We start from the raw sequence: 100,879 nt of genomic DNA on the forward strand, positions 1-100,879 counted from the left end.
GTGCAATTACAATTTTATTAGGATTGTCAGATAAATGTTGTACCCACCAGCTAAAAGTAGAATTATGTATTATGAAATGCTTACACGAAGACATTAAGCGAATCTTTTCCCAGATCGGATTTCCCTCATTTTCATATATTACAGTTCCATCAATCCTCAGATTGCTCTTACACCATTGTATATCATCCGAAAAAATAACGAATACAGGATTCTCCACTTTTGATTTGATATACTCTATTCCGCTGTAAAAGTATTCCATACTGTAATCATAGATGCTTGAAATCTTATCATTCTCTATATCCTGCCGTTTAATCGTCACGCACACAGATTGATTGGTGCAAATAGTATCCAGCATCTTACTATTACTTTTTAGCGTATTATGAATTGGAGCCAATTCTTCTTTTATTTTTCCGTCAATATCACCAAAGTACTTAGCAGACTCAAAGTATCCAAATACATAGATATTCTTTTTATTACATGGTTTAAATGGATAGTATGCCGCATCAAAATAATAAATACCAAATCCTGACAGAATATCTGCCCACCTCACCATAGCTTTATATGTCCTAATCCTGAAATCCTTCAGCCTCAGAACATTCCTAATCCATCTGATGAGAGTGATTATTATTATTCCTTTGTCAATTCCCGTTTTATAAGCATAGGGCATCACATTGAAATCACATAATAGATTATCACTGCCCTCCCAGAGATTTTTATCTATTCTAACGTAGTGATAATTAATCTCCAAATCTGCATTTAGTTGTTCCACCAGGTTTCGTGCGAACGCATATTGAAAAAACTGATTCCCACAAGCTCCCCGCATGTATAAATGCACAATTGGCTTATCATTTTTTTGGTTCTTATCAACTGTGTCAAGTTTCATTTCAGCAATACTGTTTTCCAAATTCAATAATCTTATTTACAACAAGTTCCATATCTGAATCACTAAGGCTTTGATGTATAGGCAGGCACAATGTGTTATCTGTCGCATAATCTGCATTAGGAAACTCACCTGAAACATTGTATCCTTTAACCCTATGAATGGGGAAATAACGATATGTAGTATATATCCCATTTTGTCTGAGATAAGTGGCTAGTTCATCACGTTTTCCATTCTTGATCTGGATGTGATAAAAATAATATGATGATTTCACATTTTCAGGGAGTACAGGCGGCAACTCTAACCAGCTTATTTCTTTCAGGTTATCATTATAATAATCGTTTACCGCTTTCCTTTTCTCCATAAACAATGGTAACTTTTCAAATTGTGCTAATGCCATAGCCGCTGCAACATCGTTCATAATAGCCCTATGACCATAACATGAAATATTAAATTCCCACCATTTTTGAGCTACGCTGTTTTCGTAACCACTTTTAGTTTCAAGGCCAAAATATAACCATTTCTCAGCACGATTACGGACCTCTTCGTCTTTAAAGTAGAGCATGGCTCCATCTCCGCACACAAGAATCTTCATTGCGTCAAAAGACCACATACCCATATCACCAATAGTGCCCAGTGCTCTACCTTTATATGATGAGCAGACACCAGCCGCACAATCTTCAATTACCTTAATCCCATGACTGTTTGCCAAATCCATGATATCATCCATTTCACATGGGATTCCACCAAAATGCAGCAACAAAATAGCTTTTGTCTTTTTGGTTATAACTTTTTCTATATCCTCGGCTCGAACGTTTAGAGTCCTTGGGTCCACATCACACAATACCATTTTGGATCCGTTTGCACAGATTGAGTTTGCTGCACCAACAAAACTTATTGTTGGTAATATCACCTCATCTTCTGGTTTAACATCCAATAAATGCATTGACGAAAACAGTCCCTCTGTGCAGCAATTTGTTGAAATCACATGCTTAGTATCAGTGCCAAGCATTGCAGCATATTTCTCCTCAAATTCATTTACCAGCTTTCCTTTGCCTATCCAATTTGATTCGAAAACCTTCTCTATTCTATTCAGTTCCTCTTTACCCAAACTTGGTTGATAAACATTTATCATATTTTATCTCCTTAACATATATAAGTATTATCATATCAGACTCTGATACTCGAAAACTCCTCCACTTGAGGCACTTTCAAAATATCTGTTACACAATTTAAATAAATTACTTCTATCCAACAACAATCTGCATTCAGGCGTTGGCGAAACATAGATAACCGAAACTTGCCAACTCTTTTCAACCACTTTATCTTCCAACTCTTTCACAACTTTTTTCATTACTTCATATGGGAAACTATTATAAATATAAATATAATTACATGTTATAAGCTTGTTCCACACATCGCTATTGATATTAGTAGCATCTTCATTCCATATTTCAAGACGTTCATCACTCAAAACGGTAAAATTATGTAAAGCTATCTCATACAGTTTCTTACTCAGCTCAATACCATAAATTTTCTTAAATGGAAATCGGGTCATAAGGTACATAGCATACCCTTTCCCACAACCAAAATCTACAATTGAATCTTCATTTGTAATCCTACTATCTAACACAGATAGTATCCAATCAGGGCTTGCAGTATAATCATTTCCTTGATTCTCATCAAAGCCCAAATCATTTTGGAATAATTGTCCGCCAAAGTCGACACCTAATGAATCTTCTATTTTTTTTATCCTTTTGTTCTTTCGATCAATAGCCCCATAGCCTATTTTTGAAAGAAGAGCTTCAAGCCAGTCACCCAAATTATGTTTTTCCATTCAGAACTCTCCATTATATTTTAAAGCATTACTATATGCTTTCAATTCAAATGTCTTTTTTCATCCGGTTATTCATTTTCTTCGCAAATCATCATATAAATCCACGATTAATACTCCGGCAAAAGATATTCTGATTTTCTTTAGCAACTTGACTATTCTGGAAATATCTCTTTTTTTCAGGGCCAGTCTCACATTCCGCGTGAACTCATAATACGCCGTGTACATGGCTATTCTATTTTTATTTCCGGTTATAGTCTCATTTATATATTGTAACGAATATTCTTTATTATTTCGAAGCTGATCTCTTATCAATCTGGCAACATATTTTTGCCGCCCCTTGTTCTTCTGTGATATTCCTTCAATATTCTGCCTATATCTGAGGCAGATTTCCTTAACACATCCGACTCGGTATCCAGCGATGACTGCCCTGACCAGGAAATCATAATCTTCGGCGAACTCAATGTGCCTATATCCATCAAGCGATTGATAAACCCCCTTTTTTACAAGCCAGGTCGGGTGAGGTATACTTCCACCAAAGGATATAAACTTGTGCATACCCTCTATTGAATCTGGACAATTACTGTGATACAGTTCACCATCCCTATCATTAAAAGTTACTGTATTCCCGCCAACAATATCGCATTCATGCTCCTGAAGATAAGATAGCTGCCATTGCAATCTATGGGGCAGTGAAATATCGTCAGAATCCATTCTCGCAATATAATCGCCATGACAGAAACCTAATCCTTTATTGAGAGAGTCAACCAGTCCTATATTCTTTTCATTACGAACCAAAACAATTCTATCTTCCCCCAGCCCATTTATCCATTCACAAATATCATTTCGTTCTGGATTATCAACAATTAGTATAATCTCAATTCTGTTATAAGTCTGATTCAGTATTGACTCAACAGCTATTCTAACCCATTCAAATGGCTCATTATAAACCGGAAGGAGTATACTTATCAAGTTATTCATCGCCGATATATTACCATCTCCATGCAAGTAAACAAATCAAACATTTCTTCCTCTTATTCCCTCATAGATCCTAGAAATGATATATATACATACAAACCACTTTTTATAAAATAATAGCGCAAACAACCGTTTTGAAATGCCATAATTCCTGATCGTTTCTTTGTCATAGCAGCATACAAACGCCTCAGAATCATGGACACAATTAAGTCGTTTTAAAACGGATTTCAATCCATTCGGATTCTTACAAATTTCTTTCTTTAAGCAAACAAATAAGATTGATAGTATATCTTTATCAACCTGCTCCGGATAATTGAATCTATATTTTTCTGATATCTTTTTTAATGCTTTATATAGCTTTTCAATTTTAATAAAAACATCTACATCATAAGTTCCTATCATAGAAGATGTGTTGCGAACATAATGATACGGATAATAGCCATGAATACAATAAATACTGTTCGTATTCAACTCCGCTGCAAAACATGTAATATCGTCTTCACCAAAAGAAACATTTTCTGGAATATCATCAAGGATTTTATCTAACAAGCTTTTAGCAAACACTTTATTACATCTTGAAGATTGCAATAGTTCCGTTTGCATATCTCCATTGGATAAGAGAACAGGAAATAGTTCGTTAACTATCTGAGTTCTATCATAATACCCACTTTTTAACAAAACATCCTCGTGAATTATATCCCCATTATCATATTCAAATGTCATTCCGAAGACAATCAATTCCGGTTTAAATTGAATAATAGTTTGAGAAATAGTTTTAACGAAGTTTTTATCTATATAATCATCTGAATCACAGAAAGCTATATATTGTCCTTGCGCAGACCTAACACCAGTTTTCCAAGCATCTACAAGTCCACCATTTTCCTTATGAATAACAAGTATATTCTGATATTTTGAAGAATAGTTATCACATATAGTTGAAGTTCTGTCAGTAGATCCATCATCTACAAGGATTATTTGTACTTCAATGCAATCTTTTGGAATTTGTTGTTTAATCAAACTATTCACAGTCGAATCTAGCGTCTCCTGACAATTATAGCAAGGAACAACTATGTTAATCAGGTATTTGCTTTCACTATTTAAATCACATCCATCCATTTAGAAACACATTTCCTTCCATTTTATATGCTTTTATTAAATCCATAAGCATATCCTTTAGCTCGCCTTCTCCAAAAATAACCAATTGAGCTTCCGGGATATCTTTTACAATTTTGCTAAAAGCTCTTATTAAATGCCAATGCGCCTTCTGATACTGCAATCTTCCCGCAGTAACAAATGTTTTTTCCTTGAATGTAGGATTCTCACTTGGCATAATAACTTCGGTGATTATTGACTTACAATCTTTTGTTTTTGCATAAAACATCGGCAACATTAGCGCTCGTCAATATACTTATGACACTATCATAACCATTTTTTAACTGTCTGATTTTGCTTAAGCGCTTGCAAAACACCTTAAACTGATATCAAAGGCCTTCACGACTCTTTGGTTCTTGGACATTTAACGAATACAAGTTACCGCGATAGTCATATTCTATATTTTCGTCTGAATTCAAAAGAATATCTATCTCATAGTCCATAGGAAGACTTGTAGTAATATTAGATATTACCTTTTGAGCTCCGCCAAAATTAAGACTTGAAACTATAAATAATACTTTTTCTTTTGCTCCATATTTAATCCTTATTTAGAGATGAATATATTGTGATCTGCCAAGCGACACGATTGTTCCGCTTTTATTGTTATCATCCAATTACTCTTGCAAATATACCTCATATTCTGCATCTTCACGTCTATCTTGAAAATAATACCGTGAATCCAGATTTTCCTCTAACCAAGAAGTATACTTAGTGACACCAGAATAGTTCAGGTGTCCACCATCCCCACATGAGTCAGTAGTGTAATCCATTCCAATTTCCTTGCTATGTTTACACCCATCCAAAAACTGTATATGGTATTCATCTGCAATTTCTGCCACCCTATTGAAGCGCATCTGAGTTTCTCTTGTAATGCAAGGCCAGGGAGTATGTGTTAAGACTATATCTATCCCATTCTTCTGGCAAAACTCTATTATCAGACGAAGGTATTTCTCATTCTTTGGATCTATTGGCAAAACCTCAGAAACTTCACTTACATCTTCCACATCATTGTAAACTTCAATAATATCATTTCTCGAGTATCCAAAGTTGTAATCTTTTATGCCGTAGAACTTATCTGTCGTCAATCTATAAAAATTCTCGTATTTATCATAAATATATGGAAATCTCAGCAGAATATTAAGTTTACTATCTGCCTTGGAGGCCAGTACTGCAGATATTTTATTAAGCGATAATGGACAATCTAATAAGTTATTAACCGTCTGATAATCCTGATAACTGTCCGCATTAGAAGCACCAACCATATATGTGTCAAAAACAATAAGCTTGGGCTTCTGAAATCTGCACGCCTCTCTAATATAATAATATGACTGCCATGGTGCCTGTGAACCAATTGCAAGATCATATGCTGCTATGCCTTTATCATCAAACATCTGCTTAGGATTGATGCCTGAAAAAACATGACTTGAACCAACGCATAGTACGTCAACCCGATCTTTGCCAACCGTCTCATTCATGCTTTCAATAATATTTATTTGAGGTGGAAGGTATAGATAAAAAAGGGCAATAACGACTGCCACCGTCATCAAAACTGAAATTATTCTTTTTGCAAATGTTTCTTTCATTAAAAATCCCTGTAAACAAAATAACTTGCGTCATGCTGATCGCCATATATGCCAAAAATAAGAATTACCAGGCATATGGTAACAATAGATACACTTCTTGCAAGCATCCCTTGATTGTAGATTACTTGGTCTATCCTTAAGCCTCTATACATTAGTCTATCAACCAATACCATAACAAGGATGCCACCCCAAAGCATAATCCACCCAAAAGGAGATAGCCCTAATTCCCACAGTCCTCCAGAAATTAGATAATCCACACGAGGATATAGAAAAACATGCATTATCATACGTATGGCATCTTTAATCCCTGTTCTGAAGAATATCCAGGCAATGGTGACTAGCATAAATGTAACTGTGCGTTCAATAAGTCTATGGAAAGCTGAATTCTCAACTAACCCCATCCGATTAGCCAATCTCTTTTTTAATGGCTGAATAATATCGCCTATTATCTGATACGCACCGTGAAGCGCGCCCCATACTATAAAATGCAAACCACCACCATGCCAAAATCCACTCACTATAAAGGTGATCATTATATTGAAATACTTCCTAATTTTACCTTTTCGATTTCCACCCAGCGGAATGTATATGTAGTCTTTTAACCAACTGCTAAGTGAAATGTGCCATCTTGCCCAAAACTCCTTTATATTTTTGGAAAGATAAGGGGCTTTGAAATTTTCCGGAATGTCATACCCAATAATCTGTGCAATCCCTATGACAATTGCAGAATATCCGGCAAAATCAGCATATATCTGAACAGAATAGGTAGCAGCTATTATCGCAAGAGCTGTTCCACCATAATTCTCCGGAGCAAATTCATCAAAGATATAATTCACTGGAATTGCTGCCCTTTCAGCTATTACAAGTTTTAAAAAATAGCCATACAGTACATAAATGATTCCACTTGCGATATTATAATATTCAGCTTTCAGCTCTGTCAAATTTCTATTATAACATTTAACGAAATCTGTATATCTGTAAATTGGTCCGGAAGTAATGGTGGGAAAGAAGCTCAGAAATACAAGTAGTTTCAGTGGATTCTTTTCGGCCTCAATTTTGCGGTTATATACATCGACGATATAAGACAAAGCCTGCAATGTATAAAATGATATTCCCAAGGGTGCTACGATTGAATCACTAAACTTTACTCCAAGTTTAAAAAACAGAAGCATTGATGTCAGTAGTGTTATAGCGATTATCAAAACAAGCTTTCTCTTTTTATTATCATCTCCAATCCCCCAAAAAATATCTTTTGATGCAAGTAGCACAGATGCTCCCCAGGAAACTAATGCTTCAATTATCACTACAACTATATATTGATATCCGAAGCTAGCATAGAACAGCAGATTAATCAGCAATAAGTAGTACTGTCTAGTAAAAGCAGGTATCAAATAATAAAATAGCACAACTATCGGAATCAGAAAAATGAATTCAAATGATGTTAAACCAAGTGAATGCGTCACAGATTTAGCCTTCCTTTTTGCAAATACTGTTATAGATTAATTATTTAAAATCAGTTCCACCGGAATCTTAATAACGATTTTTTTGTATATATTTTGGATCATTCTGTTCACATGATATACAATTCCCAGTTTCTTCAGACAGAACCATTCATACAGCTGTCTTACTATATCCGTTATCTGCATGAGCAGATAATCCTTCTTGAATGCATTTGCATCATGACTGCACGCATGAGTTATGTCTGCAGCCCAGTTCTTCTGTCTGTTGAACCCCTGGTTCTCTATCTTCCATCTTGTACGCCCTGCAGTGGATATCTTTTTCGCATTTTTATCAGTTATTGTTATTGAAGTCAGCCACTGGAATTCCCTGTGAACCTGTTTTCCATTTTCAACCACATCTTCATAAAATCTGATCAGATTCACTTTACGCTCTCTGTAGTCTATCTCATTAACATACTCGATATGGCCTGTTCTATTCTTTTCCGGTATAGCGTTATATTCTTCAGCTATGGATGGAATACTGCCATCCTTGAACCTTATGATGTAGTCCCAGTGATTGCCTTTGCAGATTTCCATGACTGGATCTGACGCATAAAGGCTGTCTGCTACTATTATGATTGGAAGCCTTGGATACTGTTTTTTCAGGTTTGCAGCAAGTCTTTTGAATGCTTTTATCTCACAGTCCTGTTTTATCTTATCAGCGCTCATGTGCTTGTATTTTGACCGGTCTGCATCTGTATTCTCTATGAATTCATTGGCAAGTGATATCACTCTGTTGTTGCCTATATAGAGCTTAGCCTCAAGTACATCAGTATGGTAGTTAACAGTCTCGCCATCCTCAGTTTTATAATGGCGTTCTCTTCTTTGCATCTGACTGCCCTAATTTCACTTCTTCCCAAGCTGATAATCCCCTTTGCGATAAACTTTCTTCCATTTTATCGCATACATCCCGGAATTAATAGTGTTTGAGCTGATTTTAGCGCGAATTATTTTTACCTTTCAGAGCTGTTATATTTGATATTACCTTCTACGCCCCTCAAAAAATTTAGGCTTGACACTATCAATAGAGTTTTTTTCATCTTCTATACATACCCTTTTTAATATCTTTTCCCATATTTCAGTCACACTATCTAAGCTATACTCTTTAGACTTTTCACAGGCTCTACATCCATAGTTCTTCCGCCTTTTTTCATCTGATAATACTTCTAATATAGCATCCGCCATACAGCTTTCAGCATAGTCAAGCTCACATTCTGAGCCATACAACTTCTCGGTAACAGTTGGCGTAATTATTCCGTTTTCCCCATAATATATACTATCTATTGCTCCATCAAACCCATTCGCAAGCAATTCTCGCGCCCCTGACTGATAATCCGCGGCGATACATGCTACTCCACAAGCCATTGCGTCCTGAAGCGCCATTCCGAACCCTTCGTAGACAGATGGGAATGCAAATATTGCACTTCTGCTTATTAGCCAAGTATAATCAGGTGTAAACTCATGGAGTACCACATTATTCTCAATATTATAATCTTTTATTAGTTGTCTGTAATAGCTCTCCAGTTCTCCATTTCCAATAATCACTAATTTTGCGTCGTCCACAGCACTTACAACTTTAGAAAATGCTCTGATCAAATGACCATGCCCTTTCTGCATGACAAACCTTCCCGCAGTAATGACCGTTTTATCCTTATCCAGCCACTTATCTGCAAACGCCCTTTCTTCCTTGTGAGGCTTTGCAATGGTATTTTTTATCTTCTCGATATCTATAGCACTGTAATTTACATATATCCTGTCTTTATCTATATCATAGTTTCTAACCAGGTCTTTTTTTATATCTTCTGTCTGAGCTATTATACAATCTGCCTTATTGTATAGCTTTCTTATCAAGGGATTAACTATATACCTATATCTCTTTTCTGCTCTAGCTGTTGCGCTCATATTATTCACAACATTCAATACCGTTTTACATGGTCTGTAAAAATAATTGGAAATAATATTAGCTACATTTGCACTATCTAAATAACTCACACATGCTTCGTACTTATTAGCTCTTTTTAGCCTTGGCAGTACTGCCAATCTCTTTATAAAAGCCTTGAGCTGATACAGCACACCAGACCTATCTTTGGAAATATTCTTAACCCCCAAATCGATAATAGTTCCACAGTAAGGAAATCTAATATTCTCACTATTATTCAAGATAATATCCACATCGAAATCTTCAGATAAGTGGGTTGTTATTTGCGAAACGATAGCAGCGGCACCACCATCATCCAATGCCGAAATAATTATAGCTATTTTCATCACAACGTGCTCTTTCATCCTGCGCTCCCGCGAATTTATACCAAGGCTGCGGTATAAATATCGTTGATTGATATTCGCAAAGCCTTGTGTTTACTGGCCTTACAGCCACATAACCCGGATTCTCGAATTAACATGACGAGGTTGGTAACTCGATTCCAAGAGTTTCATATATTTCAGCCTGCTTGGTCAACATCTCACCAATCCTGAACGCACGGTTTACATCCTCGTAGCACTCGAGCACGTCCAGCTTATCAAGCAGCTGCTGCATCGTATAACTTTTATATAAATCTGTTTCCCTCATCTTGTGATCAAGACAGGAAATCAGAATTAATGCTATAAACTCGTTGAATATTTTGCCGTCGAGGTTCTTCTCTGACTTTGAGAGAAGGCGCCTCATGTTGAGCTTCTCTTTGATGTTATAGAAGCCTTTCTCAACGATATCCTTCATCCCGTAGAGATGGAGGGCTGTGAAAGCACTGCCTCATCTAATCTTTCGCTATCCATTGTGTCGAGGAAGCTTCCCCAGTTTTTTCCAAATTCAAATCTGTCACTCATATCATTTTCTCCGGTAAAATCAATTTCTGTCCTAGCTTCATGTTCCAGTCCTCTGGAGTGAACCTAAAGAAGCCATCCCATGTATAGAAAGTCATCTCGCCAAAGATGTAGTCATCATTATCCACGTAAAAATCCACGCGGACTGTTGGGAAGTCTTTTGCCAGTTTCTCAGCAGCCTCAATCATCTCATTGATACATGCAGGCATCTTATTCTCTGTCTTGGAGTTGGCATAGTAGTTAGTCACCATATCAAGTTTCTGCAAATCCCTGCTATAGAAATCGTTGGTTCTATAGTCTAATCTGCTGTGAGCGATTCCCTTGCAGACTGTTATGAACTCAACCCTGCCGTTTATGCAGGTAATCTTATATTCTACAGAATTGCTCTTTCCAAGCGTTTCAACGTATGGCTCAGCGATGATCCTTGGATTGACATTCTTGTACTGCCACTCCCTTCCGGCGTAGAAGAAGTTTCTATTGAGTCTCTTGTTCAGGTACTCGTTTATCTCTGCTTTGTCACAATTCTTTTTATCCTTAATCATCCTAAGTCCTCCACTATCATGGGTGACCTTGAGGACAACTGCATCTGGAAGCTTGTCATAATCAATATCTTCTGCCTTGCTCCATACTCCTAGGCATGGGATTACATGCTCCGGGCCAATCTTGTCTATTACGTACTGCTTTACATCGTATTTATCCACCATCTTGGTTAGAAGTGGATTATGGTAGTACACTTTCATCCACTGCATCTTTTCAGAGAATGTCTGGGGATTGTTAAAGTCCATCTTTCTGCCATAGAAGTATTTGTAGAGTCTCTGCAGGTACTGTTCGTCTGGAACATCATGGAAGTGACCATGGGCTCCAAGGTATTTGTAAATGCAGTATCTGAGCCCCGTGGCTCTGACCATCTGTATGTTAAAAATCATGCTGTCAACTGTGCTCATAGTTTGCTTACCTTTTGTGTTTATTTGTTGCGAGTAATTAAGCCAATAAAAATGGTATACCCACCAAACAAGTATACCATAACATGCCGTAATATTGGGCGTGAATATAATATTATGTGCCAGTGCCATAAGCTTTGTCTACGAAAGCTGACCAAGTGCCCTGTTCTCTAAGATAATGCTCGATAACATCTCTTGTCGCGCCATGGCCTCCGGGAATTGGACTTACGTATGTAGCAAGCTCTTTTACCTCAGCAGCGGAGTCTGAGGGACATCCGATATATCCGCACAGTTTCATTGCGCCAAGGCCATTAATATCATCTCCGATATAGGCGATTTCATTCTTATCGATGTTATTATCCGCAATCCACTGCTTAAGGAAGGATACTTTATCTTTTACATTCTGGTATATGTCTGTGATACCAAGCTCCGTCAGTCTTCTGGTTGTAGCCTTGCACTCGCGGCCTGTTATGGCCAGTATCTTGAGGCCTGCTGCCCTGGCAATGATTATACCTGTTCCATCCTTGGTACAGAATTTCTTCAATTCGTTGTTATTGTCGTCGTAGTAGATGCCCCATCTGTCAGAGTTCCATCTACGTCAAGGATGATATATTTTAGCATTTTGCTGATCTTCTTTCTTTTTAGCGAGAAATATAAAAGCAGTGAAATCTGTATAAGTAGCAGTTCAGTCTGTTTGAAGCCTTGATTTCAATAGTATATAATACTTGCCTTATGCTTGTGACTATTCTTTGTTGTTATTTCATTGTGCTAGTTCATTAGTTTCTCTATGGCCAATTGCGTTCTCAAATTCATCATTCTTTAGTCCGAGATACTCGACAATCGGAAACTCCAACTTTTCTATATATTCAATCGAATCTCTGAACACGCCCAAAAATCTATATATATGAGAATATTTATCAAGACCATCAGCTTTAACAAATTTGGAATTTAATACGTTTCCGTTTATAACCGGATGTCCCCAAATAGCCCTTGTATCATCACATCTATCATCAATACTCCTTGTGCTAATCTCATAAGCAAATATTCCATCCTCTATGCTCAGGATAAGATTATGCCGGAACATGGGTGCTATATCATTATATACTTCATTCCAATAATCTTCGCTAATTGTATTTATAGCTTCAATTTTATTACATACAATAAAACTGATAGGTAATACATGATCAATTATTTTATTAGTCAAATCTTTAGACTGGCGAAGTCTATCTCGCGCAATCATTTTATTTTTCGCAAGTTTTATAGCCGCTTCTTTTAATGATGATTTAGTAAGATTAGATTTAACCTCACCTATTGAGTACACATACTCTATAGGAAAAAAATTTGAAACATTATCAGTAGTTATTGCATCGATAGCAGAATCGTTAACTATGATGTCGCATTGAGTACTAACTTCATTATCTTTATTGAATATGAATCCATCATTTATAGCATAAATCTTTCGCAAAAAAACACTCAATAATTGTTTTAAAGCTCTTTCCCTGTACATACCAAATTCGCCTGGGTGAATCAATTTGTTATCCCTATAAAAGATGCTTTCAGGTTCTTCTATGAAAGAGCTACAAAAAATATCAATTTTAGAATCCACTAATGTTTTAAATATATTTTCCATTCTTTTATACCTACAATGTCTTTATCTGAATAACCCACAGTTTCATTTAAGATCTTACATGCAATATATTCTCCGTTTTCAATATCATTAAAATTTGACAACCAGTCATTTAACTCTTGCATTCCAAAACCCGACCATTGTCTAGTATCAATTAAGAACTCAAAAAACTCCCTACTTGAATCCACACAAAACACTTTTTCCTGAAGTTCCATAACAGCTTGCCTTTCAAAATAATGAGAAATACTAATAAACATGCACAAAATAAGCGGCCATGCTACGCATAACCGCTTTCATTATATCATAATAATCTCTATGCCATGAAAATATAAATCATAATGAATCCCGTCAAATCCATTGTAAGCGTACTATAGTCATTGTATATACTCTTCCCACCACCTCTGGAACATATAAAATGACCACAAAATAGAACTGTATATGATCTTGTTATCATGCTCCTGAGTTTGAATGAGTTTCTGGACACCCTTTGCGTCGAAAAGGTCCTGTCTTCCGAGGTATTCTGCGTCAGAGTACCGTCTTATTTCATCATTAAGCGGGCCTCTGAGCCATTTGACAAGCGGGACACCAAAGCCACGCTTAGGGCCTGAAAGCATCTCTTTTGGGATATAGTCGTAAGCAAGTCCCTTAAGGATGTGTTTCTTATCGAATCGCTTAGTAGGGCCTGCGTACTTAAACTTGTGCGGAATCTCGAATGATTTCTCCACAACTCTGTAGTCAAGAATCGGGCTTCTGGTTTCAAGGGAGTACTTCATAGAAGCCCTGTCAGTCTTGCACATGATCTCGTCAGGAAGGTAGGTTACCATATCAAGAAGCATGCGTCTCTCCTGCCAATCCTTGTATTTGAACTGAATTTCTTTTGCATGTTTAGGACTTACATCAGCTCCGCCAAGGATACTGCTAACCTGCTCTGCAGTAACATCAATAAACAACTGTGACCTAAAGTCGTCGCTACGGTTGTCTACGAGAGCACGAAGCTCCGGCGGAAAGCTCTTTTTCATAGAATTCATGCCTGGGATGTGATATAGGAGATTACCTATCCAATCCACTTTCTGAGCTATATACACCAAATCATACATATTGTAGCCACAGAAAAGCTCGTCCCCACCGTCACCAGAAAGAGCAACTGTTACATTATCTGCTGCCAGCTTGGAAACTAACATTGTTGGGAGCTGTGATGAATCGGAGAATGGCTCATCGTAGTAATGAGCAATGCCCTCTATCATATTCAGAATCTCTTTTTCTCCGATGTAAAGTTCTGTGTGGTGGGTTCCGAGGTACTCTGCAATCTTCTTGGCACCGTCGGCCTCATTTCGTTCTTTTTCATTAAAGCCGATAGTAAAGGTGTTGACAGGAGTTCCGGTATTCTTCTGAGCGATGGCTGTAACAAGCGCAGAATCTATACCGCTGCTGAGAAATGTTCCAACAGGCACGTCAGCAACCATTCGCTTCATTACAGCATCAGTAAGGATGTCGTTGAGCTCTCTCTTAGCTGTGGCAAAATCCGTGATAAGGTGCTGGGAAGCTGTTTCTTTGGCTGCTACGATGTCCCAGTAGGTACGGATCCGAAGGTTGTTGTCCTTGAGTACTGCGTATGTGCCGGGCTCAAGCTTATAAGTATTCTTGAAGATTGTCTTTGGAGCAGCCACGTACTTGTAGCACAGGTAGTTGCCCAGGGACTCATTGTCGATGTCCTTGTGGAAGTATGGGTACTTCATGATAGGCTTAAGCTCTGAAGCAAAGACGAAATCTTTTTCTGAAGGGTTATAGTAGTAATAGAATGGCTTGACGCCCATTCTGTCTCTTGCGATTATGAGAGCGTCTCTATTGATATCCCATATTGCTATGGCGAACATGCCGTTGAATCTTGAAAAACATTCATCTCCCCACTTGGCGTAGGAATAAAGGATTACCTCCGTGTCACAATCTGACTTGAAGGTCGTTCCATCTTTTTCCAATCCTGAGCGAAGCTCTTTGAAGTTATAGATCTCGCCGTTGAAGGTGATGATCAGGTTGCCGTCGGCTGAGAGCATAGGCTGGTGACCGAGTTCTGACAAATCGAAGATTGAAAGGCGACGCTGAGCCAGGCCTATGTAGGATGAGTCGGCGGTCTGCGACTGCCAAACACCGGCATCATTAGGGCCACGGTGAATCATGGTGTCACGCATCTCTTCAAGGATTCGGTCTTCGATTTTTCTTTTACTGATGTATCCACAAATTCCACACATTTAATATTGACTTACTTTCTACTATATCAATTGCATTTTAATTTTTAGCGAATCTTCTTATACACCCACACCATCGCGCTGATCAGTTTATTGCTTTTAAGTTTCTCCTCGCGTCTAATCCTCTTCTTGTAGTTCTCTTCATAGGCTGCCATCTTGCCATGTATAGGGCGTCTTCTGGCAGATTCGTAGTCGGAGTCAATTATATGATACAGCCATTTGGACAAGCCAGAAATTACTTTCACGCGAAGTTCATTGTCAAGGAGAGGCTGCTCCCCAAGCATTTTAAGGTAAAGCTCATCATTAGTATCTATTTCTTTCACCCTAGCGACAGCCTCTTCCATAGACAGTCCGCAACAGTTAATAAATGCTTTTTCATTAAATTCTGCGATTGCAGTCTCATCTCCCCAATAAATCGGGACAGTTCCTGCCGAAAAAGCCTGCATAAGTTTCTCTGTGCAATAGCCGGGATAGGCAGAATTTTCGAAAGCAATGCTGAACTTATAGTTTTTGAGAAAGGCTCTTTTGTCACCTACTCCCTCGGGCAGCCCTATGTTGTTGTAAGCTTTCCCACCGGAATCTACCTGTCTGTAACGTGAAAGCGTATGGAAAAACTGTTCTCTTACTGGGTCGGCAAAGGTATTGTTGGTCGCAACTATACCACAAAATTTCCTCTTCTCAGGGCTTACGCCCACAAGCTCCAATCTATCCTGCAGTAGCAGGTCATAGTCTTCTCTGTACTGTTCCCAGAGATATATCGGGAGTCGGTAAAATCTGTCCCCAACATCCATGTGTTCAAAACCGACCGCATAGTCACAAAGGTTGAAATTTGGAAAGAGATTTTCTCCCGTCACAAAGATGCGGATGCAGTTGTAGTCAAGGTATCTGTTATCACTTGCAGAGTAGAAAAGGTACTGAACTTCAGAGCTGCTTTCTAAAGCCGCAGTGTCTGCTATTTTGACATCATAGCGGTCCTTTAGGCAGTTGTATATTATGTTGTTGGTCGGGTCAAATCCTGGGTAGATGTCCGTGTATCCTATGGTAATTTTCTTCATTCTTCATTTATTTCCATTCCAAACTCTTCAACAGATTTGATACTATATGAGGTATCTACATGAACGCCATAATAAGTTTTTATCAAAATCTCACTCATCAGGCCAAAGATAATCATCAAAAGTCCAATGATAATAAAGAATATAGTCAAAAGAGGCGGGAAGATATTATCCCTCATCTTACGCCCTTCGCAGAAAAGCACTATTGACCATATGCCACAGCCAAACCCGGCAATACCAAAGAAAAATCCCATTCCTCCAAGAAGATGAAGTGGTCTTGTGGCAAATTTGTTCCAAAACCACACCGATATCATGTCAACAAAACCTTTGATAGTACGTTTCCAGTTATATTTTGTGGAGCCTGACGTTCTGGGTCTGTGGTTTACCACCACTTCTCCTACTGTAAATCCTTTTATTTTGAGGATTGCCGGAATAAATCTATGCTGCTCACCATAGAGAGTCAAACCCTTAAAGCATTCCCTTTTATATACTTTAAGCGAACAACCACTGTCATGAATTCCATCGTGAACAAGTAGGTATCTGAGAAAATTGGCGCCTCTTGACACAAATCGCTTCATAAAAGTATCTTTCCTGTTTTTGCGCCACCCGGACACGATATCCAGATTATTGTCATGAAGGTAATTAAGCATATTAGGAATGTCTGCCGGATCGTTCTGGCCATCACCATCCAGAGTGACGATATAGTCATTCTTAGCCGCCTTAATTCCAGCATCCATAGCTGCTGTTTGCCCAAAATTTTTGCGCATCCTAATATACTTAAGAGGTGTTAATGTTCTGCAGACCTCGTCAGTCCCATCTGATGATCCATCATTCACAAAGATTATTTCATAAATGTAATTATTTGCTTCGCAGACATCCTTGATCTCCTGATGGAGCTTTGCTATATTTCCTTCTTCGTTGAACACCGGTACTACAACCGATATACTATCTTGATAACTCATAAATTGGCCTTTCTTGATTCTATATATTTTTCTTAATCACTTCACTAAAAAGATTTAGATATTTATCAGAAGTTGATTTCCAGGAGAAAACATCTCTGACCAGTTCAATACTCCGTTGTCCCATGGCTTTACGATTTTTTTGATTTTTTACCAATTCTAAAATCTTACCACCAAAGTCTGCTGCCGTCACCACATATCCGTTACCGTCAATCAGCTCGTCGCTTCCCTGGCAGGGAGTCATTATGATTGGTAGTCCATAGGACATTGCTTCCAATACAGCATTCGGCATACCCTCCTTGCGTGAAGGAAAGAGAAAAACATCTGCTCCAGAGTAGTATTGGGGTAATTCAGCTTTAGATTTTTGCCCATGGAATGTAACATTGTTGATCAGGTTATTTGACTTGACCAGTTCTTCCAAAGTCTCTCTGTATGGGCCGTCGCCCACTATATCTAACGTAACATTTTTCCCCTCATCACTGCATATGCTGATAACCTCTGGGAGTAGCGGAATAATATCTTGGAGTCCTTTTCTCTCAATCAGCCTGGAAACAAAGAGAAGTCTTACTGAGCTATTGTCTTCTGTGTCTGCCGAGTTCTTGCTTTCCTGACATACATCCGCCCCATTGGGAATGATCAGAATCTCCTTCTTATTATAAAAGTTCAAGGCAAGTTCCTCTAGTCCCTTACTATTTGCCACCAAAGCATCCGCTTTTTTCCAAATAGCTATAATAGCTGGTGCAATGAGTTTATAAACTGACGTAAATCTGTCCTGAAATCCCGGAATATCACCGCCGCCAAATCTGATAACATATGGCAGATCGTATTTCTTTTTAAGCCAATAACCGATTGGTCCACTGGGAATACCAAAGAAGACCTGGCAGATATCATAGCTAACCTCCTTCTGAAGTCTGTCTGCCACAGGCAAGGCTTTCTTTAGATAATCAAGCATTTCCTTAAAACTGCAGTGCTCAAGGTGCTTTCTATTGGTGACCAGGCGATATATTTTCAGTCTTCCATCTTCTTCATACTTTTTCTCACCATCAAACCACACTGTTACTATGGTTACTTCATGTCCTGCTTCAGAATACTCTTTTGCAAGGTGCATAAGTGCATTTGCCCCGCCTCCTCCTACAGGAGGATATTCATGAGACACAATCAATATTTTCAAAAAGCAACCTCCCTTATAGTAAATACTCATTCAGAGCTTTAATTACATACGATTCTTCCTTAGATGTGGCTTATCGGGAATTTAGCAAGCATGCAGATCTGGCCTGACTCTAATGAAGCTGGTTAGGTTGAACATTGGTTTTTCCTTGCCACAGATTAATTTGTAAAGCCATTTAATGCATTGATAATATAGGCCTGCTCATCGTCTGTCATTCCATTATACATCGGAATTGAGAGAACAGTATCAGCCAGACGCTCTGTGATTGGGAGTTCTCCTTTTTGGTGTCCCAGGTAGGCATAGGCCTGCGCAAGATGAGGTGGAATTGGATAGTGGATTATTGTTCCTATCTCGCGTTTATTGAGATATTCTATGAGTTTTTCGCGCTCTTCACACCTGATCACATATTGATGCCAAACTGCTGTTGCTCCTGGAGCTATTTGTGGAAGCATTATCAGTGGATTACTGAGTTCTTCAGAATATCTTTGGGCGATGCGCTCACGTTCCTCCGTTAGTTCTTTTGCATGCTTAAGACGAACTCTTAGAAGCCCTGCCTGAAGTTCATCGAGTCGGGAATTTGCACCCACCACTTTGTTATAATAGCGCTTCTCGCTGCCATAGTTTCGGAAGATCTTGAACTCTTTTGCCAGGGTTTCATCATTGACAACCACAGCACCGGCATCACCGAAAGCACCTATATTCTTGGAGGGATAAAAAGAAAAGCATCCCACGTCCCCAAAGGTTCCGGTCATCTGCCCATTAAAGCATGCCCCATGAGATTGGGCACAATCTTCAACAAGTTTCAGGTTATGCTTTCTGCAGATATCTGTGATCCTATCCATTCTGGAAGCCATGCCATATAGATGAGTTACAAGAATAGCCTTAGTGTTTGGGGTAATAAGGTCTTCTATCTTGTCAGGATCCATACCGAAATGTTCATCCGGTTCTATAAATATTGGGGTAGCTTCATTTATTGTGATGCCCATTACAGAAGCAATATAAGTATTACCCTGGACAATTACCTCGTCTCCTTTACCTATACCCAGGAGCCTGAATGCAATCCAAAGGGCATCAAGACCTGATGCAAGTCCAACACAGTACTTTGCCCCTGTATATGCTGCAAACGCTTCTTCGAAAGCTTCTACTTCTTTCCCAAGGATATACCATCCGGAGCGAAGTACCTCGAGAGCCTTTGCCTCAAATTCAGTTTGATATTTGTAAAAGCCGCGATCCATGCGGTTGGGGAGAATCTTCATATAACCCCTTTCCCATTCTGTACTATAAGAAACCTTACCATTAATACCTAAATCAGCCGAACAATCAGAATAATAGCAATACGCGCCGCACCCACTACGCCATTATATCATAACAAGCAACTTTTAATCCTGATAAAGTTCAGTTTACCGGATGAACTTTTCAATACGTTATCCGAACATTCGGATAAGACCTCATCCTTATCAATGCTGAATGGATTGTTAAAGTATCTTTCAAATTCCTTTGGCCACTCCTTTTTTCAATATATGACAGTACCGAATCTTTGTGTTTAAGGAAAAACAAGAAGTCGGTATATGAAGTTGGCAATTTATGAGCCAGGTCAAATCCATTTCCAACGATAAGAAAGTTCATAGTTTGTCACCTTTTCTATCCTTGCGCTCCTGTGAAATTATGCCCATGGTTTGTTCATGCAGGGACTGTTACAACATTATTCAGGAAGAATAACTCTGGATGTTTCTGATAAATGTCAGGATACAAATGGAAAATAACTACGCAGAACAGGCAACAAAACCATTTACCATAGCGTGAAAGAATGTCATGCTCATGGAATCCGATAATGGAGCCTATGCCAGTGCAATGATCTTCAGCATAGCTGAAAGAACCAGCGCTAATAGCCTAAATACCTATGATTATTTTTTGGCTGCTTCTATTTGAAATCCCGAAACATCAGGATGTCAAGTATCTTGACTTCATAAATGACCTTCTTCCCTGGTCAAAAGCGTTCAAGAGAAGTGTCCTAGCATGTATAAAAGAGCATAATTTATTTACCAAGGTTCAAATCTATGAAATTGCCAGTAATTGACGGTCTCTATTTATTAAGTACTCAAGAATGAGGGCTTACTCTCAATCAGTGTTTTGACACGTTCATAATTTACCGCTGATCCCATTTAGCTGTGACTTCTTCTATAATTTCTTGGTTCTTCATTTTTATAGTTTCATCGACAGCTTCTGCAGTTAGCAGCTTGATTCAACGACACAGTTTATAAAACTTATCCGTATTTATCTTGTCTGTTTTTCACTGCTCTGACAAGACATGCACAAAAGCCTCCCCCTTACCCGCATCATCCTTTTATATGTCTCATTTATTTTAAAAATGATGTGACAATTGACAATCTCTTTTTCGAAGCAGCTTTCGCAAATCCTACCACAGAGTAACAACTATCTTTATTCGAAGAGTACATAAATTCTGCATATTTCCTTCTATACCTCCATCCATCTTCTTTGAAAGCTCTCGCCAAAAATGTTATCATTGCACTTTCACTTAAAGATGGTTGAGTTAAGCCATATCTATAATTATTCCATTTTTCTTCCGTTTTCTTATCAATCACCAAGACCTTTTTATCATCTAAGTGTACTTGTAGGTATGTATTAAGCATACTATTTAGATAATAGTCCCCAAAACCATATCCAATTATTATTAGCTTCCGATTATGAAGTAGACAATTGAATAATTCCATCTGGTATACATCGAATGGATTCTGCAAAAGCTTATCAGCCTTCATTAATCCTGTGATGATGTTTGCCGGATGCAGATCTTCCCTCTGTTGTGTCAGATGACCAGAACGCCCGATGTTCTTCCTATATTTTTGAACCTCATTAAAATTCTTATACTTATACAGGACACTTCTCGGCTCATCATAAGCATGTCGGTTTATATCTTTAGGATCATAATTGGGTTCTTCAAAAAAAATCTGACCATGAAGATTAGATACCCTGTTTCTATCGTCATCTTTTAAATATACTTCCGGTCTAAATCTCATAAAACTCTCGTAGCCAGGTTCATCCACATAGCCATCATTGTAGTTCGGAAGTGCAAACTGTGGCCATGTATCATAATTAAGGTTAAATATATCAAATCTGCAATTAAGTTCTTTCTCAATTGTGTTAAAGAATTTTTTGTATTTATTTCCTTTAGAGGCAAATTCCTTATTATAAGCATAGACAATCTCGTTTATTTCTAGTACAACTTCTTTAAGAAGCATTCTAACTATATATCCAAGGCTGTCAAAAGCTTTATTGTTTTGATTGGCCATATTCTCAAATTCCACATTAAGGTCTGTGAAAACAAGATGAGGTGATAAGTATTCTTTAGCTACATATGTACTATTTTTATTAGTAATATAGCTATACAACAGCTCAAGTACATTAAAGTATTCCTCAAAATTCACCACATCAGCAATCTTACTAGAATTCCATTTTCCCTCATAACGATTATGACTTTGCATTTCATAGATTTTCTTACAGATTTTTCTTTTAAGAGATACAATACCCTCTTTGTCATCGCTAACTGTTCCTTTATTGAAAATTCTCTTTGAAATATCCCAAGTCGAAACACCAGTAGCTTCTATCATGGCCCCGGCACCTAATATTACTGTGATTCTCTGCATAATAAAAACCTGTCATGAGATGATTTCCTCTATAAAGGACATTGAAAGAAATCAACACTAACTTTTCCTTTCCCCTGTTAATCGTGATGTTGGTTATAAAAGTTTGTATGTAAATGTTTAACCATTTAACCTAATGTCCCGCCATTTTATACCAAGGCTCATGTCGGTACAGGGACTTCCATAAGCTCATAGCGCTTACATTGTTTATTAGTTATCTCAGACAGATGATGGGTTTTACCAGGCTGCTGATAGTATTTGATAACATCCAGCTCGTCAAGCAGTGACTGCATTGTGTAGTCGCTGAACAGGCCGTTTTCATCCATCTGCTTTTTTATATAAGACATCAGCTGCAGTGCTATGAACTGCACAAAGAACTCACCTTCAAAATTTTCTTCAGATGCGACAGACATCCTGCGCATCGAAAGACGCTCTTTGAGGTTTCCGAATGACTTCTCGATAAGATCCTTCAGCCTGTATATACGCAGCGCTTCGACAGAATCCTTGATGCCATTTGTCATAAGCGCAAAGTAACCATAGTTACGCTTAGCCTTACGTATGGCATCCTCATTGAACGAGTATACCTTTCCTCTTACTGGTGTTCATGTACCCAAAAGTACTTCTATACAGCTTTGTATCTTCCGGATCAGGAGTGCCATTTACCAAGTTGTTTTCAAGGCGGTCAAGCATCGCATTGAACCGCACCTTGTCATCAGTAGCTTTTTGGTCATTATAGTAGAAACGAAGATATATTCGGCGCTTGTCAGTAATGGCTTCGCCTGAACGAGGCTTCTCCTCTGTATACCCCCATTCTTCTGTAAATGACATGACATATAGCTTTAGCTCAGAATTATAGTTAAAGTGGGTAACGAAATCATCACGGATCTTGTTCAGACGATTGCTCACAAGGCTAAGTGAGAGTTTGGCGCCGATGAGAAACTTATGATGATGCTTCATCAGGTCATTTATGTTCTTCTCACTGTAAAAGCCTCTGTCCATGACAAGCTTTAGCTTTTCAAGTTTAAAGAAATCAATATCCTTAACGAGATTCTCTATAGTCTTGACATCAGTGATGTTACCTGCCAGTTTCCTGTAGTAAACAGGGAGCATTGATTCCTCTCCATACAGCAGAGCAAGATTTACCTGCGGGAGGGAATCGCCTTCTTTGTTCTTTCCATACTTGGCCTGCTTTATCAAAGCCGAGTATGAGGAGATAGATGTCGTATCAAAAGCGAGGTATTCATCGCAGGAGTGGCGCTTTGCCTGATATTTGAAGTAATCCATCTTGGATTCTTCAGTGATCAGTCCGAACAGTTCACTGCTTCTCTGCGAAGGAATATCCTTGCCATAAAGATGCCTGTCTTTTCAGCAATCCTGTCAAGCAGGTATGTTGCTCCATTGAACTGGCGAAAACAGATATCTGTCGGTACAGGTACGGTCTTGGAGGATGTAAGGCTTGCTTCGTATTCGGCTTTGAGACGATGGAAGTTCTTGTTAGGTTTGAAGTCATTTCCATCGTACTTGCCAATGTACTCACGCTTATGATCAGCCTGTTGCTTTTCTGCGTTCCAGAATGGATGATCAATGTAAGCGTAACCATTCTGAATGCCGACTTTATTAGTAATCCAGGGCTCATTTATCTTGATATCCATAACTCCTTGGTATAATTTCACGGGAGCGCAGGATTAAAATTGACCAAACTTCGCTTTTAACTCAGGAAACAGTTTCCAACACATACTCAAGTCCTTTTTGCACCTTATAGACTTTTGCATGTTCCATTAGTATTTGTTTAACTATTTTTAATTGCGGTGAATCCGTATCATCATCATAAAGAAACACCACTTCATATTTGTCTTTAAGTTCATCAGCTGAAAAGGCCCATTGTTTTGCTGATGGTATTAGCTTCGATGCATCTTTTTCCTTAAAAGAAAAAAACTTTATCGCTATTTTCCCTATAACGTAGTCAAAGTTAACGTTTTCTTTATAAGCCCCTGAAACTTTAGAGTCAGAAAGCTCCATGTTTGAAGAAGTTAATATCTTCCTGATGTATTTCTTTTCCTCTGACCGAGACAGACGTTGATTCTTACTCATGTCAAATTTAAGATACACCTTAGTATAGTTGTCGACATAATCCTCATCATCCGCTACATCCAATGCTATAACATTTGAAAATCTAAACTCATTAACATATCTCTTTTTGTAATTCTCAATCGAAAAATCCGAATCATAATTAAAAATATTCATTTCCACTTGTTGTTTGATCCCAGCCAAATATGTTTTAACAAACATTATATCAGCCTCATCATCAAAAGCTTGAAATCGCTTAAAATTTGAAATATATCTAAAGTCTCGCTGACCTGTTGAAATATTGTGAAACAGCACCCCAACGCACAAACACTCATCTGATATAATATTGTTGTAATAATTTAACGCTGCATATTCAATCTTACTCATAGCTTCCCTTTCATTTTCCCAAATATTTCAAAATTGTCACACAGATATCATCAAAATGAGCAATCCGATATAATATATAACAGATCAATGCATCTATATCATCCTTTGCAGGTAACCATTCTTCAGGAATTTCTTCTACAATGTCATATAGTTTATCTTCTGTAATTATGTCAACAAATGAGTTTCTATAATTACACAATATTTTCTCTCCTACTGAAATATTTCTAAAAAACATCGAATATAACTCATTATTTTCTTCAAGTATCTTTGAGCTAAAATAATCTTTTTCACGCATTGCGGTTGTCAAGCAACGTGCATCCCAGATCGCTTGATTGATAAAAACGTGCGAATGATCAATCGCCCACAGAATAACACTATTTTTATAATATTGTACAAGAAGGTTTCCTGGGTTTCGATCAGTATTAAAAATAATATGATCAAACAAAAGGATTTTATAAAAATCATCCTTGTTATTTATGAGCGGAACGATGCTTTCCACTAAAACAACTGACTTATTAAGATATGTGGAATAAAAACCATATCCAAGTTGTCTTTCACTAACACATTTATCATATACTTCAGTATCATTATCAATAATACAGACTCCTGAATCCGGCATAGGAATCCCCAATAAATTGGCCAAGCGATAGCAAAGATATTCATTAAATAAAACCAACGTTCCTTCCGGCCCATTGTTAGTCTTTATCACAACCATTTCATTTTCATTAGTCATAGCCAGTTTAGGCTCTGTTATACCATTCCCAATATTATGAAATACTACCTTGATATGTTCATTCTGTATCCTTTCCACCTTCTTTCAAAACTCCTTTAACGCATCACGATATCATCACTTAATTATGTGTGGCCCAATAACGCAGATATCTTTTTTATCCAATTGTCTGATTATCTTATTTCTGGCCATCTACTCCACTAAAATCATAGTAATCCCTTACTTATGCAACACACCAGTTGTATAATATCGTAGAAGAAATTGGCTTATATCATATATTAACAGGATACTATATTAGAACTCATTAGATATTTGTTATAAATAATGATCAAGCAAATTGCATATACCATGCATTCCTTAAAACCATAATTCTCAGATAAATATAACACCGTTGGAGATGTCGTTCCAAGAAACTCATAAATCTCAGCCAGTTTGTTCAAAATTTGCTTCAGATTTCTTTTGTGATTACTTCACAATATTAAAGCGTTGCTCCATACAACAACACATCTCCTGCCTTCACTTTTTGCCACCCTACTCTTTTTTCTTGTCAGATTAAGAGCTGAGCATATAGCTAATATCAAAACAAAAAGCACTAGCAAATATACCATATTTTATTATAACACAATATAAATCGCCTCATCATTTTTCACTCAAAGTGCTATTGCTCAACACCCTAATGCTTTTCTTTCCAATAACTTTGCATGAATATTTTGTCAGTTCATCTGACCCGGGATACATATCAAGAGGGGTTATAAGAAGCTCTGAACCAATGTGTTCATCAGGCAAAGTGATAACTACATTCTGATCAGAGGACGAATAGATTTTCTTCAGGGCAGAGGCGTAATAATGCTTCTCATTCTGTAAAATCCGCATATGAGACAATGTGTATACCCATGGAATGTTTTCGTAGCGCCTTCCATAAATACCAGAGATACTTAAGATAACAAGAGACAAAAGGGCAAGACTTACAGCCATTCCCACCTTCACTTTATTTTTTATGTAAGCACCCACATCTATTGATATAAATACCGACCAGATGATAATCAGAAAATTAGTAAGAAATTTAATCCTATTAACCACAGTGCCATCAGGATAACCTATAGCAAGTGGAAAGAGTACTCCGAAGAGAGAGGCCAAAAGATACAGGCAGATGTTTTTTACTCTCAAAAAACTTTTCTGCATCCTATATCCGAGAAAAATTCCGACAGCCATGAATACCAAGTATAACGGAGAGGACATTACATTTCCAAGAGAACGTCCTGTGTTTCGGATCGTAACTGCCAAGATGCTTACGAAATCCGCATGTTCTTCCAAACTGTTATAGCGGCAAAAATTTCCCGGGGCCAGGAGCGAAAAAAGGCCACCTCCCACCATATATATCAGCGGAATCAGGTCCTTAATAACAGTAGTCCGATCATTTACAGGTTTTCTGAACATACACATCAGATAGAATATCCCCATGAATATCCCCAGCTGATAGCAGAAACACCCAATAAATCCTGTAAGTGCAAGAACCAGGCCCCTTGCAAAAGATCTTTTTCCAAAGTATCTCATAGCACAGATCTGAGAAAGCATGACAAACACGACACTTAGCAGATAAGCCGCGCAGCCTACAAACCAGTAAAATATCTGCCGGTAAAAATCCGCATTAAGGAAGGCCATGACACTACACAGATATAAAGCACGGCAATAAAGACTTTCGTTGCAGTCAAAAAAGAAGCGTAAGATTTCTCTGATATAGGAATATAATATTATGACAAAAGCCAGGAACATCAACAATATCTCGATTCCCGTCAATAAGCTATAAGCAGGAGCATAGTTAAGAGGATTGAAAATAAATTCAACAAATAAGAACGGCCACATACCATTCCAGGTATTATAAACATAGTTTGTACCTGCTATGGAATCAGAAAGAAGATTATTAGACCCAACAAGAAAAGATGCCATGACATAATCATCTTTACATGGCATCGCATAAAGAATAGACAAAGCAAAAGGAAAAATAGTAATCAGGAGAGCTAAAAGCCATACACATCCTAAAAGCTTTGTTTTCAAGGTGTTCACAACAATTCCTCCACTTTTAGAACTTCGAAACCCTCAGCTTTTCCCTTTAGTCTGATAGAAGAACCAAGGGATGTATAGCGAATTTTACTCCCTAGTTGATCCACCACAGCACGGCTTACATACAAAGTCCCGGCCGGAGCATTGGATTCAAGCCTGGCTGCAGTATTGACAGTATCGCCAATCGCAGTGTAATCCATATGCTTCTCAGCACCCATATTACCCACAACAGCAGGACCATAGTTTATGCCAATACCAACCTGCAGCTCTACTCCGATCTCTTCTTTTAATTCATCGGAAACTTTACTTGCACCATCGATTATCTCCATAGCTGTCTTCACCGAGTTATACACTGCACTTTCCTGAGGAAGTGGCGCACCCCAAAATGCCATCATCGCATCGCCCACAAATTTGTCCAGCGTGCCCTTATTGCGCTCAACGCAGTCACTTGCCATGGTGAGATATTTGTTAAGAACATAGACCACCTTCTCAGGCGAAAGATGCTCTGACATGGTTGTAAAGCCCCTGACATCGACAAAAAGTACAGCTATATCACAGGTCTTTCCTCCAAGCGAAAGATTATCTACCCCTTCTTTTAATATTTCATCCACAATCTCAGGAGCCACATATCTCTCGAACGTTCTTGTTATCTTCATTTTCTCAATTGCAGAGCGAAAATATTTGATCCCCACGGCGACCACATACATAACAAGTGTCCCAAGCGGAAACCATAAAGGATGAACAAGCATACCATTATCATAAAAAATATATGCCCCTATAAACGTAGCTGCCCCAATCACAGTCATTAAAATGCCTGATGGTACAAGCTTGAGTTTTAGAAACAGCGAAAGTAAAGCTGCACACAAAAGCAGGACAATCAGTGCCTGCAGTTCATCAGACATCTCATATTTATAATCGTTTCGAAGGAACGCCTCAATGGCATTAGCCTGAACTTCCACGCCATACATTTTCTTGGCACGATCTATTGTTGTAAAGTATTCATCCTGAAGGCCTACCGAATATGGACCGATGAGTACAATCTTGCCGGCATAATAGTCCGAAGGCACATCTCCCCGTATAAGATCAGCAATATTATAGCCATCATCATAAGTTCCCGGGATTGCTGAATAAGACAGATAGTAGTGTCCACGACTGTCCGTCCTGGGCAGCAATAGCGTTTTCCCATTTTGCTCCTGATATGCCCGCGCAGCTTCATAAGCCATAGAAAAGACTCTTTGTGTGTCTCCGTTTTCTTTGGGGACGTCAATATATAAAAGAGCATGTCGAAGCACTCCGTCAAGATCATACATGGCATTTATGTGCCCCTGAACAGACACATTTTTAAGCGCTTCGTACGGCTCATTGTATGTGATCACCCGGTGTTCAGCCAGATCAGTTTTTCCGTCGTCGTTCTGAATATACTGTGAACCAAATACACCTGCGGTGGCCGTTATGACCTTAGGCAGACCAGCAACTGCACTTACAAGACTATCGTCCTGCTTTGCAGCTGTAGTACCTGTATACAATGTATCGATAGCAACAACTGCAGGAAGATTGTCCTTATCCTGTGCAAGCTCACTAAGAGCAGCCGCCATATTGCCCCGGCCCCATGTGTTATAGGCTCCAAGTTCCTCAAGAGAATCATCATCAATGCCAATAACCACAACATTTCCCGTAACTGCCTTAGGCTGCTGAAATACGTAGTCCTGAATCCATTTGTCTATCCTGTTGAAAAGACCTAAATAAGTGACCAGGGCGTATATAAAAGCTATTGTCAATATAATCAATGCTTTCTGATAAGTCTTTTTAACCATGCGTAATCAACCTTTACGGATCGTAAGTAGGCTCTCCACCTTCAGGCTCAGGAGTTCCACCTCCACCTGCATTTGCATTTGCGTTTGCATTTGTTGCTCCTCCTGAAGAACTACCGGAATCATTTCCCTGCGAGTTGCGAGCTCTTTCCTCTGCTGCGTCCCTGGCCTGGGCTTCGCCAAGAACCTTCTGCCATTCAAGATACTCCTGATTTTTTTCGGCTTCAGCAGTATCCTTGTCACTAGCTGATCCATAGCGGTTTTCTGATTCGCCATATGCAAGGAAGTGCTCGAGAAGCTTATAAGAATCAGTACCTATTTCACTTACCACATCAGGGTTTTCTCTGGCATAATATGCCGGATCAAAATGCTGTCCGGTAGTAAGTGTCATAACACCGTTTGAATCAGTGCTGACAACATATTGTAAAACCCCGGTCTTTCCGGCTGTTTCAGTGGTTGCTTCCTCCGTGGATGCATCCGTCACGCTATCTGTAGTTGCTGTCAAACTCTTGTCATTATTTACTGCATCATCGGCTGTAACTTCTGATGAAGCATTATCAGGTGTCTGTTCTTCTGAAGAATCAGTATTTGACGCAAGCATGGTGTCAGTACTATCCACTCCCATTATCTTATCAACAGACCATCCTGTATCTGCGCACACCAGTTCCACAAGCGCATAATTCTCACGAAGTCTTTCCAAAACAAAAAGATTGAGTTCTTCTTCAGTTAGCTCATCCACCTCGAACATTATGCTGTCTACGCTTCTGTCATTATAAAGATAAGTCCTGACCCTCTGTCCGGCATTTACAACGACAGTCTTTGTCTCACCGGTGGTGGGATTAGTTCCCTTTACCTCCACGCTTCCGTCTGTAATTATAAGTGCCTCATGTCCGGCATCGTCAACCGTCACATAACCCGACGTACCCCTTATGCCAACCACCATGGTAGATGTACGGATGTCAAAACTTTCATCTGAATCAAGTTTCTTGGTTACCTCAAAAAAGAGGCTCCCCTTGGTCAGGTTAATGTCCAGTTTCCTGCCGTTTTGGTCAAACTGGGCACTACTCAGTTCGTCGATAGTCACTATCTTGGAATCATCAAGAGCTATGCCTGCAAGGCTTTTGGATTCAGTATTCAAAATATTACCGGCGTTAAGTCGCAGGTTATCGGATATTGTCCTTTCCTTATCGTTCTCATAAAGCCTTACGGTACCTTCGCGCCGCAATAATCTCATAGTGCTTGCAGCAAGATTACTGCCACATGAAGTTAATAATGCTGTAACTGTTATGACAATGATAGTTATTAAAAACAGCCCAGATATAGATTTTTTTGTACAATACGGAGTCTTCATATCAAACGCCTCCTTTGTTATTACTGTTTATCCTTCTTCCATGCATTACTATCTTTAAACATACGAAGAATATCTTTGTCTATCTTGCCCTCCTCTGCCATACCATCCAGGATACTAAAAGCCTTTTCAGGTGGCATCGGAGGTTTATAGGGCCTGTCCTCGGCTGTCAGAGCGTCGAAAATATCTATTATTGTAAGGAATCGGACCTCCTTGGGAATGTCTTCTGCCTTGATGTGATCAGGATAACCGGTTCCATCCAATAACTCATGATGTCCCGCTGCCCATTCCGGAACATGCTTGTATAACCCTTCAAAGTGCATTTTTCTGAGCATCTTCAATGTATAGGAGACATGACTTTGCATAAGTTCCCGCTCAGCATCTGTAAGCGTACCTTTTCGAACCGTGATAGCAATAAGTTCATCAGCTGTCAGAAGATGTACCTCATTTCCATTTTCATTCTTGCACCTTATATTTGCTATCTCTTTGAGCTGATTTATAATTTCATCCGTAAGGAATCCTTTAGTATTAGACTCCTGAATAAAGCTAAGTGCATCCTTTAATTCTTTTATCTTTAAGTCATGTTCAGGTCTTGTCCCCGGGCTTTTCAGAGCATCAATCTCCTCCATAAGACAAGCAATGGTTACTCTGGTCCTGATTCCCTCTTCAAGTACACCAAGCCTGGTGGGTTTATCCATAATTTCCAAGGGAATTACAAGTTTTCCGATATCATGTAACCATACACTCATTAATAGCGCATCACGTTCCTCATCTGTAAGCGCACGCTCATCATAGTGTGTTCCAACGTATGTTAAAAAACGGTCCGCATAATAAACCATATTCTTAGTGTGATTGGCGTTATATGAGCTCCTAGTCTCTATCGCTTCTACAAGCACTTTTACCAAAGAATGAAGGGTTTCAAGGACCTGATTGGAAAGCCTCCTGTTGGTCAGGATTACTGCCCCCAATGAAGCGAGAGCTTTTATTATATCTTCATCTTTTTCCGGGAAAGGAACAACGTTCCCGGCATTGTCTTGGGCGTTGATCAGCTGAAGAACGCCTATGACATCACTACGATCATCCTCCATTGGAATTACAAGCATAGACTGTGTTTTATATCCGCTAAGTTGATCATACTTTTTCGCACCGGAAAAATCGTATCCATCTGAAGTGTAAACATCCTTTATGTTGATCTCCTTCTTATCAAGGACAGCACAGGCGCTTATATACTCACGGCTCAGCGGCACAGGAGGCATATTATTCTTTTTAACGCCAGACTCATTTAAAAAGCCATTTGCATATGTATAGGAATTATGGAAATTCAGATGATCGTCTTCCACTATATAGACTGTTCCCGCATCACAATTACTGATCTTCATTGCAACCTGAAGAATCATATCCAGAACTTTGGATGTGTCTTTTTCAGCGGAAAGCGCTATAGCTATCCGGATCAGATTATCAACGGAATATTTGTTCGTTGTATCCATAAAAAACAGCCTCCTAATATAGATTAATTCTATCATGGAGGCCGTTATTTTGTTTTGCATTTAACGGTTTAATGTATTATTTTTTTATTACGGATTTATTATGTTTTACGAAAGAAAACGTTATAGTAAGAAGGTATAACCTTCTGAAGCAAATATGATATGTGCTCCCAACTCTAGGGCATCAATTTGTCTCTGAAGGCTTTCCAAAAACTCGTCAGTGTGATTGGGAGCATGATGAACAAGCAGTATTTCATTAACATTTGTAATCTTTTGCAGTTCTATAGCCTTCTCATAGGTTGAATGTCCATAGCCTCGGCACTTTTTATATTCCTCAGGAGTATACTGAGAATCATAGAGAATCATTCTTGACCCTGCTGCAAAATCGGCAAGCGAATATAGTGGATCCTGATCTGACTCTGCTATTTCATGCTCAAAATCAGTAGCAACAGTGACAGAAACAACATTATTTGTAAGCTTATAAATTGTTGCCCCACCAGGATGGTTGGAAGGCATGGTCGTAACATCGACTTCACCAATAGCAAAAGTGGCAACTTCTGCTATTTCATGAAAATCTATGTTATCACCGTATTTATCTATAGTTACCGGCCAGAGTGGCGTTGAAACATAACGTTCCAGTTGTTGTTTTACAGTAAGGCCGTCACGTGTTACTCCATAAATCGAGATCTCTTTTCCCTTAAGCGCAGATAGAAGTATTGGGAGGCCCAAAATATGGTCGATATGCGTATGGGTGATAAGCAGGGACAGGTGCCTGTCTCCTATATCAGGAAGACGCATTATTCCGGTTCCTGCGTCAATAATTATTGCCTCGCTGTCAGTCTCAATAAGATAGCATGATGTATTACCGCCATACCTGGCCGTTTCAGGGCTTGAAACAGGCATGGATCCCCTACTACCAAGGATGGTAATAGACATGTTATTAGTGGATTTCGGATTGGTATATTGATTAATACAAGTCATAATCCCTCCAATTCAAAAACACAATATCACTACTCTCAATATGCTTACCAAATAAGTAAGTATATTATACCATTTGCATGCTATGTGTTAAGAAACAAACTTGTTATGGTACAATGTCTTTATGAAAAAAATACTACATTTGGAAATCATTAGAATACTGGCTATTTTGTGCATCATGTTCATCCATACCGGATTTTGGGGACATGATGCTTATTCCTGTACGGATAGTCATATAACATTTATTGTCTCTCTTCTTTTGGCCTGTGTAAGTGCTATAGGCGTGGATTTATTTTGGATGGTATCAGGATCTCTTTTACTTGGGATTGATGAAGATATCTCTGTGGTATATAAGAAGCGCCTTCCAAGGATTCTGATAGTGTTGGCCGTATTCTCTGTTATCAGATATTTCTACGACTTTTTTATGGAAGACTACGGCGGAGGCGTTTACTGGAGCAGGGTTTACGGTGATAATGCAGGAACAGGTCTTTTGCATATAGGGCTGGGGGATTTTGCGAAGAAATTTTTGTCAGGCAATGTCTATTTGCCATACTGGTTTTTATATTACTATATTGGGATTTTATTGCTGCTCCCATTTATACGTAAGGTTGTCAAGGGTATGAGCACAATTGAATGGAAATACTTTGCGGTATTTGAAGTTTGCTTTTTGGTAATTGTGAAGCTATTTGAGCCTGTGATTCATACAAGATTTGGAGTGCCGTTCTTTATTCCTGAGGCCGTTAATGCCTTTGTGCTGGGATATGCTGCTGAGAAAGTTGTTCCGGCAGAATGGATCAAGAAGAGAAAGAATCTTGTTTTGCTGTTTCTTGTAAGCGTCGTATTTGTGGCTGTTGAGTATACTTTTTCTGTTAAGCTGGGGAATCCCATTGGCGAAGGCAGAAATGTATTCACAGATATGTTTATTCAGCCTTTGGCATTTTGCGTAGTGCTGATTATTAGGGGAATTTCTCTTAATCTGAAGATGTGTTCCGAGAGGCTGTACAAGGTTATATGTGTTGTTGGAAGTTGCACATTTGGACTATATCTCATTGAAGAATATCTTAGAGATATATTGTTCTTTATTTACGATGCACTTGTTCCGATGGTTACAGTTATGCCAGCTTGTATAATCTGGCTGCTGTGCTGCTTTATTGTGGGTGTACCGGTTGTCTGTGCACTAAAAAAGCTCCCCTTAATCGGGAAGCTGATTTAGTGATAATGATTTATTCATAAATAACAGAGATTGCATTAACCTCAAAAAGGTGAGCAGCTGCTATATTCACGACATCACCGGATTCACTCTGTAATCCCATTGAATACATGCATCTGTTATCAAGCGGTTCTTTTATGACAATTACCTGATCAGAGCCCTCTTCTGCCATCTCGAGGGCGGAGAGGATGTTTGCTCTGATGTTATAAACTCTTTGCATATTTCCCCGATACATATCTGCGACAATACAATAGGAGAAACCTTCTTTTGCTTCTTCCAGCATAGTCTTGCTGCCAACAAGTGCAAATATGATTGTCACTGCAAGCATCACTTTAGTGATAATAGCCTTGGCCTGTCCCCATCTTGATCTCACAACCTGTGCAAGAACAATAATACAGAAAATGATGCATAATCTGGCTGAAATCAGGTATGTTGAGTGTGTTCGCATAGCCTTAAAGCCGGCTATGTGTTGCCCATATGCTACTGGGAATGCAGTCAAAAAACCAATTAGTATTGATTCGATCAGGGCAGTTATCATTGTAATATAATTTGCCTTCTCAAATATGCTAATCTCGCATATAAGGGATATGACAAATACAATCAGTAACAGTACGATAAATGTCGGGCTCTTTAAGATATATACTGTCTGATCTAGGACTATTGTACAGGCATCTCTAATGGCATCACCGAACGTGATGTGTCCCGCAATCAATTCCCTGTCTGCTCTTGCAAAGTTGCCCGGAGATATAAGGTTTGTGATAGCGCCGAGAAGGGCTGCAATGAAAGGAATCATAAGGGGCTTATGGTCAATTATCTTTTTGTAGTTAAACACTACTGTCATCAGCGCCAGTCCACAGCCTATAGCTGCCACTTCCAATGTTCCCCAACCGGCAAGGAATAGAAACAGGGATGCTCCTATATACTGTTTAATTGTTCTTGGGTGCTCGCTGTCCCAATTTAATAGTCCTATATATAAACCCAATCCAAGGAAAGACAGGGACAGTTCTAAAGTATAGTTAAATGCTCCGGTGTACCAGAAAAACAGTTCCCTATTATCCAGAGTACCGATCATCTGGGTGCTTGCAAGGCTAAGTGCTGCAAATATCGGCATTACTGCATCTTTGTTTCTGATCAGGTTCTTGGTCAGATAGTAAAGTGAGTAAAAATAAAAAATGGAAAATAATAGCATGATAAAATGAAATCCCGGCAATCCCCATCTTGAATAGGCTCTGACAAAGTGGAGAAGAAAATTTGCAAGATGTGTTCCCTGCGATTCAAAAACCATTCTCCATGTAGCATCCAAAGATGCTCTAAGTACAGAGCCATTATACTGAGGGAGCAAAGCCATGACGCCACTCTCAAATCCAAAATCATCAGCACACAGAAAGGTATAGCAGTCACCTATCAGTACAGGAATAATAGCCAGACAGGCAACAAGTATTGAAACAATAGTAATAATTCTGCGTCTCATGAATTCTTCCTCTTTTTAAGAGTAATAAAGCATAGTGCAATAATAACCACTGTGGCTACGGCTGTAATCACATAGGAAAGCTTCTGAATACGGGTTGCTTTATAAGTTACCATCAAGTGACCTACGCCTTGTCCGTCTTCAGGCATGAAGACTCTTACGTAGCCGTTGTCATCATAAGCTTCGCCGACCGAAAGCTCTTTTACCGGATTACCATTGTCGTCAATCAGGTAAGCCCTGTAGCCGTAGTAATAAACATAAGGCACATCGTAGTATTTCTTGTCGAGGAGGACCCAGGCTTCGTAATACTTGTTGTCATCGTGCTTGAAGCCCTCTGCGCTTGTGCCGTCGTCACAGCGGGAGATATTGACTTCTTTGCAGGCGCTGGGTTCGCACTCTACAGGGAGCCACTCACCACAGGAAATGCCGTAGTCTGCAGCGGTTTCGAGGTAGGTAAGGTCCAGGCCTGTGTTTCTGGTGTAAGCGTTAGGGTTATAAAAGTCCGGTTTAATGTATAGTCTGGTTGCGAGGATGAGGACAATGCTAACGATGACGAAGAGTGCGGGACTCTTTATGAGGGGTGTATCCTCTTTTTTCAATATCTCGTCTTTAAACGTCTTGATCGTAATCGCATAGAATATGACCATAAGGGGCATAACAGTCAGTGTCAGTCTGTCGGTTGACTGGAAGAATGCGAAGAACTGTCCGATGGGTCCCTTCCAGAAAGCCTGTGATTGCATACATAGGATGTGTAGTGCAGTCACTATGAGATATGTCAGGCCTTCCATATATACCTTGCGAGTTCTTACCATTGCGTAGATGAAAAGAGCTGCTGCCAGTATGAACAGCACAAAATATACAGGAGTTATGCTGGTGATTGCTTCAGATATGCTCAGGATGTGATCATTGATATCAATATAGTTATCGTAGATAACTGTGTACTTGGTGTGGATGGCAAGTTCTATTGCAGGGAGCCAGTACTGGGCTGTGAAGAACAGGCCAAGCATGCTTACGCCGAAAAGTTTGCCAAGAACTTTGGGGTTCTTGATGATGGTCTTCAGGTTGATCAGGACCATCATGAGCAGAGCAATCATCAGAGATATGAATGACAGATGATGGCTTAAGACAATGACTACTATGCCAATGGCGTATTCAATATATCCGCCTTCCTCATCCTTGAGAGCTCTGCTGAGGCCACACATAGTCATGGGTAAGAATGCCTGGGCGACAAAGGCGCCTATTCCAAAACCGTCATAGAGGTTTTCCCATAGGAAAAAGGTACCAAAGTAGAGGATGCCCGCTATAAGGGCAATTCTCTTATCTCCAATGAGCTTGTCCAGGCTTCTGTAAGCAGTTATAGCGCCTATAATGGCTGCTACTACTACGTAAAACTTGAGTGCAGGAATTATATCCATTCCGAGAAGGACAAGAATGGCTGATGGATACAGGAAGAAATCAGGATAGAAGAATCCTACTCCATAGCCGAAGCCTCTCATGGACATCGGGCGAAGCTTAGCCGGAAAAATTCCTTGCTGCAGGGTTCTGACCAGGGACAAGAGTCTTCCATAATGGAAGCCGTTCTCTGCGCCTTTCGGCAGGTCTTTTGCATAAAAGGGGGCAAAGAATGCAAGAAGCATGATAACGATGATTGCAAGGTATAATCCCTCTTCTTTTAAAAACTTTTTGATACGGTTCATTTCTTAATTTCCTCTTATTTCTTATTATTCCATCACTCTACCAGGTTTATTCGGGTCTTGTGGTAATACTTGCACATGCTCTCATCTCTGTAGTCGTCCGGATCTCCGGTGATGTCGAATTCAGAGTAGTAGATGGGCTTGGGCTGCTCGTTTATTACGTTCAGGGTCACTTCTTTATCGTCTGAGAGAAGGATCCTGGTCCATTCGTTCCTGGCTACTGCGTAGCGCTTGGCTTCGCCGATGAGGAGGGTTCTGGTTGCGGATATGGAAGTAATGTTGTCACGGTTCTCCTTGGGGATAGTGTTGACGCCAAGGAATATGGTAAGACCAGCGATCACTAGCAGGAGGTATCGTGTCAGGTAGGTCTTGGTGAGATTGGGGTTTGTCGCGATTCCTTTGGATTCAAAGAGTGCTCTGGTCCTGATGACTGACTCTAGTTCAAGGAACATCAGAAATACAACGAATGTGTAGTATCTGACGTTCTGGATTCTTCTTGGGCCTACTTCGCTCATGGAGTACTCGGTTGGAGTGAAGGTGGAAGCGAAGAGGCAGAATGCGATAATGAACAGGATGAAAACCGGTATTTCAGGGGTCAGGCTCTTTTTGTCTTTTGCATAGTGCCATAGGAATGGCAGGAGCAGAAGCAGGAACATTACTACCGGGAGGTTAAGCCACTCGTTGAGGTAAGCAAAGGCGTCAAGGAATGAGACTCCTATTGCTTCCAAGGCGGGTCTTGAGACTGACTCTGCTGCCCTGACCTGATTGCCCGGGGCTAGTACGTTTATTATGAAGCCGGCGGCTGAAACTGCTGTTATTATTATGAGTTTTATGAAGCGTTTGATGGCGGCGTCAGCGGGGATGTCTTCTGCGTTGTGCTTTTTGGGGGTTACCCAGATTTTTAGGGCTGAGTAGATGATGGCAAGGGCCATGATCTCCAAGTTTAAGAGTCCTGTTACGAGGTTTCCGCCACCTATGAAGAAGCCAAGGATGCAGGGGAGGATGAATCTCTTTTGCCTGATAAGCATTCCCCACTGGATCAGCATCAGTGAATAAAACAGGGTGTAATAGCTTGAGCCGTTCCACCAGTAGAAGCCCTGGATTGCGTGCGGAAGGGTCTGCATCAGGAGGATGGAGATGGATGCAAATACTATTGTTGTGAGGCTGCTCTTCTCCTTGAAGAGTGCGGTTATGAACAGGTAATTGCCGAGGAGGAACAGCGCCACAAGGATGATGGTGGACAGGCCATAGACTCTTTCGGAAATTATGCCGGGCTGAAGGGAGAAGATGGCGATGGCAGAAAAGGAGCCCTGCCAGGTATGATATGCGTCTACTACCTCTTTTCCCATGGCACCGAGTACGGCGATTATCGAATGCGTGGACTGCCAGGCATCGTGGGTTCTTGTGCTGTAACCATAGTCGTCGACAAAGGGTCTGGCATAGATTGCTATGACGAGCATAGGGATCAATGACAGGGTCAGGAGGATGGTCAGGAGTTTTCCGGATTTATTTAGAAATTCGTTGGTCATGAATTGGGGGTATCTCCTCTTTGGGTTGGTGGGACGAAAAAACAATGGCGGGGTATAAATGCCGCCATTGTTATAATATAGGAAATTATGGGGAATAGCAATGTGGGGAGGTGTTAAACTTCCTTAACCCACAAGCCATGAAGATTACAGTACTCATATACTGCAACAGCTTTTTCACCGTCTGCGAGTACGAATTCAGCTATTGGCTTGTCTGAAGGCTTGAGGTACTTGATCTGAGCGCCGGTTGTTGTCTCCAGAGCGATGAACTGGATGTAATGTGCATCCATCATAGGGTGCTCTACTTCGCCTACCTGAACCTTAATTGTATTTCCATCTACTGTTACTGCAGGTACGTGCTTCTCTACCGCGCCATCAACGGCTCCGGGTACAAGCTCTTTCATCGGCTCGCCACAGCATACAACAGGTACGCCTGAGTCAACTAATTTCGTGATTATATTTCCGCAAGTTTCACATCTGTAGAATTTCATTTAGGTTTCCTCCTTATTTGTTTAGGTTACAATATTCAATTATTCCTGTGGTGAGAAATCATCTTTGCCTACGCTGCAGAGTGGGCAGGTGAAATCATCGGGAAGATCTTCCCACTTGGTTCCCGGAGCGATGCCGTTATCGGGATTGCCTGCTGCCTCGTCGTAAACATAGCCACATACGTTACATACATATTTCATAAGATTAGTCCTCCTATCTTTTGTTATCGGATGATCTTTTCAAAGTCATCTTTGCCGTGCTTGCAGATCGGGCAGATGAAGTCGTCGGGAAGGTCTTCTCCGACATACTCATAGCCACAGATTGTGCAGCGCCACACCGTTTCGCCCTTTGGTGTTGTACCTACTGCCTGAGGTTTTGGCTTGATGTCGCTCTGATAGAACTCGTAGGTGCAGGACTGCGCATCCGAGAGAACTGTCATGAAGGTCGGTTCGCAGATGAAGAGAGTGTGTGATCCGAGGTCAACAAGCTCTTTTACCTTAAGAGAAAAGTAGGCGTTGGTGCCAGCTGTTATATATGGAATGCCATTGTCGGCAAGGGCGTAGTTGCTGGGTGCGTAGTCTGCGCTGAACTTGTCGACATCGCGGCCGGACTGGAAGCCGAAGTGCTTGAAGAGATCAAAGGTGGCTTCCTTGCTGATGACTGATATGTTGCAGGCCATAGTGGCTTTGATCATGTCATGGGTGTAGTTGGCCTTGTTGACTGCGATGGAAATGGTGTTGGGGTCTGATGCGACCTGGACTGCGGTGTTGATTATGCAGCCGTTCTTCTTGTCGCCCTGGGTGGCGGTGCAGACGAAGAGGCCGTAGGCCAGCTTGTACATGGCTTTGTTGTTGAATTCCGGCATGGCGTTTTCCTCCTTATTAGGGTGTGGTGGTGGGTGGTGTCTGTGGCGCGTTTGGTGGTGCGGGGGGTGGTTGTAATTTCGTTTATATGTGTATTTATAATTATACAGAAGGGGATTCAGGATGGGAAGAGGTTAATGGAATGTTTATATATTGTAAATGGTACACTATTGTAATTAATGTACCATTATGTTAGGATAAGATTGCGTAACGTAAGATTGTACCATGTAGGGCATAACATGGAGGAGACGGGGGAATATGAATGGATATTTTGTCTCCGAGCGAGGCACTATCTCGCTTGAAGCAACTCATAAAGAGCGGAAAGTATGGTATTAATTACACTTTTGTTCCAACAGACAAGAACAAGTTATTAATAGATACATACTATGTAGACGACAAAAAGCGAATTGAAATATTGCTGAGCTTGGAAGAACAAGATTATATAAAAGATGAATATAGCTATAATTCAGATAATCCTGATGATTACATGTATGTTTTCATTAAGAGAAATGTTCAGTTAATGCCAAGGTTTCACGAAGAAGCGCAATTTGATTATTTAGATATATACGTGAAGTTTTTCTTTGGAAATGATAAGAACAGTCTTGTTGTAATCCTTTCAATGCACAAGGCAGGCGATTATTAAGAGGGGTAAGGTATGGACACTGAGAATAATGGTTTACTATGCTGGAATTGCAGAAAAATAGTTCCCTATACAATTAAAGCAAGGCACAGATCACGCTCAATTAACGGTAAGAACTATGAATATAACGAACGATATGGCATATGTTCAGTATGTCATAATGAGATATCTGTTCCGGGGCTAATGGATGAAAACGAGAATCGCTTTGATATCATTTACAGAAGATTGGCTGGCATTATTACCAAAAGCGATATTCATGAGCTACTGAACAAGTATGACATCGAGAAAAGGCCACTATCCCACCTTCTTGGATTCGGTGAACATACTATTTCCAGATATCTTGAGGGACAGATTCCTAAGCGTGAGTATTCAGACCTTTTATTACGCTTACTGCACGATCATCTTGAGATGGAAAAAGTTCTCGAAGAAGGCAAAGATAGAATCACAAATGTAGCTTATAACAAAGTTAAGAAGAAAATTAATCTGATAAAGCAGATGACAAGCTGTAGCACAAAGCTTGAGTTAGTTGCGTTGTATATTGTTAACTCGCAGTATGAAGTCACAGACTTATCTCTTCAGAAACTACTCTATTTCGTCAAAGCTTTTTCACTTGGTGTTTTTGACGAAGATGCTGTATTTGATGGCACATGTGAAGCCTGGGCTTACGGGCCGGTTTTTCCTGATATTTACAAAAAATACAAAACATTTGGTGATTCGCTTATACCTAAAATCAATCCGGATCCAAGTTGTTTTGCAGGACTGAAAGCTGAGGATAAGAAAATTATAGACTTCGTGCTTAATACGTTCGGAAGGCTGAACGGAAAGGTTCTGATGGATATTACTCATAAGGAAGAACCTTGGAATGCTGCCAGGGTCGGACTAGAGACCTTTGAAATGTCTAAAAATGTTATATCCGATTCGAGTATAGGCGATTACTATAAAGGAATTAACAAGATATATGATCTGACTACTAGAGAAGGGGTTAATAAATATATTGATAGTTTGTTTGAGGAATAAGGATGGATCGTTACTTAATTTTAGATGAATCAGGCAATTTAGGAGCAAATGGCCGTTTCTTTGTAATAGCATGTGTTGATACGTATAGCTTTAAGCCTTTACACAACGTAATGAAAAGGAAACTTGGAATCGCCAAAAAAATCTTTATTGAACTTGGAAGCCTACATGCGCATGAAATCAAAGCTAAGGATGCATATCCTTGTATTAAATACCATATTGCTGAAGTTCTATCCCAGAAAGACATACGAATCTCATATATAGTTGCAGATTTAAAACACGTTAGTCCTAAACTCCTAGAACAGAAAAATATATTTTATAATTACTTAATGCGTATTCTGATGGATCATCTACTATCTAAGGATGATGAAGGCTCAACTATCCATGTAATCTATGATAATCATACAACAAAAGTAGGCTCTGTAAATTCACTCGAAGAGTATCTTCTACTGCATTTTGTTTATGACAAAGGCTACAATCTAGATTTAAAGTTTAAGTGCATGGATTCCGACTCATCTGATGCATACGTTGTTCAAGCGGCTGACTATGCAGCCAACGCAATTTACAGTCATTTTGAGTATAACGTGAATACTTACTATGACCTACTCAAACTTGTAACCAAGCACAAAATCAAATTTCCTACTAAAAGTTTTATGAAATAATTCATATAGTGCTTGAAATCAGTGCCTATTGATTGTAATATAATAAGACCAAATATTGTTATGATTTTAAGGGTGTGTAAGCCTATTATAGCGTGCGAACATTTAAGCATAAGTTGCCTGTGTGGCAACCACTATATTAGCAGCACCCTTTTAATAATTAATTATTTGTCTTCTAGTGAAATCATACATATCTTCGCCGTTGTTCCAGGCTTTGTACCACTCTACTGTATTGCGTATGGCTTCATCTACATGCCACTCGGGTTCCCAGCCAAAGGTGGTGCGGGCTTTGGTGCAGTCGAGCTTGAGGAAACTGGCTTCGTGAGGGGCATTGGCTTCTGCATGGTTCTCCCACTTGGTGTTGTCTCCCCAGTATTTTACAAAGTAATCAGCAAGGTCTCCGGTATTGATGCAGTCCTCGTCGCGTGGACCGATGTTGTAATAGCCGGAAAGGCTCTTTTCCTCTGATTGGCGCATGGCAATCATTAGATAAGCGTAGAGGGGCTCGAGCACGTGCTGATAGGGCCTCGTGGAATACGGGTTGCGGACGATTATTGGCTGGTTCTTGATCGTCGCTCTGACGCAGTCCGGAATGATACGGTCATTGGCAAAGTCGCCGCCACCTATTACGTTGCCGGCTCTGGCTGTGGAAATGGCCGGTGCTGCGGGATCTGAGAAGAATGACTTCTTGTAGGAATGTGTCACGAGCTCAGAGCAGCTCTTGGAGTTGGAATATGGATCATAGCCGTCGAGCTTCTCATCCTCGGTAAAGCCGTGGTTCTCCAGGTCGTTGTTCTCGTAGACCTTGTCCGTGGTGACGTTGAGAAAGCTAGTGGCACCGGGGTGATTGCGGAGGCACTCGAGGATGTTTACGGTTCCCATGACATTGGTCTCGTAGGTGTAGCGCGGATCCTTGTAGGAATCGCGGACTATGGGCTGCGCAGCAAGGTGAAGGACTACGTCGGGACTAGCTTCTGTGTAGGCTTTCTCTAAGGATGCAAGGTCGCGGATGTCGCCGATGGTGCTATGGATGTGGTTTTCCAGGCCAAGGATTGTGAAGAGGTCGGGCTCGGTATTTGGGGCTAAGGAATAGCCGTAGACTTCTGCTCCAAGCTCTTTTAACATAAGGCAAAGCCAGCTGCCTTTGAATCCTGTGTGCCCGGTCACGAAGATGCGCTTGCCGGTGTAGAAGGTCTTTAGTTCGGTGAATTTATTGGATGTGGTCATGGTTATCGTTCATCTCCCCATTTAAATGTGTTTTTTGTACCAGCGGTAGTAGTCTTTTTATGAGCTCTTTGTTTGATCTTACCTCTATGTTTTTCAAGTAGAATTGATGGTCTGTTATCCATGTCCGGGATGGCATTTAATACAGATTCAGCAAGTTCAAAAGCAACTGATAATTTCAAAAAGTTATCTAATGATATGTCTTCGCCGTTTTCAAATCTCTGTATTGAGCGCAAGGAAAGCCCCGTGATGGATGAAAGCTCCTTTTGTGTTATTGAGCTCTCTATTCTTAGCCTTTTCATTCTTCTACTAATTTCTAGAAGGTATGCTTTCGATGTCATGGTTTGTTCCTCCAAGAAAATTTTAACATTTTAAAATTTAATGTGCAATATTTTGCATTTTATTTGCATTTTAGGGTATTAAGCCGCAATTTATTGCATATTATCTAGTTCCATCTGCTGCTGAGGACATCACCCTTGAGATAGAGGTTGCCCCGAGTGTTTGTTTTGATGGGTTCGAACAGGCCTCTGTCGGTCATGTAGGCTAGATTCTGGCGGGTGCAGGAAAGCTCCCTACAGCACTCCTGGGTGTCAATGATGTTGTGGCCAGCGAAGGTTATGAAGTCGGAAAGGGTTAATGGGATAGGCTTACCGGCAGTATAGAGTTCTGCTGCCGGAACATCTATGGAATCATTGAAGGTGATGTAATAGCCACCGGTTCCGACCATGCAGGAATTCAGGAGTTTTGGATTTTTGCAAACTTTCTCGGTTACGTCCTCGTTATCAAGTTTGGTGAGATCGATTTTTCTTGTTTTACCATCTGCAAAGAAGCAGAGAATGTTGTGGTTGTCCAGTACCGTGCAATCGATCAGATTTCTCTTTTGCCTGATTATCACGAAGTCGGGGAGGGTGGAGAGTTCGCGGATTGCGAGGCTGTCCTGGCAGCAACGGCCGTGGGATAGTTCGAGGAATTTCATCTCGTCATACTCTTTGAGTTTGTGGTTGCGGAGGATGCTGGAGATGTTCTGGCGGGTGCTGGGGATGATGCGACCACGGACCCACAATAGGCTTGCTTCTCTCGGGATTGTAAATACTCCTCTTTTAACAAAGGCGGCGAAAAGGAAGGGGGAAGTCCATTCATCAAGATCATTTTCCAGTTCAACTATGAAGGTCTTCACCTTTTTGTAATAAAGCAGTACACCCACTGTACGTCCTAAATACTCATCATATATTTCATAGCACTTCATTTCAAATTCCTCCAACATAAAATTGTAATGTTTTATTTGACGCGCGTCAAATATATTTAGTTTTATTTGCGTGAGATGTGCATCACAAGGACGAATATAGAATTGTGTTGGTTGGAATTGATTTTTTAATTGCATCACAAAAAATGTCCTGGGAGAAATTAGTTGGAAATTACAAACTGTTTTGATGGCCGTGGTTTTGAAAATTTGACGCCTAGCTCTTTTCCTGCATACCAGTACTCGGCCTACGGATGTCGTGTGATGTAGTTTTGGGCAAATATGGTTTTTGGGACCGTTGGGGGATTTTGCAATTTCCAACTATTTTTTCTATGGAAGGAAGTTGTGGGGTGGTCGGAATTACGTTTCCAACCAACGTTCAAAAGGTCGGGCCATTGTGGTGCAAGATTGGCCACAGGCTCTGAGAATGGTCCCTAACCCCCGTCCCTGGGGACCAAAAATGAGCCACTGACTCCGTCCCTAGGGCTCAAAATGGCAAGAAAAAGCTTCCCCGGGGATGGGGAAGCTTGGATTGTCTAGACAATTGACGCTATTACTTTCTGTAGTAGTTGATGATCTTCTTGACGGCGGTGATTACGCTCTCTACGTCTTCGTCGGTCATCATTGGGTAGAGAGGAATGCTCATGATGCCTTTGTAGATGCTCTCGGCAACTGGGCAGAGGCCTTTCTCGTAGCCCATCTTCTGGTAGAACGGGAAGAAGTAGACCGGTACGTAGTGAACCTGGCACTGGACGTTCTCGGCGCTCATGGCGTCGAAGAACTCACGGCGAGTGCAGTTGAGCTTATCAAGCTTAAGCTGAATGATGTACAGGTGCCTTGTTGTGTCAGACTGAGGGATCTCTTTCTGGATGAAGAGCTCAGGGACGTCGGCGAAGGCTTCGTTGTATCTCTTTACGATCTCTTTTCTTCTATTTGAGAACTCGGTGAGTTTCTTGAGCTGGCTTGAAAGGAGCGCTGCCTGGAAGTCAGTCATACGGTAGTTAAAGCCAAGGGTCTGCATCTCGTAAACCCAGATTCCTTCAGGGTTCTTGTCGACGAAGTCTGCAGGGTCGTGAACGATTCCGTGCTGGCTTGCAAGGTGGAGCTTCTTGTAAAGCTCAGGGTCGTTGGTGGTGATGGCTCCGCCCTCTCCGGAAGTGATGGTCTTGACCGGGTGGAAGCTAAAGCAGGTCATATCGCCAAGTGAGCCCTCGGGCTTGCCATTGTACTTGGTGCCGATAGCATGGGCTGCGTCGATGATAAGAGTCAGTCCGTGCTTATCGCAGATCTCGCGAATCCTGTCGTGCTCGACTGCCTGGCCTGTGAAATCAACTGCAACGACTGCCTTGGTGCGTTCTGTGATGTGCGCCTCGATTGAGTCGGGATCTATGTTGTAGGTCTCGGGATTGACGTCTGCAAAAACGGGCTTAGCTCCGACATAAATTGCGCAATTAGCTGATGCTGCGAAGGTCAGGGGTGTTGTGATAACTTCATCCCCGGGGCCAAGGCCTGCTGCGATGGCTGCGCAGTGAAGAGCTGCTGTTCCATTGCAAACTGCTACAGCGTATTTGGCTCCTGTCACTTCGCAGAGCTTCTGCTCCAGTGCTGTTACTGATGGTCCGCAGGTGATAAGGTTGCCCTTAAGTGTAGCAGCAACTGCTGCAACGTCATCGTCGCCGATCCACTGGCGGCCGTAAAATATCTTTTCCGATCTGACGGGTGTTCCCCCGTGTATCGCAAGTTTCTCCATTAGGTATTCCTTCTTTCTGAAATTGATATACTTTATCATAACATAATTTCCCAAAAGTTGAACAATTCAAAAAAGCGTATTATAATATCACCTAATAGTTTACATTTTCTTTTTATGAATAGGGAGGAACTAAAATGGCAGCAAAGGTTAACACAAAGATTGAGCTTCAGTTTGGTGAGAAGGCTGTTACTGATGATACACTTGTAGCAGCAGCTAAGAAGGCTTACGGCAAGAAGGATATCAAGAATCTTGACATCTACGTTAAGCCTGAAGAAGGCAAGGCTTACTACGTTGTAAACAACGATGTAACAGGAAGCTTCGACCTTTAATTCTGAGTTAGTTCAAAATGTTTGGGCCTCTACCTATGGTAGAGGCCCATTTTTCGTGTTTGCCGATTGGTCATTTGAACAAGTACTGATATTTCCGTCTTGTTTGCATCACTACTTCTATTACTCGCTGGCGAATATCCTCGCTGTAATCTGTAATGTCTTTTACCATATTAGAAATGTCATTGTAATCATAGTCAAAAGAAATTGTCCTGCCATACAGATTCTCGGCAATCTCCAGTTGCTGCGCGAAGTCGTCGCAGAATATCTTGGGCTGCGCCCGGTCGATCAATTCTAAAATATCCCTGTTCATCGGATATTCCAGCATGGTATCCGACAGAAGCCCTGCGCCGTTATCAAATATAGGCGATGGTTTATAGTGGCCCTGACCATCCGTCAGGACTGCTATGTTATGGGTGTGTCTGTCGTCATTTAGGAATAGTGCATCAACCGTCAGGACCTTGCACATATACTGCCCAAAGTCTTCGATACCCGTAAGGCGCTCGACCTGCTCTACCAGCATCTCAAGTCGCTCGGTATGGTCCTCAATGGAATAGATCATATGGTTCAGGCCGCTCCCGTAAGACTGCTTGAAGAGCCTCTCCAAAGTAACCAGCTGCCAGCCATCAGTAAAGTCTAGGCTTGCGCAACCGTTAAAAACCTGGCCGTTATAGGATATACGGTCAAGGTTGTAGGTTACATACTCATCTCTATTGAGGTCAGAATGTGCAAGAAGTCCGGAAATTACGTACTCCGCAAGGCCCTCATAGCCAAGATAATCAGCCTTGTACCAAATTCCATCCTTTTCAAACTTAAGCTGATTGCCCTTGGAGGATTTACGCCCGGGCATTTTAAGTTCGTTGTCTGACAAAGTTACCATAGCATTATCTCTCAATTCTTATCCAAAATTCGTCTTCTGCCATTCTGCCCTGTGTTCTCTCAATGATCATGATGGGGTCATAGAATGGGATTTCAAGTGCCTTGAGCTCGATCTTGATCTTGTCTCGTTCTCTGGGAAAGCACCGCGACTCAAGGAATTCCTCATAGTCTTCATAGGTGGGTGCTGGATTTACTCCAAAGGCGCGAAACAATGGCTTGTCCGTGTAATTGTGCACCTCTATGGTGTGTTCCAGCTCGTCGACATCAATGACCGTACATACCATGTTCTTGTACATGTAAAAGAGCCTTAGCTTCAGCCTATTGGGTGGCAGTTCGAGTTTACCGGCTATCTCAGGGTTTCTGATAAGGATCTCCAGAAGCGTTACTATCGGGCCGGTAATCTCGCCATCCTTACTCTCCCAGCTCTCCACTGTTCTTACGGAGCTGCCGGTGAAAGCAGCAAATTCTCTCTGTGTCATGCCAAGGATAGTGCGAAGAGATTTGATGTCGCTGCCTGTTATTTGATTTGGGATTACATAGTTTTTCATTTGTTTGTCCTCTGGGTGCATGAGGTGAGTGATGTCTATACATTAATAAAACCACATATTTTGCGGGTTTTCAAGGCATTTTTGCCACATTTTTTGTGGGTCAAAAAATCCCGCTTAGTAAGCGGGATTCTAATGTTTGCAGTATTATATGCCAAGTTATCTGAATTAGCCGACGTTCTTGGCGGCGATGAAGCAGGCGATTGCCATGATGACGGCGATGATGGCGAAGATCCTCATCCATTTAAAAGTCTCGGCTTCCTCTTCGCTTGCTTTATTAAGTTCTCCGATTGTGAAGAATACGACGCCGGCGATGAAGATTGCTGCAGCGTATATCAGGAGTAATTTATTCATAGGCTGAAATCTCCGAAGATACTGGTATTGGCTGTGGCTTTTGCTGTTGTGGTGTAAGCCTTGATGATGGCCTTGGCGAGATCGTTGCTGGTTGCGACAGTTGCATCGCCTGATGTCTGTTTAGCTGTTGAATCTGTTGTCTTCGCAGCAGTTGAGCTTGATTCCTTGTCAGCCACGGCCTTAAGCGCTGTTGTCAGTGAGTCTGTGGCTGTCGTGTTCACGCCAAGCGAGTTTGCAAGCAGTGAGTTCACGTTTAGCTGGTCCAGAGACTGAGTCTGGAAGGGATTCACTGCTGTAGTAGTATTCTGGCCAAGGGATGATGTGAGTGCAGATGTTACGCTGTTTAGGGCATTTGTGCTACCGGAGCTTGTGCTTTCTTCATCATCAGTTTTAAATAAAGAATTCGCAATCAGGTTGCCGGAAAAGTATCCGGAATTCGAAAGCTCTTTTAACGCTTCTGTACTAAGAGTTCCGGCATAGGCGTCAGCATTGGCTGAATCTGCCACGCTCTCTTTTGCCGAAGAAGTACTCTTACCGGCCTCGGAAATCTCAAGGAAAGCGCCGTTTATCTGCTCGAAGGTGGCGTTTATCCCGTCGGTTGCCGACTTAACCTGGCTCTGCACCATGGCGCCGATGTCCGGAACCTCGTCGATTTCACGGGTCTTGCTCTGGATGTTGGCCTTGATGGCCTCCGAAAGATCGGCCTGGAACTGGGCTTTGTCCGCCATTTCCTGAGCCCTCTGGGTTGCCTGCTGGCCAATGTCTGAAATTGAATTGAGATATTTGTTGACGGCCTTTGTCAGCCGCGAGATATCAAACGACATTTATTTCCCCCAAAATAAGCAACTATACCTACCAATATTATACACTATATCTTATACTTATGTTATGGAAACCACGAGATTTAGTCATTTACGAAACAGATTCAGATACAACTTAAAGCAGCTGGCAAGGTTCGAATCGACCCCGGAAGTTGTGGAGCAGAAATCCAGAATCTCCATCATTCTTCTGCTGGGATTCGTCGTCTATGCAGTTGTGACGATCTATCCCTGCATTCTTAGCGGATATATGCACGGAGTGGTGACGAACATTGCCATTGTTGTGCTATTTCTTTTATCCATATTGCATCTAAAGCTCTACAAAAATCACACCATAACGACGATACTGACTTCATTCGGGCTCAATGCGATCCTGTTCTTCCACTTCATCATGGAGGTTGACTGGACCATCGGAATGGACGCGTTCTGGCTCTTTATCCTGATCATGCCCTTCATTACGGACTACCTGGCAGGCGCCATCTACGGTACGATAGCAGCGTTTTCGGGGCTGATCCTAAGTTTTCTGTGCTTCCAGACGTCCATGCTCAATTACCTTCAGCCCTACGGCAGCAACATGGTGAAGTGGTTCACGGTCATTTACCTGGTTACCATGATCGCTGCGGCGGTCATTTCCTACGAGCTGACGGCATACCAGATCGATAAAAAAGTTTCCGACGAAAAGATTGCCTTTTACCAGGCAGAGCGCACCGGGCGTCTTAAAAAGCTCCTCTCAGTTTACGAGAGCAACGAGCAGACCATCCGCAAGTACAAGCACGACATCAGGCACTTCAACCGAGTGCTGGCGGGCTTTATTCAGAACCAGGAATACGACAAAGCCGCATCCTACCTTCAGGAATTCGACTCCATGCTTGAGGGTGTGACGGCAGTTTCCTTCTGCGAGAACACCATCGTTAACGAGCTCCTGACCATCTACGCAAGCCAGTGCCAGAAGCTCGGCTTCAAGCCCAGGATCAGGGCAGATGTGCCTGAGCGCTTCGCAATTGAGGAAACTGACCTGACATCACTTGTGGCCAACGCCCTGGAGAATGCAGTCGAGGCCCTGACTCATGTAGATCAGGATAAAAGAGCTCTTCAGGTCGAGATCTCTTTTGACGGGCGCAAGCTAAAGCTCATGACCAAGAACCCGGCGGGAAGAGAGATTTCGTTTAAGGATAACGGTTTGCCGATCAGTACGAGGCCCGTGCAGAGTGGTGTTGGTACTGCACAGATTAAGGCTATTGCGGAGAAGTATGGCGGTGTGGCGAGCTTCACGCAGGAAGATGGAATGTTTGTGGTGAAGGCTGTTTTGACATGTATGTGATTGGGAGTCAGTGGGGACGGTTCAGTTTGGCGTGAGTCAGTGGGGACGTAACAGTTTGACTCATTTTGCGAATCAAAATGAGTCAAACTGTTACGTCCCCACTGACTCACGCCAAACTGAACCGTCCCCACTGACTCCCCATTGATTCCATAAAAAAACATCCTGCCGGGCGATTACGCGCTGGCAAGATGCTCTTTTATTTTGTCTTTTATTCTGTTCTCCACCATTTCAGCAATCTCGGTGGTCTTCATTCCCTTATAATCTTCATAGTAAATCGGATCAAGGTAGTAAACATATGTCGTAACCGGGCCTTTATGTGGGCTGTTGTAAACCTTGTAGGAATCAACCAGCGCAACCGGCACGATCGGCGCCTTGGCCATCTGTGCAAGCTTAAAGCTTCCGGGTTTGAAGTGCTCTACGATATTCTGATTATTTTCCTTGTAGCCACCCTCCGGGAAGAGGATGAATTTCTTGTCCTGAGTCTGAATCTCTTTTGCCATTTCCTGGAACACACGCAGGGTCTGGCGAAGATCGTCTAAGATTATTGATTTGCCATCAACCAGCATCAGAAATTCCGCCACCAGTATGATGTGTGCCTTGGCCTCGTCCATTACAAAGGACAATGGCTTTTTGTGGACGCTGAAGATTCCGGGCACGTCGTATTTACCTTGATGGTTGGGGTAAAGAATGTAGCCGCCCTCCTTGGGGAGCTTGTCCTCGCCAAAGCATATGGTCTTGTAGCCTGAGGACTTGTTCATCTTGTCAACCATTGTCTGGGCTACTGCGTAGCGCTCCTCGACGCTGTGGCGCTCGGGATGGCGCATCCAGATTCTGGCTTTTACCACATAGTAAATGATGCGGTGAAGGTTGATTAGTATGGTTTTTGTGTAATTGGTCATGGGGTTAAATCATCTCCAGAGCAGCAAAAAGTGACTTAAATCCGTACTTTTCGAACTGCTCTTTGGCCTTTTCTTTATTGATATTGAGTTTGAAATCATCCAGATTGTCGGATATCGGATAATCTCTGCGGATCTGAGCAAGGTCTTTTGACAAAAAAGCCATGTCCCTGTACTCATTAAGCGCCTTCATAGGGCTGCGACTGATGCCGAGGTCCTCCTTCCAGGATGTGGCAAGGGTCTTGAGGTCCTTGTCAGTGGGGCAGGCATCGATGGCTTCGTAAATGCCCTCAACGGTGCCATAGTGCGCAAGAAGCGGGATTGCAGCGCTGCTGACGCCCTTAACTCCGGGGATATTGTCGCTGCTATCGCCCTGAATGCCCTTGAGATCCGGGATCTGCTCGGGGCGCACGCCGTACTCCTTAAGGCACAGGTCGGGAGTCACTTCGAAAGCCTTGTCTGGAAGGCTTGTGAGCTTCTTGTTCCAGCCAAACTCCGCGCCGTACTTGGCCTGGAGCTCGTCGGCTGTCTCCTGCTTGGTCTGAATCAGCCACACTCTGGTGTAGTCGCTGACCAGCTGAAGGTAGTCGTGATCTTTCGTTATTATATATGAAGGAATCTGTTTTTCAAATTTCGTTGAGGCGCTGCCAACGATGTCGTCAGCTTCGAAGCGGTCGTCGAACATAACGGGAAGTCCAAGCTCTTTTAACAAGTCTTCCATGTTCTGGAACTGCTCCTTGAGAGGCTCCGGGGTGTCGCCTCTGTTGCCCTTGTAGTCCGGATATTTCTCGCGCCTGAAGGTGTCCCTTGTGGTGTCGAAGGCAAACATCATGTGGGTGGGCTTCTGCTCAGCGATGATCTTCAGGATCGTGCGCATCATGCCGTACATGGCGTTTGTGTACTGCCCCGCGTCGTTATGCATAATCTGGGAAAAGAGCTTTTCCTTCTTCTCTGGGTCTTTTTCAAAAAGCAGAGCCTTCGGGAGGTTGCCGTAGTAGTTGGTAACCAGCATGGAACTGCCGTCTATAAGGATGAATTTATCTGTTGTGCTCATTTGTTAATCCTTGTTTGCATAATTATCTACTTATTATATAGAAAGATTGGGTGGCTTGGCAAGCTTGGCGTGGATGCAGAGCCGGCGGCGTTTAGCAGATTTGCAAGCCGCGCAGATCAGTGTCAGCTTGTTTCAGAGTGCCTTGGTGAAAAATCTTGTCATGGCGCTGTGCTTGACGAAGTCCGGGCGCGGTATTTCGTTGTAGTTACATTTCTCATACAGGTGGATTGCGGCTTCTAGGTTGTCGTGGGTCTCAAGGTATGAGGTTTTAAAGCCTGCTTCGCGCATCTTCTCTTCTATTAAGGCCATCAGGTCATAGCCAAGGCCTTGGCCTTTTACGGAATTGTCCAGATAGAGTTTCTGGAGTTCTGCAGTGTCCGGCATCGGGTCAAATCTGGCAAAGCCCACTCCGCCAAGAACTGTGCCTGTGTTGTCGGTCAGGACGTAGTATTTGTGGTCTTCGTCGCAATAGTAGTCGCTGAGGTGATCGAGGCCGTCGTCGTAATAGACTGTTCCCGGGATGTCGAGTTTGTGCGCTTTTAAGTTGGTTCTGATCAGGGCCGCTACGGCTGCGTTGTCTGACGGGGCCATTTCGCGATAGGTGTAGGGCTTGGCATCAGTGTGGGCTCCGGTTTGGGTGCTGGTTTGTGCGCCATCTTGGGCGCTGGTATTATTATGCATAGATTAGGTTTACTCCTTGTTCCAAGTAGTACTATTATAGCAGAATTCCTGGTCAGGTTTACCTAGTTTATGTTTGCAGAAAAATGCCGGTACATTGGCAAGATGTACCGGCTTTTAGGTAGGAGATTTCTTATGACTATTGTATTCCAAGTGACTTGGCATTGCCACCTGGTTAGTCTGAGCCGCTAAGCTTGGCGAGCTATAGTGGCTCGTATGTTGTTTTTGATTGTTAGCTTTTGCTAACATGGTTATATTAGCATAGGCTAACATGAAATGCAAGGGGGAAATTGAATTTTTTGCAAATTTCTTTTAAAAAGAACTAATTGTAATAATTCAGTTCGATAGAAGGGGATACATAGTACTTGTAATTGTGCTTATGGCAATAGCTTTTGATTTTTGCCGCAATAAAGGGATTTCTGGTGTATTCCAGAAGATAAATCTCGATACCCTGAGATGAATATTTCTCGATATAATCTTTGAAATACTCCCTGTCGTCTTTTGTACTTGCAGAAAAATGCCCGCTGTTCCAATCTATTCTTGTAAAAACAGATTCCTGATTGATTCCGGTGATGATGTCATCTGCTCTGCCACCACCGGCAGTATAGGCCTCGACAAATGCATCTCCGCCGTTCACTATAACATCAGCGCCCGTGGACTTAAGGCCTTCCATGATAACAGAAAGGCCTTCAAGTATCTCAGCTGTGGGGTACTGATAATAAACGTCGCAGTTGTCCACAAAATATCCATCAATTCCTTTTTCTAACAACTCCGGCGCAAGTGTTTCAAGCACAAAATCCTGCCAGATCGGCGAAGATACGTCGATCCATCTTTCCTCATCCCAATGCTCATAGTTGCCAAGAGTCAGGCTTTGGTATTCATCGTAGTAGGTGCGGAATGTTTCAAGAGATCCGACGTTGATGTAACTGTATACTTTGTGTCCCTGCTGTTTGAAGCTTTCTATGGACTCTTTTTCATAATACTGCGCGTCAATTACCACTGTTTCATACGCAGAAAGCCTCTCCAGGTCATCTTCATAGCTTAAAAACACTCCGTACTGATCGTCGTTATAGGAACAGGACGTGATTATAAGGGATATAAGTGTCGTGGCTATAAATGCCACGGCTATAATAGGGCTATATTTCTTCATAATAGGCTAGTATAGCATCATATGAGGTAGCGCTCAATTACATCTATGACAGCTTCCATTGTGAAGGGATGCTTTTTGTCCTCAAAGGTCATGATCAGATTAACTCCGGGAATATATCCATTGTTGAAGTACAGTTTAAGCTTTCGGCTTGTCTTTTCAACATATTTGGGATCGTCTATCCTGCCAAAATGTTCCCAAATGATCAGCTTCTGATTTCTGCGACTTTTAAGAATAAAGTCAGGATAAAGCTCCACTCCATCAAGCACAAGTTTATTTTCATAACGATATGCTATTCCTTCAGCTAAAAGTCCATCTGCTATGCTGGCTTCTGACTTGGAGCGCACCTTTTCTCCTCTAATTGTTGGGTGCGTTAGTTTTTCAGGGTACTTCAGGTTTTTCTCATAAGGCTCGTTTTCCCAATTAACATCTACAAGGAGCTCTCTGTAGGGAGATGTCTTTTGCAGGAATCTCTTGTAGTTGACTTCGCTGCAATTTACCAAGTAGCGCTCAATACAGTGAAGCTCATTTTGCTTGTCCAGCATAACTGCTCGGTCATAGGCTTTTCTGGCAAGCTTCTTAGCCTGCATCAGATTTTCTCTCTTAATGTATGTGCGGGAATACTTGCCATCTTTTTCTTTTCGCTGAACATACCATTGAGGCTTGCCTTTCGAGGCGCTGATCACAAGTGTTCCCTTGGGATAGCGCTCAATATCCTTTCTCAGTTTTGCAATTTCCTTTACCAGCTGCTTTTTTCTGGCGGTGTAAAATTTTTTCCTTTGCATAGTCTCCTTTTCCGCACGTAACAAATATGTGGAAAAAGACAACTCGGCATATCTGTACATGCTTATGTAATTTCTTTTATCCACGATTAAGTGCCTGTGGATGCGGCAAAAAACAATAATCCGGGGAAATTTGGAAGAATATCCTGGGAATCCCTAGAAACAAGGATGATTGTATCAGAATGAATTCGATTTGTGAAGTGGAAAAAGAGGATTGGTTTCATAAAATATAATAGGACACAAAATATTCACATTTTCATATCTGTTCTGACTGTTGGTCAGCGGGAATTGTCAGACAACTTTTTGTTCGGATTTATGCGGGTTATACGGGTGTCGTGAAACTTTTTTCCAAACAGAATTTAATGCTCGAAGAATTATGTTGCAAAACGGTAATAAATTTTATCATTTTATATTGAATGCAATGTAATGCTTATGATATATTTCCACTTGCGTCGCGCTACGAGAGTCTGCCTGAGCATCACAAGAGGCGTTCGCCAAAAGAGCTCACGGCAAAGCATCACAGGTAGGGTACGCACAGCCTGACTTTTGATAGCATCTAATTCACCGTTTTTATGAAAAGATGTGCGAGGTGAGTAACTTGTCAAAGGGATATTCACCATTATGTGTCCTCGTGGTCACAGAGAAGCCTTCAAGGCAAAAAGTCGACCGGACATCAGACTGGACGATCGTCCAAAAGTCCGTGGTCATGCATCAAGAATCTGCGATTTCCGGACTGGAAGTCATCCTCAACCCGGATTCCTGATAGCGTCTTAAGATTGTTTATGATGTGAAATTTATTGATTTGTTTTTTAGAGCAAGTAGCTTTACTCCGGCTGCTTGCTCTTTTTTTGTTTATGACTTTTATGTATTAGTCAATTTATGTATTAATGCAATTATGTATTTTTATATTAATGTAATTATGTATTTTTATATTGATGTAATTATGGCTTTTTATATTGATGTAATTATGGCTTTTTGGCTTTTTGGGCCTTGGTTCTGCATCACAACAGCAACTATATGGGCTCCATGGTATGATTTGATTTTTTAATTGCATCACAAAAATTGGTATATGAAAAAATAGTTGGAAATTACAAACCTCTACGTTTGAAAAATTTCATGACTAACACAGAGGCTACATCACAGCTACCGGCTCCACGGGACTTTGTGATGTGGTTTTGTGCCAATACAGTCGTGGGCCGTCAAAATCCTTTTTGCAATTTCCAACTATTTTTAATATAGAAGGACGTTGTGGGGTGGTCGAAATCACGTTTCCAACCAACGTACATTTTAGGTCGCCATGTGATGCACTTTTCCCTAGCCATGGATCAAATAGAAGCAAAAAAGCACAGGATGACAATAAATGCTACTGAATAGGTATGGTTTGTAGAAAAAAACAGACTAAATAGCACAAAAAAACGCCGCATACCTGATAATCCAGGCTGCGGCGAACACTTGCACAAATAGGCTTTCCTAAGCCATATATATTTCCATAATCATAATCTATGGTTAAATATAAATCGTCAGATATACATCATCAATCAAATATATCCTCACCAAATCTAACCTTGCAGTGAGCCTTGATAGCTTCCACGCACTTATCGAAGCCAAGCTTGCTGCTGTCGAGGCAGAGGTCGTAGTTCATGGCGTCGGTCCACTTCTGGCCGGTGTGGTGTTCGTAGTAGACTGCACGGAACTTGTCCTCCTGGGCCATGAACTTTACAAGTTCATCGTGAGGAAGGCTCTTAACCTTGGCTGCCTGTTCCTCGAGGAATGGCTGTGGCGCATGGACAAAGACACTGAGGACGTTGTCGTAGTCCTTAAGGACGAAGTCTGCACATCTTCCGACGATGACACAGCTGGTGGTTTCTGCAAGTCTCTTGATAACCTTGGCCTGGTAGTTGAAAAGGTTGGCCTCGGATGTAAATTCCTTGCTGTCAGGGCCGATGAGTTCGCCCTTATATACGTTTACCGGAGTCTTGAAAAATCCGGTATTTCTTACTCTCTCGTCTGCATCGAGGAAAAGTCCAAGGCTAATGCCACTCTCCTCAGAAGCAAGATGAATAAGTTCATGGTCGTAGTAATGTATTCCAAGATCATTGGCCAGCATCTCACCGACAGTTCTGCCACCGCTACCGTACTGACGCGCAATTGTGATGACGATATTCCTCTTCATCCCTCAAATCCCTCCATACTAAAGCATAAATACCTTCTACATAAATTATACTTCCAAATCACCTTCAAAAACAGTATCGTGCATTAATTCAAATACAGAAATGATTCTTATCCAAAAACCATTTCTGTATATTACTACATATTCAACTCTACTTACTCGCCCAGGTATGCCTTCCTGATTGCTTCATCATTAAGAAGGTCCTTCGCATCGCCCTCTTTGGAAATGCTGCCTGTCTCAAGAACGTAGGCTCTGTTTGCGATAGAGAGCGCCTTACGCGCATTCTGCTCAACCAGGAGCACGGTAACACCGTCTTTGTTGACGTCCTGGATGATGTTGAAGATCTCGTTAACGAAGATTGGTGAAAGCCCCATTGAAGGCTCGTCCATGAGGATCAGGTCCGGATGAGACATAAGTGCTCTTCCCATAGCAAGCATCTGCTGCTCACCACCTGAAAGTGTGCCGGCAAGCTGGTTCTTACGCTCTTCAAGTCTAGGGAATCTCTTGTAGATATCCTGAAGTGTAGCCTCCATCTCAGCCTTATCTGATCTTGTGTAAGCACCCATCTTAAGGTTCTGAAGAACTGTCATCTCAGCAAATACTCGTCTTCCCTCAGGAACCTGGGCCATTCCAAGACTTACGATCTTGTGGCTGGGAGTCTTGGTAAGCTCGACGCCCTTATACTTGATCTCTCCTGTCTCAGCCTTGAGAAGGCCTGACAAGCTGTGAAGTGTGGTGGTCTTACCTGCGCCGTTAGCACCAATCAGGGCTACGATCTCACCTTTATCAACGTGGAAAGAAATGCCCTTGAGAGCCTGGATCACGCCATAATATACACTTAGATCTTTTACTTCTAAGATTGGTTCAGCCATAAAAATAACCTCGTAAAAAATTTAATTTCATAGAGAAGTTTTGCGCCAAATCACTCACCCAAATACGCTGTAATAACTTCCGGATTATTCAGCACGTCCTTGGTATCGCCCTGGCAAAGCACGCGGCCAAAGTTCAGCACTGTCAGCTTCTCGCAAATACCTGAAACAAGCTTCATATCATGCTCGATCAGAAGGATTGTCATATTAAACTCCCTGCGGACAAGTGCGATGGTGTCCATCAGCTCTTTTGTCTCATTAGGGTTCATGCCGGCTGCCGGCTCATCAAGCAGAAGGAGCTTGGGGCTTGTTGCCATGGCTCTCGCGATCTCGAGCTTACGCTGCTTACCGTAAGGTAGGTTGGCGGCTAAATAGTCACGCTCAAGGTCCAGTCCAAAGACCTGTAGAAGGCGCATGGCCTCGTCGTCCATCTCCTTCTCCACCCTCTTGTAATTGCCGATGTGGAGCATGCCCTCGAGGGCGCTGTATTTGTAATGCTCGGAAAGTCCGACCTTTACGTTGTCGATAACAGACATGTTCTTGAAAAGTCTGATGTTCTGGAAGGTTCTGGCGATTCCGGCGTGGTTGATCTCGATGGTGCTCTTACGAGTGATGTCCTCGCCGTCAAGCCTGATGATTCCTTCGTTTGGCTTATATACACCAGTCAGAAGGTTGAAAACTGTGGTCTTTCCGGCGCCGTTAGGTCCGATAAGTCCGTAGAGCTCGCCCTTTTCAATCTGTACGTTAAAGTTATCAACGGCGCGAAGTCCGCCGAATGAAATGCTCAGGTTGTTTACTTCAAGAAGTGCCATTTAAGCCACCCCCTTATTTCTGCGGAAGATAATTCGACCGATTAAGCCGAACATTCCGCTCTTTCCAAATTTCTTTTCCCTCCAGGCGATGATCTTGGGTGACCAGTTAACGATCATCATCACGATCAGAATGATGGAGTAGATCAGCATTCTGTAGGTGTTAAGGCCTCTGAGCAGCTCAGGAAGCATGTACAGGATGCAGGCAGCGATGACGCTTCCGCGGATATTTCCGATTCCGCCCAGTACCACGTAAACCAGGATCATGATCGATGCGTTGTAGCCGAAGTACTGTGAAGAAGCCGTCAGGGTTGTGATGTTATGGGAGAAAAGAACTCCCGCAGCCCCTGCAATTGCAGCAGAAATGGTAAATGCCATCATCTTGTAGCCTGTAACGTTGATGCCTGTTGCTTCTGCGGCGATATAGTTGTCGCGGATGGCCATGATCGCACGACCGTCGCGAGAATTGATAAGATTCTGAACTATGAAAAGAGATATCAGAAGCACCACAATTCCAATGGTGAAATTAGCGTTATGAGGTGTTCCGGTGATTCCCATGGCGCCGTTGACGATGACGTTTCCGTCGGCCTCCATGTTAAGATCCATGGCGCTCTTCATATTCATATGAAGGCCCTTGGAGTCGATTCCGATGTAAAAAGAGTTGATGACGTTCTTGATGATCTCACCAAAAGCCAGGGTTACGATTGCCAGGTAGTCACCTTTAAGGCGCAGTACCGGGATTCCGATAAGGAAGCCAAACAGCGCAGCTACGCCGATTCCGATGATGAAAGCAATGATGAATCTCGGAACTGTGGGAAGTACGTTCTCTGTTGCTTTGGAAAAGAATGCGCTGGAGAAAGCTCCGAGGCACATAAAGCCGCAGTGTCCGATGGAGAGCTCACCAAGGATTCCGACGCACAGGTTCAGGGCCACAGCAATGACAGCGTAATATGTCATGGGCACCAAAAGACCTTTCAGATGGCTTGAGAGATTGCCCGTCAGCATCAGGATTTCAAATACGATATAGGCAAAAATTACGATGCCGTAGGTTATGAGATTGTTCTTGGTGATTTTATTCATAGTTCGCACTCCATATAGAATAATTTCATGTTTTTGATCAGACCTTTTCTTGTACTACTTTTCCAAGTATTCCGGTGGGCTTAACAAGGAGCACCACTACCAGGATTCCGAACACGATCGCATCGGAAAGCTGTGATGAAATATAGGTCTTGGACAGGATCTCGACGATTCCGAGAACCAGGCCTCCGATCATGGCACCGGGTATTGAACCGATTCCGCCAAGAACCGCTGCAACGAAGGCTTTGATACCGGGCATTGCGCCGGTGTATGGAGAAAGGGACGGATAAGCCGAGCAAAGAAGCGCTCCGGCAACAGCAGCAAGTGCTGAACCGATGGCAAAGGTAAGGGCGATGGTTCTGTTTACGTTGATGCCCATAAGTGCTGCAGCGCCCTTATCCTCTGAGGCTGCAAGCATTGCCTGTCCCTGTTTGGTCTTATTAATAAAGAGCTGAAGAGCGATCAGGATAACCACACTGACAAGAATGGTCACGATGGTTACGCCCTGGATCTTGAGCTGTCCGCCTGCAAAGGAGACGCCCTCCCATTTGATAACTGAAGAAAATGACTTGATATCTGCGCCGTAGATAAGAAGCGCGATGTTCTCAAGAAGGTAGCTGACACCGATGGCTGTGATGAGAACCGCCAGGGGTGAAGCTGCTCCACGAAGAGGCCTGTAAGCCACGAACTCAGTTGTTACGCCCAGGAGTGTGCAGAGTACAATTGCAACAATAATGCCTACTACTGAATTGCCTGAAAGTGCTGCGCTCACTGAAAAGATAATATAGCAGCCCACCATGATAAAATCGCCATGCGCGAAATTCAGCATCTTGGCAATACCGTAAACCATGGTGTATCCCAGGGCAATTATGGCATATATGCTTCCTAAGCTAAGTCCGTTAATGAGATAAGTCAAAAAACTCATCGGCCACCTCCAAAGTGTCTTTTAATAATAAAGAGAACGAGGGATACCTTTGACAGCATCCCTCGCTGGATGTCTAAAACATTATATCATAGAAAACTTATTCTGCAGATACGTAAACGCCACCCTTGATAACAACAGCCTTAGGCTCCTTGTTAGGCTCTCCGTTTGCAGACCATGTCATCTTGGAAGATGTAAGACCTGAAGCCTCGATCTGAGTCATAGCCTCTGTGAGCTTTGTTCCGATATCTGAAACGCTCATGTCAGGTGTAACACCGCTCTTCTCGATAGCTGCCTTGATGATGTAAACTGCATCGTAAGCGTCAGCTGCGAACTGGTTAGGTGTCTCGCCGTACTTCTCGTTGTACTTCTTAACGAAGTTAACTGTGAGGTCATCTGTTGCATCAGCTGCGAAAGGTGTAAGAAGCATAAGTCCCTCAGCAAGTGATGTGTCGAAGTTCTCAACTGTAAGGATACCGTCCATACCGTCTACACCGAAGAATGTAGGAGCATATCCCATTGTGTTAGCCTGTGTAAGAATAAGAGCTGCATCTGAATAATAAATAGGAAGGAATACAAGATCAGCACCTGCATCCTTAGCCTTCTGAAGCTGTACAGAGAAGTCTGTGTTGTTGTCCTGTGTGTAAGCCTCAGCTGAAACTATCTCGTAGTTCTTGCCCTCAGACTCCTGAGCGAATTTCTGGTAGATACCTGAAGAATAAACGTCTGAGCTGTCGTAGATGATACCAACCTTAGTTGCGAGGTTGTGATCACTGATATACTGAGCAGAAGCGATACCCTGGTTAGGATCTGAGAAGCATACGCGGAATACGTTGTCATACTTAACGCAATCCTCAGCTGATCCTGAAGGTGTAAGCTGGAACATGTTGTCTGCCTTTGTGTTCTCTGAAACTGCGATTGAGCAAGCAGATGTTGTTGATCCAACAAGGATCTGCATTCCCCAGTCCTTAAGAGTATTGTAAGCGTTAACTGACTTCTCAGCGTTGAGCTCGTCGTCCTCGCCCTTGTACTCGATCTTAACACCGTTAATTCCACCGGCCTCGTTGATCTCGTCTACAGCGATCTGTGCGCCGTTAACTACTGCGTTACCGTAAGCAGCTGCTGCTCCTGTAAGAGGTCCGATAGCACCGATCTTGAATGTGTCAGATCCTGAAGCTGCTCCGCTGCCACATCCTGCAAGCATTGTAAGAGCAAGAGCAGAAGTCATAACTGCACTTACTACTTTGTTAAACTTCTTCATAGTTTTCCCTCCTCAAATGTATATTTGTATACAATGTTATATCTTAAGTTAAATCAATAGTTAAGAAAAGTCAATACTTTAAAGCAAAAAAGTGACTCCCAAAAATATGGGAGCCACCGATAGTTCTTTTAACAAAAAAGCGTCATCTAGCGGTAATAATCGTTCTCGGCCTTCTGTAGCATCTTGGCCTCCTGGATCTTGTCGTTGACGTCAACCAAAAACTGGTGATTGGTCGGATCAGATATGAACTCAAGGAAGTCTGATGCTTCCTTATTCTTAAGCTTCTGGATTTTGGTCAGGTACTCAAAAATCTCCTCGTGAGTCTTGCCCTCGTTGTGGAACCTGTCAACAATGTCGAAGAGCACCATAAATCTGCGCATCCTCACACGGGTGTTAATCTGATGAATTTCAAAAATGATGGAAAAGATAAAGATAATGGCCGCTATTCCAAGCACCATAAATACCGCGCCATAAAGAGTAAGCCCTGATCTTATATTAAGGACTCCGGCGGTAACACCTGATATTGAGAAGATAAACAAGGAAGCTAATAGAATGATTAGCCTTGCCTTATTCCTGGCTTTCTGGGTAAGCTCCATAAAGCGAACAGCCAGTCCAAACACTACGTAGAATACTAGTGCAAAGGCAATCCCCACATACGCTAATTTGAGCATTGAGTCATCCCCCTATGAATTAATTGTAACAACCTTTTTGCACCAAAGCAACGAAAGTTATACCGTATATTAATTAACGGAAAAACGCCACAGTTCAAAATATGTTTGAACCATGGCGTCTATATATTATCAGTATTCTATTGCACGGAACTCATCAAACTGAGGATCCTCAACGAAATCCAGGATCAGGTTCAGCGGTGTAAGACCGATAGCCTCGTGATGAATCTGCTGCTTGATAACCATCTTTTCATAGGTAGAAAGTTTGTAATATTCCGGATGGCTCTTAGCATACTTCTCATTTAACTGGTCGAATAGATTATACTCCGGATCGCCCCATGCTAATACTTCGGCTGTCTTTAGGTTTGGTTTGAACGGAGAATACTTCAGCTGGTTAGACATAATCAGTTGTCCTTTCTCTAGTTGCAAAGCTCGACGTCAGAAACCGAAGGTTATAATAACAACCTCTATATGAAATTATAGCATAGAGTTTAATAAATTTTAATAAAATTACACAAAAAATTTATAATTTGGAATTTTAGTTTCAGGCACCGATTCCATGTGCTCTGTTGTAGCCACGGCATACAGTGTTTGTGTTGTTGATGATGATGTTCCATCCGATGAAAACACCGATACCACAGAGAAGAACACCAAGGAGCATCCAGAGAAGAACTGCTGTGCCACCTTCGGTGGTAGGCTGTCCGTATCTTGCGCAGTTGTTCTGAAGCCTGTTACCAAGCTGATAGTACCAAACATATGCAAAAATACCGCATGTTACAAGTGAAAGCAGGAAAAAGAGCCAGAAGTTCATTGTTTCTTCTCCGTCACCGTCGCATGCGATGTTAACATCCTGAATAAGCTGATAGATGAAAACCCAGCTGTAAATACCACATGTAATGATTGTGAGCAGGATAAATACCAAAAGACTACGATCTGTTCTAAGTGGCATGAAACCGTAAGGTGCTGAGTAAGTATTTCCAAAGTTAGGTCCGGCTGTGCTGTTTGCACCGGCAAACCCGTTTGCGCTATCTGCTGAAAAGCCCTTTATCTCATCGCTTGCAGGCTCCTGATTTGCATTCTGCTCTGCTCCCTGAACAGGTGCTCCGCAATTAGGACAAAACTTCTCCCCATCATTTATCTGTGTCCCACAATTACTACAAAACATAATAAAATCCTCCTTAACCTCTACATAAACAACATGTTTATTATAGGTAAGGAGGTTTTTTTTGTAAATATAGAAATATTTTGAATACGTCACATTGTATCGCGGTTTACGAACTTGTTATGGAACTTGGAATACATGATCTTCTGACTGCTGTAAAGGCTGTGATAGCCCGAGAACGTGTAGCTCAGCGCCACGGCCAGCAGATAGAAAGGCATTCCCTTAAATCCAAAGAGCTCGAAACAGATAAACAGCGATGAAATCGGGCAGTTGGTAACTCCGCAGAACAGCGCTCCCATTCCGACAGCTGCGCAAAGTGCCGGATCAAAGCCAAAAAGCTGCGAGTAAAGGCATCCGAAGGTCGCTCCTATGTACAGCGCCGGTACAATCTCGCCGCCCTTATAGCCTGCACCTAGAGTCAGTGCTGTGAATATCATCTTAAGAAGGAACGCAAAGTACGGAGCTTCGCCCTTGATTGCCATCTCAATGACGTTCATTCCTGCGCCGTTGTAGTATCTGGTGCCTGAAAGGTATGTCAGGGCCACTACGATACATCCGCCTACGAAGATCCTGATATAGGGATTCGGCAGGAGCTTCTTGTAAGTCTTTCCTGAGAACTTGAGAACCTCGCAAAAAATAACACTAACTATTGCACATAGCAGCGCAAGTACGCCTGTAAATATCGCATGATACGGTGTGAACTCCGGGACTACGTTTACTGCGAACTGCTCTCCCGTTGCTCCCATCCATTCGCTGATGCCCTGGGCCACAAGCGCCGAAACAACGCACGGAACCAGCGCGGAATAATACATAACACCTACATTCTCAATTTCCATGGCCACAAACGAAGCTGTCATGGGCGTTCCGAACAGTGCGGAGAATGCAGCACTCATGCCACACATGGTGATTATCTTGACGTTGCCCTCTTTTAGTTTAAAGAGCCTTCCCAGATTATAACCGATACTTCCGCCCATCTGCAGGGCTGCGCTTTCACGGCCTGTGGATCCGCCGAAGAGGTGGGTTAAGGTTGTTGAAATAAATATCAGGGGAGCCTTGGTAATAGGCAGGATATCCCCTTCCTGAATGGACTTGATGACCAGGTTCGTTCCCTTGTCCTCGTAGTCCTTACATATTCTGTATAAAAAGACAATCAGAAGTCCCGCCACAGGTAGGCCCAATATAATATAGTCGTGTGCTATCCTAAATTGTGTCGCAAAAATAATTGTTTTAGAGAACACGGCACCTATAGCACCCACAACAAGTCCTGTCACGCTGCCCAAAAACAGCCACCTGAACAGCACTCTTATGCGCCCCCAGAGGTCTACTTCCTGAAAATGTTTAATTAGGAATGATATGGGATTCTTCTTCTCGTCCATGGCTTCACTTCAGCTCTTTTACCTGATCACGCTGCTCTATTAGCTTATTATAAAGCGGCTTATAGTCAATCTCATCTCGCCCGCGCAGATGCTCGGTCAGCTCGCAGATGGTCTCATAGAGCGGGCCTAGAGCGAGATTTCCGATGACGCCCTTTAGCGCATGCACTGTCTCAAAGGCCTCCTCAAGGTCTTTTGCCTCAAGGTTACGGCCAAGGAGCTCAAAGCGCTCGTCGGACATGCCAAGCTCTATCATCTCAATATAGAAGTCCTCCATGCCCATGCATCTCTCGAGGCCTTCGTCTACGTTTGCACCAAATTCCCTCAAGGAATCAATTGTCATGGCAGCTCCTTTCTATAAGTTTCCCAAATTCGCCGGCAGTAAGCGGCTTGGAGAAGTAATAACCCTGTATGACGCTACAGCCTGCGTCCTTAAGAAGTGCAAACTGTTCGTATGTATCGACACCCTCGGCAATGACCGGAACCTTCAGAAATTCAGCCATTCTCAGGACAAACTCCACCATGTGCATCTCCTTGTTGTCCGGAGAAATGTCTTTTATAAAGGCCATATCGAGCTTGAGCGAGTCAATGGGCAGGTTTGTGAGCATGTTCAGGGATGAGTAGCCCTTTCCGAAGTCGTCCATGGCCACCTTAAAGCCGTGGCTTCTGATCTCTTTGACCACTTCGACAATTCCGCTGACGCTGTCCGTGTAGGATGACTCCGTGATTTCCAGCGACAGATCCGAGTTCTCAAGGCCATTCTCCTTGACAATGCCATTAAGGAAGTCCAAAAGATCAGGGTCGAAGATCTCGGCGCTTGAAACATTTACCGAAACATGCACCGTAACGCCGTATATTTCCCGCCATCTGCGGATCTGACGGGCAGACTCACGCCAAACATAACGGTCGATTTCTTTTATATGCCCGTTTTCCTCGAAGAGCGGAATGAAGAAATCCGGGCTCACAAAGCCAAACTTCGGATGCTTCCAGCGAATGAGTGCCTCTGCGCTGCAAAGTACGGGGCGCTGGCCGGAAATGTCATACTTTGGCTGGAATACGACGCTGATCTGATTATTCAAAAGAGCTTCATCCACGTCTCTGAGTAGTCGCTCCTCATAGAGCTCTTTTTCATGCATCTCGTTGTTGTAGATGGCGACCTCAGTGTTGTGGGCGTTTCTGGATATGGTGTTGCAGGCCTGAAGGGCGCGGTCGAAGCGCTGCTGAAGAGTGCAGGAGCGGTAAAGGTCAGGATACACGCCGATTCGAAGCTTTGCATTTATGTTATTCATGACTTCATTAAGCTTGTCCAGTATTGTCTTTTTCAGGTAGTCGTAGTCCTTCTGGTGCTCGATGTAAAGGTAAAAGCTGTCTGCGTTGTGGCGGCAGGCAACTCCTCCATAGGCTCTTGCCACGGTTCTTACGCCCTCTGCCATGCTCTTTAGGACCGTATCGCCAAATACCCGGCCGTAGAGGTCGTTGATAAGATGGAATTTGATGAAGTTCACCACTACAGCGTCCACCTGCTGTTCAGGGTGATACTTGTCATACTCATGACAGTACTGGACGAAGAAGTCTCTGGTCATGAGGCCTGTGAGGCGGTCGATTCCTGTGGCTCCGATGATGGTCTTGTCGATGAAGAGCTCGATGGCACGGCCCACTCTGGCCTTTATGACTTCGGGCTTGTCGTAGGGCTTGCCAAGGAAATCTACAGCTCCGCGATGAAGGCTCTCAACCTCAGCATCCTTGTCGGTTGTAACCACAACAATCGGTATGTTATGAAGGTCTTTGTCTGCCCTCATGGCATCGAGCACAGCAAAACCGCTCTTTCCCGGCATGTGGAGATCGAGAAGTACCAGGGAAATGGCGTCTTTCTCTGTCTGGATTATGCTTATGGCCTCGTCTGCTGACGTGGCGAAGTCTATGTCGTACTCATCACCAAGGATGTTGCCAAGAATGCGCAGATTGACCGGCTCATCATCTACGATAAGGATGGTTCGCCTGAAATCCCGGCCGTGTTTGGCTCCTATATCCAGTTTGTTGGAGCTGTCCATTGTCATGAGTGATCACCTGTTTTGGGGCTGGTGTACTGGTGTGGTGTGATGGAGTTATGGTGTGCTGCGCGATGTACGATGCGTGATGCGCGATAATAATGCATATTAATTATACTATGAGTAATTGCATGTTAACGTAAAAATATATACTTTTTATGGATTTACGTGAAAAGCCCCTGGGACCTTTTGAGTCTCAGGGGCTTTCCGTGTGTTGTTTATTTAGGCGTTGTGCTCGAGAAGATAGTCGTTAAGGGCGTCTGTGATCTCGTCGCCGTCGATTCCGTGTACTGCACAGGCCTCAGCCAGTGACTCCATCTGTGATGCGGGACATGAGATACATCCCATTCCGCACTCCATAAGGAACTGCGCTGCAAGTGGGTGCTGTCTGATGATGTCTCCTACAAGCATGCTGGAATCTATGATGTCACCGTTATCGGCTGTTGCGCCGGCATTCTCGTTCTTTAACTCTTCTGACATTGTGTTTCCCTCTCTTTCTGTATCACTTCCAAAGAATAAATCTTTTAATGAACCCATGATTAATGTACTCCTTTATACAATTCGTTATTCTACTCCTATAATTGATTGTGCGCAAGATATTTTTTGATGCGCGTGGTTACGGGATTTTGCTGATTGTTTAATGCGCGCGATTATGAGATTGAGTCTTATATTTTATGCACGTGGTTATGAGATTTGCGCTAGTTTTCGTGGTTGGTTGGATCAGGGATAGAATCTGATCTTTAGGTTGTTGGACTCTTTCTGAGCGCGGCTGGCGAGCTTTTTTAGCCTGTTCAGGTAGTCAGGATTCTCCTTCTCCATGGCGCTTGTATTATAGATGATTATGTTCCAGGTCTCTGTCGTCTCTGTCAGTACGTCATAGAAGGCGTCCAGGTTGTGCCCGTAATGTTCCGGCAGAGGTAGCTCTTTTGCCAAAGTATCGTGAAGTTCGGACTTGGCGGTAACATTCGAAAGGTCTATGTAAAAAACTTGTTCCATGCTTATCTCCTGTGGAAAAGGTGTGGTGAATGGTAGTTCTGATGCTATTATTTCTTGCTGTCAGGGCATGTACTGCTCGTGATGCAGCTGTTGGCTGCCAGGGCAGGTGCTGTTCCTGATTCAGCTGTTGGCTATCAGGGCTCGTAGAGGAGCTCGAAGCTCTCATAATGATCACCTGTGTAATAGATGTAGCCGTCGTCCGAGTATATAATGCGCTTGGCACCTCTTTTGGACTTGCCAAGGGTACAGATATCGCACTCGTGGTACTCTTTGTCCTCCGGAAGAAGCCCTTCATAGTTGCCAAAGTAGTCGCCTCCGATGCACTTTCCCGGTGCATATTCCTCAAGTGATCCTCCCTGCCAGCCAAGCTTCTTGGCGGCTTTCTTGGTGATGAAGTTCTGCGGAAGCTTGCCATAGGTGTGGATGTACAGCGCCACGTCCTCTTTGGTGGTGTAGGTTCCATTCTCGGGGATGAGATCGGTCGATGACTGAGATGCGGCTGAAGAGTCCGATGATTTATCTGACTTCTCTGCTGTCGCAGCTGTGCTTGCTGCTTCTGTTGTTGATGTCGCCTTAGATGCGTCTGAGCTTGTGGCATCTGTTGTTGATGCTGCCTGAACGGCATTTGAGCTTGTCACATCTGTTGATGCTGCTTGAGTTGCCTCTGAGCTTGTCTCATCTTTGCCCGAAGTCTCTACTGTGGCTGTTTTCTGGCTTGCATCTTTCGAGGCTGCGTCAGTACTTGTATTCTTTGCGCCTGCATCGGTGCTTGTATTGTCAGGCGCTTCAGTCGGCAAAGATATCAGCGTTGTGGCCTCTGATGCCTCTGTTGTCTGCCCTGTGGATGTCGTTGTCGTTTGTTCCGTAGCTGTAGTCTGCCCGGGCTGTTGCGTTACAGGCTTCTTCTGGCAGCCTGTAAAGAGCAGGAACATCGATATTATGAGGATCAAAGGCAGGACTTTAAGCCTACTTCTCTTTTTTCTTGTCAAATTCATCTTGTTTTCCCTTTATGTTTGCTTGCGGTAGTCGCAACTACTGATAGAATACCTCAAAAGTCATGAAAATTCTTGTAAAGTTCATCACAAAGCTCTCCAGCTAGGCCTCTTGGTTGGAAAGCTATTTTCAAATTCATAACAAAAATTGATATATGAAAAAATAGTTGGAAATCGCAAACCTCTACGCTTGAAAAATTTGATGCCTAACGCAGTAGCTACATCACAGCACTCGGCTCCGCGGTACGTTATGATGCAGTTTCTTCTCAATACTGTTAGGCAGCTTCAAAACCCTTTTTGAAATTTCAAACTAGTTTTTGTATAGAAGCAAGTTGTGGGGTGGTCGATATCACGTTTCCAACCAACGTACAGAATATCAAGCATTGTGCTGAAATCTTGAGCCAAATTGAAACATCCCTTCTGACTCAGAAGTCTTGAGCCAAATTGAAGCATCCCAGCTGACTCAGAAGTTTTGATTCAAACTGATATGTCCCCAGTGTCTCATTGTGCGCAATGAGTCAAAGAGAACCGTCCCTATTGACTCCCAGTCAAAGAGAACCGTCCCCATTGACTCCTTGCACGAGTTTGTCGGCGCGACGGGATATTTCTAGAGCTAGGGCTTCGTCTATATCGCGGACCCATGGGTTCTTGTGCTCGAGAGAAGCCGGCTGGCCTGCCTCAGCGCCGCTATTTGCTTCCTCAGCGGCACTATTTGTAGTCCCTGCGCCAGTACCAGAAGCAATCCTAGTTCCAAATTCGCCATAAAATGTACTTGGCTCGTCCTTTGTTATTCCGCCCCAGCCTGAGAAGCGCTCGGGTGCTATGCTATCATCCATTGTGCAATTAAGGAAAACTGTTCTGGCCTCTTCTCTCCAGGGTCTACCAAGGAAGACTGAGCCCTTTTCGCAGCCGGAAGCACCGGTAATACTGCAATTTCTAAAAACAAATCCCAAATTATCCTTAAGTCCGCACGCTGCGGTAATATATCCATTTATAATGCGCTCCGAGACGTCGATCTGGTCCTTATCAACGCCTGAGCCTGAAGCCCCGGAAGCTGTAGTTGCGCTGCCTGCAGACACGCCTGCACTTCTACTTCTTCCGAACATCCTGTCATTGCAGGTGATCACACAGTCGTCAAATACCGCATCAGCGCCGCCAAAGATGAAATCCACGTCGCCAACAATCTCACAATTCTTGTAATACTGCTTAGTCAGACGCCTCTCCGTCATCATACGAGGCCCCATAAACCCATTCTGCTGCCTTGCAGCCACAGGAAGTGGTGCGCAGAACAATGTATCCTGGCAGCCTGTCATCTTCACATTCTCAAACCTGCAGACATCAGCATCGGCATATACAGCCACTGCCTGTCCAACAACTCTGCCATCTCCGGCAGAATTCCTGATAGTCATATCCTTGACAGTCACCTTCTTGCCACCAAAGAACGCAGTATACGTCCTGAAAGTCCCACGCTTGCTACCATCAGGCATAACTTCATTTGCATAATCATCATGATCAATGAACGTCTCAGCCATACCTGCGCCAACAAGAGTTATGTCCTTCTTCTCGCAGAAGACCTTCTCCCTGTAAACTCCGGCTCCTATCTCAATCACCGCGCTCTCATCATAAGGCACAGCATCAATAGCTTCCTGTATTACAGAGTAATCTCCGCCGCTTTTCTCAACTTTAATCTTTAGCATAAATACCTCATCATTCCATGTGTTCAGCGTCATTTACTGTCCTATATTATTTTGCTTATCAGACAGTAGCGTGCATTCAGTCATCAAGCTACTAGCTACTGTCCTTGTGCAATTTTTATTACAAGACAGTTACGCATTTCTATTTACTTCATTGCCAGCTACTGTCTCTGCACATTTTTATCTTCAAGACAGTAACACTCTACCAATCATTGCTTTGATAGCAACTGTCCCTGCTTAATTTTTGATTCATGACAGTTGCCTCCCACCAATCATCGACCTGATAGCTACTGTCCTTGCATAATTTTTGTCTCAAGACAGTAGCACTTGCCAAATCATCAAGATGATGCTAACTGTCCTCTTTGATTTTTCGCTACAGGACAGTACATACCGCCAATCAATAAGTTTTCTCTTACTGTCCAGCCTTCATTTTTCCATCAGACAGTAACATCACCTGTACTCAACCCCATCCAAAGTCTTGCTCTCAACGCCAATCAGCTCCGGCTCTGCATCCACCGAACCACAAATCTCAACGTCCCTGAGCACCAGCTCCTTGACGTTCTTCGCATAGACACTGCGACCGGTCATTTCGTCGAAGTTGTCCATCATTACAGGCCTCTCGGGCACGCGCTCAGCTTCAGTGGCAAAGGATACCTTGATGTCCTCAAAGTGCAGCTCTCCGATAGGGCTCTCCGGCAGTCCTACTGCACAGAGAACGCAGGCAGAAACACCACTTGCCACAATATGTCTGCCACAAATGCTGCCGATCACGGGAGTCATCTCGTCAACCGGCGCCGGTGCCTGATTCTGCACGTAATCGCTGTGTCCGTCAGGATCACAGAAATAGAACATATTTACAGTGAAGGGCATGTGAACGCCCTCCATCACTATATTTTCAAACAAAATGTCATCAAGAATGCTTCTCTCGCCGCGTCCGCGCCTAGTTTTGATGCGAAGTCCCCTGTCGGTGCCTATAAATTCGCACTGGGAAACCCTTACATCCCTTACGCCGCCTGCTGCCTCGGAGCCAACAGTAACGCTTCCGTGGCCTCTCTCAAACTTGCAGTTACGGATCTGCACTCTCTCGGTCACCTTGTGGTGCTTCAGCGCCATGTAATACTTGCCGCTCTTGATGGCCATGCAGTCATCACCAACGGAGATCACGGTCCCAAGAACCCTTACATCGCTGCAGCTCTCAGGATCAAGACCGTCCGTATTCGGTGAATCCGAAGGATTGTGAATATACAAGTTAAGGAAAGCCAGATCCTCACTATAATAAGGATGCACTGTCCAGCAAGGTGAATTCTGCACTGTCACGCCCTGAACCCTTACCTTCTTGCATCTGCACAGGAACAGAGTTTTGGGTCTCCAGGCAATTCTTTTAACCTTGGCATCCTTCCACCAGTCAGAGTTCTGCGCATTTCCGTCAATGACGCCGGGGCCGATAATATCCAGATTCTCCGCATCAATAGCTGTAACGAGTGACGCAAAGTTATCCAGAGGATTGCCCTCCCAGGTGCCCAGATTGTACTCATCAGCTTCATCCGTAGACATAGTCATTCCGGGAAGCACGGGAATCTTGTTCCTATCCGTCTCTCCAAGCAGCACAGCGCCCTCATCAAGCCAGATAGTCATGTCAGACTTAAGGAAAATCGGTGTAGTGAAGTACTTACCTGCCGGCAGATACACGGTTCCATCCTTCGGGCAGGCACAGATAGCCGCCTGAATAGCCGCCGTATCGCTGGTCACACCATCTCCCACAGCGCCGAACTTCCTGACATCCAGAAGCACGGACTCATGCTCTGTCACAATCTCCTTTTCCACAAGCTCTCCGCCTGCATCCACGCCAATCTTATATTTCTTATCAGGTAAAAGACCCATCACCGAAATTACGTTTCTGTCAGTCCTGAGCCTCTCTATGCCATCCACATAAACGCCAAACTCCGCAGCCTGCTTAAACACTGAATCAGAGTCAAGCTCGATGGTCACACTCCTGTTAAAAACCTCTACAATCTTAAAATCCATGAAACCCTCCAAATAATAAAAAAGCTAATATGCAGTTACCTACATATTAGCATATTTCCTATATAAATCCCCGTAAAATCATGAAGTAAAAGTGGCATCAATTTCCCGCAATCCACTCATCAATAACTTCCGCCGTCTCATCCAACTGCTGATCAGCTGTAATCCCCGGCTCGCCGTCGCCCTTCTGGATGCCATAGTTCCCAAAATACGAATGAATACCGCCCTGAATCACATACTCAGTGGCATCCGCCGGCCAGTCCTTCTTAGCCTCTTCGTATTTCTTCATGTTGACAACCTTGTCATTGCTTCCAAGAATTGACAAAAGACGCAGATCCGTGCCTGCCAGTGAATCCACAGGATACGAAGCGCACAAAATCACGCCTTTGAAATTCCCTGCAAAATGATCCCTAACCTCCGTCCCCGGGGTCCATTTTTCAGAATGAGCCACTGACTCCGTCCCCATGGTCCATTCTGCGAGGTAGCGGGTGGCTGCGACGCCGCCAAGGGAGTGGCCTGCCAGGTACCAGTCCAGGTCCTCGACCGAATCGGATTCATCGGGCCTTGCAGCCTTTAAGGTATCCACAGCATTGATACTTAGGAGAGCCACATTGTCTGCCATTTTAGGCAAAAGACATATGTACCCCCGCTCAGCAAGTCGATACATAAGGCCACTGTAAGCCGTGTACTCTACCTTTGCTCCGGGATAAAATACTATTACCGCCCGGTATTCCTGATTCTGTGGCAGAAAAACCATGCCCTCCGGAGCGGTAAAAGTGTGTACTTCCTCCGAAAGGTCATCTGCAAGCTCGGAAATTACTGCATTATCCGCATTATAATAATTGCCGGTGTAGATCTTGAAAGCCACAAAGAAGCCTGCAACGATCAGCACCAGCACTATTATCACGCCAAGTATTATCTTTTTAAATTTGCTCTTGTTATTCAAAAAGCCTCACCAATTCACTGTCTCAGAGCTCTGTCCATTATCTTAACAAGTTCAAGCGCACTGACGAAGTCTACCTTTTCATTCTTTTCCTGGTGGATCACATGTCCCTGCCAGGTGGAATTCTGTCTGTAAACGACCTGGATCACGAAGGTTCCAAGCTTACCCTTTTTATTCTGGACGTTGCGAACGCCGTTAGCCTCGGAGATCACCTCGATAGGAAGCTTGTCCGAGAGATTCTTTTTCTTATAACCGATGTCGTCCCTTGATCCCTTCTTGAAAACACGGGGAGCAAGACCACGCTGTGGGAAATCCCACTCATCAAAGAGCTCTTCAAGCTTCATCATAAAGTCAGTCATACCGTCAAAAGGTATTGGGTTGTCCGCATACTGATGGTATATAAGTCCCTGATAATCTGCGTTGTCGTTGCTCTCAATGCAGGCGCAGATCAGGTTCCTGGCAAATAGCATCTGCTTAGATTGGCTCATATCCTTCTTTAATCCTCTTCTGAAAAATTCTACAATCATAGCTATTATAACCCTTTATGACCTTTAAAGGAACAGATTTCCTAAAGGTTCTTAAGAAAAGGAGCCGTATGATCTGACTCACACGGCCCCTCGCGATAAGAGAAAACTTCCAGCTAAAGTGCCGGTTGCTTCTTTACTTTTTAATTACTTATCTTCCTCTTTTTTTCTTGTGAGTAAAAGAGCTGTTGCAACCGCTGCTGCAACGAGAACTGCGAAGATTCTTCCCGGTACGTTTGCTTCGTCGTCAGTTCTTCCTCTTCTTGCTCCGAGAACTGCTGCTCCGTCAGTTTCTCTTGTTGCTCCGAGAACTGCTGCCGGTGGAGCTGCTAAAGGAGTAGGTGCTGTAGGTGTAGGAGTGTCAGTAATTGTTGTACCGCCTCCTGGAGGAGGTGTAGGTGCATTTGTTACTGTAAGTGTACCATAGGTGTAATTGATTCGGTAGTTGAGATCAAGATTTGTATCTCCTTCAGGAACTGCTACGAATGTGTTGCTACTAAATCCAACTGCTGTCTGTGTTCCTGTTATGTTGTATCTTACCTTGTCGCCTACGCCCCAGTCCTTATCGGCTGTGATGTTTGAATTTGTAAGAGGAGTTCCGTCGTAAACCTTAGTTGCACTGCCTGATGTCAGGTTGATGACCATCGGATAGATGGTAAGTTTTCCTGAATTTCTCTCAACCAGTACGAACTGATCCGTTACATCTACGTCTCCGTCAAATACCTGCATATCACCTACGATAGGAAGCTCGTAATCGCCGGCATTTCTTTCTCTTGTAGGAACTGAAAGTCCCTTAACTGTGAATTCTACGCCATTGATTGTTACTGTAGGATCGCTGCTTTCACCGTCATCAGCATCTGCTTTGATCGGTGCGAACATCTCTCTAAAGAACTCTACTGCTCTGCCTGCTGCCTCAATGATGATGTTCTGTGTAGGGCCTTCACCTCTGAGCTCGTATCTAAAGCCATCATAGTAATTACCGGTGTAATCTCTTTCGGCATCTATTGCTGTTGCATAGATTCTGAACTCTTCGCCCGGGCCAAGAGGCTCGATTGTAAGTGATCCGTCTTCAATAGCAAATGTTACTTCAAAGTTCTTATTATTGTTTGTGAACTGCTTGTCACTAAGGTTCATCGGGTATGTATCAACGTACTTACCCTTAGCTATTGCTTCGCCGGTAAAAGAGATGTAGCTTTCTTTGTAGAGCGGATTAGTAATCGGAGCTACTCTGTATCCTTCAGCCTTCTGTTCCTGTCCGTTGTACTTGACGCTCTTCTTCTCACCCTCGATATTAACTGTTATCTTTGCAGGTGTAATCTTGATGTAGCCATCTTCCTTAGTAATCTTAAGTTTTGACGTTACATCTACTCCATCTGCATTGACGATTACCAGCTCATCACAGGTTGCATCTACATCTTCTTCAGTAACATCAGTTGCTGTTGCACTTGATGTTGCTGTCTGAACAGTGTAGCCACCATCCTCAGGAAGTCCCTGAACTTCTACTGTTGCACCGTGAGCTTCTCCGTCGTACTCAAACTCTCCGCCGGTTGTTATAACTTTGATCTCTCCTGCGAACTCTGTAACCTTAAGAGTTCCGATGGTCTCATCGAGTTCGTAGTTACTCTCCTTAGCTGTTCCGTTCCACTCAAGCTCGTAGCTATTAGGCACATCACCAACGTTTGTGATGGTTCCTTTTGTTGTGAAGGTTGCTGTCTCGTTATTAACAAATCCGGAAATGCTGCCCTCTGCTGTAAGTGGCTTACCATCATATACCTTTTCTGCATCAGGTGTTACGATTGTAAGAGTTGCAGGTGTTACTTCGATTGTATCGTCAACGTATCTGATGTTGTCTTTCAACTTACTTGTTACATCTTCGCCTGCTGCATTCCTGATGATCAGCGTATCTGCTGTTGCTTCTACAGGAGCTGTTGTGACATCTGTTGCTGTTGCGGAAGAAGCTGCTGTATCAAGTCTATAGCCTGTTGGAAGATCAGAAACTTTTACAGTCGCTCCGTGAGGTTTTCCATCGTATGTAAATTTACCACCTGTTGTTGTTACTACTATTTCTCCTGCATACTCCGTTACTGTAAGTTTTCCTACAGACTCAGATTCGATATAGTAGTTGCTTTCCTTGGCTGTTCCATCCCATTCAAGGGTGTAGGTATTATCACTTGTTCCAACCTCTGTCTGGCTGCCGGTTACTGTGAATGTCGCTGTCTCGTCATTTACAAGGCCTGTCATCTTACCGTCTGCTGTAAGAGGTGTTCCATCATAAACCTTCGAACCAGGATCCGTAACAATTGTTATCGGAGCAGGTGTTATTGTAATGCTGCCATCAATCTTTGTGATGTTCAGATCTTCTGTAACGTCATCGCCTGCTACATTTCTGATGATCAGTGTATCTGCTGTTGCAGGTACAGCTGTTTCAGTAACGTCTGTTGCCTTAGCTGAAGACTCTGCTTTCTCTAAAGTATATCCTTCAGGAAGCTTGGATACTGTTACAGTTGCGCCTCTCTCACTGCCATCATATACGAACTCTCCACCTACTGTAGTTACTGTGATTGCAGCTGTGCTCTCAGTAATCTCAAGTATCCCAAGATTCTCAGAAACCGTGTAGTCTCTCTCGTCTGCTGTAGCACCTTCCCAATCCAGTGTGTAAGTGTTGATTACTTTACCCGGAGTTGTAATTGTTCCGGTTGTTGTGAAGGTTGCTGTCTCACCATTTACAAATCCGCTGATGGTTCCTTCTTTTGTAAGGGGTGTTCCATCATAAACCTTTGATGCAGGTGGGGTAGTAACTGTAAGGGTTGCAGGTGTTATTTCTACCTTATTGCTCTTCACTTCACCAAGAACAAATGTTATTGCTTTGCTGTCAAAGAGTGAACTTATATTCTTGAACTTACTTGCATCCAGCGATATCTCTTTTGACTCATAAACATGTGTTGCGGAAATATCAGTCTCTCCGTTGTAATCGACATACTCTGCTTTATAATTTGAATCTCCTGCGATGTCTGTTACTACGAATTTAGTTACTGTTACTTCCTGTCCATTGTAAACCTGAGTCTTCTGAGTACCTTCAACAGTTACTGTTATCTGCTTAGGGCTGTAAAGTACGTAGATTATGTTGTCATTGCCCTTATGTACTGTGTAAGGAGCGTCGATCTGAACACCGTCCTGATATCCAACGTTCGGTCTATAAGCGTTAAGCTGTGTGCCGTTAAGGGCAATTTGTGCTCCTACTCTTGCTGTCGCCGGGTCTGACTCTCCAAGGTAGTGTGCCAGATCGGTTCTTGTTGTAACCTCACCCTTGTAGTACTCAATAATGTAGGTACCTGTTACACATTCCCAAACTGCGTAGAGCTCATTTGGAAGCTTGTTGTTATCAGCTGCTATATTTTCTCCGGCATTGATCTCAACCTTAGCGTCTTCGCCACCGGTTCTGCTCCAGCCCTTGAATTCGTAGCCTTCTCTTGTAAATCCGCACTGCTCTGCTGTGAGAGCGATAACCTTCTCGTTTACAAGGATTGGTGCTGTCGTTACGTCACTGCCCTGTCCGCCGTTTGGCTTGTAGGTGATAGTTGTTGTAACTCCTGCATCTCCGCCTGTCTTGATGTACTGAGCGATAAGTGTTACCTGACCGTTCTTTACATAAGCAGGTGTGATCTCAAAGCATCCGTTTGGATAGCAGATAATCTGTGCACTATCGCCATCGATTGTCCATCCAACGAAGGTATATCCTGAAGCCGGTGTAGGAGGTGCGCCTACAACTACGTTTGAACTTGATGAGTAGTTATATTTATCTTCAGGTGCGTTACTTCCGCCGTTTGCGTCATAGACTACCTTAACTGTTCCGGGGTTACGCCACTTAGCTACCAGTTTAGTATCATGAGTTACTCCGCCGTAGCCGTAAGGTGCGCCGTTCTCATACCATCCCATGAGTTCATAGCCATCTTTTGTGGTATTCATTAGTGAAGTCTTATTTACTGTATCACCATAGTCAAGCTCGAAGGATTGGTCCTGTCCTGTAGGAAGTGTTCCGCCTACTGCGTCCAGAGTTACTGTATATCTCACAGGTACATAGCATCCGTAAACTACCATGTTAGCTGCCGGCATCTTACCTGTCCATACAAATGGCTTTGTTCCGGCTGCATCCAGGAACCAGCCGTTAAACTTGTAGCCCGGTTTGCTTTCATCAAATTCAGGAATGTCAGGAGCCTGTCCTGAATATGGTGATATAAGTGCGTCGTATGGTACACCTGTTACAGTCTTAAGTGTTGTAAGATTTTCTCTGTAGTTTTCTATAAAGGTGATGTCATATTTAAGTCTCTCGAAGCGGATTTCAAGTACTGTATATCCGCTGCTAACCGAGACGTATTTGCCATCAGAACCCACAGCGCTGGTCCATGATCCCCATTGTTTGTTCCTATAAGTTCTATAGCTATGTGCTTTGAAGCCATTATACTTATCTGTGATATGGAAAGTACCGCCACCGGCTTGTGTAGTATATGCCGGATCTGAAGGCCATGTTTCGTCAGTGTTCTGAGTATAGAATCTTATGGTTGCACTGCCTTCTAAGTCTTCGCCATACTGGTTAAGTGTCTTTCCATCTTCGGAAACACCGCTAAGTCCTTTGAACAGGAATGCATCGAGGAATGTAAGTCTTGTTCCACTTGCATCTCCGCTACTTCCGCCGTTATCGTACCAGGCATGAGTTGTTGGCCAGGTGTAGCCATTCTGAGCTAGTGTCTGTCCGTAAAGGCCTGTGTAGGTAGATGTTATATCCCATTGATGATATGAACCCCAGCCACTTCCATGTTTCTCCCATGTATGGAAGTTTATGGTCATGAGGTCTCGATCAAAGTATACGTTAACAATTGTGTCACCTTTTGCTCTGATCTCGGTTACAGGTATGTCCTGATCGCCCTTTTTCCTGATAACTTCGCACCAGCTGTAGTGGAAGCCTTCAGAGCCCTGATTTTTGTAATTATTACCGATTGAAGAATCGATGTGGGCACCGGTTCTTCCGGTCTCGGTAAAGCTGGTCTTGTAGTCATAGGTCTTTTGCGAATTATCAGTTGTGTTCTTGCTATCAGAAATCTTCTGCTGCCAGATGATAACTGTATACTGGGTATCTTCAGCAGGTGTCCACTTTGCGTAAAGGGTTACGTCCTTAGTGAGAGTGGAGTTCCATGCAAACTCATCACCAACAACCTGGCCATCGCCTTCACCTTTATTTTCGTACCATCCGCCAAACACATATCCTCTTCTGGTAGGATCAGCCGGCTTTACATCTATTGGCTTCTGATCTTCGAATACAGATACAGGACCTGTGAAGGATGCTCCACCGTGGTCATCACCGTCGTTTTCAACGAATGTGATCCAGTGAGCTTTCATTATTACAGGATATACTGTGCTGTGCTCTCTTGCATTAACTTCCGGATAAAGAGTTGTGTCACCTTCTTCTATTGTCCATCCTCTGTGTGCGTCGTCAGCATCTTTAGGAGTTACATGTACATCACCGGTTTCGATATTTGCAGGCGCGTCTCCTTCAACGACTTTCTGTTTAACCTGAGTTACTTCTTTGTCAACGCCGATGAATGTCAGGTAGAATGTGGTTTCAATCTTAGCGTAGCACTCGATGGTCTTTTCTTCTGTGATACCGGTCTTTGGAACGAATTCTACAGCTTCATTATCATCTTTATAGAACCATCCCTTGAATTCCTGGTTATCTCCAAGAGTAGGAACTCCGGGGTTTATAAGCTCTTCGCCTTCTTTGACGGTCTGCCTTGAGAACTCTGTATCGCCGTTCATGAAGACGTAGGTGTTTGTTACTATTTCAGTTGCAGGATCGATAATCTCAGTATCGGTTCCTACTACAATGTAAATTGAGAACTGATTTGCTTCGAATTCAGCTCCGCTTGCACTTGCGCTTGCGATTACATCTGCGTTACCTGAATCATCTTTATGTACAACGCTGAAAGATTCACCTTCAAGTTCAGAAGCGAGGGAAATTGAAACATGTACATATCTTGCATCTGCAGGCTCGATCTCTTCGCCGTCTGCATTTCTGAATGTAATGTCTACACCTTTTGCTGTCTGTGCTGCTTCGCCGATAGCGTCTTTAGCTGCATTAAGGGCTTCGTCATCTGATATTGCAGATACGTTCATTGTTGTGCCCTCAGGGAAAATTCCCTCATCAGCTGATACTGAAACGTTCATTCCACCTGAACTTCCGCTAAAACTCTGTGCAGGCATCTCTGACAGCTTCATGAAGTTTGCTGTAAAGGTTGCATCTTCTTCTATATTAGAAGGAACGAAGGTTGATTCTCCGCAAACTGTATTACCATCTGCATCTACCCATGCAACAAACTGGTAATACTTATTAACTGCTGATGCTGTGGATCCTTCAAATTTTGCTTCCTCATCGTTAATGTCGATGGTCTCGCTTGAATTTGAAACTTTTCCACCAAGAGAAGCTGTGTAAGATACTGTTACCAGTTTCTTCTTTGCTTCCTTCTCAGCTGCTTCCTTCTCGGCCTTTTCCTTAGCCTCTTTTTCAGCCAGCTCAGCGAGCTCTTCTTCTGTAAGCTCTTTTTCCTCGAGCTCTTCATCTGTGGGTTCGTCTTCGATAGGTTCGCCTTCTATGGATTCGCCATCTGTAGGCTCACCTTCGATATTCTCACCCTCAGTGGGCTCGGCGTCCTGAATTGTCTCATCGTTCTGAATCGGATCATCTGCAGGCGCAGGATCTTCAGTTTCAGCCTCCACATATTCAGGCTCTGCTGCCGGCTCTTCAACTACAGGTTCCTCTACTACTGTCTCCTGTGGCTGTGCATCGCCGACATCCTGAACAACGTCGTCGTCAGCAAATACTCTTACGGTTGCGAGATCACTGTTGAAAGTAGTCGCAACGAGAGCAATTGCCAGAATGAATGATAAAATTCTGTTCCATTTTCTCAACATAGCGGAATCCTCCCTCACAAGAATTTTGCTAGTTAATAGGTACAAATGGGTTACGCACTACCCTTTTGGGCAAGTTCACTGCCCCTTGCTGCGTTGATTGCCTCGTCTACCAGTTGAAGCAATTCCAGAGCACTTCGGAAATGCTCTGTAGTATCCTCATCCGCCCACACAACTTTTCCCTGCCAGGTACCTTTTTGGCAATCCTCCACTTTGATAATGAAGGTTCCCTTATTCTTCCCACTTAGGTGATTCTGACGTTTCATACGCTTTACCTCGTGTCATGTTTCCAGGCTATTTCGCCTATAAGATTGACAATAGGTTTCCCTTGTATCTATATGATACAAATTGCACAATCATACAAATAATCATAGGAATGCCCGTATTTTGTGGATTTGGCTTAAACTATTATTAACAAGATGAAGGGGTAATAAAGAAAATTAACACAAAATAAAGAAAATATTATGTGTTTAATCATAGTTTTCTGACTTTTTAGCGCTTGATGATTGGTTTTTGATTTAATCCTTTGTGCAATTTTACGAAATACGAAAACGATTGAAACTGCATAAATATTAGGGTTTCAGGGACTGCGGATTGGGCGCCATTCGGCGCCTTTCGGCGCCCGATCCGCTGTTTTGAAATTCTTAAGAAATCTTAAGAATTTTCGACGGTAAATCTTAAGATTTTTGTGCTAAGCTAGTATTCATGCGGGTTTGCGGGTGTATACAAAAATCCTGCGCGCTTTTATGATTGCGGAGGGGCTGGTAATCGGTTGCACGTGGCGGCTGGTTGCAACTCTTGTGCAAGTATTCTTGTGTGGCGGCTGGAGCTATAGTGGCGGCTATTGGATGCGCGTGGTGGCTGGTTGCGACTCTTGTGCAAGTTTAGCTTGGGTGGTGGCTGGAGCTGAAGTAACGGCTATTGGATGAGCGTGGTGGCTGGAAGGCTCGCGAATTGGCCTGTGCTACTGTCCTTAATCACTTTCATTCTCTGGACAGTAACCAATTTCTTGGTTACTCCCGACCACTACTGTCTCTGGTAAATTCTCTCATCCAGACAGTAGCGTTATCTAAGGAGTTCTTCAGAGCTCTACTGTCCCGAAGCATTTTCTTCTTAAGGACAGTTGCTCTTCCTCGACATGTATTCAGACCTCTACTGTCTCATTTAAATTTGCACAAAGGACAGTAGTCTCCCCTCGACATGTACTCAGACCTCTACTGTCTCATTTAAATTTGCACAAGGGACAGTAGCCTCCCCCTAACATGCGCTCAGACCTCTACTGTCTCATTTAAATTTGCTCGAGGGACAGTAGCCTCCCCTTGACATGTGCTCAGACCTCTACTGTCTCATTTAAATTTGCTCAAGGGACAGTAGCCTTCCCTCGACATGTATTCAGACCCCTACTGTCTCATTTAAATTTGCTCGAGGGACAGTAGCCTTCCCTCAACATGTACTCAGACCACTACTGTCTCATTTAAATTTGCATAAGGGACAGTAGCACCCGGCAGAACTTCGGCCATCCGCGACATTATTGCCTGCCAAACAAGTAAAAACCTGCAGGATTCTGTCCGACATGAATACAAACCTCGCATAAATAGCAAAAAAGAAATAAAAAAGAAAGGAAACACAATCAGAACCAGAAATGAATCAAAGAAATTATCTAAATGAGGAGCTAAACAGACTAGACAGGCTCATAAAGATCAATAGTGCCAATCTAAAGAAGCATAAAGACATCAAATCTGAAAACATCTTGATTTCGAGCTCCAGTAATGGAATCCCACAATTTAAAGTCCGCAATGCAGACAGCGCAACCACTCGAGAGGAAATATATACGGGCAGGTCTTATGTCCGCCAGTCAGACCTCGCTCCCATCAAGAAGCTCGTCCAGAAGCAGTATGAGGAGCGCCTGCAGAAGGCGCTCCTCGCGAACCGAAGTCGGCTTGCGAGGTTCATCAAGAATTACGACTATGATTTTGTGGATCAGGTCTACCAGAAGTCAGCATTTGCAAGGAAGCAGTATATATCGCCGATCATTGAACCGCGGGATGAATTCATAAAGGACTGGTACGAGCAACATCCCGGAGGGATGAATCCTTATGATGATCCGCCGGAGCGCGATACATTAAGAGGAGAAAAAGTCCGCACAAAGAGCGAACAAATTCTAGCAGATACCTTCTATCGTTTAGGCATTCCGTATCAATACGAGCCTGAATTTGTCTTAAATACCGGATATTGCAAATATCCGGATTTCGTACTTCTAAATGTAATCCAAAGAAAAACGTATTACTGGGAACACATGGGCCTTACAGATGAGTTTGATTACGCCACAAAAAACTTCAAGAAACTCCTGGTCTATGAGAGAAACGGTCTGATTCTTGGCGAAAACCTCATACTTTCACTTGAAACAGAAGACATGCAGCTGGACATGAAGATGGTTGACAGGAAAATCCGGGAATATCTGCTCTGATTTCCAAGCCAATCCATTAAGCGTATAATTATATTGGGATGAGCTATTCACCACCATTGCAATAGCTTCATCATTAAACCAATATTTTACCCACCAACCGGAGAACATCACATGAACATCTTCGACATCATCGGCCCTGTCATGATCGGGCCCTCAAGTTCACATACAGCAGGCGCTGTGCGCCTTGGACGCGTAGTCAACAAGCTGATTGACGAGCGCCCACTCAAAAAAGTTGAGATCACACTCTCAGGCTCATTCGCTCAGACCTACAAGGGCCACGGCACGGACAAAGCACTCCTCGCCGGAATCATGGGCTATAAGAGCTATTCCCCTGAGATCCGCGACGCCCTCGCAATAGCCGACAGCCGTGGAATCAGCTATACCTTCAAAACCGAGAACATCAAAGGCGCGCATCCTAACACCGCCCTGATACACTACTTCCTTGAGGACGGCAGCGAAGGCAGCATGCAGGGTGCCAGCATCGGTGGCGGAAACATCCTCGTAAACCGTATAAACGGCATGAATGTTGAGTTTAACGGCGATGCCAACACGATCCTTATCATGCACAAGGACACGCCGGGCGTCATCGCAAGCGTCACAAACCTCATGCACTGGGAGTACGAGAGCCTCAACATCTCAGGTTTCCACCTCTCCCGAGACGAGAAAGGCGGAGACGCCATCATGACCATCGAGATAGACAGCAATCCCCCGGAGCAGCTTATAAGCGACATCCGCGGCATTGAACACATCACCAACGCAATCCTGATAAGAAGGGTATGACATGTTAAAATACGAATCTTTGGCAGAACTTGTAAGCGAAGCCACTAAACGAAATATCAAAATAAGCGAACTTGTCCTTGAGGACCAGGCCAAAAGCATGGAGAAATCAGAGCTTGAGCTCTATGAACAGATGGAGCTTAACTTCAGCATAATGAAGGACTCCGTAGCCGACGGTATGCGCAAGGACCAGCGCTCCACATCCGGCCTTACAGGTGGCGAAGGCTACCTTATGTCAGAATATGTCAAAAGAGCTGACGGCGGCCTTTCAGGAACTTTCATGTCCAAAGCGATTGCCCGTGCCCTGGCAGTAGCAGGCTGTAACGCCTCCATGGGCAAGATCGTGGCAGCCCCAACAGCCGGCAGTTGCGGAGTACTCCCGGGATGCCTTGTCAGCCTCTACGAAGACAGAGCTTTTCCGGAAAAAGACCTTGTAATGGCCATGTTTACTGCAGGAGCCGTTGGAATGGTCATCGCAAACCGCTCAAGCCTCGCTGGAGCCCAGGGCGGATGTCAGGCAGAATGCGGAAGCGCATCAGCCATGGCAGCTGCAGCTCTCGTTGAAGTCATGGGTGGAACACCTGCGCAGTGCTCCGATGCCTGCGCCATGGCCATCTCAAACCAGATGGGCCTTGTCTGCGACCCCGTGGCCGGTCTTGTGGAAATCCCTTGTATCAAGCGCAACGTATCGAGCCTGATGATCGCTTTTTCCAGCGCAGACATGGCACTTGCCGGCATACAGGCCAAGATCCCTGCAGACGAGTGCATGGACGCCATGCGAGAAGTAGGAGAAGCTCTTCCAAGCACTTTAAAAGAGACAGCTAAAGGTGGTCTTGCAACCACTCCAACAGGCCAAAAGCTCAAGGATCAGGTCTTTGGAACTTAATCAGAATTCGTCAAAAGTTCACATTTTATCGCATTTTCTGGCAAGCCGGCAGCACTTTTTGAGAAGTGCCTCCGGCTTCTAATTGTTACAATAAAAGTGCTCGAGCTAGCTAGATGACGCGAATATTGTTTGGGGGAACAATATCTGCAAAGACACAAAAATAAAACTTAATAATGTGGGGAAAATGTATGAAAAATTATTCAAAGATCATCATTGCAAGGCTCACGGTGCTCATCATGCTTGTTTGCTCCATCGGACTTTCTTTCAAAGTCGACGCACAGGCAGCTGATAACACCCTTCTCAACACCTATGGTGCACAGTACGGATATTCCGGAACATGTATCAATCTTTACCAGCTCAGAGACGCTAATCAGCTCAGTCTTTTAAAACAGCAGTACAACAGCATAACGCTTGAAAACGAGATGAAGCCCGATGCACTTCTTGGAAATTCCGCAAGACTCATCAGTGTCAGCGAAGCCAAGAACAGAGGCTACTACATCCCTGACAGCTACAAGGAATCCTACGTTCCGCAGATCAATTTCAGCACAGTCGATGAAGTCATGAAGATCTGCTACCAGAACGGTCTGAAGATGAGAGCTCACACGCTTGTTTGGCACTCTCAGACACCAAGCTGGTTCTTCAGAAACGGATATAACGGAAACAGCTCTTTTGTCAATTCATCAACCATGGACGCCAGGCTTGAGATGTACGTTAAGACCGTGATGAACCACGTCTACCTCAGCGATTACGGCAGTGTTGTCTATGCATGGGACGTTGCCAACGAAGTCATCCACGCCTCAAACTCAGGCTGGGAGGCAGTTTACGGCAACAACAAGACAAACGCTTCTTATGTTAAAAAAGCTTTCAACTACGCCTACGACTGTCTCGATTATTTCGGTCTTACGGACTCGGTAAAGCTCTTTTACAACGATTACAATACGTACATGGAAGTTAACAACGTAATCACACTTGTGAATTACATTAACCAGGGCAAAAAAGTCTGCGCCGGCATTGGAATGCAGTCGCACCTTGGAACGAACTTCCCTTCAGCAGATTCTTATGTAAGCGCCCTCAACTCCTTCTTAAAGGCAGGTTTTGAAGTTCAGATCACAGAGCTGGACATCACCAACAAGGGCGATTCAGATATGGCAAACTACGCTTACAACCTCTTCAAAGGCATCAACAATGCCAAGAAGAACGGCGGTAAGATCACAGGCATCACATGGTGGGGACTTTCAGACCAGACAACATGGATCAGCAATTCCGCTCCTCTTCTGTTCTCAAGACCCGGCCAGCCCAAGCAGGCCTACAGCAAAGTACTCCAGGCCTACACAGATGTCTTTGGCCAGGGCAGCAGCGTAACACCACAGCCCACACCTACACCACAGCCAAGCACTAAGACAGCTCACATCGACGATGGCTGGTATTATATCAAGAACACTCTTTCACAGAAGTACCTGTCAGTTGAGGGCAATCCTTCCTCAAGCTGGGCAAATGTATGCATCAGCAGCGGAACAGGCGTTGACGGTCAGAAGTGGTACGTTGCAAACACATCAGACGGCTACATCACACTGACCACCATGCTCGGCAGCTACAGCCTCGATGTTTCCTACGGCGACGCGGCAGATGGCACCAATGTTGGAATTTACAGCAGTTATGACGGAGATCCACAGAAATTTGTGGTAAAAGAGACAGGAAATAGCGGAGTTTATACCATCGCAACCAAGTGCTCAAACGGAGCCAGCGGACTTGATGTTTATGAGAAAAAGACATCTGACGGCACCAACGTTTGCGAGTGGACCTACAACGGCGGCACAAACCAGCAGTGGTCCTTTGAAAAGGTAGATAACGGCTCATCTTCACAGCCCACACCTACTCCCGAGCCGGAGCCCACTCCTGAGCCCGAGCCGGAGCCCACTCCTGAGCCCGAGCCGGAGCCACAGCCAGATCCAACTCCTGTAGCATCCGGCCTTGAAGCAACAGCTTCCATCAACAGCTGGGGCAGCGGCTACCAGGTAAGCTTTAAGGTTACCAACAACACAGGAAACACAGTAAACAGCTGGACTCTCAAGGTTCCCACAAGCCAGCTCAACATGAACTCCTCCTGGAACGTTAATGTAACCAAGCAGGACAGCAACTACGTTATCACACCCGTTGACTGGAACAGAACCATTCCAAGCGGATCATCCGTAGAATTCGGCTGCATCGGCAGCGGCCAGATCGGCAACTCACTCTCTCTTACTATAGAGTGATTAACTTCATAGATCCTTCTTAGAAAGGCGCAGCCCTCCGGGGCTGCGCCTTTTCCTTGAGTCACCGGGTGAGTCACCGAGGACGTTTCACTTTGTCTCATTTTGAGTCAATGGGGACGGTTCTCTTTGACTCCCTCACCTTAAGGAAATCTTAAGAATTCTTCATAAAGTCTTAAAGACTTTTGGTATGCTCATGTGATAATATCTCCTTTGTGCTCCTCTTGAGCACGTTCTATGGCACTTCGCCATCTATCATTCCAGGTATGCGCATACATTGGATATCACAAAGGCAACACAAAGGAGGAATCAACAATTGCCATCTAATTCAATAACGAGCCCCAAGTACAAAGACTCTGTCTTTAGAATGCTCTTTAACGACAAAAAAGAGCTTCTGTCACTCTACAATGCACTGAACAATTCAAACCACACAAACCCTGATGATATCATCATCAACACCATCGGCGACAGCACGTTCCTAAAGGTCAAGAATGACGTCTCATTCATCTTCAACTATGAGCTAAATGTATTCGAGCATCAGTCAACTCCATGCCCCAACATGCCACTGAGAGACCTGTTTTACGTTGCGAAACTCCTCAAGAAAATCACTCAGGAGGATGACTTGTACGCTTCCAAACTGGTCAAGATACCCACTCCGAAATTCTATGTCTTTTACAACGGCACAGAACCCCTTCCGGATGAAAAGATCTATCGCCTCTCCGAACAATTTGAGAAGCAGACAGCAACTCCCGATATCGAGCTCACTGTCACAGTTCTCAACATCAACGAAGGCAACAATCAAAAGCTCATGGATGCCTGCAACACCCTAAAAAGCTATAGCATTTTCGTATCGCTCGTGAGAAAATATATAAAAGAGATACCGAAAGACATTGATGATAAAGAGGAAGAAATCAAGTCAGCTATTAATCATGCCATTCAGGATTGCATTGACCAGGACATCCTGAAAGCCTTTTTTGAAAAGCACAGAAGAGAGGTACAAGACATGACATATTGGGATTACAATGAAGAACTTCACAATAAAACTATTGCTACGGAAGCCACTGAGAAAGCAGCATTAGAGATAATACGATTTGGACGTGAAGATGCTATACCAGACGAAAAGACCCGTCTCAGAATAAAAAGGCTTGGTTTATCCGATGCCACCATCGATGAACTCTTCGCTCAGATTGATGCCGAAACCGCCAACTTAATACAATAATAATTAAGGCGCAGCCCTACGGGGCTGCGCCATTTTAATGCATTTAGATTTTCAAAAATTCATTATAACTCTCTTTCGTCTCACTCATAGCATGGGCGTGCTGTTGTTCTATAAGCTCCCTGCGCAGCTCTTCATCCTCAGCAGCTTTCTTAAGTGTTTCCGTGAGCAGTTCATAGTCACCTGCCTTAAACCTCAGCTGCTCTGATACAACATGATCATTGTGCATCACATCCTTAAAGGCCAGAATCAGATGATTATGTAAGAATGCTCTCTCTCCGGCTCCCAGTATCTCCTTGCCACGGTTTATATCAAGCATGAAATCACAGTTTTCAAACAGCTCCGTTGCTCTCTTTTCGCGAACATTGGGATAGAGCCTTACGTTTTCGTAGCGGTCCAGAGACAAGAGCTTATTGCTCATCTCCGTAACTGCTGCCACGTGTATCATAAAGTCAGGCAGCGCTTTAATAATGTCCTCCAGGTTCTCCACATCATCTGAATTGGTAAAGATCACCACTTCCTTTTTTCCGGTATTCTCTTTCTTGAAATCATAATGATAGCCAAGAAGACCGTATTTTCCTTTATCCAAATTCAGGCTTTCCATACGTTCAAAGACCCGGCGATACATGACGGCTATCTTTTTGGTCCTGCAGTCCTTATTATTAAAGATATTCTTCATATTCTGGGGAATATCATCCTTTATACCCTCCTGCCAGAAAAGGACATCATTTCCGGAAATTCCCTGTTGCTGCAGCTTTTCAGACACAAAGAAAGGTGTTGAAAGAGAATTGTATAAGATCCTGTCAAGATCATAACCTCTCTCCTTAAGATAATAGACAACGAAATCAGTCTTGTTCTTAAAGAACACTTCGTTTTTGTCTTTCTTAAGGATTATGTGACCGGTGGCAAAATTCTCCACGATTTTTTCTTTTCCATCCTGGTCAAAGTAGGTCTTAAAGAGCATCTTCTCATTGTTAAGGGTAGTTCTTGCAAAGCACCTACCAAAGCGGTTGTAATGATCTGACCACCTGACTTTCCCTGCCTCATCCACCTCATCAACTATCCTGATAAATCTCTTTTCCTTGGGCTCAGCATAATAAACTCTGGATCTGATAGTATTATTTTCATAAATAATTGCATTGCCTGCATCAGATTTTATCTCCTGATGGGATGGTCGCTCAAGACGACTAAAAAACAGAGGCTTGCCTTCAGCCTTATAATCCCCAATATAATAGCTGTATGGTGACTCTACTCCCTCAGGATGGAAGCCATCGTACAGTACACTGATGGCAGGACAGTCAAACTGACAGTTCTTTATGGATTCTATCAGTTTCTCCGAATAATTGTTTATCTGATCTGCAAGAATTATCATAATTCCTCCAAAAGCGTCTTCATTTTCTTTTCAATCTTCTCTGTCAGGAAATCTTCAGCGATTATATAAGAGTGCATGGAGAATTCCGACACATGATCCTCGTTAAAGAGCTTATCTATCCTGTCAGCAAATTCCAAGATCAGAGCCTTGCTGTCAAGAACCTCATCCTTAGTGTATGGTATTAGATACCCGTTTTTGCCATCCTCAATAAAAGTCTGATTGCCATAGGGCACATCAAGCCCGATCATGGGAAGTCCCGAGCCAACTGCCTCCATAAGAGAAAGGCCAAAGCCCTCGCTGGTAGAACCTGCGATATATCCGCTGTAATCTTTGTATAGCTCATCCATCTTTTGGTGGCCCCTGAGCTTTATATAGTCTCCGGCATTGTTCTCCTTTATGATATCAGTTATTCTTTTCTCCTCAACGCCCCTTCCAAAAATATCGAGGGTCAGGTCCGGTACTTTTTTCCTTGCCTCCACCACTGCTCTGACAATCCAGTCTATATGTTTCTCAGGAGCAAGACGGGAAACAGTACATAGCGCATGGGTCTTTCTTGCATTCTCGGGGCGTCTGAGTTTATCGAGACTTCCAACAGGGATTGCCACAATTTTGGGCTTCCTGTCAAAATACTTTTTGAACTGCCTTTCCATATTCTCTTTCTGTTTCTCAGTGGATGTGATAAAGAAATCCACCTCTTCCGAATGATGAAAAGGATATTCATAAAAATTATTCCAAAGGATATTATCCTCGTCAGTCATGTTCTCGCTGAAGTGCTCAGCATGTATAACTACTCCAAGCTTGTGGTTTCCGCGACATTTGAATATTGCCTGTCCCATAAGCGTTGTCCTGTCAGCAATTATGATATCGCCATCCTCCATGGGGAGTCTCTTCATGAAATCCTCAGCAAGTTCCATCTTGGAGTAAAAGATTTTATCAGGAAACTTGTATAGACAGCTCTTTTCCCACATATCTTTATTAGAGGTATAAGTAAGATATTCTTCAAAGGCTGTAGAACCGTCTCTGTTAAAGAATCTTCGCATATATACCCTGGCCTGCCCCTCAAAAGGCGCTGAGTACTCAGAAAAAACCTTTCCGGAGGTATAATAATCTGTCCTTATAAGGAATCCTTCGTCAACAAATTCTACCTTACACACCTTATCCGGATTGGTCCTTGAAAAAAAGACAGTCAGGAACCTGTTATCTTCCTTATAGACATACTGCTTCTTCGCAGGGGATAAAACATTTATCGTGTAATCACCTGCGGGAAAAGAAGGTGCGATATCCTCCTCTTTAAGAGAGCATGGTTCAATAGTAAAATCCGTGTAAAACTCGTAAAGCCAGATGACCTCATCGTCCTCAAAATACAATGCCTGTGTCATTTCCTGGATGTTGTCTCCACGCATGATATCTGTAAAGATAAATTTTGCGGGGATTCCAAGTTCCCTGAGTATCTTTCCTCTGTATGACTGGGCATATTCAACGCCGCTGCTGGCCCAGCCAATTCCCTGATTGATGTTGTAAACAGTCATTTTCACTGCCCCCATGTTTTATGGATTAATAACCTTTATTTTGCCGTCTTTGATTTCCTGAAGCTCGCCCAGAAGGATATTGCGCATCATTCCAACCTTGACGTTCTCTACCATCCTCATGAATGAAGCGTGAGCTTCCTTGTGATATTCATACATGATATTTCTCTGGGCATAGGACCTTCCACTGATGGAAAGTCTTAGCTGCTGCATATAGTCAACCTGTTCTATCCAATTGTCGTCCAGAGCCTTCAGAGTCATTATCTTATAAAAATATACTTTTTGCATATCACTTTTCAGTTTCCCTATCTGATCTTCCAGTCTCGATTTTGAAACATCCATGAGATATTTTTTCAGGCTCTTTTTGTCATGCATATCATTTTCATTAGGTCTCGATTTAATGTCGTAGCATATATGGTCAAGTATGAAACGCACCACATCAGCTACAGCAGGCATCTTCTTATATTCTTTAAGGAACTCGTCTATCACATGCTCCTGTACGCCAAGAAGATACTCCTCATCCATGTTCTCCATATCTATTATACTATTCCTCAAGGAATAAATAAGGGTCCTCTGGATTTTGCTGCTCTCAGCAAACTGGGTGGTGTTTTCTCTGCCTTCTTTTCCAGCAAGCTCACAGTTTCTCTGTGCCTTACGGATCTGAAACGCCAGCCATCTGGTCTTCACCTGACCACTGCCTCTCTCAGCAAGGTCCTGTAGCTTCTCTGCACCATAGTCCTTTACCAGCTGGTCTTCAAGTGATGTATAGAAAATACTGGTACCGTTATCTCCCTGCCTTCCGGAACGTCCCCTGGCCTGTTTCTCTGACCTGAGGTTTGCAGCTATTCCAACGCCTATGACGGCAAGACCACCCAGATCATTAACGCCTTCACCAAGTCTTATATCTGTCCCCCTACCAGCCACTGATGTGGCGATAGTCACAGCTCCACGCTGCCCGGCTTCTTTTATTATGTCAGCCTCCTTGGCCACATTGTAGGCATTGAGCACATTGTGAGGAATGCCCTTTTTTAGAAGCTTGTCAGAACATTCCTGCGAAACATCAATAGCATCGGCAATAAGGAGCACAGGCCTGCCTTCCTCATGAATCTTTTCAGTTTCCAAAAGTGCTGCATCAATCTGATCTCTTTTGTTGTAAAAACAAAGGTTCCTGAGGTCTTTCCTTCGCACCGGTTTATAAGTCGGGATTCTCACCACATCAAGTCCATAGACATCCATAAACTCAGCTGTATCATCGGCAGCGGTTCCTGACATTCCCGCAATCTTTGGGAACAGGTTGAAGAGAGCCTGATAGGTGATAGATGCCATAGCTCTGCTCTCCTGTGTTATCTCAACATGTTCCTTTGCTTCGATTGCCTGGTGCTGTCCCTGCCTGAGCTTGGTGTTCTCTAAGATTCTTCCGGAGCTGGCATCCAAGAGTTTGATCTTACCATCCTCTATCAGATAATCTTTCTGTGAAATGTTCAGCATATGTGCTCTCAGTGCCAGAATAATGTGCCTTACCAGCTCAAAGTTTTCCTCTGCAAAGAGGTCCTCCTTGGAGTAAAAGAGCTGTGCCTTATCTATACCCACATCGGTCAGATATACCTTTTTGCGCTTTTCGTCAACCTCATAGTCCCCTTCACTTAAGGTAGTCACAAACAAATCAGCTGTCTCGTACATGTTTGAAAGAACTCTTGGGGCTCCTGAAATAACAAGAGGCATCTGTGCACTATCTAAAAGTACTGCGTCAGCTTCATCAATTATGACGTAATAATATGGACGCAGGAACCTGTCGTTTTTAGTTTCCCCCAGGTTTTCCGTCAGATAGTCAAAACCTAGTGCACCATTTGTAGTGTACAGGATATCAGCTGCATAAGCTGCCTTTTTTTCTTCAAGAGTAAGCATTTCAGCCATATCCTCTTTTACACCAACACTTGTAGTAAGTCCCATGAACTTAAACAGTTCGCCCATCTGCTTGCCGTCACGGCATGCCAGATAGTTGTTCATGGTGACCAGTATGGTGCTCTTTCCGGTAAGGGCATTTAAGTACAGCGGCATTGCTGCCACAAGGGTCTTGCCTTCTCCGGTCTTCATCTCAGCTATCTTGCCCTGATGCAGCGCAATAGCACCAAGAACCTGCACATCTCTTGGATACATGCCCAGTACCCTGTCAGCAGCCTCACGAATCGCAGCATAGGCATCGATCATTATCTTATCAAGACTCTCACCCTTATTAAGCCTTTCCTTAAAAGTGGCAGTTAAACCGCTCAGCTCACTTTCAGACAAGGCTTTCATTTTCGATGCCAATTTATTTATTTTTTTCAGGATTTTGTTGTAGGACTTTATCTTTTTCATAAATGATTATGTGAATTTGCCTTTAAAAAGTCTTCCTGTCTTGTCGCTTAAGGGATCCATGAGGGATTTTACCAGATCATTCTTTTGCCCTTTGTTTTCCCCATACACTATATTTTCCAACCTGCCTTTAAGCTTTCTTGAGGAGCTTCCATATGTATAGAGTTTTACATTTTTGCCCAGACGATTGGCAAATATTGCAGCACTCTCATTGGATTTTTCGCCATAGCCTATGACGGCAATCTCTTCCTGTCTGGTGTCCAGCTGAAGTCCATCTATGACGCTGCTGTTCAGGGCAATGGCGTCAGCTCCCTCGCAGGTCAGTATCACACGATTCCTGAACCTGAGAAGAATCCGTTCCCGGGGGAGAATATAACTGCTTCCTGTAGGCTCAAGTACTATGATGTACAAGCAGGCGTCCGGATCTATAATTCTGACATTCTTTTCAGCTTTAGATTTCTTCTGAATCTCGATATGATGAAATATCAGTTCCTTTGCACCGGCATTTATGAGCTCAAGATCATAGGCAAATGCCCCCTTGGGGCACTCCAGCTCAGCAGTACTATCATCTATGAAGACTATTCCTGCCTCCTCACCCTGTCGGTCTAAAAACCTGAATCTGAGTTTTACGCTGCCTTCAGGTTTATAGCGTACATAGCTTCTGATCTCGTACTTCTCTCCCTCTTCAAGAATCGGAAGCTGTGGCTCATGTCTTTTCGCCTGATAATTGAGATCTGACTGCCACTTTCTGATGACACTACCCGGAGGCATTAGTAAATTAGAGAAATTCACCGTTCCATCAGGTTCAAAAACAATGCTGCTGCCATAAAGGTAGGAGTCAGATGCCAGATTGTCCCAGCGAACTGAGTATATTATGGAGTTTTCTGCCTTCATGTGATATCCCTGTTAAATGAGTCCTTGAAGACCCTGACATACCTCGATCTGAACCACTCAACAACGCCTGCGGTATTATCGTTGTGTCTCCCGGTCATTCCCTTTCCGTATATAGTGATTTCTTTACTGGAAAGATGATTTACCAGATCCTCATAACCCGTGAGATCATAGTCGTCTTCTCTCATATATGAGATGGCAAATCTGGTATTGGAAAAGTCCGCGCTATCGAACTTATCCCAAAAAATATCGTTTCCTTCCTTTATCTGCGCCGGTCCAATCCCCCCTGCGATGCCCTTAAGGACATCCAGAGATGTGGGGAAGCCTCCCGGTCTGTGATATTTTTCGTTATAAGCTATGCTTCCCAGGTTGGCAAGGGGCTTCCCAACTATTACCTGATAAGGTAGAAAATCAGGGCTGTAATACAGTGCTCCGGTTGACCCCATAGATATGCCTGAGAGAACCAGCTGCTGATTTGTAAACCCCAGCTTATCAAGGGTACTCCTGATAATATCCTTTATCTGCTCTTCATACTCTTTGCTGCCCATATAGAAAGCTCCGCCTTCCAGCCTTGGGTCTCCCAACAGTAAAAATGGTGCTCCCAATGCCTTCATCATGTAGTATCCCTCAAAGCCCTCAGCAGTCCTGTAACCTGAAAAATAAACACATAATGGAGGTTTTCTGTCCATGGGGTCAAAGTAACTTATGATTTCTTCCTTTGAAGCATCTTGTCTTTTGTCCCCTCCTGTCTTTAGGACCCCAAAACCCAGATGACTGTACCTAAAATGAAGATTTCCAACATTTATCCGGCCTTTCCCCCTTACCTGAAGCGAGAACGCCAAAACAGTTTTCATGCCACTATCTTCCAGCAACATTGTCTCATCAGGATTTTTAAGTTCATCCTCAAAGATCCAGGTAAAAGCCACCTCATCAAGACTACCTGAAACAATGCTCCTGACAACAAGCCTTATGTCCACCGCTTCATCTTTTGTATACTCAAGCCACAACTCCAGCGGTTCGCCCTTGTCAAGTGGGACATTATACCTCCAGGTTACCAGGGATGACCAGTTGTTTCCAAAATCACCCTCCATGCATACGCTACGGTTTCCATCAAAATAAATTTCATTAACAAAGCGTCTTGATATATCAGCATCAAATGTATGCAGTTTTGCCCCATACTGACCGCCGAAAAACCTCTGTGGAAGTCGTCGAAAAAATTCATTAGCCATTGCATCGTCAATGACAACCCCCATCTTTCTACCGATAAGATTTACAAATTCGAAGCTCAAGTTGCTATCCTTGTTATGACAAAGTATCAGGGAGTATGGCTCAATGGCGCTCTCCATCTCATATATTTCGCTTATCTCTTCCTCCAGAAGTACCACTTCAAAGGAAGGAAGCTCTCTGTTTTTGATTAGCTCCGGTATTTCTGCACACTCAGAAGGCGAAATATGATGCCAGTTGACCTGTGGTGGAAGCACATATTTAGCTTTAGTATCAAGTAATCCGATATGAAGAAGATTGATGTTATAATCCATTCTCTATCCGCTTTCTCATGTTAGCGACAAGTTTACCCGCTGCATAGTTCTCGGCCTGGCTTACACAGTACACAAGTGCCTCATTCCAGTGGGCAAGCCCCTCCAGATAATAGCTCATAGCCTCTTTGAGATGGGCGATGTTGTGTATCATATAGCCGTTCTTCTGATCCTCGATATATCTTGTGGTTCGGTAGTTAATCTGTGGAATCCCCACGGAGATTCCAGCAATCTGTATATACTGGTCAGGATCGTCCCTTATATCTACAACTAGTCTGATATCTTTCAGTATGGACATGACATCCGACTCATTGGTGTAGGTCTGTATGAAGATCTGCGGTTCTCTCTTATTCTCTTTCTCCCCGGCCTCGTTCTCACCTAACGCAATCTGATCAGCGTCATCATAGACATAGATTGGAGTTCCTTCAAGGGTGGCTGCCTTTTCTTTCATCTCATCCTTGAGTTTTCTGATAGCTGCATCCGAGGTATCCTTGGTACCAACAATCAGCATGATTCTCTCATCCTCCTGTAGAAGATTAAGCATCTGCATGATACCCCTGGACCGTATCGGCTCCACCATTCCATCCTGCGGGAAAAAGACCTTTAGTTCTCTAATCTGTTGACTCTTCCCCAGAGAAAGTCTTGTATCAAAAGGCGAGATATCCATTATCCTGCTGCCGACCTTTACCTTCTCATTTATTCTGGATGCCAGCTGCTCTGTATCAGTTATGATAAGACTCGCGCCCTTTGTGTCCTTTTTCAGCTGTTCTTTATTCTCTATGTTATATCGATCACCATAAAATGACATGACCATGACGCAGCCTTTTGCAGCTTCCATAACCATGCGGTTGTGCCTTTCATCAGCTGCAATATGTACCACGTCTTTCTTTTTATCAAGCTGTGACATTTTAGCTTTAAGTACTTCCATAATAAGGTCGTCTATTACGGCGTACTTACTGCGCTTTGTCCTATATTCAGCTGTCTGTTCCACTACAACACTCTTTTCAGGATATTTTATGGTAAACTGAAGCTCCCCGGTTCTGTTATAAAAGAGCTGCTCCCCAGGATTATTTCCATTCCATTTCATAATACTGGACATAAAGCCTCTGTCGTCTATATAGAGTCTCGTTCATTTTTCCCTCAGAAAAAAGATTAATTTTCAGAAGGTTCCCGTGTTGTCCAAAATCCACTTCGGCATACAGCTCCCCATCAACATAACCGGCTACAAGGAATGGGCTAAGCATCCATTCAATGTTCTCAGGCCAGTTTAGGTCTCTGTAGGAAAAAGTGCAGGGTGTATCCCCGGAAGTGTTCTGAAGACGATCAAAAGCATTCCAGTTCTTTATGGGCCATATTCCCTGTCTGTGCAGGAAATACCTGGTCTGGGGACCATATCCCAGAGAGATGAGTCCCACATCCACGCCCTCGCTTCGAAACATACTTATGTGGTTTACGGTATCATCGAATTCAGACTCCTTGCCAACCCTATACCACTCCCTGGCTGGCATTTTCCATGATTCATCAGATGCATACCAGGATGGAATGAAATAATACATAAAAAGACCTCACAGAAAAGTTTTATAGTCACGAAAATTTCTATAAACCCTGATCTCTTCAAAGACATTCAGCGATATACCTGTAAGTATGATCATGGTAACAGGCATCTGAAACATCTTTGAACTGGAACTGTTTGCTGCTTTTATAAACAGTGGAATTCCTACCATCAGGCACTGCATTATGCAGCTTAGAAATGCACAAAACCTGATGTTTCTATTTATAAACTTATGTGTTTCTTTTCCCGGGCGCATGCCTGCAATACAGTCACCGCCCTCCAAAAATTGTTTTGTAAGTTCTGAAGGATTTATCATTATGAAAGAAAATCCAAAATTCAAAATAATAGCCATCAGTAGATAAAACAGAATACCTATATAGTTTTCCAGGCTTAATTTTACGCTAACAGCAGTTAAAAACGCATGATCCGGCCAGATTTTAAGCAAAAGCTCGGCTATATAGTGTGGAATCATAAAGAAAGTCATTGCAAACATGACAGGCATTGTTCCCGCAGGGTTGAGCTTGATAGCAATATAATTCTCATCTGCGAGATCGTTGTTTATCAATACGCGATAGACAGGAATCCTGAGCTCGGCTCTTTCAAACAACGTAGTGGCAAAGACAATGAAGATCAGATATGCTGCGGGAGCAACTCCAAACAGAAGAATGGTCTGCCTGGTGACATCTGTCCACTGCGGCTCATAAAGATATGAAATCAGATTGTTCCTGAATGTTGTAAGAATATTTACAAAAATTAGTGCTGAAGTTCCAGCTATTCCGGACTGAGTAATGCTCTCACCAAGAGCTATGACAGCGAATGTACCTCCCACAAGAGTTATAACAGTAGCAATCTCTGCCATCCATATATTAGGAAAAATGTCCTCCCTGAATGTAAACTTATCCATAAGGGAACCGGCCTGTATTAGCGCCATAAATATTGTGACAATCAGCGTAATACGCCTCAAAAAAGCCTTTGAAATGATCCTGTCCTTACCTCTAAAAAAAGATGACAATATCTGCATCAGGATCATTGATGTGACCCAGGGGCTTATTCCAAGCGAAAATATGGTTCCTCTGCTGACATCAGTTCCAAGGATACTCTCCGTATATGCAAACAGGGAATCAGTAGGGACATCCGAGGTCATGATCCATGGTATCGGAACTTTGCGGCCCAAAATATATATGCATACGATACACAAAGTGTAGAAAAACCTTCCCGGCAAAACATTATAGTTGTTGTTTTTCTTATCTCGTTTCATGCCTATCCTCTGACTTCTTCAAAGTAAAAGTAAGGAGGCATATGCTAATGCATCTGCCTCCTTATATTTTATATTACGAATAGATTAGTGGCAATATTAAGTTACTCCTCTTCCTTTTTGCGGGAAGCTACTGCGACTGCACCGATAGCTGCTGCACCAATTGCTGCTACTTTGCTAACAGTATTTGTCTCGTCACCTGTTCTTCCTCTTCTTGCACCGAGAACTGCGGCACCATCGCCTTCTATTTCTCTGGTTGCTCCAAGGACAGCTCCAGCAGGAGCAGGTGCTGCTACAGCGCCTTCATCTGCAGGAGATACAGGGCCACCAGGTACAACAGTAGGAACAACTGGTGTTCCTGATGAGCTTGCACTAGCGGATGCGCTCTCAGACTCGCTTACGCTGGTTGATTCTGACTCGCTAACACTTGTTGATGTTGATGCACTCTCACTTGCTGAGGTTGATGCACTCTCACT

89 protein-coding genes and 2 pseudogenes (1 of these 91 running past the window's edge) are annotated in these 100,879 nt (G+C 43.0%); 11 read left to right on the forward strand and 80 right to left on the reverse strand.

Annotation, left to right across the window (positions count from 1 at the left end; translation table 11 throughout):
• The 32 genes and pseudogenes from G632_RS0106630 to G632_RS0106780 form a co-directional block, all read right to left on the reverse strand.
• Positions 1-904, reverse strand: the 5' portion of a protein-coding gene (locus tag G632_RS0106630) for an alpha-1,2-fucosyltransferase (protein ID WP_022768240.1). Its footprint begins 116 nt before the window's first position; 904 of the gene's 1,020 nt are visible here — the first part of the coding sequence; its start codon is at positions 902-904; the stop codon falls past the left edge of the window.
• Entirely contained in the window at positions 885-2,015 is a 1,131-nt protein-coding gene (locus G632_RS0106635; protein ID WP_022768241.1) for a DegT/DnrJ/EryC1/StrS family aminotransferase, read from the reverse strand. Before G632_RS0106635 ends, G632_RS0106630 begins: the two co-directional genes overlap by 20 nt.
• Before the next feature lie 30 nt (positions 2,016-2,045).
• Positions 2,046-2,717: a class I SAM-dependent methyltransferase gene (locus G632_RS0106640; RefSeq protein WP_022768242.1), complete on the reverse strand. Its 672-nt coding sequence runs from the start codon at positions 2,715-2,717 to the stop codon at positions 2,046-2,048.
• Positions 2,718-2,789: 72 nt separating this feature from the next.
• The gene (locus G632_RS19070; protein WP_022768243.1) at positions 2,790-3,695 is read right to left on the reverse strand and encodes a glycosyltransferase family 2 protein; all 906 of its coding nucleotides are present in this window, start codon (positions 3,693-3,695) and stop codon (positions 2,790-2,792) included.
• Positions 3,696-3,731: 36 nt separating this feature from the next.
• On the reverse strand, positions 3,732-4,808 hold the full coding sequence (locus G632_RS21035; protein WP_022768244.1) for a glycosyltransferase family 2 protein: 1,077 nt from the start codon (positions 4,806-4,808) through the stop codon (positions 3,732-3,734).
• Positions 4,795-5,022 (reverse strand): glycosyltransferase, encoded by a 228-nt coding sequence (locus G632_RS0106655; protein ID WP_196802275.1) that lies wholly within the window; start codon positions 5,020-5,022, stop codon positions 4,795-4,797. Before G632_RS0106655 ends, G632_RS21035 begins: the two co-directional genes overlap by 14 nt.
• A 436-nt stretch (positions 5,023-5,458) precedes the next feature.
• Positions 5,459-6,427 carry a hypothetical protein gene (locus G632_RS0106660; protein WP_022768246.1) on the reverse strand — a complete coding sequence of 323 codons (969 nt, stop codon included), beginning with the start codon at positions 6,425-6,427 and terminating at the stop codon, positions 5,459-5,461.
• Entirely contained in the window at positions 6,427-7,695 is a 1,269-nt protein-coding gene (locus G632_RS19080; RefSeq protein WP_155828857.1) for an MBOAT family O-acyltransferase, read from the reverse strand. The genes G632_RS0106660 and G632_RS19080 overlap by 1 nt, the downstream gene beginning before the upstream one ends.
• Before the next feature lie 231 nt (positions 7,696-7,926).
• Entirely contained in the window at positions 7,927-8,757 is an 831-nt protein-coding gene (locus tag G632_RS19085) for a transposase (protein WP_022768248.1), read from the reverse strand.
• A 150-nt stretch (positions 8,758-8,907) separates the two neighbouring features.
• Positions 8,908-10,209: a glycosyltransferase gene (locus G632_RS0106675; protein ID WP_022768249.1), complete on the reverse strand. Its 1,302-nt coding sequence runs from the start codon at positions 10,207-10,209 to the stop codon at positions 8,908-8,910.
• 109 nt (positions 10,210-10,318) lie between these two features.
• Positions 10,319-10,666 (reverse strand): annotated as a pseudogene (locus G632_RS19090) (IS1634 family transposase); the annotation flags it as partial.
• Positions 10,667-10,742: 76 nt separating this feature from the next.
• Entirely contained in the window at positions 10,743-11,687 is a 945-nt protein-coding gene (locus tag G632_RS0106690) for an ATP-grasp fold amidoligase family protein (protein ID WP_022768252.1), read from the reverse strand.
• Positions 11,688-11,799: 112 nt separating this feature from the next.
• Positions 11,800-12,228: a KdsC family phosphatase gene (locus G632_RS19095; RefSeq protein ID WP_242826714.1), complete on the reverse strand. Its 429-nt coding sequence runs from the start codon at positions 12,226-12,228 to the stop codon at positions 11,800-11,802.
• Positions 12,229-12,444: 216 nt separating this feature from the next.
• Positions 12,445-13,314, reverse strand: coding sequence for a DUF6602 domain-containing protein (locus G632_RS21040; protein ID WP_022768253.1), 870 nt, complete (start codon positions 13,312-13,314; stop codon positions 12,445-12,447).
• On the reverse strand, positions 13,290-13,526 hold the full coding sequence (locus tag G632_RS0106705) for a hypothetical protein (protein ID WP_155828858.1): 237 nt from the start codon (positions 13,524-13,526) through the stop codon (positions 13,290-13,292). The genes G632_RS21040 and G632_RS0106705 overlap by 25 nt, the downstream gene beginning before the upstream one ends.
• 159 nt (positions 13,527-13,685) lie before the next feature.
• Positions 13,686-15,557, reverse strand: a complete 1,872-nt coding sequence (gene asnB / locus G632_RS0106710; protein WP_022768255.1) for an asparagine synthase (glutamine-hydrolyzing) — start codon at positions 15,555-15,557, stop codon at positions 13,686-13,688.
• 44 nt (positions 15,558-15,601) lie between these two features.
• Positions 15,602-16,609 carry a glycosyltransferase family 10 domain-containing protein gene (locus G632_RS19105; protein WP_022768256.1) on the reverse strand — a complete coding sequence of 336 codons (1,008 nt, stop codon included), beginning with the start codon at positions 16,607-16,609 and terminating at the stop codon, positions 15,602-15,604.
• Complete coding sequence (locus G632_RS0106720; protein WP_022768257.1) at positions 16,606-17,568, reverse strand: glycosyltransferase family 2 protein; 963 nt, start codon at positions 17,566-17,568, stop codon at positions 16,606-16,608. The genes G632_RS19105 and G632_RS0106720 overlap by 4 nt, the downstream gene beginning before the upstream one ends.
• A gap of 19 nt (positions 17,569-17,587) precedes the next feature.
• Positions 17,588-18,736, reverse strand: coding sequence for a glycosyltransferase family 4 protein (locus G632_RS0106725; protein WP_022768258.1), 1,149 nt, complete (start codon positions 18,734-18,736; stop codon positions 17,588-17,590).
• 155 nt (positions 18,737-18,891) lie between these two features.
• Positions 18,892-19,989: a DegT/DnrJ/EryC1/StrS family aminotransferase gene (locus tag G632_RS0106730; protein WP_022768259.1), complete on the reverse strand. Its 1,098-nt coding sequence runs from the start codon at positions 19,987-19,989 to the stop codon at positions 18,892-18,894.
• Between the two features lie 160 nt (positions 19,990-20,149).
• Positions 20,150-20,359, reverse strand: a complete 210-nt coding sequence (locus tag G632_RS22665; protein ID WP_081647088.1) for an AbiH family protein — start codon at positions 20,357-20,359, stop codon at positions 20,150-20,152.
• 731 nt (positions 20,360-21,090) lie between these two features.
• Positions 21,091-22,395, reverse strand: coding sequence for an SIR2 family protein (locus G632_RS21045; RefSeq protein ID WP_022768260.1), 1,305 nt, complete (start codon positions 22,393-22,395; stop codon positions 21,091-21,093).
• Positions 22,396-22,553: 158 nt separating this feature from the next.
• On the reverse strand, positions 22,554-22,913 hold the full coding sequence (locus tag G632_RS22130) for a hypothetical protein (protein ID WP_051154887.1): 360 nt from the start codon (positions 22,911-22,913) through the stop codon (positions 22,554-22,556).
• 46 nt (positions 22,914-22,959) lie between these two features.
• Complete coding sequence (locus G632_RS22135; RefSeq protein WP_035782166.1) at positions 22,960-23,676, reverse strand: IS1634 family transposase; 717 nt, start codon at positions 23,674-23,676, stop codon at positions 22,960-22,962.
• A 17-nt stretch (positions 23,677-23,693) separates the two neighbouring features.
• Positions 23,694-24,044: a hypothetical protein gene (locus G632_RS19125; RefSeq protein ID WP_051154889.1), complete on the reverse strand. Its 351-nt coding sequence runs from the start codon at positions 24,042-24,044 to the stop codon at positions 23,694-23,696.
• A 61-nt stretch (positions 24,045-24,105) separates the two neighbouring features.
• On the reverse strand, positions 24,106-24,846 hold the full coding sequence (locus G632_RS0106750; RefSeq protein ID WP_022768261.1) for a DUF3037 domain-containing protein: 741 nt from the start codon (positions 24,844-24,846) through the stop codon (positions 24,106-24,108).
• Positions 24,847-24,856: 10 nt separating this feature from the next.
• Entirely contained in the window at positions 24,857-25,657 is an 801-nt protein-coding gene (locus tag G632_RS0106755) for a HipA family kinase (protein ID WP_022768262.1), read from the reverse strand.
• A gap of 558 nt (positions 25,658-26,215) precedes the next feature.
• Complete coding sequence (locus G632_RS22140; protein ID WP_196802276.1) at positions 26,216-27,130, reverse strand: hypothetical protein; 915 nt, start codon at positions 27,128-27,130, stop codon at positions 26,216-26,218.
• Positions 27,131-27,636: 506 nt separating this feature from the next.
• The gene (locus G632_RS19130) at positions 27,637-29,451 is read right to left on the reverse strand and encodes an adenylate/guanylate cyclase domain-containing protein (RefSeq protein WP_022768264.1); all 1,815 of its coding nucleotides are present in this window, start codon (positions 29,449-29,451) and stop codon (positions 27,637-27,639) included.
• A 13-nt stretch (positions 29,452-29,464) separates the two neighbouring features.
• Positions 29,465-30,799 (reverse strand): FecR family protein, encoded by a 1,335-nt coding sequence (locus tag G632_RS0106770; protein ID WP_022768265.1) that lies wholly within the window; start codon positions 30,797-30,799, stop codon positions 29,465-29,467.
• Between the two features lie 20 nt (positions 30,800-30,819).
• Positions 30,820-32,283 (reverse strand): HD domain-containing phosphohydrolase, encoded by a 1,464-nt coding sequence (locus G632_RS0106775; protein WP_022768266.1) that lies wholly within the window; start codon positions 32,281-32,283, stop codon positions 30,820-30,822.
• Positions 32,284-32,403: 120 nt separating this feature from the next.
• Positions 32,404-33,261: an MBL fold metallo-hydrolase gene (locus G632_RS0106780; protein ID WP_081647090.1), complete on the reverse strand. Its 858-nt coding sequence runs from the start codon at positions 33,259-33,261 to the stop codon at positions 32,404-32,406.
• 121 nt (positions 33,262-33,382) lie between these two features.
• Between G632_RS0106780 and G632_RS0106785 the strand changes: the two genes are divergently transcribed.
• The gene (locus tag G632_RS0106785; RefSeq protein ID WP_081647091.1) at positions 33,383-34,471 is read left to right on the forward strand and encodes an acyltransferase; all 1,089 of its coding nucleotides are present in this window, start codon (positions 33,383-33,385) and stop codon (positions 34,469-34,471) included.
• A gap of 10 nt (positions 34,472-34,481) precedes the next feature.
• On the opposite strand, the gene G632_RS0106790 is transcribed toward G632_RS0106785, so the two are convergent.
• From G632_RS0106790 to G632_RS0106815, 6 genes are all read right to left on the reverse strand, one after another.
• Positions 34,482-35,939 (reverse strand): DUF6056 family protein, encoded by a 1,458-nt coding sequence (locus G632_RS0106790; RefSeq protein WP_022768269.1) that lies wholly within the window; start codon positions 35,937-35,939, stop codon positions 34,482-34,484.
• Positions 35,936-37,633, reverse strand: coding sequence for a hypothetical protein (locus tag G632_RS0106795; protein ID WP_022768270.1), 1,698 nt, complete (start codon positions 37,631-37,633; stop codon positions 35,936-35,938). Before G632_RS0106795 ends, G632_RS0106790 begins: the two co-directional genes overlap by 4 nt.
• 32 nt (positions 37,634-37,665) lie before the next feature.
• On the reverse strand, positions 37,666-39,159 hold the full coding sequence (locus G632_RS0106800; protein ID WP_022768271.1) for a DUF6056 family protein: 1,494 nt from the start codon (positions 39,157-39,159) through the stop codon (positions 37,666-37,668).
• A 113-nt stretch (positions 39,160-39,272) separates the two neighbouring features.
• Positions 39,273-39,647, reverse strand: a complete 375-nt coding sequence (locus G632_RS0106805) for a desulfoferrodoxin family protein (protein ID WP_022768272.1) — start codon at positions 39,645-39,647, stop codon at positions 39,273-39,275.
• A gap of 39 nt (positions 39,648-39,686) precedes the next feature.
• Positions 39,687-39,845 carry a rubredoxin gene (rd, locus tag G632_RS0106810; RefSeq protein ID WP_022768273.1) on the reverse strand — a complete coding sequence of 53 codons (159 nt, stop codon included), beginning with the start codon at positions 39,843-39,845 and terminating at the stop codon, positions 39,687-39,689.
• Positions 39,846-39,868: 23 nt separating this feature from the next.
• On the reverse strand, positions 39,869-40,510 hold the full coding sequence (locus G632_RS0106815) for a flavin reductase (protein WP_022768274.1): 642 nt from the start codon (positions 40,508-40,510) through the stop codon (positions 39,869-39,871).
• A gap of 260 nt (positions 40,511-40,770) precedes the next feature.
• Between G632_RS0106815 and G632_RS0106820 the strand changes: the two genes are divergently transcribed.
• From G632_RS0106820 to G632_RS0106830, 3 genes are read left to right on the forward strand one after another with little or no spacing between them, the layout of a single operon-like run.
• The gene (locus G632_RS0106820; RefSeq protein ID WP_022768275.1) at positions 40,771-41,151 is read left to right on the forward strand and encodes a hypothetical protein; all 381 of its coding nucleotides are present in this window, start codon (positions 40,771-40,773) and stop codon (positions 41,149-41,151) included.
• A 12-nt stretch (positions 41,152-41,163) separates the two neighbouring features.
• Complete coding sequence (locus G632_RS0106825; RefSeq protein ID WP_026512434.1) at positions 41,164-42,165, forward strand: type II TA system antitoxin MqsA family protein; 1,002 nt, start codon at positions 41,164-41,166, stop codon at positions 42,163-42,165.
• A 2-nt stretch (positions 42,166-42,167) separates the two neighbouring features.
• Positions 42,168-42,824, forward strand: a complete 657-nt coding sequence (locus G632_RS0106830; protein ID WP_022768277.1) for a DUF3800 domain-containing protein — start codon at positions 42,168-42,170, stop codon at positions 42,822-42,824.
• 150 nt (positions 42,825-42,974) lie between these two features.
• Here G632_RS0106830 and rfbG read toward each other — a convergent pair whose 3' ends face one another.
• The 4 genes from rfbG to pseC form a co-directional block, all read right to left on the reverse strand.
• Positions 42,975-44,048, reverse strand: a complete 1,074-nt coding sequence (rfbG, locus tag G632_RS19135) for a CDP-glucose 4,6-dehydratase (protein ID WP_022768278.1) — start codon at positions 44,046-44,048, stop codon at positions 42,975-42,977.
• A gap of 2 nt (positions 44,049-44,050) precedes the next feature.
• Positions 44,051-44,386 (reverse strand): helix-turn-helix domain-containing protein, encoded by a 336-nt coding sequence (locus G632_RS0106840; protein ID WP_022768279.1) that lies wholly within the window; start codon positions 44,384-44,386, stop codon positions 44,051-44,053.
• A gap of 104 nt (positions 44,387-44,490) precedes the next feature.
• Positions 44,491-45,291, reverse strand: a complete 801-nt coding sequence (locus G632_RS19140; RefSeq protein WP_022768280.1) for a hypothetical protein — start codon at positions 45,289-45,291, stop codon at positions 44,491-44,493.
• Positions 45,292-45,838: 547 nt separating this feature from the next.
• Positions 45,839-47,074 carry a UDP-4-amino-4,6-dideoxy-N-acetyl-beta-L-altrosamine transaminase gene (gene pseC, locus G632_RS0106850; RefSeq protein WP_022768281.1) on the reverse strand — a complete coding sequence of 412 codons (1,236 nt, stop codon included), beginning with the start codon at positions 47,072-47,074 and terminating at the stop codon, positions 45,839-45,841.
• 95 nt (positions 47,075-47,169) lie between these two features.
• Between pseC and G632_RS19145 the strand changes: the two genes are divergently transcribed.
• Complete coding sequence (locus G632_RS19145) at positions 47,170-47,364, forward strand: DUF6465 family protein (RefSeq protein ID WP_022768282.1); 195 nt, start codon at positions 47,170-47,172, stop codon at positions 47,362-47,364.
• Positions 47,365-47,434: 70 nt separating this feature from the next.
• Here G632_RS19145 and G632_RS0106860 read toward each other — a convergent pair whose 3' ends face one another.
• From G632_RS0106860 to G632_RS0106875, 4 genes are all read right to left on the reverse strand, one after another.
• Entirely contained in the window at positions 47,435-48,241 is an 807-nt protein-coding gene (locus G632_RS0106860) for a hypothetical protein (protein WP_022768283.1), read from the reverse strand.
• 4 nt (positions 48,242-48,245) lie between these two features.
• A complete protein-coding gene (locus G632_RS0106865; RefSeq protein WP_026512436.1) occupies positions 48,246-48,788 on the reverse strand; it encodes a helix-turn-helix domain-containing protein in 543 nt (180 codons plus the stop codon).
• 165 nt (positions 48,789-48,953) lie between these two features.
• Positions 48,954-49,139, reverse strand: a complete 186-nt coding sequence (locus tag G632_RS0106870) for a hypothetical protein (protein WP_022768284.1) — start codon at positions 49,137-49,139, stop codon at positions 48,954-48,956.
• On the reverse strand, positions 49,136-49,963 hold the full coding sequence (locus G632_RS0106875) for a hypothetical protein (protein WP_022768285.1): 828 nt from the start codon (positions 49,961-49,963) through the stop codon (positions 49,136-49,138). Before G632_RS0106875 ends, G632_RS0106870 begins: the two co-directional genes overlap by 4 nt.
• 64 nt (positions 49,964-50,027) lie before the next feature.
• Here G632_RS0106875 and G632_RS0106880 point away from each other — a divergent pair, with 64 nt between their 5' ends.
• The gene (locus G632_RS0106880) at positions 50,028-51,278 is read left to right on the forward strand and encodes a sensor histidine kinase (RefSeq protein ID WP_196802277.1); all 1,251 of its coding nucleotides are present in this window, start codon (positions 50,028-50,030) and stop codon (positions 51,276-51,278) included.
• 173 nt (positions 51,279-51,451) lie between these two features.
• Here G632_RS0106880 and G632_RS0106885 read toward each other — a convergent pair whose 3' ends face one another.
• The 26 genes from G632_RS0106885 to G632_RS0107010 all read right to left on the reverse strand — a co-directional run bounded on the left by G632_RS0106885 (position 51,452) and on the right by G632_RS0107010 (position 82,591).
• Positions 51,452-52,177 carry a lysophospholipid acyltransferase family protein gene (locus G632_RS0106885; protein ID WP_022768287.1) on the reverse strand — a complete coding sequence of 242 codons (726 nt, stop codon included), beginning with the start codon at positions 52,175-52,177 and terminating at the stop codon, positions 51,452-51,454.
• 4 nt (positions 52,178-52,181) lie between these two features.
• On the reverse strand, positions 52,182-53,228 hold the full coding sequence (locus tag G632_RS0106890; RefSeq protein WP_022768288.1) for a 5'-3' exonuclease: 1,047 nt from the start codon (positions 53,226-53,228) through the stop codon (positions 52,182-52,184).
• 132 nt (positions 53,229-53,360) lie between these two features.
• Positions 53,361-53,909: a GNAT family N-acetyltransferase gene (locus tag G632_RS0106895; RefSeq protein WP_022768289.1), complete on the reverse strand. Its 549-nt coding sequence runs from the start codon at positions 53,907-53,909 to the stop codon at positions 53,361-53,363.
• A gap of 319 nt (positions 53,910-54,228) precedes the next feature.
• Positions 54,229-55,056 (reverse strand): endo alpha-1,4 polygalactosaminidase, encoded by an 828-nt coding sequence (locus tag G632_RS0106900; RefSeq protein WP_022768290.1) that lies wholly within the window; start codon positions 55,054-55,056, stop codon positions 54,229-54,231.
• A 17-nt stretch (positions 55,057-55,073) separates the two neighbouring features.
• Positions 55,074-55,838 carry a hypothetical protein gene (locus G632_RS21050; RefSeq protein ID WP_022768291.1) on the reverse strand — a complete coding sequence of 255 codons (765 nt, stop codon included), beginning with the start codon at positions 55,836-55,838 and terminating at the stop codon, positions 55,074-55,076.
• A 1,531-nt stretch (positions 55,839-57,369) separates the two neighbouring features.
• Positions 57,370-58,008 (reverse strand): AAA family ATPase, encoded by a 639-nt coding sequence (locus tag G632_RS0106910; protein ID WP_022768292.1) that lies wholly within the window; start codon positions 58,006-58,008, stop codon positions 57,370-57,372.
• Between the two features lie 152 nt (positions 58,009-58,160).
• Positions 58,161-58,877 carry an ABC transporter ATP-binding protein gene (locus tag G632_RS0106915; protein ID WP_022768293.1) on the reverse strand — a complete coding sequence of 239 codons (717 nt, stop codon included), beginning with the start codon at positions 58,875-58,877 and terminating at the stop codon, positions 58,161-58,163.
• Between the two features lie 50 nt (positions 58,878-58,927).
• The gene (locus G632_RS0106920; protein ID WP_022768294.1) at positions 58,928-59,686 is read right to left on the reverse strand and encodes an ABC transporter ATP-binding protein; all 759 of its coding nucleotides are present in this window, start codon (positions 59,684-59,686) and stop codon (positions 58,928-58,930) included.
• Positions 59,687-60,763: a branched-chain amino acid ABC transporter permease gene (locus G632_RS19155; RefSeq protein ID WP_022768295.1), complete on the reverse strand. Its 1,077-nt coding sequence runs from the start codon at positions 60,761-60,763 to the stop codon at positions 59,687-59,689.
• Between the two features lie 37 nt (positions 60,764-60,800).
• Positions 60,801-61,685, reverse strand: coding sequence for a branched-chain amino acid ABC transporter permease (locus G632_RS0106930; protein ID WP_022768296.1), 885 nt, complete (start codon positions 61,683-61,685; stop codon positions 60,801-60,803).
• A gap of 97 nt (positions 61,686-61,782) precedes the next feature.
• Positions 61,783-62,943: an ABC transporter substrate-binding protein gene (locus G632_RS0106935; protein ID WP_022768297.1), complete on the reverse strand. Its 1,161-nt coding sequence runs from the start codon at positions 62,941-62,943 to the stop codon at positions 61,783-61,785.
• 146 nt (positions 62,944-63,089) lie between these two features.
• Positions 63,090-63,614: a hypothetical protein gene (locus G632_RS0106940; RefSeq protein WP_022768298.1), complete on the reverse strand. Its 525-nt coding sequence runs from the start codon at positions 63,612-63,614 to the stop codon at positions 63,090-63,092.
• A 129-nt stretch (positions 63,615-63,743) separates the two neighbouring features.
• Positions 63,744-64,013, reverse strand: a complete 270-nt coding sequence (locus tag G632_RS0106945) for a hypothetical protein (RefSeq protein WP_022768299.1) — start codon at positions 64,011-64,013, stop codon at positions 63,744-63,746.
• Positions 64,014-64,155: 142 nt separating this feature from the next.
• Complete coding sequence (locus tag G632_RS0106950; protein WP_022768300.1) at positions 64,156-64,776, reverse strand: DUF4234 domain-containing protein; 621 nt, start codon at positions 64,774-64,776, stop codon at positions 64,156-64,158.
• Positions 64,777-64,865: 89 nt separating this feature from the next.
• Positions 64,866-66,149: a chloride channel protein gene (locus G632_RS0106955; protein WP_022768301.1), complete on the reverse strand. Its 1,284-nt coding sequence runs from the start codon at positions 66,147-66,149 to the stop codon at positions 64,866-64,868.
• A gap of 4 nt (positions 66,150-66,153) precedes the next feature.
• Positions 66,154-66,489: an Hpt domain-containing protein gene (locus tag G632_RS19160; RefSeq protein ID WP_022768302.1), complete on the reverse strand. Its 336-nt coding sequence runs from the start codon at positions 66,487-66,489 to the stop codon at positions 66,154-66,156.
• Positions 66,479-68,203 carry a two-component system response regulator gene (locus G632_RS0106965; RefSeq protein WP_022768303.1) on the reverse strand — a complete coding sequence of 575 codons (1,725 nt, stop codon included), beginning with the start codon at positions 68,201-68,203 and terminating at the stop codon, positions 66,479-66,481. The genes G632_RS19160 and G632_RS0106965 overlap by 11 nt, the downstream gene beginning before the upstream one ends.
• A gap of 213 nt (positions 68,204-68,416) precedes the next feature.
• Positions 68,417-68,731, reverse strand: a complete 315-nt coding sequence (locus tag G632_RS21715; protein WP_022768304.1) for a DUF1858 domain-containing protein — start codon at positions 68,729-68,731, stop codon at positions 68,417-68,419.
• Positions 68,732-68,914: 183 nt separating this feature from the next.
• Positions 68,915-69,190, reverse strand: coding sequence for a barstar family protein (locus tag G632_RS21055; RefSeq protein ID WP_022768305.1), 276 nt, complete (start codon positions 69,188-69,190; stop codon positions 68,915-68,917).
• Positions 69,191-69,324: 134 nt separating this feature from the next.
• The gene (locus tag G632_RS22315) at positions 69,325-70,185 is read right to left on the reverse strand and encodes a ribonuclease domain-containing protein (RefSeq protein ID WP_022768306.1); all 861 of its coding nucleotides are present in this window, start codon (positions 70,183-70,185) and stop codon (positions 69,325-69,327) included.
• A gap of 545 nt (positions 70,186-70,730) precedes the next feature.
• Positions 70,731-71,879 (reverse strand): pectinesterase family protein, encoded by a 1,149-nt coding sequence (locus G632_RS19175; RefSeq protein WP_022768307.1) that lies wholly within the window; start codon positions 71,877-71,879, stop codon positions 70,731-70,733.
• Between the two features lie 447 nt (positions 71,880-72,326).
• Entirely contained in the window at positions 72,327-73,901 is a 1,575-nt protein-coding gene (locus tag G632_RS0106990) for a glycoside hydrolase family 28 protein (protein WP_022768308.1), read from the reverse strand.
• Positions 73,902-73,998: 97 nt separating this feature from the next.
• Entirely contained in the window at positions 73,999-74,844 is an 846-nt protein-coding gene (locus G632_RS0106995; protein ID WP_022768309.1) for an alpha/beta hydrolase, read from the reverse strand.
• 14 nt (positions 74,845-74,858) lie between these two features.
• On the reverse strand, positions 74,859-75,368 hold the full coding sequence (locus G632_RS0107000; RefSeq protein ID WP_022768310.1) for a hypothetical protein: 510 nt from the start codon (positions 75,366-75,368) through the stop codon (positions 74,859-74,861).
• A 144-nt stretch (positions 75,369-75,512) separates the two neighbouring features.
• On the reverse strand, positions 75,513-82,328 hold the full coding sequence (locus G632_RS0107005; protein ID WP_022768311.1) for an InlB B-repeat-containing protein: 6,816 nt from the start codon (positions 82,326-82,328) through the stop codon (positions 75,513-75,515).
• Between the two features lie 50 nt (positions 82,329-82,378).
• Positions 82,379-82,591: a hypothetical protein gene (locus G632_RS0107010; protein ID WP_022768312.1), complete on the reverse strand. Its 213-nt coding sequence runs from the start codon at positions 82,589-82,591 to the stop codon at positions 82,379-82,381.
• Between the two features lie 1,376 nt (positions 82,592-83,967).
• On the opposite strand from G632_RS0107010, the gene G632_RS0107015 reads away from it, so the two are divergent.
• The 5 genes from G632_RS0107015 (at position 83,968) to G632_RS19180 (ending at position 89,923) form a co-directional block, all read left to right on the forward strand.
• Positions 83,968-84,792 carry a hypothetical protein gene (locus tag G632_RS0107015; RefSeq protein ID WP_022768313.1) on the forward strand — a complete coding sequence of 275 codons (825 nt, stop codon included), beginning with the start codon at positions 83,968-83,970 and terminating at the stop codon, positions 84,790-84,792.
• Positions 84,793-84,903: 111 nt separating this feature from the next.
• Positions 84,904-85,572: an L-serine ammonia-lyase, iron-sulfur-dependent subunit beta gene (gene sdaAB / locus G632_RS0107020; RefSeq protein ID WP_022768314.1), complete on the forward strand. Its 669-nt coding sequence runs from the start codon at positions 84,904-84,906 to the stop codon at positions 85,570-85,572.
• A 1-nt stretch (position 85,573) separates the two neighbouring features.
• A complete protein-coding gene (gene sdaAA / locus G632_RS0107025; RefSeq protein WP_022768315.1) occupies positions 85,574-86,455 on the forward strand; it encodes an L-serine ammonia-lyase, iron-sulfur-dependent, subunit alpha in 882 nt (293 codons plus the stop codon).
• Between the two features lie 188 nt (positions 86,456-86,643).
• Positions 86,644-88,707 (forward strand): endo-1,4-beta-xylanase, encoded by a 2,064-nt coding sequence (locus G632_RS0107030; RefSeq protein WP_022768316.1) that lies wholly within the window; start codon positions 86,644-86,646, stop codon positions 88,705-88,707.
• Positions 88,708-89,020: 313 nt separating this feature from the next.
• Positions 89,021-89,923 (forward strand): hypothetical protein, encoded by a 903-nt coding sequence (locus tag G632_RS19180; protein ID WP_051154890.1) that lies wholly within the window; start codon positions 89,021-89,023, stop codon positions 89,921-89,923.
• 43 nt (positions 89,924-89,966) lie between these two features.
• On the opposite strand, the gene gtfB is transcribed toward G632_RS19180, so the two are convergent.
• The 8 genes and pseudogenes from gtfB to G632_RS22145 all read right to left on the reverse strand — a co-directional run.
• Positions 89,967-91,292 (reverse strand): accessory Sec system glycosylation chaperone GtfB, encoded by a 1,326-nt coding sequence (gtfB, locus tag G632_RS0107040; RefSeq protein ID WP_022768318.1) that lies wholly within the window; start codon positions 91,290-91,292, stop codon positions 89,967-89,969.
• A complete protein-coding gene (gene gtfA / locus G632_RS0107045; RefSeq protein WP_022768319.1) occupies positions 91,289-92,821 on the reverse strand; it encodes an accessory Sec system glycosyltransferase GtfA in 1,533 nt (510 codons plus the stop codon). The genes gtfB and gtfA overlap by 4 nt, the downstream gene beginning before the upstream one ends.
• A gap of 18 nt (positions 92,822-92,839) precedes the next feature.
• The gene (gene secA2, locus G632_RS0107050; RefSeq protein WP_022768320.1) at positions 92,840-95,173 is read right to left on the reverse strand and encodes an accessory Sec system translocase SecA2; all 2,334 of its coding nucleotides are present in this window, start codon (positions 95,171-95,173) and stop codon (positions 92,840-92,842) included.
• 6 nt (positions 95,174-95,179) lie between these two features.
• Positions 95,180-96,064, reverse strand: coding sequence for an accessory Sec system protein Asp3 (asp3, locus tag G632_RS21060; protein WP_022768321.1), 885 nt, complete (start codon positions 96,062-96,064; stop codon positions 95,180-95,182).
• A complete protein-coding gene (asp2, locus tag G632_RS0107060; RefSeq protein ID WP_022768322.1) occupies positions 96,061-97,599 on the reverse strand; it encodes an accessory Sec system protein Asp2 in 1,539 nt (512 codons plus the stop codon). The genes asp3 and asp2 overlap by 4 nt, the downstream gene beginning before the upstream one ends.
• Positions 97,589-99,140: pseudogene (gene asp1, locus G632_RS0107065) on the reverse strand (accessory Sec system protein Asp1); the annotation flags it as partial. The pseudogene asp1 and the gene asp2, both read right to left, overlap by 11 nt.
• A gap of 21 nt (positions 99,141-99,161) precedes the next feature.
• Entirely contained in the window at positions 99,162-100,406 is a 1,245-nt protein-coding gene (gene secY2, locus G632_RS0107075; RefSeq protein WP_022768325.1) for an accessory Sec system protein translocase subunit SecY2, read from the reverse strand.
• 101 nt (positions 100,407-100,507) lie between these two features.
• Positions 100,508-100,879: hypothetical protein (locus G632_RS22145; protein WP_026512443.1), on the reverse strand; the 372-nt coding region annotated here is incomplete at its 5' end.

Source organism: Butyrivibrio sp. NC2007, from assembly GCF_000421405.1.
Lineage (GTDB): Bacteria > Bacillota > Clostridia > Lachnospirales > Lachnospiraceae > Butyrivibrio.

Coding starts and splice junctions, on each gene's coding strand:
- G632_RS0106635 (WP_022768241.1), bottom strand. CDS start 2,015: ATGATAAATGTTTATCAACCAAGTTTGGGTAAAGAGGAACTGAATAGA.
- G632_RS0106640 (WP_022768242.1), bottom strand. CDS start 2,717: ATGGAAAAACATAATTTGGGTGACTGGCTTGAAGCTCTTCTTTCAAAA.
- G632_RS19070 (WP_022768243.1), bottom strand. CDS start 3,695: ATGAATAACTTGATAAGTATACTCCTTCCGGTTTATAATGAGCCATTT.
- G632_RS21035 (WP_022768244.1), bottom strand. CDS start 4,808: ATGGATGGATGTGATTTAAATAGTGAAAGCAAATACCTGATTAACATA.
- G632_RS0106655 (WP_196802275.1), bottom strand. CDS start 5,022: ATGCCAAGTGAGAATCCTACATTCAAGGAAAAAACATTTGTTACTGCG.
- G632_RS0106660 (WP_022768246.1), bottom strand. CDS start 6,427: ATGAAAGAAACATTTGCAAAAAGAATAATTTCAGTTTTGATGACGGTG.
- G632_RS19085 (WP_022768248.1), bottom strand. CDS start 8,757: ATGCAAAGAAGAGAACGCCATTATAAAACTGAGGATGGCGAGACTGTT.
- G632_RS0106675 (WP_022768249.1), bottom strand. CDS start 10,209: ATGAAAGAGCACGTTGTGATGAAAATAGCTATAATTATTTCGGCATTG.
- G632_RS0106690 (WP_022768252.1), bottom strand. CDS start 11,687: ATGAGCACAGTTGACAGCATGATTTTTAACATACAGATGGTCAGAGCC.
- G632_RS21040 (WP_022768253.1), bottom strand. CDS start 13,314: ATGGAAAATATATTTAAAACATTAGTGGATTCTAAAATTGATATTTTT.
- G632_RS0106705 (WP_155828858.1), bottom strand. CDS start 13,526: ATGGAACTTCAGGAAAAAGTGTTTTGTGTGGATTCAAGTAGGGAGTTT.
- asnB (WP_022768255.1), bottom strand. CDS start 15,557: ATGTGTGGAATTTGTGGATACATCAGTAAAAGAAAAATCGAAGACCGA.
- G632_RS19105 (WP_022768256.1), bottom strand. CDS start 16,609: ATGAAGAAAATTACCATAGGATACACGGACATCTACCCAGGATTTGAC.
- G632_RS0106720 (WP_022768257.1), bottom strand. CDS start 17,568: ATGAGTTATCAAGATAGTATATCGGTTGTAGTACCGGTGTTCAACGAA.
- G632_RS0106730 (WP_022768259.1), bottom strand. CDS start 19,989: ATGAAGATTCTCCCCAACCGCATGGATCGCGGCTTTTACAAATATCAA.
- G632_RS22665 (WP_081647088.1), bottom strand. CDS start 20,359: ATGAACTTTCTTATCGTTGGAAATGGATTTGACCTGGCTCATAAATTG.
- G632_RS21045 (WP_022768260.1), bottom strand. CDS start 22,395: ATGCAGAGAATCACAGTAATATTAGGTGCCGGGGCCATGATAGAAGCT.
- G632_RS22130 (WP_051154887.1), bottom strand. CDS start 22,913: ATGACAAATGGCATCAAGGATTCTGTCGAAGCGCTGCGTATATACAGG.
- G632_RS22135 (WP_035782166.1), bottom strand. CDS start 23,676: ATGGATTACTTCAAATATCAGGCAAAGCGCCACTCCTGCGATGAATAC.
- G632_RS19125 (WP_051154889.1), bottom strand. CDS start 24,044: ATGGATATCAAGATAAATGAGCCCTGGATTACTAATAAAGTCGGCATT.
- G632_RS0106750 (WP_022768261.1), bottom strand. CDS start 24,846: ATGAGTAAGATTGAATATGCAGCGTTAAATTATTACAACAATATTATA.
- G632_RS22140 (WP_196802276.1), bottom strand. CDS start 27,130: ATGAGATACTTTGGAAAAAGATCTTTTGCAAGGGGCCTGGTTCTTGCA.
- G632_RS19130 (WP_022768264.1), bottom strand. CDS start 29,451: ATGGTTAAAAAGACTTATCAGAAAGCATTGATTATATTGACAATAGCT.
- G632_RS0106770 (WP_022768265.1), bottom strand. CDS start 30,799: ATGAAGACTCCGTATTGTACAAAAAAATCTATATCTGGGCTGTTTTTA.
- G632_RS0106775 (WP_022768266.1), bottom strand. CDS start 32,283: ATGGATACAACGAACAAATATTCCGTTGATAATCTGATCCGGATAGCT.
- G632_RS0106780 (WP_081647090.1), bottom strand. CDS start 33,261: ATGACTTGTATTAATCAATATACCAATCCGAAATCCACTAATAACATG.
- G632_RS0106785 (WP_081647091.1), top strand. CDS start 33,383: ATGAAAAAAATACTACATTTGGAAATCATTAGAATACTGGCTATTTTG.
- G632_RS0106790 (WP_022768269.1), bottom strand. CDS start 35,939: ATGAGACGCAGAATTATTACTATTGTTTCAATACTTGTTGCCTGTCTG.
- G632_RS0106795 (WP_022768270.1), bottom strand. CDS start 37,633: ATGAACCGTATCAAAAAGTTTTTAAAAGAAGAGGGATTATACCTTGCA.
- G632_RS0106800 (WP_022768271.1), bottom strand. CDS start 39,159: ATGACCAACGAATTTCTAAATAAATCCGGAAAACTCCTGACCATCCTC.
- G632_RS0106805 (WP_022768272.1), bottom strand. CDS start 39,647: ATGAAATTCTACAGATGTGAAACTTGCGGAAATATAATCACGAAATTA.
- rd (WP_022768273.1), bottom strand. CDS start 39,845: ATGAAATATGTATGTAACGTATGTGGCTATGTTTACGACGAGGCAGCA.
- G632_RS0106815 (WP_022768274.1), bottom strand. CDS start 40,510: ATGCCGGAATTCAACAACAAAGCCATGTACAAGCTGGCCTACGGCCTC.
- G632_RS0106820 (WP_022768275.1), top strand. CDS start 40,771: ATGGATATTTTGTCTCCGAGCGAGGCACTATCTCGCTTGAAGCAACTC.
- G632_RS0106825 (WP_026512434.1), top strand. CDS start 41,164: ATGGACACTGAGAATAATGGTTTACTATGCTGGAATTGCAGAAAAATA.
- G632_RS0106830 (WP_022768277.1), top strand. CDS start 42,168: ATGGATCGTTACTTAATTTTAGATGAATCAGGCAATTTAGGAGCAAAT.
- rfbG (WP_022768278.1), bottom strand. CDS start 44,048: ATGACCACATCCAATAAATTCACCGAACTAAAGACCTTCTACACCGGC.
- G632_RS0106840 (WP_022768279.1), bottom strand. CDS start 44,386: ATGACATCGAAAGCATACCTTCTAGAAATTAGTAGAAGAATGAAAAGG.
- G632_RS19140 (WP_022768280.1), bottom strand. CDS start 45,291: ATGAAGTGCTATGAAATATATGATGAGTATTTAGGACGTACAGTGGGT.
- pseC (WP_022768281.1), bottom strand. CDS start 47,074: ATGATAAAGTATATCAATTTCAGAAAGAAGGAATACCTAATGGAGAAA.
- G632_RS19145 (WP_022768282.1), top strand. CDS start 47,170: ATGGCAGCAAAGGTTAACACAAAGATTGAGCTTCAGTTTGGTGAGAAG.
- G632_RS0106860 (WP_022768283.1), bottom strand. CDS start 48,241: ATGGTAACTTTGTCAGACAACGAACTTAAAATGCCCGGGCGTAAATCC.
- G632_RS0106865 (WP_026512436.1), bottom strand. CDS start 48,788: ATGAAAAACTATGTAATCCCAAATCAAATAACAGGCAGCGACATCAAA.
- G632_RS0106870 (WP_022768284.1), bottom strand. CDS start 49,139: ATGAATAAATTACTCCTGATATACGCTGCAGCAATCTTCATCGCCGGC.
- G632_RS0106875 (WP_022768285.1), bottom strand. CDS start 49,963: ATGTCGTTTGATATCTCGCGGCTGACAAAGGCCGTCAACAAATATCTC.
- G632_RS0106880 (WP_196802277.1), top strand. CDS start 50,028: ATGGAAACCACGAGATTTAGTCATTTACGAAACAGATTCAGATACAAC.
- G632_RS0106885 (WP_022768287.1), bottom strand. CDS start 52,177: ATGACCAATTACACAAAAACCATACTAATCAACCTTCACCGCATCATT.
- G632_RS0106890 (WP_022768288.1), bottom strand. CDS start 53,228: ATGAGCACAACAGATAAATTCATCCTTATAGACGGCAGTTCCATGCTG.
- G632_RS0106895 (WP_022768289.1), bottom strand. CDS start 53,909: ATGCATAATAATACCAGCGCCCAAGATGGCGCACAAACCAGCACCCAA.
- G632_RS0106900 (WP_022768290.1), bottom strand. CDS start 55,056: ATGAAGAAATATAGCCCTATTATAGCCGTGGCATTTATAGCCACGACA.
- G632_RS21050 (WP_022768291.1), bottom strand. CDS start 55,838: ATGCAAAGGAAAAAATTTTACACCGCCAGAAAAAAGCAGCTGGTAAAG.
- G632_RS0106910 (WP_022768292.1), bottom strand. CDS start 58,008: ATGAAGAGGAATATCGTCATCACAATTGCGCGTCAGTACGGTAGCGGT.
- G632_RS0106915 (WP_022768293.1), bottom strand. CDS start 58,877: ATGGCTGAACCAATCTTAGAAGTAAAAGATCTAAGTGTATATTATGGC.
- G632_RS0106920 (WP_022768294.1), bottom strand. CDS start 59,686: ATGGCACTTCTTGAAGTAAACAACCTGAGCATTTCATTCGGCGGACTT.
- G632_RS19155 (WP_022768295.1), bottom strand. CDS start 60,763: ATGAATAAAATCACCAAGAACAATCTCATAACCTACGGCATCGTAATT.
- G632_RS0106930 (WP_022768296.1), bottom strand. CDS start 61,685: ATGAGTTTTTTGACTTATCTCATTAACGGACTTAGCTTAGGAAGCATA.
- G632_RS0106935 (WP_022768297.1), bottom strand. CDS start 62,943: ATGAAGAAGTTTAACAAAGTAGTAAGTGCAGTTATGACTTCTGCTCTT.
- G632_RS0106940 (WP_022768298.1), bottom strand. CDS start 63,614: ATGCTCAAATTAGCGTATGTGGGGATTGCCTTTGCACTAGTATTCTAC.
- G632_RS0106945 (WP_022768299.1), bottom strand. CDS start 64,013: ATGTCTAACCAGCTGAAGTATTCTCCGTTCAAACCAAACCTAAAGACA.
- G632_RS0106950 (WP_022768300.1), bottom strand. CDS start 64,776: ATGTTTTGTAGTAATTGTGGGACACAGATAAATGATGGGGAGAAGTTT.
- G632_RS0106955 (WP_022768301.1), bottom strand. CDS start 66,149: ATGGACGAGAAGAAGAATCCCATATCATTCCTAATTAAACATTTTCAG.
- G632_RS19160 (WP_022768302.1), bottom strand. CDS start 66,489: ATGACAATTGATTCCTTGAGGGAATTTGGTGCAAACGTAGACGAAGGC.
- G632_RS0106965 (WP_022768303.1), bottom strand. CDS start 68,203: ATGACAATGGACAGCTCCAACAAACTGGATATAGGAGCCAAACACGGC.
- G632_RS21715 (WP_022768304.1), bottom strand. CDS start 68,731: ATGGGTTCATTAAAAGATTTATTCTTTGGAAGTGATACAGAAAGAGAG.
- G632_RS21055 (WP_022768305.1), bottom strand. CDS start 69,190: ATGGAACAAGTTTTTTACATAGACCTTTCGAATGTTACCGCCAAGTCC.
- G632_RS22315 (WP_022768306.1), bottom strand. CDS start 70,185: ATGAATTTGACAAGAAAAAAGAGAAGTAGGCTTAAAGTCCTGCCTTTG.
- G632_RS19175 (WP_022768307.1), bottom strand. CDS start 71,879: ATGCTAAAGATTAAAGTTGAGAAAAGCGGCGGAGATTACTCTGTAATA.
- G632_RS0106990 (WP_022768308.1), bottom strand. CDS start 73,901: ATGGATTTTAAGATTGTAGAGGTTTTTAACAGGAGTGTGACCATCGAG.
- G632_RS0107000 (WP_022768310.1), bottom strand. CDS start 75,368: ATGATTGTAGAATTTTTCAGAAGAGGATTAAAGAAGGATATGAGCCAA.
- G632_RS0107005 (WP_022768311.1), bottom strand. CDS start 82,328: ATGTTGAGAAAATGGAACAGAATTTTATCATTCATTCTGGCAATTGCT.
- G632_RS0107010 (WP_022768312.1), bottom strand. CDS start 82,591: ATGAAACGTCAGAATCACCTAAGTGGGAAGAATAAGGGAACCTTCATT.
- G632_RS0107015 (WP_022768313.1), top strand. CDS start 83,968: ATGAATCAAAGAAATTATCTAAATGAGGAGCTAAACAGACTAGACAGG.
- sdaAB (WP_022768314.1), top strand. CDS start 84,904: ATGAACATCTTCGACATCATCGGCCCTGTCATGATCGGGCCCTCAAGT.
- sdaAA (WP_022768315.1), top strand. CDS start 85,574: ATGTTAAAATACGAATCTTTGGCAGAACTTGTAAGCGAAGCCACTAAA.
- G632_RS0107030 (WP_022768316.1), top strand. CDS start 86,644: ATGAAAAATTATTCAAAGATCATCATTGCAAGGCTCACGGTGCTCATC.
- gtfB (WP_022768318.1), bottom strand. CDS start 91,292: ATGATAATTCTTGCAGATCAGATAAACAATTATTCGGAGAAACTGATA.
- gtfA (WP_022768319.1), bottom strand. CDS start 92,821: ATGACTGTTTACAACATCAATCAGGGAATTGGCTGGGCCAGCAGCGGC.
- secA2 (WP_022768320.1), bottom strand. CDS start 95,173: ATGAAAAAGATAAAGTCCTACAACAAAATCCTGAAAAAAATAAATAAA.
- asp3 (WP_022768321.1), bottom strand. CDS start 96,064: ATGAAGGCAGAAAACTCCATAATATACTCAGTTCGCTGGGACAATCTG.
- asp2 (WP_022768322.1), bottom strand. CDS start 97,599: ATGGATTATAACATCAATCTTCTTCATATCGGATTACTTGATACTAAA.
- secY2 (WP_022768325.1), bottom strand. CDS start 100,406: ATGAAACGAGATAAGAAAAACAACAACTATAATGTTTTGCCGGGAAGG.